This window comes from Flavobacterium sp. CLA17 (assembly GCF_013112255.2).
Taxonomy (GTDB): Bacteria; Bacteroidota; Bacteroidia; order Flavobacteriales; family Flavobacteriaceae; genus Flavobacterium; species Flavobacterium circumlabens.
In genome coordinates, this window is the sequence record NZ_CP068294.1 from 3,913,914 (window position 1) to 4,029,256 (window position 115,343).

Genomic DNA, 115,343 nt, shown 5'->3' on the forward strand with positions numbered 1-115,343 from the left:
AATTTTCAGCATCTTTCAATATCGAAATTGCTCCTTGGGCATCTCCGTTTTTTAATGCTTTCTCTGCACTTTTAATCTGATCTTTTTGAGCAAAAGTAGCTACTGAAATCAATAATGCTGACGCAAGTATTACATATTTACTTTTCATAGTATTCAATTTGTATATTTAATTTTATTTTTTGTGGTTTTCTTTTATTCTTCAGATTCCTCTTCTTCTTCTTCAGAATCATCTTCGTCTTCTGTTTCTTCATCAGAATCGTCGTCATCATCTTCGACTACGGTATCATCTTCAAGAACTTCCAGATCAGGCTTAACTCTTTCAATAGCTGATTCTATAACGTTTCCGTCTTCATCAACAATAACTTCGGCTACATCATCTTTCATGACTTTTGTAACTGCAGCGATAGAATCTTTTCCTTTTAAGTTAATTAATCGAACCCCTTGTGTTGCACGACCCATTACACGTAAATCTTCAATTGCCATTCTGATAGTTAATCCTGATTTGTTGATAATCATCAAATCATCAGCATCTGTTACAGCATTAATCGAAATTAGTTTTCCTGTTTTTTCAGTGATGTTCAATGTTTTAACTCCTTTTCCACCTCGATTCGTGATTCTGTAAACATCTTCTCCGTCGTCGTCTACTAATTTGGTACGTTTACCGTATCCATTTTCTGTAACCACTAAGATTTGTGAATCGTTAACATCATCTTTATCAACAGTAACCATACCAATTACTTCATCGGTATCGTCTTTTAGCGTAATTCCACGAACTCCGGAAGCTGTTCTTCCCATTGGACGTGTCTTTGTTTCCTCAAAACGAACTAATTTACCGGATTTAACCGCCAAGATAATCTGGCTTTCTCCGTTAGTTAATTTCGCTTCCAGTAACTCATCCCCTTCTTTAATTGTAATAGCAGCAACCCCATTTACCCTTGGTTTAGAATATTTCTCCAGAGAAGTTTTCTTAACCTGACCTTTTTTGGTTACCATTACCAGGTTATGACTGTTGATATAATCTTTGTCTTTTAAGTCCTGAGTACAAATGAAAGCTTTTACTTTATCATCGCTTTCAATATTTACCAGATTCTGAATTGCTCTTCCTTTTGCAGTTTTACTTCCTTCCGGAATTTCGTAAACACGCATCCAGAAACATTTTCCTTTTTGCGTAAAGAACATCATATATTGGTGGTTGGTAGCAACGAACATATGCTCAAGGAAATCCTGATCTCTTGTTCCTGCACTTTTTTGTCCAACTCCGCCTCTGTTTTGAGTTTTGTATTCTGTTAAGTTGGTACGTTTGATATAACCGGCATGAGAAATGGTAATAACCACATTTTCATCGGCAATTAAATCTTCGATACTTACATCTCCACCGGAGTATTCAATTTGAGAACGACGGGCATCTCCGTATTTCTCACGAATCTCTTCCAGCTCTTCTTTAATCAGATTAGTTCTTAGATCCACATCAGCCAATAAAGCTTTTAAGTGCTCGATTAACTTCATTAATTCTTCATACTCAGCTCTTAACTTATCTTGTTCCAGTCCCGTTAACTGACGCAAACGCATCTCAACAATCGCGCGAGCCTGTATATCAGATAAATTGAATCTTTCGATTAATTTCTCACGGGCTTCTTCCGTATTTTTCGAACCTCTGATGATAGCAATTACTTCATCGATATTATCAGACGCAATAATTAAACCTTCTAAAATATGCGCTCTTTCTTCTGCTTTACGCAATTCAAAACGAGTTCTTCGAACTACAACATCATGACGGTGCTCAATAAAATAATGAATCATATCTTTTAGATTCAACATTTGCGGGCGACCTTTTACCAGAGCAATATTGTTTACACTAAAAGAAGATTGTAATGAAGTGAATTTATATAAGGTATTCAAAACTACGTTTGGCGTAGCATCCCGTTTCAGGATATAAACGATACGCATACCGTTTCTGTCTGATTCGTCACGAATATTCGCAATACCTTCAATTTTCTTATCATTAACCAAATCAGCCGTACGTTTGATCATTTCGGCTTTGTTCACCTGATATGGAATCTCGGTCACAATGATACATTCTCTTCCGTCAACTTCTTCAAAACCAACTTTGGCACGCATTACGATACGCCCTCTACCGGTTTTAAATGCTTCACGAACACCTTCATAACCATATATTATACCCCCGGTTGGAAAATCCGGAGCTTTAATATGTGTCATTAATTCGTCAATTTCAATATCGTTATTACCAAGATACGCTAATGTACCGTTGATAACTTCAGTTAAATTGTGTGGAGGCATATTGGTTGCCATACCTACTGCGATTCCTGTCGCTCCATTGATCAGCAAAGTAGGAACTCGGGTTGGCATTACTTTTGGCTCATATAATGTATCGTCAAAGTTCAATTGAAAATCAACTGTTTCTTTTTCGATATCTGCCATGATGTCTTCTGAAATCTTACGCATTCTGGCCTCAGTATAACGCATTGCTGCAGGACTGTCACCATCGACAGAACCAAAGTTACCCTGACCGTCTACTAATAAATAACGCATACTCCATTCCTGAGCCATACGAACCATTGCGTCATACACAGAGGTGTCTCCGTGTGGGTGATACTTACCCAAAACCTCCCCTACGATTCTCGCCGATTTTTTGTGGGCAGATCTTGAAGTTACTCCTAAGTCATACATTCCATAAAGAACTCTTCGATGCACTGGTTTCAAGCCATCTCTAACATCAGGAAGTGCTCTTGATACGATTACTGACATCGAATAATCGATGTAAGCTGATTTCATTTCATCTTCTATGTTAATAGGAATTAACTTTTCTCCTTCAGACATAAGTTGTTATATTAAATAATTATATTAGTTTCAAAGCGTGCCAAGATACGTTTTTTTGAAATTTTTTCAGCTATTTCCTTACACTTATTTCAATGATTTATTAACAACTTTATTTTAGCTTTTGGTTAATAAATTAAGCGTTTTTTAACGCTTTTATTGTCTTTTTTTTTGTCTCTTAGCTGTCATGAGATTGTGAAGGGTACGGTTTTTGTTTTTCATACAGTAATTCACTAAATTTACAATACAATTAATAATATTATGGATGATAATTTTTCACCAAGAGTAAAAGATGTTATTACTTACAGTAAAGAAGAAGCCTTACGTTTGGGTCACGACTTTATTGGTACTGAACATCTAATGCTGGGCATTTTGAGAGATGGAAACGGTAAAGCCATTCATATCCTCAATAACCTTGCTGTTGATTTAGATCATTTACGCAGAAAAGTAGAAGTACTGAGTCCAGCCAATCAAAGCGTTGAAATCAATGCCGAAAAGAAGAATCTTCATCTAACGCGTCAGGCGGAAAGAGCACTGAAGACCACTTTCCTTGAAGCAAAGGTATTCCAGAGCTCATCGATTAGCACGGCGCATTTGCTGTTATGTATCTTACGAAACGAAAACGATCCAACAACCAAGCTGTTGAATAAACTAAAAATAGATTATGACATAGCTAAAGAACAATATTTAAATATGACTCCAAGCGAAGAAGAATTCTTAGAAAACTTGCCAAGAAACGAATCGTATAATGATGATTCAGGACAAGATGACAGTCTGAAAGAAAGTAGTTTCAACAATCCCGCCAATAAGTCAAACAAAAAATCAAAGACTCCGGTTTTAGATAATTTTGGGAGAGATTTAACAGAAATGGCGGAAGAAGGAAAACTGGACCCTGTGGTAGGGCGTGAAAAAGAAATAGAACGTGTTTCTCAAATCCTGAGCCGTAGAAAAAAGAACAACCCGCTTCTTATCGGAGAACCCGGAGTGGGTAAATCTGCTATTGCAGAAGGTTTAGCTTTACGTATCATTCAGAAAAAAGTGTCGCGTATTCTTTTCAACAAACGTGTGGTAACGCTTGACCTGGCCAGCTTAGTCGCCGGAACAAAATACCGCGGTCAGTTTGAAGAAAGAATGAAAGCCGTAATGAACGAGCTTGAAAAAAACGATGACATTATTCTTTTTATTGATGAAATACACACCATTGTTGGTGCCGGTGGAGCCACTGGTTCCCTTGATGCCTCAAACATGTTCAAACCTGCTTTGGCAAGAGGAGAAATCCAATGTATTGGAGCTACAACTCTTGACGAATACAGACAGTACATTGAGAAAGATGGTGCTTTAGAAAGACGTTTCCAGAAAGTAATAGTGGAACCAACTTCTGTTGAGGAGACTATTGCTATCCTAAACAATATCAAAGACAAATACGAAGATCACCATAATGTAACCTATTCGCAGGAAGCTATTGAAGCTTGTGTTAAATTAACAAACAGATATATGTCTGAGCGTTTTTTACCGGACAAAGCTATTGATGCTCTTGACGAGGCTGGTTCTCGCGTACACATTACCAATATTGATGTCCCGAAACAAATTTTAGATTTGGAACGTCAGTTAGAAGAAGTGCGCGAAAACAAAAATATGGTTGTTAAAAAACAAAAATATGAAGAAGCAGCCAAACTTCGAGATGATGAAAAACGTATCGAAAAAGATTTAGCTGTCGCACAAGAACAATGGGAAGAAGATTCTAAAAACAACAGAATTGAAGTTACAGAAGACAATGTAGCCGACGTTGTTTCTATGATGACCGGAATTCCCGTAAACAGAATTGCACAAACAGAAAGCAATAAACTGGCTAAATTACCTGAATTAATTCAGAACAAAGTAATTGGTCAAAACGAAGCCGTTCTTAAAATTGCACGTTCTATTCAACGTAACAGGGCCGGACTTAAAGATCCGAACAAACCCATTGGTTCGTTTATTTTCTTAGGTCAGACCGGAGTTGGTAAAACGCAATTAGCCAAAGTTTTAGCCAAAGAATTATTCGATTCTGAAGATGCGTTAGTTCGTATCGACATGAGCGAATACATGGAGAAATTTGCTATCTCGCGTTTAGTTGGAGCGCCTCCGGGATACGTTGGTTACGAAGAAGGTGGTCAATTGACTGAAAAAGTCCGCAGAAAACCATATTGCGTTGTGCTATTAGATGAAATCGAAAAAGCACACCCTGATGTATTCAACATGATGCTTCAGGTTTTGGATGATGGTTATCTGACAGACAGTTTAGGTCGCAAAATCGATTTTAAAAACACGATCATTATCATGACTTCTAACGTTGGTGCACGTCAATTGAAAGATTTCGGACAAGGTGTCGGATTCGGTACTGCTGCTAAAGTCGCCCAGGCCGATGACAATTCAAAAAGCATCATTGAAAATGCATTGAAAAAAACTTTTGCTCCTGAGTTCTTAAACAGAATTGATGACGTTATCGTTTTCAACGCATTAGAAAAAGCAGATATTGATTTGATTATAGAAATTGAGCTTAAAAAACTATATTCCCGTATTGCTGAATTAGGATATAGTTTAAGTCTTACTGATAAAGCGAAAGCATTTATCGCTGAGAAAGGTTTTGACAGACAATTTGGTGCAAGACCACTAAAAAGAGCTATCCAGAAATACGTTGAAGATTTGTTGGCTGAAGAAATCATAACTTCAAAAATACATTCAGGTGATGAAATTTTAATGGACCTGAAAGAAGATTCCCAGGAACTTTCTGTAGAAATACACAAAGCCGAGGAACCGACTAATCTGTAAATTAGTTTAAATTTATAACAATTATAATTTACCCGTTACGTTTTCATAACATAACGGGTATTTTTTTTAGATAAATCACTATCTTTAGTAAAAGCAAATAGCTATTTTTGGCTATTAAATTCTATAAAAACAAATAATAAAGTATGCTTCAAAACAAAGTCATTTTAGGTAGCGAAGAATGGTGCTCATTTCCGGAATTAGGAATTCCAACAATTAAAGCCCGTGTAGATTCCGGTGCCAAAACCTCGGCAATGCACGCTATAAACATAGCTCCTTTTATAAAAAATGATGCCAATTGGGTAAAATTTGATATCAATCCTATTCAGAATAATATCAAAACTGTCATACATTGTGAAGCTCCGCTGGTTGACAAAAGAATTGTAAAAAGCTCAAGCGGTTTTAGAGAACATCGTTATGTGATCCAGACCAACCTTAAAATTGGCGATGTAAAATGGCCTATAGAAATGACATTGACCAATCGGGATTCAATGGGTTTCAGAATGCTTTTAGGTCGTGAAGCCATGAGCGGACGTGTGCTGGTGGATCCCGAAGAAAAATACTTATTAGGGCAGCCAACTCCGGAAGCATTAAAAGAATTGTATCAAAATTCAGAAAAAGCAACCTCCGGCTTAAGAATCGGGCTTTTGGCGAGTAATCCTGAATTATACAGCAATAAAAGAATTATGGAGGCCGGCGAAATGCGCGGTCACGAAATGCATTTCCTGAATATCAAGGAATGTTATATGAAACTGGATGCCAAGACTCCTGAAATTCATTACAGAGGCGGAAAAATCCTAAATCAGTTTGATGCTATTATTCCGAGAATCAGGCCAAGTATTACCTTTTACGGTTGTGCTTTAACACGTCAGTTTGAAGCTTTAAAGGTTTTTTGTCTGAATTCGGCAACTGCCATAACACAATCACGTGATAAATTATATTCGCTGCAATTGTTGTTAAACAGCGGTGTTGATATTCCAACCACCGGTTTTGCCAATTCTCCCTTAGATACAGACAATTTAATCAAAATGGTGGGTGGTTCTCCGTTAATCGTAAAATTACTGGAAGGAACTCAGGGAAAAGGCGTTGTTTTGGCAGAAACCAAAAAAGCAGCAGAAAGCGTTATTAATGCATTCAAAAGTTTAAATGCAAACATTTTAGTGCAGGAATTCATCAAAGAAGCAAACGGAAAAGATATTCGTTGTTTTGTTATTGACGGAAAAGTAGTTGCAGCAATGCAGCGTGAAGCAATGCCCGGTGAATTTAGAGCCAATATACATCTTGGAGGAACGGCTTCTATTATAAAAGTAACTCCCGAAGAGAAAAAAATAGCTATAAAAGCCGCAAAAGCAATGGATTTAAAAGTGGCTGGTGTTGACATTATTCGTTCTTCAAAAGGGCCGCTATTACTTGAAGTAAATTCTTCTCCGGGTCTTGAAGGGATTGAAGGCGCAACTAATAAAGATATTGCAGGAGAAATGATCAGAGCGATTGAGAAAAATTTTAAGCTTATATAAACAGTTCATTTAAACTTAATACCGAATAATTAATTTAGCAGCTTTGTCAGAGTTTAAACTTTGACAAAGCTTTTTTTAAATTCAAAATAAAATGATGTTACCTTTAATTCCTTATCTAGATATTATTGGCCGAAGTGCTGCGGTTTATTTTTTCATGACCATTGCCTTACGAATCTTCGGAAAAAAAGAACTATCGCAGCTAAATACAGCTGATATTATCCTGATTTTACTGATTAGTAATTCGGTTCAAAATGCAATGGTTGGTCCGGATACGAGTTTGTGGGGAGGTTTAGTTGCTGCTTTGGTGTTGTTTATAATCAATTTTGTCATAAAAAAATTAACCCACAGATACAAACTGCTCAATGATTTGCTTTTAGACAAACCTGAAATTTTAATTCACAACGGAAAATTAGATTTCAAATCTTTAAGCAAATTAGACATTTCTAACGACGAATTAAAAGAAGCGATGCGAGAACACGGATTAGAACATTTTACGGATGTAAAGCTTTGTATGCTCGAAATTGACGGTACCATTAGTGTAATTTCAGAAGACAAAAAGAATCTTAAGCAAACTCATTACAAGCGAAAACACAATCATAAGAATTTTAGAAAATAATTTAAATAAAAATTTCAATCTTTTAAAATTCCAAATCCCAACTATACGCTTTCATTTTTGGAATTTGGAATTTTAAATATTGGTATTTCATTATAACCATTACAAATAAAAAAGCTGGTTTCAAATAGAAACCAGCTTTTTTATTTCCAGAACTCAAACCATTTCTTCTCGTTCATATCAATCATTTTAAATTCATCAATATTAACAGCTTTAATGGTTGTTGCAGACAATCCGAATAATTTAAGATTATGATTCAAATTTGATAAAATATAATCTTGTTCGTTAGTGAATTTCTCTGCAATCATTTTATAATGAATTAAAAGTTTTCTATCTATTACTCCATTTAAAGCCTGTAATGCCGAATGAATAACCCTATTAGAATTATCGTTTAAGCCTACAATAAAATTATCGATATAATTAGCCTTATTTTTTAACTGACCAAGCGAATAATAAGCGCTAATCTTTATGTTTTCACTTTCATTAGAAGTAAACGGGACAATAAAATTACCATAATCAATATTCATTTCTTTTAACAAATAAGTACAAAATCGAAACGTTTCCTCGTTATTAATTTTTTCAGCATTAGCTTCTATAATTTCCAACCAATCTGAACTTTTATCTTTTGCATACCAAAATACAAACTGAAAAACGCTCAATAAACTTTCTTTTGTAAAATCAATTAAATAAGGCTTTGCCCGCTCATAATCAAATTTGGCAAGGATCTGAAGAAGTTTCTCTTTTATTTCGCCATTACTTATTTTATATTGCACCTCTATTATATCAATATCTTCAAAACTTATTTTTTGCTTGTTTAAGATTCCCTCCAGACATTCTATTTTAGTTTCATTTTCTGTGGCTGAAATATATTTTTCTAAAATATCGGCTGTTAAACCACCCACTTTGTATCCAAACCAACTTGGTGTATCTATTATCAAATCTCCTGATATTACTTCATCAAGCCATCTTTCATACCAGTCCAAAAAATTGAACTCAAAAGCAAATCCTGGTTTTTGCCTGTCACAATCAACATTAATAACCCTGCCTTTAAACTCACCATTTAAAATAAGCGCATGATAATAACTACAACCCTGAGTGCCAAGAGGCAATATTCCTGAATATATTTTTCCTAATTCTGTATCAAAATCTTCATCTGAAATAGCATCATTTTCTTCTATGTTTTTGGTTAGTTCGTACCAAAATTCATTTGTCATTTTTGGATATAATTTACAATCCTCTTTCAAATATTGCTTTGTATTTTCATAGATCAATTCCTTGATGTTTTCACCAAAAGAATAAATTCCGTAAAAAGGTCCTGCTCCAGAATTTGAATGCGAAATTCCTCCATTTCCAATATGAAGTAAAAATGATCTGTAACACTCTGGAAGTCTCAAATTATAATCTTTTTCAAATTCTGAAATTTGAAACTCGCTTACCGTTTTTCCTAAAAAATATTTATGATATCCTGCACCAAATACTTTTAAATTCCTATCTGTATTTTTGGCTATAATCAGCTTACTTTTAATTCTCTCTATTTGATTTAACTCATTCATTTTATCACTTATTTCAAAGTAAATATAAATACATTTACAACTTTAAAACAATTTATTATCTGACAAAAAAAAAGCTGGCTCCAGAATGAAACCAGCTTTTTTATTATATAGATAAATTCAGATTTTCACATCTCACATTTCACATAAATCATTTTACTATTAAATAAATACACTTAAAATAAAGTATACCAAACCTGCCAACAAAGCCGATATAGGAATCGTTAATATCCAGGCCCAGATCAAACTTACCGTTACACCCCAACGAACGGCAGATACACGTTTTGTTAATCCAACCCCGATGATAGAACCTGTAATTGTATGTGTTGTACTTACCGGAATTTTTAAATGTTCTGTAAAATAAAGTGTCAGTGCTCCGGCAGTTTCAGCAGCCACACCTTCAAATGAAGTTACTTTTGTGATTTTAGATCCCATTGTTTTTACAATTTTCCAACCACCACTCAAAGTTCCTGCTGCAATTGCAGAATAACACGCTAAGGGAATCCATCCCGGCATTACTCCTTTTATACCTAAGTCATCGTTTGGCAACACAACATCTAACCAGGAGTCCATATGAACACCAGGATTGGTGTGAATATATACCGCTACAGCTGCAGCAATAATACCCATTACTTTTTGAGAATCGTTTCCACCATGACCTAAACTAAAAGCTGCAGACGACAATAATTGCATTTTTTTCAAAGCAGCATCTGCCTGATGTAAATTTAAACTACTGAATATCAAACAAAAAGCACTTACTGTTAAGATGATAAAAGCTACCAAAAACCATTTAATATTATGCGGATCGAAAGCTACACTCCAAAAATGAGATGCAAATCTTGGTTTATCGATTTCTTCATAAGGCACCATTAGACTGCTAACCAACCAAACGGTTGCTATCATTAGCACTACTGTAAATATTTTTGGACCAATAACTTTACGGGAAGCATTTAACAACCAGATTGAAATTAAGTACGATGCCAACGCTCCTAACAATGGTGCTAAAACTATAAAAGCAATAATAATTAAAACTCCTGAAGGCATTCCGCCGTCTTTTCCTGCTTTATACCAGCTTACGATTTCGTACCAATAATGTGTAACTCCATCTTCGCCCATGTAACCTGAGAAACCGTGTACTGCTATAGCGTGAGCAACTGCTGCTCCTGCAAAACCACCAATCAAGGTATGAGAAGAACTCGAAGGGATTCCAAGCCACCAGGTCAATAAATTCCAACAAATCGCTGCAATAACACCGGCCAGAATAACAACCAGGTTAATTTCCATGGTATGCGCTGTTTTTGCAACAGTATCCGCAACACCAAATCCGAAAACCCAATAAGCCAGAAAGTTAAAAAATGCTGCCCAAAGTACGGCCTGAAAAGGCGTTAATACCTTTGTCGCAACAACTGTAGCAATAGCATTTGCCGCATCATGAAAACCATTGATGTAATCAAAAATTAAAGCTAATACTATAATAATTATAAGTAGCGTCATAAAATTATAACTTCAGAATGAAATAAATTAAATTTAAGAATGTTTTACAGAAATAGACTCCAGTATGTTTGCAACGCTCTTACACTTGTCTGTAGCTGATTCTAAAACAGATAAAACTTCTTTATATTTAATAATATTTTTAGCGTCTGTTTCGTTTTCAAAAATTTCAAAAACTGCTTTGTTATAAACGGTATCTGACTTGTTTTCCAGTTTATTAATTCTGGCACAAGCATCTTTAATAACTTTGAAATTATTTAAATTTCTCAATTCTTTTACTGCACTATCAATATTCTGACAAGCCTCAAGATTGATTTCTGTCATTTTTCTGATAGATTTTGTAATCTTGTCAACCTGATACAATCTCATTCTGCTGGCAGCACCATGCAAGTAATCGGCTACGTTATCTATAGAAGTGATTAATGTGTGAATGTCTTCTCTGTCAAACGGAGTAATAAAATTTCTACTCAATTCTAAATTGGTCTGACGCGTAATGTCTTCTCCTCTTTGCTCTAATTCATCAATTTTTTGAAAAAGAACTTCTCTTTCTTTTAATGGAAGATTTACAGCTTCGTGTAAATTAGAAGCCAATTCAATTAAATTGCTTGAAGCCTCTTCAAAAAGTGGAAAGAATTTCTTGTCTTTCGGCACTAAAAATTGGAAAATACTGTTTATTGACATTTTTATATTTTTGATAGCGCAAAATTACTTCAATATTATTTTACAATGTTAAGCCATTGTTAACAAATCATTTTCAATTTGGAAACTACTCAGGAATTCAACGGTTTTTTCAATATCATAATGCAAAATTCGATCTTCCTTTACCAAAGGCACCACTTCTCTGTAACTGCTTAAAAACATTTCGATAAATTCGCTTGACTTTAAAGGTTCTCTGTACGCAATAGCCTGAGATGCATTCATCAATTCAATTGCCAGAATACGCTCTAAATTATCCATTACACGCAGCGCTTTTGTCGCTCCGTTTGCTCCCATACTTACGTGATCTTCCTGACCATTACTCGAAACAATACTATCTACACTTGATGGTGTTGCCAATTGTTTGTTCTGACTTGCAATACTGGCTGCTGTATATTGCGGAATCATAAATCCTGAATTTAATCCCGGATTATCAACCAGGAATGCGGGAAGATTGCGCAATCCTGAAATCAATTGGTAGGTTCTTCTTTCAGAAATACTTCCTAATTCCGCCAGGGCAATTGCCATAAAATCCAGAGCTAAAGCCAAAGGTTGTCCGTGGAAATTTCCGCCCGAAATAATCTGATCGGCTTCAATAAAAATATTTGGATTATCTGTAACCGAATTGATTTCTGTTTTAAATACTTTTCGAACGTAGTCAATTGCATCTTTTGAAGCACCATGCACCTGAGGCATACAACGGAAAGAATAGGGATCCTGAACGTGCTTTTTCTCCTGCTCAATAATTTCACTTCCTTCCAGAAATTCATTAATACGCTGAGCGGTAACAATCTGTCCTTTGTGAGGACGTATAAAATGAATCAATTCGTTGAATGGTTCGCTTCTACCATCAAAACCTTCCAAAGAAATAGTTCCGATTAAATCTGCCAGATACGAATATTTATACGCTTTAATTAAAATATGAGCTCCATAAGCACTCATAAACTGTGTTCCGTTTAGCAAAGCCAAACCTTCTTTTGATTGCAAAACGATTGGTTCCCAGTTAAAATGTTTTAAAACTTCGCGGGAATGTACTTTTTTACCTTCAAAAAACACTTCACCTTCTCCTAATAATGGTAAAGATAAATGGGCCAAAGGTGCTAAATCTCCGGAAGCTCCAAGCGAACCCTGCGTATATATTATAGGTAAGATATCATTGTTATAAAAATCGACCAAACGATTTAAGGTCTGCAACTGAATTCCCGAATGTCCGTAGCTTAAGGATTGAATTTTCAGTAACAACATCAATTTTACAATTTCAGCCGGCACTTCTTCTCCGGTTCCGCAAGCATGTGACTTTACGAGGTTTTCCTGAAGTTTTGATAAATTTTCGGTAGAGATTTTCACACTATAAAGCGATCCGAAACCCGTATTGATCCCATAAATCGGTTCAGAGTGTGTTGCCATCTTTTTATCTAAATAGTCACGGCATTTCTGAACATTTACTTTTGCTTCCTCAGATAATTCAAGTGTTTTTTGATTCACAATGATCTCTTGTAAAGCTTCTAAACTTAAGGTTTCAGTACTTATATAATGGATTTCTCTCATGGTGTTTGTAATTTTAGACGCCAAAATTCAGCAAATCAATATTAAAAAGCAACATTTGTTCATAATAATTAAAATTTGACAGAAACAAATTCTTCCCTTTTATTTATTTCACAATAGTAATCATACAAATAAACCCCTTTTCAATGAAAAAATTAAAAATACAAAGCCCCGCGAAAAGATCGAAAAAAAAAAATCCTACTAATTTCATAGACTAAACTCATCTTATTGATAAACATTTTTATTAAAAATCAGACGATTATCTTCTGTAAATAGTCTTTCAAACCAGAATAAATATACGAATACATCAATTTATCAGATTCAATCCTGACAAAAATTCAATATTAATTTCATGAGATTTGAATTATTAAAATATTCGTAAAAAGGCAATTAGGATTTTTTAGCTTTTATAAAAATCTGTACTTTTGAAAAATCAAAAATGAAAAGTAACAGCACAAAATATCAATCTACAATGACAACTCAAACAAGAGTTGCGATTGCTGCTACAACAACTTCTACTACAACAACTACCCCGTAGGGGTATACATTTTACATATAATCCTGGTTATCTATACTTTTTTCTAAAAAGAAGAAAGGTATTGGATACATAAAAATATTTGCGTAAAAGAAAAAAAATATCAAAATGAAAGTATTAAAATTTGGCGGAACTTCGGTTGCCAATGCACAAAATATAAAGCTCGTTCTCGAAATTATAAACCAAAAATCAAAACAGGGAAAATTAGTTGTTGTTGTTTCTGCTTTAAGTAAAGTAACTGATTTACTTCAGCTGGCGGCTGGAAAAGCAGCTGCCAATGATGAGAGTTTCAGCGAAATTGTTGCCGAAATCGAGAAAAAACACCTGGACACCTTAAAAGAATTGATTCCGGTAAGTGAACAAAGCAGTTTGCTAAGCCATGTTAAAAGAATCATCAACCATTTAGAAACATTATTAGACGGTTGTTTTTTACTGGGGGAATTATCTCCAAGAACTGCCGATACCATTTTAAGTTTTGGAGAATTGCTTTCCTCTTATATCATTGCACAGGCGTATCAGCAAATCAATAAAAATGTCGTTTATAAAGACAGCCGCGAAATCATTAAGACAAATGCTGACTTTGGAAAAGCAGCTGTAAACTTTGAAATTTCAAATCAGCTGATTCAGGAATACTTTGCCCAAAATGAAGCCCAAATCAATATTTTACCCGGATTTATTGCTCTAACTCTTGATGGAATTACTACCACTTTAGGTCGTGGCGGTTCTGATTATACTGCCGCTATTATTGCCGGAGCACTTGATGCCGAGCAACTGGAAATCTGGACTGACGTAAACGGAATGTTTACTGCTAATCCGAAAATTGTAAAACAGGCACAGCCTATCGCCACTATTTCATATCAGGAAGCGATGGAATTATCACATTTCGGAGCGAAAGTGCTGTATCCGCCAACCATTCAGCCTGTTTTACGAAAAAATATTCCCATTTTAATTAAAAATACTTTTGAACCGGAAGCTGCGGGAACTTTAATTTCGAGCCATGTTTCGTCAAAAGATACCGTGGTAAAAGGAATCAGCCATATTGATCATATTTCGCTGGTAACATTAGAAGGTCCCGGAATGATTGGAGTTGCGGGTTCATCAAGACGTTTGTTCGAAGTATTATCTCAGGAAAAAATCAATGTTATTTTCATTACTCAGGCTTCTTCCGAGCATTCGATTTGTATCGGAATTTTAAATTCAGATGCTGAAAATGCTGAAGCGGCAATCAACAGGGCTTTTGAAATAGAGATTCTTCAAAACAAGATTGATCCGTGTATCGTCGAAAAAGATCTTTGTATCATCGCTTTGGTCGGTGAAAACATGAAAAATCACCAGGGTTTAAGCGGTAGAATGTTTAGTACTCTTGGTAAAAACAACGTGAATATTCGTGCGATTGCGCAAGGTGCTTCCGAGCGAAATATTTCGACTGTAATTAACGAAAGAGATGTTAAAAAAGCGTTGAATACACTACACGAAAATTTCTTTGAGGAAAACACCAAACAGCTTAATTTATTTGTGATGGGCGTTGGAAACGTGGGCGAAAAATTCATCGAACAAATTCACAACCAGAAGAAATTCTTAAAAGACAACCTGAAAATTAATGTTCGCGTAATCGCTTTGTCCAATTCCAGAAAAATGCTTTTCGATGAGGATGGAATTTCTTTGAAAGAATGGCAGGCTGATTTAGATAAAGGGGAACCTGCAAACAAGGAAGCTTTTATAGAACGTGCCAAAGAACTGAATTTACGTAACAGTATTTTTGTAGACATTACCGCCAATGCAAGCGTTTCTGAAACGTATGAGAATTTCTTAAAACAAAGTATTGCCGTTGTAACCTGCAACAAAATTGCCTGTTCCTCTGCTTATGACAATTACAAAAAACTAAAAAACCTATCACGTCAATATAATGCCCCGTTTTTGTTTGAAACGAATGTTGGAGCGGGATTGCCTATTATTGATACCGTTAAAAACTTAATCGCTTCGGGTGATAAAGTGCATAAAATACAAGCGGTTTTATCCGGAAGTCTGAACTTCATTTTCAATAACTTCGATAAGGATAATTCTTTTCATGATGTGGTTAAAGAGGCCGGAGTTCAGGGATTTACAGAACCTGATCCGAAAATTGACCTGAGCGGAATCGATGTTGCCCGTAAAATCCTGATTCTTATTCGCGAAAGTGGTTATGAAATGGATATTGATGCGATCGCCAACGAATCCTTTTTGCCGGCAGAATGTCTAGCAACCACAAACAACGAAGACTTTTTTGCTTCCTTAATCAAACACGCTCCACATTTCGGGGCTATTTATCAAGAAGCTCTTAGTAAAGATTCAAGGTTAAAATATGTTGCTAAATTCGAGAACGGAAAAGCAAGCGTTGGCCTGCAATTTATTCCAAAAGATCATCCTTTCTACAATTTAGAAGGAAAAGATAATATCGTTCTGTTCTACACAGACCGCTATATAGATCAGCCGCTGCTCATAAAAGGTGCCGGAGCCGGTGCTGCCGTTACCGCTTCGGGGATTTTTGCGGATGTAATTCGAATAGGAAATAATTAATTGAGGTACAAAGGTGCAAAGGTGCAAAGGGACAGAGGTAAAATCTTTGAACCTCTGAACCTCTGCCTCTTTGAACCTTTAAAAATAGAGTAGCGAAAGCCTTTGTGCCTTTGAACCTTTGCTACTCTGAACCTTTAAAGAAATGACTGAAATAAAACTATTTTGCCCGGCGACTATTGCGAATCTTTCGTGCGGATTTGACGTACTTGGACTTTGCTTAGACAATGCCGGGGATGAAATGATTGTTCGAAAAGTAGCGCAAAAAGGAATTCGCATAACAAAAATTACGGGTGCCGATTTGCCTTTAGAAACCGAGAAAAACGTTTCGGGTGTTGCAGCTGTTGCCATGCTGGAAGCTTACGAAAGAGATTTTGAACCCATAACTCTTGGATTTGAAATCGAAATCTACAAACATATCAAAGCCGGAAGCGGTATCGGAAGCAGTGCTGCAAGTTCTGCCGGAGCCGTTTTCGGAATTAATGAATTATTGGGAAAACCTTATTCGCGCAAAGATCTGGTGCAATTTGCGATGCAGGGCGAGAAATTAGCCAGCGGAAACGCGCACGCCGACAACGTTGCCCCTGCCCTTTTAGGCGGTTTTACTTTGGTGAGAAGCTACAGTCCGTTGGATATTATTAGGATTGATAGTCCGGAAGAATTGTTTGCTACGGTCGTGCATCCTCAAATTGAATTGAAAACTTCGGATGCACGTTCGGTATTAAAACAAACCGTTTCGCTAAAAAGTGCCATTATGCAATGGGGAAATGTGGGCGGATTAATCGCAGGATTATACACCAAAGATTACGACTTAATCGGAAGATCACTTCATGACGAAATCGTAGAGCCCTTAAGAAGTGTTTTGATTCCGGGTTTTGATTTAATCAAACAAACGGCTTTAGAAAACGGAGCCTTAGGTTCGGGAATTTCGGGTTCCGGTCCGTCGATTTTTGCTTTAAGCAGAGGTAAAGAAACCGCCGATAAAATTGCTAAAGCGATGAGTGAAGTGTACGAAAATATGAATTTGCCGTATGAAATTCACGTCTCGAAAATTAATCCCGATGGCGTTAGGATTCTTTAAAAAGAATTAAAAATTAAAAATTTAGAATTAAAAGTTATGCGCGCTGTTTGTCAGACTGAGCGAAGTCGAAGTCCCGCAAAGTGAGACACAAAGCATAAAAATAAAACATAGAAATAAAGTTTGTCATTTCGACGAAGGAGAAATCTTCGCAAGATATTTCCATACTGTGAGGAGCTTCTTGTGAAGATTTCTCCTTCGTCGAAATGACACAAAACCGAATACTAATTATTGGAATTTGATAGTAAGAAAAGTCTATTTTCTATACTCTATTCTCTTTCTTCTAAAATCTAAAATAACCAATGAAATACTACAGTTTAAACCACAATGCACCCGAAGTTTCGTTTAAAGAAGCTGTCATACAAGGATTAGCAAGCGATAAAGGATTGTACTTTCCAAAAATAGTTACGCCTTTAAATCCTGCTTTTTTTAATGTAATCGAAAACCTGACCCACCATAATATTGCTTTTGATGTGATTCAGCAATTTGTAGGCGATGATATTCCTGAGGATTATTTAAGAGAAATCATTGCCGACACTTTATGCTTTGATTTTCCGCTTGTAGAAGTTGAAAACGGAATTTATTCACTGGAATTATTCCACGGACCAACAATGGCTTTTAAAGACGTTGGAGCGCGTTTTATGTCTCGTTGCCTGGCTTATTTTAACAGGGATAAAAAAAACAGCAAAAATACGGTTTTGGTGGCCACTTCCGGAGATACAGGAGGTGCTGTTGCCAGCGGATTTCTCGGCGTTGATGGTGTTGATGTCGTGATTTTATATCCGTCCGGAAAAGTGAGCGACATTCAGGAAAAACAACTGACAACTTTAGGAAAAAACATTAAAGCCCTTGAAGTTGACGGCGTTTTTGACGATTGCCAGGATATGGTTAAAAAAGCATTTTTAGACGAGAGTTTAGCGCATAAAAACCTGACTTCGGCAAATTCGATTAATATTGCGCGCTGGCTGCCGCAAATGTTCTATTTCTTCTTTGCCTATAAAGCTTTGAAAAGCCAGAACAAACCCTTGGTTTTCTCTTGTCCAAGTGGGAATTTCGGGAATATTTGTGCCGGAATTATGGCTAAGAAATTAGGTTTGCCAATTGAACATTTCGTTGCGTCTACCAACGTAAACGATACCGTACCAAGATTCCTCGAAAACGGAAAATACGAGCCAAAACCTTCAAAAGCGACTATCTCAAACGCTATGGATGTTGGAAATCCTAGCAACTTTATCAGAATTCAGGAATTGTATAATAATGATTTGAAAGCTTTCGAAAAAGATTTCTCCTCCTACAGTTATACGGATGAAGAAACGCTTGAAGCCCTAAAACAAATTTACAAAACCGATGGTTATATCGCAGAACCACACGGTGCTGTTGGCTATTTAGGTTTGAAAAAAGAATTGCAAAAACATGAGAATGCAATTGGTGTTTTCTTAGAAACAGCACATCCTATTAAGTTTCTCGATGTGGTTGAACCTACTTTGGGCATTACCCTTCCGATTCCGGAACAAATTGAAAGTGTTATGAATGAGGAGAAAATTAGCGTGAAGATTTCAAGCTATGAGGAATTGAAGGCGTTTTTAGGATAACATTTTCTTTATTATAAATTTTAAACCACAAATTACACTAAATTGTATATGTAATTTGTGGTTTTCTTTTTTTAGTGTAGAATTAGTTTATTATGTTTGATTAACCAATCAACTAAAAATTAAATTAATTAAAAAAAGCTAATTCAACCAAATGATAAAAAAACTCACCCTATTTTTATTTATAGTTTTAACTTCTTGCGGAGGAAACGAAACCAAAAATGAAAACACAAAAAATGAAATTCCTAAAGCATTACAAGACGGAGCAGCGATCAATATTGGAAGATACAGAAGTAATGATGATTTACCCGAAGAATTATATCAGGAACTTGTTTCTAAAAATATCGAATTAAAAAAACTGGAAACCCAGCTTGAAGATTTTAATACTAGAGATACGCTAAATATATTTTACAACTATAATGGAAAATCTGAGAATTATTATACTTCTGCTAAAAGCTACGCAAATTCTATAAAAGACAGCATTTTGAAAAATAAAGTCTTGGATTTATTAAAAAATAGCGATGAAAAATACAACAAAAAAATTACTGAATTAAATCAATTAGTAGAATCAATTTATCAAAAGCAAAGAGATATTAGAGATTATCATAGTGCGTTGAAAATTGTTTTAACAATTCCGCTTATTGAAAAATATCAAAAGGATAATCTACCTAAAAAATCTCCATTTGAAAAAGTAATAGAAAATCAAAACTTATTACTTGAGAAAATAAAAAAAAATACTCCAAAATATTAAGAATTAACGAATGGCAATTTGGCAATATCTTTTAATTGTTGTTCCTGAAAATTCGATTGATAGTAATTATGAATCTATTTTTAAAAATAACGAAACAGAATTTTTACCTGAAACCAATTCTTTTTGGGAAAATTTTGACGGCAACATTTCTACAATCATTTCTGAAATAGATAAAATTATTCCAAAAGCTAATTGGGGAAATGATACTTATTTGAATTGGAAAGGAAATGGAAATAACGATGAGGATAATGATGCTTGTATTTGTTTAAATGATGATACAACCAAAATTGAAGAGTTTCAATTTCGAATTGATTTAAGGAAAGCATCAAATATTACAAATACTCTTCAAGCATTATTAAATCTCTGTCAAGAAAATCAATTTGTTTTGATTGATTTAAAAGGAGAAATTTTTAAACCAGAATTAGACGATATTTTCAAAAGTATGACTGCTTCAAACGCAACAAGATTTCTCAATGATCCAATAAAGTTTTTAGAAAATATTTCAAATGATAAAAGAACATAAACTCATACTTAAATTATTAGAATCTTATTTAGAAAAAAATCCAAGTCAACGATTTGGACAAGCACTTTTTAATCTAAATATTAATCAATTTCAAAAGACTACAGATCCTCGAAATCCGAATTATAATTTGAGAGATATTTACAATGACAATGATTTAGATATCGTTGAAAGAATTAAGAATCGTTTAGATTTAATTGAATCTCAAAGAAACAAATAATTAAAAACCTTTATTTAGGCTAGGCCTTGTGCTGGCACGAGCGTCCCGCTCGTGCCAGCACAAAAGAACTCAAAGTTTTTTTCAAGTTAATAATCCTAATAACTATTTTTTCAATAACAAATTCATTAATTAATTTTAAAAGTCATTTCTGGTTTCGTTTACCTACTTGATATGTAAAACATTTTTCCTTAAACTCAGAAATTTCATCTTTTAATTTTTTATTGGTGTTATGCAATAATTCATTCTGTAATTTCATTATAGACAATAAATCGTTCATAGCGTTTAGATTTTCTAATTGCATCATGACTATCTCTTCCAAATTTGCTTTAGTGTATGCTTTCATAAACTTATATATTAAATTTCAATACAAATATATATCAAATTATAATATTTTACAATATATTTTTATATCATAATTTAACACATCGAAAAAAGATTATTAATAGATAATAATTTTCTATACTAAATAGCATTATAAAAAAGTAATTAATGGCTGATATTCAAATGAACAGAATCAAAGAAGTTCTAAAAGAACAAGGAAGAACACAAACGTGGTTAGCAGAAAAAATTGAAAAAAGTTACGTAGTGGTGACGAATTATTGCAATAATAATGCTCAACCAAGCATTGACGTGTTAAGGAAAATTGCTGAAGTATTAGATGTAGATGTTAGAGAATTATTGGTTTCTACGAAATAAAGAGTAAATGAATGAAAATATCCTGTTGGTGCATCCCGACATTCATTTTAAAATACTAAAAAATGGACATACGTCTTTTCCCTAAAAAAGATACTACAGCCTCTGTTTGGAGTGGCGGATTGACATCTGAATATATGATATATCCAGAAACAGCACGCTATAATGATAGAGATTTTGTATTCAGAATAAGCAGTGCTACAATAGAGGAAGTGCCTTCAGCGTTTACCAAATTTAAGGGCTATCACCGATATCTGGTTATGCTTGATAACTCCTTACCTATTGAGATAAACAAAGAGAAAAAAGTATACGAGAAATATGAAATCATAGAATTTAATTCGGATGATGAAGTAACTTCTTATACAAAAGGTATTGATTTTAATTGGATGGTTTCTGAAAAAACAGGCCATCATAAATTAACGATAACGAATGGTAATAAAAATTGTAATGCTCAGATCATACTTTTATTTTCTTTACATACAACAGTTATTAAAATTAATGAGAAGCCATATTATCTGGAACCCTATGATTTATTAGCCATTGAAAATAAACAAAGGCAAAATATAATGATTGATTTTTCTAATGAATGCATCTTTGGAATATTGGATTTTTAATCGATAATATATTAAAAATTCATAGAGAGCAAAGTTTTTGAATAGCATTTAAGATTTAATAAAAAGGCTTTATTCAAACTAGTAAAAGTTTGAATAAAGCCTTCAAGTGACTTATTTTTATTTATTTATACTCAAAAATTACTTTTTCATCTGTAAATTTGCCAAGAGGATAATAAGCTGCATTACTAGTAATAGAGTTACCTGACAACAAAATTTCTTTAATTCTTCCTGATTTATCTAAAACTCTTTTGTAACTAATTTTTTCATAACATATTTGAAACGGTGTTTCTGTAAATACGTTTTCCATTGTAACAATATTATTTGCACTTCTTTTCCCTAGTTTATCATGCATTAGAATAGTATATCCTCTAACTAAAGATAATGGTGTTTCGTATGCAAAATCTCCCATTAAAATATTTGGCGTATTATCATAAGTGTAATTGGTAACCACGATGCCGTTATATGGATCATTAGTTTTAACTTGCGTGATATTGCCATTAGTAACCTGAAAATCCATTTGTCTCTCCAAACGATATTTTCCATCACCAGTAATAGATCGTTTTTGGTAATGTACAATCTTAGAAATGTACTCATTTTCATAGCTGTAAACTGTAGAATCCCTTTCGATACTATACGTTTCTCCAGTAGTTCTTTTATAAACTGTATTAGAGATAATAGAAGTAATATTTTTATTTTTTAGTGTAATCGATGATTTCGTTTCGATATCAGCATTAGATACATCATCTCCTAATGTTTTGGTTTCAATCAATTCATCATTTATATAAGATATGGAAAAGTAATATCCAACTAAATTAACTCGTTTTTGATCGTCGTATTTAAACTCTTGTTTGTCCTGCATATAGGCCATATTACTGCCTGAAGGATTGGAAACTGAAACTAACTTTTCTTCTGCCGGAGTAACTATTACGACTTCTTCATCTGATTCTGAAGAATCATCTGATGAGCAGGAATAAAGAGAAAAAACCATTAAGGCCAATGATAACAATGATAATTTTTGAAATTTCATACTTTTTCTGAGGATTTTAAAAGGGGAATTTAATTTAATTTGGACTATTTTTTTTCGAGACAAACTTAAAAAATTAAAGACAATAACAGGTATTTTCTTTATAAAGATTTTATACAAAAATTAACAAAGAATCTCTCCCGCTCGTGAACGCAAAAAAGAGAACCTTTCGAAATCGCGACATTAATTTTAGCAAACAAATGAAATATATTTTTAAAATTACATTCTTCTGTTTTACTCTTTTTATAGTATTTTTTTACATACTGTTCCTATCAGATAAAATCAACTATCCAAATATTAAAAACTTATCTACGGAAGGATTTATTGAATTGGGAATTATATTAGCAGTAATGTCATTCTTCAGTATAAAATGGCTTCTTTCTGAATATAGAAAGTAATTTTCGGCTGAAGCCAATCTTAAATATCCTAATTTTGTTCCTCCGCTTAAAGCAGGAGCAATTAAATAAATACAGCATACTAATTACCAATGATCACAAAAGCAACCTTACAAGACATTCCGGCATTATTAACCTTAATCAATTCTGCCTACAGAGGCGAAACTTCCAAAAAAGGCTGGACTACCGAAGCCCATTTGTTAGAAGGCAAAAGAACCACTGAAGAAGAATTAACAGAAATTATTTCAGATCCTAAAAATACATTTCTCAAATATACAGACAACGACAAAATCATCGGTTCGGTTTTACTGGTGGAAAAAGAACATCAATTGTATTTGGGAATGCTGACCGTTTCACCTGAATTGCAAAATGGCGGAATCGGCAAAAAGATGCTCGCTGATGGCGAAAAACATGCTAAAGCTGTGGGACTATCCAGAATTGTGATGACGGTTGTTTCGGTTCGTTCGGAGCTTATCGCGTGGTACAAACGACACGGCTATGTTGAAACCGGCGAAAGAGAAGCTTTTCCGGCGAGCGATATTCATATTAATATTTCAGATCAGCCATTGGAGTTTATCTATTTAGAGAAATTACTTTAAGGGGTTAACTGCAAAGTTCACAAAGTTTTTTTTATACTGAATTTCATACTCACGCAAAGACGCAAAGTCGCAAAGTTTTATTTTCTTGGCGGCTTTGCGCCTTTGCGCGGTTTTTCAAATAATACGTTACACGCACTGCTGCGCGCCTCTACAGAAAACCTCTGAACCTTTGTTACTCTGCACCTTTGAACCTCTTTTAATTTCATTTAAAAACTCAGAACCTTAACATCTCAGAACCTTAGCAACTCTTTTTAATCTTCGACAAAAACTCGTGCGAAACTCCCAGATACGATGACAAATTTCTGTTGTTGATCTTATCCACTTTGTGTGCGTACTTCTCGATAAATTCCAGATATCGTTGTTTGGAGGTTTTGTTTAAAACATCTATAAGTCTTTGCTGGATGGCAATGTTCGCTTTTTCGACCATAATAATATGAAACTGGATGAGCTTTGGCACTTGCTCAAACAAGAGTGTTTTATTGGTCTTGCTAATGACCAGGATTTCGCTGTCTTCTATCGCCTTGATATTGTAGGTGGTGGGCTTTTGATGATAGAAACTTTCGAGATCACACATCCATTCGTTTTCGAAGGAGAAAAAAATAACACTTTCGGTGCCGTTGTCGTTCAAAATGTAGGTTTTGAAAGCACCTTTTAAAATAAAGCCTTCGTAGGAACTGTTTGAATCCTGAATTTGCAGGTATTCATTTTTTTTGAGTTTGATAAACTCGGCTTTTTCAACGACAAATTTCCATTCTTCATCTGTTAATGGAATTTTGCGTTCAATACTTAATCTGAGGGGGTTGTACATGTGTTTTTACTTTTATTCTTACTTGGGGCGTAAGTATTGGAATGAATTAAAAAATAATGTAATCGATTACGCAAAAGTACTTTATTTAGATCTTTTTGTCACTTAACAATTGTTAAAAAAATATTTTTAGTAGATTTTTTTTCAAAACATTGAACTTGTTCAACTTTTTTAAGTGCAATTATCCGCAGATTTGTATTGTTAAATATTTTATAAACCCCCAAACTTAAATTATGAATTTTAAATCAAAAATCTCAGTGTTCTTACTAACATTGGTCTTCGGTTTTACAGCATGTAATACCGAAGAAATTGGTTCATCACAAAATGATGAAAACAGTATTGTATCTGCTACTTCTGCAGGAAGCGACTTAACCGCTAAAGTAGGAAACTGTGCTCAGGTTCCGGGATGGGCCTCTCAAAATGGCGGAACAACCGGAGGCGGAACTTCTACAGAGACGACAGTTACGACTTACGCTCAATTAAAATCAGCTATCGAAAATACAGCTGTAAAAGTTATTAAAGTTAGCGGTACGATTACGGTTACCACAAGATTGTCCTTTCAGGATCAGACTGGTAAAACTATTTACGGTGCGAGCGGTGCAAAACTGGTTTCTACGAATCAAACCAAAGATGCTTCGGGTATCATCAATATTAAAAGATGTAAAAACATCATTATCAGAAACCTGATTTTTGAAGGTCCGGGCGCTTATGATACTGACGGTTGGGATAATGCTATTCTTGACGAATGCACAAATGTATGGGTTGACCACTGCGAATTCAGAGATGGTGTTGACGGAAACTTTGACATCAAAAACAAATCAGATTATATTTCGGTGACGTATTCTAAATTCCATTACCTGAAACCACCAAAAGCAGGAGGTTCAGGAGGTTCTGACGATCACAGGTATTCCAACCTGATTGGTTCAAGTGACGGTGCTACAGGAGACCGTGGAAAATTGAGAATTACTTTTGCCCGTTGCTGGTGGGCTCCTGGCTGTAAAGAAAGAATGCCAAGAGTTCGTTTTGGAAAAGTGCATATTATCAATAGTTACTTCAACAGTACAGTAAGTAACAAATGTATCGCAGCTGGTTTTGAAGCTGATATTCGCGTAGAAAAAAATGTTTTCGAAGGTGTAAAAACGCCTATCGATTTAATGACTAATTATACAGCAGTTACAGCAGTTGATAACATTTTTACAAACACAAGTGGAAATACGGCAGGAAGCAAAACGGCTTTTACACCTCCCTACTCTATCGTAACACTTGCCGCAGCTGCTGTTAAAGCAGATGTCAGCGGTGGTGCCGGTGCAACATTAGGAGGGAATACTTGCGGTTCGTTTTAATGTAGAAAATCTTTATTGCCCTAATTTCAAATCATTTAACTGAAGTTACGGTTATTAAAATCTGAGTTAGTTAGTTTTAGTTTTAACCACGGATTACACAATCGCAAAATTGTTGTAATTCGTGGTTATTTTTTATAAAACCGTCCATAGTCTCCATCTTTCTTCTATTCTCTATTCTCTATTCTCTATTCTCTATTCTCTATTCTCTATTCTCTATTCTCTATTCTCTATTCTCTATTCTCTATTCTCTATTCTCTAAAAAACCTAAAGCACCAACTCAGCAAACAAACGCTGAATCGTATTTTCCAGGTCCTCACAAAGTCCCGGATGTGGCCTTGAAGTCTGAATTGCCGAACTTCTGATCGCCGTCAACCATCGAAAACGGGACGGAATATCCATTTCGGCAATCGGGCCGCCATCTTTGGCTCCGTTGGCAATTTTCTCTAATGAAGTTAAATTACATTCCAGTTGTTCGATATCAAAATCATCCGAAAGTGCTTCAATCTTAGTGGCATTAATATGAAAAAGTACCTTAATGAATTTAGCTCTTTTGCAGAACAAAATGATTCCGATATTTAGAAATTCTTCGCGCTCCACTCTTGGTACCACACGAATTACGGCATACTCATATAAGTGATTATCTTGCATTTTGAGCTTGGTTTACAAAGATTTCGGAATGATTTAATCGGGTAAGTAAAAATTGTAAATATACATTGCGCAAGGCCTCAGGAGTTTCTTCTGTATCTTCCCATTGCAGCCATTCGAGCGGAATTGTATTGGTAATTTTCTCGAGAATTTCCGGAGTCAGAAGTGCTTTAAATTCTGTATCAACTTCTTTTAAAAGAGAAGCCTGGGGTAATAATACGTGATCTTTTATCAACGCAAACGGACTTTTGGCATGCTGTTCCCAATTGTTCCAGGAATGATGAAAATACAAACAGGCACCATGATCGATAAGCCATAATTCTTTATGCCAGATCAGCATATTGGTATTTTTAAAAGTACGGTCAACATTGGTGATATAAGCATCCAGCCAGACAATCTGCGAAGCCAGTTTAGGATCAACTGTAGTTACGACAGGATCAAAAGTAATGGCACCGGATAAAAAATGAAGTGCGAGATTCAATCCCTGGCTTCCCTGCAGCAAATCCTGAATTTCCTCATCGGCTTCGGTTCTTCCAAACGCTTCATCCAGATTTGCAAAAACCAATTCCGGAAGCTGCAATTGTAAAGCTTTAGCAATTTGTCCGCCGATTAGTTCGGCAATCAGCGCTTTAACACCATGTCCGGCTCCTTTAAATTTTAAGACATATTTAAAATCGTCGTCAGCCTCTGCCAAAGCTGGTAAAGAACCGCCTTCGCGTAAAGGAGTAATATAACGTGTTACATTTACCGTTCTCAGGTCAAAATTGTTTTTCATAAGCAGTATTTACTGAAATACAAACTTACGAATTTAGATTTCTGATTTTATAATTTAAAATTCCAAAAATCAGAGCAATTCAACGTTCCAAAAAATATTGGTCAACTAAGAATCCAAAGATAAAAACGCCTTTCCCAGATTTTTAATAATATCAGACGCGATAAAAGATTGATAACCTGTTTCCGGAAGTGCAATATCGGCTGTTAATCCGTGAATAAAAACGCCAAGTCTGGCAGCGTGGTCCGGTGAATAGCCCTGTGCCAGAAAACTGGTAATAATTCCCGTTAGAACATCTCCGCTTCCTGCGGTTGCCAAGGCTGCATTTCCGGTTGTATTTTGGTAAATTTTACTTTGGTTGATGATAAAGGTCGGTGCGCCTTTCATGACAATAATAGCTTTATACTGCTCTGAAAAAGCAATTGTTTTTTCAAATTTTTCAGTTTCGGAATCCCACTTGCCTATCAGCCGTTCCAGTTCTTTCGGATGCGGTGTTAAGATTGTATTTTCGGGTAATAAATTAAGCCAGCCCTTATTCAGTGACAAAATATTTAAGGCATCGGCATCTATAACTAAAGGACTTTTATTGGTATTTAAAAACTCTAAAAATGCTTGCTGTGTCTGTTTTTCCTGTCCCAGACCCGGTCCAATTCCAATTGCTTGCGGCTGTATTTTTAAATTTATTCCGGAAATAAAATTTTCATTTTCATCAGTAAGCACCATAACTTCAGGATTACTTATCTGAAGTATGGCATAACCGGATTTTGGTATAAAAGCAGTCACCAGTCCGCAACCGGATTTCAGGCATGCTCCTGAGGCTAAAACCGCGGCTCCCATTTTCCCATAACTCCCACCGATAATTACTGCATGACCCTGAATTCCTTTATGTGTTAGAGGATTTATAAGTTTGTAAAAAGTTAAAATTTCCTGTTTTGTGATCTGAAGTGGTACTTTCATCTGATTTGCTTTGCGCTTTTAAAATTACAAAAAAATCTATGAGAAGAATTTTCTTATATAAAAAAGTTTTGCTTATGAAGATAAATCCGTCCTCCTTTTTTCCGTTCAAAAAAGCAAAAGAAATAACGAATTAGCGAGAAATCAGACTTAATCTTTACGGATTTTATAATTTAGACTAGTATATTTCGATATTTTTTAAATAAATTTGCGACACAATTTTATAAAACAACACAATGAAAAATACTGCGCTTACGCACATACATGAAAGTTTAGGAGCAAAAATGCTGCCTTTTGCCGGGTATAATATGCCAATTACTTATGAAGGTATTAATGCTGAACATGAAACCGTTCGTAACAGCGTAGGCGTTTTTGACGTTTCGCATATGGGCGAATTTTTACTGACAGGACCGAATGCTCTGGCTTTAATTCAAAAAGTAACTTCAAATGATGCTTCGACTCTAACAATCGGAAGAGCGCAATATTCTTGTTTACCGAATAACGACGGTGGAATTGTAGATGACCTTATTGTGTATAAAATGAAAGAAGAAGAAGAATATTTACTTGTTGTAAATGCTTCTAATATTGAAAAAGACTGGAACTGGATTGCAGCACACAATGATTTGGGTGTTGAAATGAAAAACCTTTCCGATGACTATTCCCTATTGGCCATTCAGGGACCAAAAGCGGTTGAAGCCATGCAGTCCTTATCTTCTATAGATTTATCGGCTATTGCTTATTACCATTTTGAAGTGGCTGATTTTGCAGGTTTTAATGATGTAATTATTTCTGCTACAGGTTATACCGGTTCCGGCGGATTTGAAATTTATTGTAAAAATGCCGATGCTGAAGCGATCTGGAATAAGGTTTTTGAAGCTGGCGCAGCTTTTGGAATTAAACCAATTGGCCTTGCTGCCCGTGATACTTTACGTCTTGAAATGGGATTCTGCTTGTATGGAAATGATATTAATGATACGACTTCCCCACTTGAAGCAGGTTTAGGATGGATTACAAAATTCAATAAGGAATTTACCAATTCTGAAAGCCTGAAAAAACAAAAAGAAGAAGGCGTTACTAAAAAATTAGTCGCTTTTGAAATGCAGGAACGCGCAGTACCAAGACATGATTATGAAATTGTTGATGCAGCTGGTGCTGTAATTGGTGTTGTAACTTCAGGAACAATGTCTCCTTCTATGAATAAAGGGATTGGTTTAGGATATGTTACCGTAAACAATAGCGCGATTGACAACGATATCTTTATCAGAATCAGAAAAAATGATGTCCCTGCCAAAGTGGTAAAATTACCATTTTATAAAAAATAGATTTTTAAAAACCCTGATTTTCAACGATTAATTGAGGTTTACTTTATAAATGCATTACACCGGAAAGTGTAATGCATTTTTTTTGCCGTGAGATCATGAATTAAAAGATTTCACAGTTCATTTAAATAAAATCCGTGAATTTCCGGCTGTTTTATTTAACCGGAAATTTTACCTGATGTTGCTGCTGTCAGATAAAATTATGGAGTCTCCGACATTTTAAAGAAATTACTGTCGTTTATCAAAAAATAACCGTAATTTTAGTGTAAACGATGACTTTCTCCTTTATGAAAAAAATAATATTAGTATTTATATTGACAACAAATGCCCTGTTTAGTCAGAATAGCGACAGAACCTGCGAAATACTAAATAAAATCAATGTATTAATTCAGACTGAGCATGTTCGTCCGAAACCTGTAAACGATAGCTTGTCAATGTTTGTTTTTGATAATCTTATCAATGAATTAGATCCTTCCCGAAATATCTTTTTTCTGGGTGAATACAATGAAATGTCTCAAAAATATCGCTTAAACTTAGACGATTTGATTCTACAGAATGATTGTAGTTTTTTAGCCGATATAAACTCTAAATATAAAGCCGGACTTCTCAGAACCAAAGCGGTTCTGCAAAAAATCCAGGCAGAACCGATCGACTATACTAAAAAAGATACGATTCGGTTTTACAAAAAAGCATTTGCTTTTTATCTCCAAAAAGAAAACCTGGAAAAAGTATGGGTTAAGAAACTCCGCTATCAGATTCTGGATGATATTGCAGAAACCAGTGACAATTTAGATTCCATAAAAAGCAATTTCAAATCGATTGAATCGGCTTCAAAAAATATGATTTTGACTAATGAAATCTGCAGGATAAATACCCTCCTGGAAGAAAAAAGTACACAGGAAGAAAAACTATATAATTTCTTCTGCACTTATTTTGATCCTCATACGGCCTATTTTAGTGATGATTCCAAGTCGAGTTTTGTCGCTTCCTTATCGAAAGAGCATCTATCGCTGGGAATGACCGTGAATCTGAACGAGAAAAATGAAATCATAATTGACGAAATCGATCCGAATGGCCCGGCATTTAAAACAGGACAAATCAAAAAAGGAGATCAGATTGTTTCCGTTTCCAATCAGAAGGAAACACTGCAGGTTTCCTGTGCTTCATTACAATCTGTTTCGACTATGATTTTATCAGAATCGAATAAAAATATAGTGCTCACCTTAAAACGAAATTCCGGTAAAAGCTTTGATGTCCATGTGGAAAAGCAAGTCATGAAAGATGAGGATAATTCTGTTTTTAGTTTTATAATTGGCAAGGACAGTAAAATTGGCTATATCAAGATTCCAAGTTTTTATGCTGATTTAGACGGGAATAGTCGAAAAGGCTGTGCCGACGATGTAGCACGCGAAATAATAAAACTCGAAAAAGACAACATAAAAGGTTTAGTCATTGATTTGATTGACAATGGCGGCGGTTCTATGGAAGAAGCTATAAAATTGGCCGGAATGTTTATTGATTACGGTCCGCTTTCTATTGTTGTTGACAATAAACAAGCTGCATCTGTGATCAATGATCCGTATAAAGGACTTATTTACAAAGGTCCGATCGTAATTTTGGTTAACAGCAATACAGCTTCGGCGAGTGAATTTTTCTCTTCCATTTTACAGGATTACAACCGCGCTTTATTATTAGGCAGTACTACACTCGGCAAAGCAACAATGCAAACGATTCTTTCGCTTGACGAAAATAAAAATACTGACTTTGTGAAAATTACCATTAATAAATTCTATCGGGTTACCGGCAAAAGCCATCAGTATATTGGTGTCACCCCGGATGTTGTACTTCCGGAGTTTTATGAAGATGTTTATCAAAAAGAAAGTGATTTTCCAACTGCCATTAAAAACGACAGCCTTGCCCCTTTTTTAAAGTATAAGACTTATGTAAAACGAAACGTAATCGATAAAATAGCAAAAAACAGTTCGGTACGATTAGCAGATAATTATTATTTTAATGACATCAAAAAAATCAATCAGAAAATTGATCAGTTGATAAATGTCCCAAAATCAGAAATTCCAATGACTCTGGATGCTATTTTTGAACAAAAAAAGGTAATAAACTCTCTTTGGACGGAAATTCACACTTTTAACGATGACAACAATCCGCTGGATGTTTATAATTCAACTGTAAACCAATTTTTGCTTGGCGTTTATCCAACTGAAAAAACCATAAATCAATACCAGATAGACAATCTTAAAACAAATCCGTACTTAAATGAAGCAGTGAATATTATTACGGAGTTTAATGGATATAAATGATTTTAGCCCACAATAGCTATCGGGGTTAGATTCTTAGATTCTTAGATTCTTAGATTCTTAGATTCTTAGATTCTTAGATTCTTAGATTCTTAGATTCTTAGATTCTTAGATTCTTAGATTCTTAGATTCTTAGATTCTTAGATTCTTAGATTCTTAGATTCTTAGATTCTTAGATTCTTAGATTCTTAGATTCTTAGATTCTTAGATTCTTCATAAAAAATCCATTCGTTCTACGAATGGATTTTTTCTTTTATTGTTTCCCGGAAAACCTGAAACATGAAACCTGAAACTTTTTAATCTATAAACTTCTAACTATCTCCAAAAAAGAGTAGTTTTGATTTTGGAAAAATAAGGAATAACCGTATTTTTGCATCACAAAATAAAAAATCAGTAATGGGAAGAGCGTTCGAATTTAGAAAAGGAAGAAAAATGAAACGTTGGTCTGCAATGGCCAAAACATTTACCCGAATTGGTAAAGACATCGTTATGGCCGTTAAAGAAGGCGGACCTAACCCTGATGCCAATTCCAGATTAAGAGCTGTAATACAAAATGCCAAAGCGGCCAACATGCCTAAAGACAATGTTGAGCGCGCTATAAAAAATGCCAGCAATAAAGATACTGCCAACTATAAAGAAATTTTGTTCGAAGGATATGCACCTCACGGAATTGCCATTTTAATTGAAACAGCATCGGACAACAATAACAGAACAGTAGCTAACATCCGCAGCTATTTTAATAAATGCAACGGAACGATGGGAACTCAGGGGTCTGTGGAGTTTATGTTTGACCATACGTGTAATTTCCGAATTGCAAAAGGGAATCTTGATCCTGAAGAATTAGAACTGGAATTAATTGATTTTGGTGCAGAAGAGGTGTTTGAAGACGAAGACGGGATCTTAATCTATGCTCCTTTTGGAAGCTTTGGGGCTTTACAAAAAGAATTAGAAAACAGAGGACTTGAAATTTTATCTTCCGGTTTTGAACGTATTCCTCAAATTACCAAAGAACTTACTGAAGCTCAAATTGCCGATGTAGAGAAATTAATCGAAAAAATTGAAGAAGATGATGACGTCATGAACGTTTATCACACGATGAAAGAAGAATAAAAAGATACTGCATAAGGATAAAAGCTCTGAAATTTCAGGGCTTTTTTTTGTTTTATATGGTTTTAATTTTAATTATGAAAAACCAGATTAACTATTATATTTGCAGCAGTCAAAATTCTTTAAATAAAAAAACCGATCCAATGAAAACATCAAAATACACGAAATTCGCTGTAATTATTCTGGTAATACTATTTGTAGTACTTAGCGTAATTAGCTAAAAATGATAAAATTAAAAAGCCTTCTGATGAAAACTTCAGAAGGCTTTTTAACGATTACAAAATCCAATTAGTTCTGCAAACCTAAAGACTTGTTTTTACTTTGGAGCTATTTTTTTAAGGGTGTATTAGTGACCTTCAACAAATAGGTTCCTTCAGGTAAATCGCCAATATTTGTAGCATTAGTCCCCATTATTTTTTTTCCCTGCGAAAAAACCTCAACATTTTTAGCACCGTTATTTGTCTCAGCTGAAAGTACAGTTGCTGGCATTTTTACCGGAGTTATAGCTTTTACAGTGACAGGAGCCGCTTTTTTTAGTGTATTTGAAGCAGGAATACTTTCGGTTAAAGCCGGAGCAGTTGGTTTTGAGCTGTTGTAAGACTCCATCACCTGCTCATCTGTCATTGCCACACTGTATAATCTAAGATCGTCGATATCAGCATTGATACCAACTGTTGCGTTTAATTTTCCTAAATTCAAAATATACCCTTTCGTTAAGCGCGAAATTCCATCTACTGACTTTAATAATTCACCATTACGGTAAATTTTCGACGTATTGCCATCGTACGTAACGCTGTATTGATACCAGACCTCTTTTACAAGCGGTACCGAAACAATAACATCGTTTCCGGCTCCCCAGCCCGACAGGCTTAAATCGGAATTTCCGTTAGAAGAAGCGTGTTGCAATAATCCAAAATACTGGGCATTTACCGCACCGCCATACCCCAAAATATAATTTGGTGCAGTAATAGTATTAAATTTCACCCAAATCGATATAGAGCGTGGTTTATTACCTTGAGGAAGATCACCCACTACAGCCTGAAAAGCTTTGTTGGTAAGTCGGAGAGCACTTTTAGGAACTCCCATTCTGTCGGTTACAAAAACAGGGGTTCCCAAAAAGGAAATTGTATTATCTGTATTATTTAAATTCCCATTGAAATTAAATTCCTGAACAGGATTCTGCGCACTCGTATTTAAAAAAGTTACAAACATTAAAGTGAGTAATAATTTTCTCATATATATAAATTTTAGGGGCCTGTTTTTAACTCACACTACTTTTTAAGTACCTTTTATCCTGGCAAAATAATAACCAAAATGATAGTTTTAAAATATTAATTATATTTATTAATACTTTTTAAAAATCTGTTAAAACTATAAATTTAATTCAATATTACCAAACACTTCTTACATATAAATAGAGAATTCTCACATAAATAAAAAATATCAACACTACAAAAACAGCAATATCAATTATTTATAAAAACACCGCAAAAGCGCTCCATCGCTCTGCTGACGGGGTATCTTAGTATTACTTTTTTTTAAGGAAATGATAATTTATAAAAATCAAAAAGCCTGCTGATGCTACAATTCAGAAGGCCTTTTTTTTACTATTCAAAATTTAAAACTTAAAACAACATAAAAAACTAACTAATCTATACTAATCAAAATCTTATACTTAATTTGAAGTTATTTTTTTTGAGGCAACATTTGTTATTTTCAATAAATATGTTCCTTCCGGTAAATCATTAATATTCATTCCGTTCCCATTATTTCCTGCTACTTTTTGCCCTTGCGAAAATACCTCAACATTTTTGGAGACATTAATATCCCCGGCAGAACCAATTGTCGTTGAAGGATTTTTTAAAGCTGCTTTAGATTTTGAAGCTTTTACAGCTGCCTTTTCAGCTGTTGTATTTTCTACTATCATAACAACAGAAGGCTTAGAACTTGTATAGGATTGTAAAACCTGTGAATCTGTTAAGGCGACATTATAAATCTTCAGGTCATCAATATCCGCATTAATACCAATTGTAGTATTTATTTCTCCGAGTCTGAAAATATTTCCTTTGGTTTGGCGTGAAACTCCAGTGACCGATTTCAGTAATTCACCGTTACGGTATATCTTAGATACAGTTCCGTCAAAAGTAATGCTATACTGATACCAGACATCTTTTAATAACGTCGCTGAAACAATAATATCATTGCTTGGTCCCCAGCCTGCCAAACTTAAATCTGAGTTGGAAGAAGCAGTACCTTGCTGTAATAATCCGCAATATTGGGCATTATAAGCTGTCCCGTAACCCCAAATATAATTAGCAGAAGCAATATCATTGAATTTAACCCAAACCGATACTGTTCTGGATTTATTATTTTGTGGGAGATTGTCGATAACAGCTTCCATCGCTTTATTAGCAAGACGCTGTGCTCCTTTGATAGCTCCGTTCCTGTCCGTAACGAAATTGCCTGTACCAATAAATGAAGTTGTATTATTGGTATTATTTAAAGTAGCATCGAAATTGAATTCCTGAATTGGTGTTTGCGCATTAACATTCAAATAACTTACAAACAATAATGTAAGTAGTATTTTTTTCATAGATGTAGGTTTAGGGTATTATAAAACAGTGTGTCATTTTAACATTACTAAACTAAATTATAATGCATTTGGACAGAAATTTTTCCGTTAACGAACCTAAATAATCGTTTAAATAACCAAATTTGATGATTTTGACGATTCAATTATATTTATTTATAACCTAGGTCTTTTTGTTAAAATACTAATTTTACTTCAAACAAAAGAATAAAGTCTTACGTATAAATACGGTATTCTCACTTTAAACCAAATTATTAACATTTAAAAAAACCGGAACTAAAAGCCATTATTTAGATTTGATTAAAAAAAAAACTCCATCCGCAGAAACGGATGGAGTTTTGTATCTAAAAGTTTTTTAAACTATTTTATAAATTCAATTTTTTGAACTTCTTCTTCATTGACACTGTCAAAGAAGCCTTGTTCGTTCATCCAGTCATCACTAAACACTTTACTCATGTAACGTGATCCGTGATCGGGGAAAATAGCAATAATGTTACTGTCCTTTGTAAATTCGCCTTCTTCTGCATATTGCTTAATGGCCTGCATTACCGCTCCTGAAGTATAACCGACAAATAAACCTTCTTTTCTGGTAATCTCCCTTGCTGAGTGGGCACTTTCTTCATCTGTCACCTTGATAAATTTATCAATAATATCGAAATCTGTAGCAGACGGGATCAGGTTTTTACCTAAACCTTCGATACGATAAGGATAAATTTCTTTATTGTCGAACTCTCTTGTTTCGTGGTATTTTTTCAATACGGATCCAAAAGCATCCACACCTAGAATTCTAATATTGGGATTTTGTTCTTTTAAGAATTTTGCTGTTCCGGAGATAGTTCCTCCCGTTCCGCTGCAGGCAACAAGATGTGTGATTTGGCCTTTTGTCTGTTCCCAGATCTCAGGACCAGTAGTGTTGTAGTGCGCATCAATATTTAACTGATTAAAGTATTGATTAATGTAAACCGAACCTTTCGTTTCTTCGTGTAATCGTTTAGCGACATTATAGTAAGATCTTTCATCATCTGCTGAAACGTGCGCCGGACAGACATATACTTTAGCTCCTAAACTTCTTAGCATGTCAATCTTATCTTTCGATGATTTTGAGCTTACTGCCAAAATACAGTTGTAACCTTTTATAATGCTTACCATTGCTAAGCTAAATCCTGTATTTCCAGATGTTGTTTCAATTATGGTGTCTCCTGGAGAAAGAATTCCTTTTTTCTCGGCTTCTTCAATAATATATAACGCTATTCTATCTTTTGAGGAATGTCCCGGATTAAAAGCTTCGACCTTTGCGTAGAAATTTCCTTCTAACTCTTCGGTGATTTTATTTAGCTTAATAAGTGGGGTGTTACCTATTAACTCTAAAACATTATTATAAGCGTTTATTTCTTCTTTCATAAAAAAATAGTTAATCAAAGGCATTTTTAAATAACCTCGATAGGTTGCAAATTTAACAAAAATTTTCTAATTAGCTTTTAATTTTTTCTAAATCTAATAAAAAACTAAATTCTTTTGCTAAGTCTTTCAGTGCTTCAAATCTTCCTGAAGCACCACCATGTCCGGCGTCCATATTGGTATCTAAAAACAAAAAATTATCATTTGTTTTCAGTTCTCTCAATTTGGCTACCCACTTGGCCGGTTCCCAATATTGCACTTGTGAATCGTGCAATCCTGTAGAAACGTACATATTTGGATAATGTTGTGGCTGTACATTGTCATAGGGCGAATAGGATAACATATAATCATAATATTTTTTATTGTTTGGGTTACCCCATTCATCATATTCTCCTGTTGTTAAGGGTATACTGTCGTCAAGCATTGTCGTAACGACATCAACAAAAGGCACCTGGGCAATAACTCCGTTGTACAATTCCGGGGCTTCATTGATGATAACTCCCATCAATAATCCTCCTGCTGATCCTCCTTCTGCATACAAATGTTTAGAAGAAGTAAACTTTTCGTTAATTACAAATTTAGAGCAATCGATGAAATCTGTAAAGGTATTTTTCTTTTTTAACAGTTTTCCGTCTTCATACCATTGTCTTCCTAAGTCCTCTCCTCCCCTGATATGGGCAATTGCGAAAACAAATCCACGATCTAACAAAGAAAGTCTGGTTGACGAAAAATAAGTATCCATTGTCATTCCGTAAGAACCATAAGCATAAAGCAAAAATGGGTTTTTTCCGTTTTTCTCAAGGCCTTTTCTGTAAATCATAGAGATCGGAACTTTTACCCCGTCTCTGGCAGTAGCCCAAATACGCTCTTCAACGTAATTTTCTTTATCAAACTTTCCTCCTAAAACCTCTTGTTCTTTTAAGATTTCTTTGGTTTTAGTTTTCATATTAAAATCAATAACAGAAGAAGGCGTTGCAAGCGATTGATAGCTGTAACGCAAAATATCTGTATCAAAATCTATATTTGTTGTGGTGTACGCATTATAAGTTTCGCTTCCAAATGGCAAATAATAATCCGGTTCGCCATTCCAGGGCATAATACGAATATGATTTAATCCGTTTGAACGCTCTTCAACCACTAAATAATTCCTGAAAATTTCGATATCTTCCAGCAAAACATCTTCGCGATGCGGAATAAGATCTGTCCAGTATTTCTTTCCGGTTTTGTTTTCAGGCGTTTTCATCAACTTAAAGTTCGTCGCCTTATCTTTATTGGTTAAAATGTAAAAGGAGTCTTCATAATGCGAAATACTGTACTCTAAGCCACGTACACGAGGCTGAAACACTTCAAACTCTCCATCCGGATTATCGGAGTTCAGAATTCTGTATTCCGTCGTTAATGTACTTCCTGAACCTATTACAATATATTTCCTTGATTTTTCTTTGCTGACGGAAACATTAAAAGTGTCATCGGTTTCATTATAAACCAACACATCTTCTTTTGAGTCGGTATTTAATTTGTGTCTTAAAACCTTATCAGCTCTTAAAGTAACTTCGTCCTGTTTGGTGTAAAAAATAGTATGATTATCATTGGCCCATACAGATCCTCCTGTAGCATTTTCGATTTTATCTTCCAGGATCTTCCCGGTTTCCAAATTCTTAAACTGAATCGTGTAAATTCTTCTTCCCACAATATCAACACCGAAACTTGCGAATTTATTATCCGGACTGATGCTTAAACCTCCCAGTTTAAAGTAAGCATGACCTTTCGCTAATTCATTACAATTGAATAAAATTTCTTCCGCAGCGGAAAGGCTGCCTTTTTTTCTTGAAAAAATCGGATAATCCTGTCCGGTTTCAAAACGTGTTATATAATAGTAGCCATTATAAAAATAAGGAACAGAAGCGTCATCCTCTTTAATTCTTGCTTTCATTTCGTCATACAAAGCATTCTGAAAATCCTTTGTATGTGCTGTCATACTTTCGTAATAAACATTTTCCTTGTTCAGATAATCAATAACCTCTGGATTCTCACGATCATTGAGCCAAAAATAATTATCGATTCGGGTTTCTTTATGTTTCTTTAATTTTTTAGGAATTTGATTGGCTTTTGGAGCAATTATATCGTTTGGCATGAATTAAGCATTAGTTTTTATATAAGAAGGAGCAAAAGTACTATAAACACAATAGAACAGAATTAATATTTTCATAAAATATTATATTGATTTCATACAGCAATATACTAATTTTGTATGAAATAATTTAAAATCAACAAAAATGGATTTAATGGGAATGATGGGCAAACTTAAAGAAACCCAACAAAAAATTGAAGATACAAAAAAGCGCCTTGATACCGTCCTAATCGATGAACAAAGTGCTGATGGATTATTGAAGGTAACCTTAACCGCTAACAGAAAAGTGACAGCCATCTCAATTGATGACTCTTTACTGGAGGACAAAGAACAACTGGAAGATTACTTAATTGTAACGTTAAATAAAGCGATTGAAAAAGCAACAAGTGTAAATGAAAAAGAACTTGATGCGGTTGCAAAAATGGATATGCCAATGATTCCGGGAATGGATGATCTTTTTAAATAAGGTTATGAGGAACAAAGGTTCAGAGGGACAAAGGCGCAAAGGTCTTGATTTTGTAAACTTTGAACTTTCTAAACAAAAAAAAGACGCACTTTGTGCGTCTTTTTTTTAACCCTTTGTACCTCTGAACCTTTGCTTCTTTGTACCTTTTTTTTTAAATTTTCGAAAGTGTCTCAAGCACATACGTATGCATAACTTCCCTGTAATCTAAATGAGTTACAATTCGGAGTTTATTATGACCCATTGAACTTATGGAAATATTTTTCTGTTTTAATTTTTCTATTAAAAGCTGGTCACTGTAACCTTCCGCGAGCGAAAAAATCAAAATATTCGTTTCAACAGGTTCTACAGCCGATACCCAGGGTTTTGTGCTTAGAATTGCACCGATTTCCTTCGCTCTTCTATGGTCTTCTGCCAGTCTTTCGATATTATGTGCCAGGGCATACAAGCCTCCCGCAGCCATATAACCTACCTGACGCATTCCTCCACCAAGTATTTTTCTGATTCTCAACGCTCTATGAATATCTGCTTTGGTTCCTAATAAAACAGAACCAATCGGAGCCCCTAATCCTTTAGACAAACAAACCGAAATGGTATCGAAAATAGCGCCAAATTCTTTCGGATTTTGTCTTTTAGCCACTAATGCATTCCAGATTCTAGCGCCATCAAGATGAAATTTCAAATTATTGGCATCACAGACTTTTTTTATTTCTCTTAAATCTTCTAATTCATAACAGGCACCACCACCTTTATTAGTGGTATTTTCCACACAAACCAAAGTGGTCAGCGGACTATGATAAGATTCCGGATCATTGATAGCCGCAGCCACCTGGGCCGCATTTATCATTCCACGGTGTCCATCGATCAGACAACAGGAAACACCGCTGTTAAAAGACACTCCGCCACCTTCATAATTATAAATATGTGCGTATTTGTCTGCAATTAATTGCTCTCCGGGCTGCGTATGTAATTTGATTGCTGTTTGATTGGCCATAGTTCCAGACGGAAAAAAAAGTCCGGCTTCCATTCCAAAAAATTCTGCTACTCTGTTTTCAAGTTCAATGACTGTAGGGTCTTGTTTATATACGTCATCGCCAACCTGGGCGTTAAACATATACTGCAACATTTCGAGTGTAGGTTTGGTAATGGTATCGCTAATTAAATTTATTTCCATATTCTAAAAACTATGTCTTATTTTTGTACAACAAAATTACGTATTACTGATAGTTATTCGAGATAAGTTTTAATAAACTTTAACGTGTGAATATCCCAGAACCAAATTAACGTAATATTTATAAAAAACATATAAAACTAGTATTAATTTATGACAACTACCGAACAAATAAAAGGTATTGTGGAGCGCCTTGGTGCGTTGAGGAGGTATCTTTGACGTTGATGCCAAACTAATCGAAATTGCCAACGAAGAAGAAAAAACCTTCGCTCCTGACTTTTGGAACAATGCCAAAGAAGCTGAAATCATTGTAAAGAACCTTCGAAACAAGAAAAAATGGATCGAAGATTACAATAAAGCCATCGAGCTGACAGATGAATTACAGCTGGCGTATGATTTTTATAAAGAAGGGGAACTTTCTGCTGAAGAATTAGACGAGCATTACAGCAGTACACAAACGCATATCGAAAACATAGAATTCAAAAATATGCTTTCTGATGAAGGCGACAGTCTGAGTGCTGTGGTTCAGATTACGGCTGGTGCAGGCGGAACTGAAAGTTGCGACTGGGCCGGAATGCTAATGCGTATGTACATGATGTGGGGAGAAAGCTACGGATTCAAAATAAAAGAACTTAACTTCCAGGCCGGTGAGGTAGCAGGTATCAAAACCGTTACTTTGGAGTTTGAAGGCGATTATTCTTTTGGATACTTAAAAGGAGAAAATGGTGTTCACCGTCTGGTCAGAATCTCACCTTTTGACAGTAACGCCAAACGCCATACCTCATTTGCATCTGTTTATGTGTATCCGCTTGTTGACGACAGTATCGAAATTGACATCAATCCGGCTGATATCGAAATTACAACTTCCCGTTCCAGCGGTGCAGGAGGACAAAATGTAAACAAGGTTGAAACCAAAGTACAATTGGTTCATAAACCAACCGGCATTCAGATTCAATGTTCTGAAACGCGTTCGCAGCAGGATAACAGACAACGTGCCATGCAAATGTTACGTTCCCAGTTATATGAAATTGAGCTAAAAAAGCAACAGGCTCAACGTGCTGATATTGAGGCCGGAAAAATGAAAATCGAATGGGGCTCGCAAATACGAAATTACGTTATGCAGCCTTATAAACTGGTAAAAGATGTTCGTACAGGCTATGAAACCAGCGATGTTGATGGTGTAATGAACGGAAATATCGATCCTTTCCTGAAAGCATTTCTAATGATGATGGGACAAAGGGAGGAGGAATAAGTTTGCAGTCGCAGTTTTCAGTCACAGTACCGTAAACGTAAACTGAGACCTGAAACCTCAAACTTGAAACCTCAAACTTGAAACTTGAAACTAAAAATAAAGTTATGATAAAATGGGCAGATGTAATTCGTTTTACGAATAAAGGAAATCCGGCTCCTGAAAAAAGAGTGGAAAAAACGGAAGAAGAATGGAAGCAGCTTTTAACCACTGAAGAATATCAGGTAACCCGTTTAAAAGGAACTGAAAGATCTTTCAGCTCTGAATTATGCAGCTTATTTGATCCCGGAATTTACGAATGTAAATGTTGCGGCACTTTACTTTTTGATGCCAGCGAAAAATTTGAGTCCGGAACAGGATGGCCCTCATTCACGCAGCCTATCAAAGAAAATGCAATTGGTTATCATGCAGACAAATCATACGGAATGATTCGTGTTGAAGTAATCTGCAATAGCTGTGATGCACATTTAGGACACGTTTTTCCTGATGGCCCTGAACCAAGTGGATTACGTTATTGTATCAATGCTATTTCTCTTTCTAAAATAAAAGAGTAATTATAATTAAGTATTCTGAAAAGCGATTCCTTTTACAAAGTGAATCGCTTTTTTTGCTTTATCCTGATTTTAAAAATCAATTACTAATTGAGAAGAACTTCAAATACTAATCTTGCTGATAACGATACAAAATAAAAATAGCTTCCTTTTTAAATTTATCGTATTAATACTACTATTGTTTAAATAATTTTACTATTGTTAGAAAAAAACATTTAGTCGGTATATTTTTGTTTGATCCTTATTTTGAATGAATTACAAAAAAACAGAATCCAATTCATTTTAGAATCAAAAATCTGCAACTTACTTTTCTTATCCTGTCCTGCCTCTTTTATATAGAAAGTGAACAAACAAACCTCCTGAGATTACCAAACAGCTGAAAAAATTTTAAGATACACATATGATAATCAACGAATAAGGTATTATTTACACATTATTTTCACAGTTCTTTTTAAGTTTAAATATCAAATTTATTACAAATTCAAAAACTCTTACAGCCTTTAAAATTATACATCGCTCAGGAATTTAGTAAGTTTTATGTTAAATTTGTAATATTTAAACTATTATTTAAAGAGTAGCGTAAAAAACTTCAAAATAAGATTAGGTAATTCGAATCAAATTTATTTTATTTGGCAAAAAATAACCCCATAATCAATTAATTAATTCTATGAAATCCTATTCAATTCAAGAGATTAACGAAGTCATACAAGGTGTAATTTACGGCACTACTTCTCAAAGTGTAACAGCAACAGAGCAGTTGGAAAAAGCAACAACTTCTGAAATTTCTTTCATAGGAAATAAAAAATATGAAAAATTATGGGAAGCTTCAAAAGCTCCGATAGCAGTTGTTAACGAAGACATTTCAATTGAACCGGGAGATAATCGTGCTTTTATTAAAGTAAAAAATGCGGACTTGGCCATGTCTCAGATTCTTGCTCTTTTTGCACCACCTACCCCGTTATTTCATAATGAGATTCACAAAACAGCAGTGATAGACGAAACCGCTATTATTGGTGAAGGAAGTAAAATTGGTGCTGGCTGTTATATCGGCCCAAAAGTAGAAATTGCAGCAAATGTTACCATCTATCCAAACGTTACTATTTTAGACGAATGTACTATTGGCAAAAACACAGTGATTTGGTCTGGAGCAGTAATTCGTGAGCGTTGTCATATTGGTAACGACTGTATTATTCATCCCAATGCAACAATCGGTGCAGATGGTTTCGGATTCCGTCCTTGTAGTGAAAAAGGTCTGGTAAAAATTCCACAAATCGGAAATGTAATTATAGGAAACGGTGTTGAAATTGGAGCAAATACTTGTGTTGACCGTGGAAAATTCAGTTCTACAATTCTAGGAGATGGCTGTAAAATTGATAATTTAGTTCAGATCGGACACAACAGTAAATTAGGTAAATTTTGTATCATGGCCGGAAACAGTGGTTTGGCTGGTTCTGTAACTCTTGGAAATGGAGTAATAATTGGTGGAAGCGCCTCTATCAAAGATCATACGACTATCGGTGACGGAGCCATTGTTGGTGCCGGATCAGGAGTTGTCGGAGATATTCCTGCCGGAAAAACCATGCTGGGATATCCTGCTGTAGAAGCTCGTGATGCCTTAAAACAATGGGCAATCCTAAAAAGAATGGTTTGCGATTCTAAAAAATAATTTAAAAAATAGAAAAACATACAAAACAGGAGTTCGCTTCTGTTTTTTTTTGCTCTAAATTGTCAAAACGGTCAAAATTTCAATTGTAAACAATTCAGTTTATTATATTTATTTCAATTGATTTTGTAAATTAGCACACACTATTTTGTAAAAACATCAATAACTTATGGATTTAAACTTCAATAAAAACGAAGATCACAATAAACTATTACTTTCTGATTTAAAACAAAGATTTGCCAAAGTCAAATTAGGCGGAGGCGAAAAACGAATTGCAAAACTTCACGCAGAAGGCAAAATGACTGCCCGCGAACGCATCGATTACTTATTGGACGATAACTCCAAAAGTATCGAAATCGGAGGATTTGTCGGAGATGGAATGTATGCCGAACACGGCGGCTGTCCTTCCGGAGGTGTTGTAATCAAAATAGGATACATAAAAGGAAAACAATGTATTGTTGTCGCCAATGATGCCACTGTAAAGGCCGGAGCATGGTTTCCAATCACAGGAAAGAAAAACCTGCGTGCCCAGGAAATTGCAATGGAAAACAGATTGCCAATTATATATTTGGTAGACAGCGCAGGAGTTTACCTGCCGCTTCAGGATGAAATTTTTCCGGACAAAGAACATTTCGGCCGTATTTTTAGAAATAATGCTCAAATGAGCAGCATGGGAATCACGCAAATAGCCGCTGTAATGGGCAGTTGTGTTGCCGGTGGAGCCTATCTACCCATTATGAGTGATGAAGCTTTAATCGTTGATAAAACCGGAAGTATTTTTCTTGCTGGAAGCTATTTGGTAAAAGCAGCCATTGGAGAAACGATTGATAATGAAACTTTAGGCGGCGCAACAACGCATTGCGAAATTTCGGGCGTAACCGATTATAAAGCAAAAGATGATGCAGACGCTTTAGATAAAATAAAAAACATTGTAGACAAAATTGGTGATTTTGATAAAGCCGGCTATAGCAGAATCAAAGCCGAAAAACCTGCCTTAGACCCGACAGCTATTTACGGGATTTTACCAAAAGCCAGAAACGAGCAATACGACATGATGGAAATCATCAATCGTCTGGTTGACAATTCTGAATTTGAAGCCTACAAAGAGGGATACGGACAATCACTCATTACCGGTTATGCCAGAATTGACGGCTGGGCTGTAGGTATTGTAGCCAACCAAAGAAAAGTAGTAAAAACCAAAAAAGGCGAAATGCAATTTGGCGGTGTTATTTATTCAGATAGCGCCGATAAAGCAACCCGCTTTATTGCCAATTGCAACCAAAAGAAAATTCCATTGGTTTTTTTACAGGATGTGACCGGTTTTATGGTGGGATCAAAATCTGAACATGGCGGAATCATTAAAGATGGCGCTAAAATGGTAAATGCGGTAAGTAACTCAGTAGTACCTAAATTTACGGTAATTGTTGGTAACTCTTACGGAGCCGGAAATTATGCAATGTGCGGAAAAGCCTATGACCCAAGATTGATTTTTGCCTGGCCAAGTGCAGAACTTGCTGTTATGGGAGGAACTCAGGCCGCAAAAGTACTGGCTCAAATTGAGGCTTCTTCACTTAAAGCGAAAGGAGAAATTGTAGATGAAGCCAAAGAAGCAGAATTATTTGCAAAAATAAAAGCCCGTTACGACGAGCAGACTTCTCCATATTATGCAGCTTCAAGATTATGGACAGATGCTATTATTGATCCGTTAGACACCAGAACCTGGATTTCTATGGGTATAGAAGCAGCCAACCACGCTCCTATTCAAAAACCATTTAATCTGGGTGTCATTCAGGTATAATTTTTAAGGGATTCTTAAAATGGGTTAAATAAAAAGTAAAAAACTTATTTTCAGGCACTTAAAATTAAATATATGATTAAAAATTATTAACTTAGTGGGTAATTTTTAATCACGTAGTGTCATGGAAAATGTAAAAAGTTTAAATAAATGGGCCAATGCGCACACTTATTTACCAGTAGATTTAGTACGTATTGTATTGGGTGTGTTTTTATTTATGAAAGGGATTTCGTTTGTAACCAACGTTCAGTATCTGCATGATTTAATTTCTCCGATAGACCAGTTTGGAGGCGGAATGTTTCTCTTACATTACATTGCGCCGGCCCACATGATTGGTGGAATTATGATTTTCTTCGGATTACTTACACGTTGGGCAATAGCGGCACAATTACCCATATTATTTGGAGCTGTTCTTGTCAACTCTTTGGGACATATGCACTCTGAAAGTTTAATTCTGGCAGTAATAGTATTGCTGGTTTGTATTTTCTTTTTGTTTTATGGAGGAGGAAAACACTCTGCTGATTATTATTTCAAAATGCAACAATAACATTATTTTATCCTCAATGGTATCAAAAAAGCGTTGAGGATAAAATAATAAAGCGTCTTTTGAGCGTTAATTAATTCTATAAAATTTCTTTAATTGTGTTTTATGCGTTAATTTCGCCAGTATGAACCGGATTCGTAAAACCGTTATTTTTGTTTCACTTTTGATTATAGCTTTCTTCGCTTCTCAGGCGAATGAGATTGCTATAGAAGAAATCGAAAGTCAAAAAACGGATACAACGTTCTCTGCAGAAACACCCGATTCTTTAGCTTTTATACAACCTCAGGCAAGTTATCAATTTGCTGCAAATATCAAAACCAACTACCCTGTCGTATCAAAATGGTTTGATTCTATATTGATGGTCATTCCAGCTCATCAGGCGTTACAATCAGTAACCAATTTCTCCAATCAACATTTAAACCAGAGTAAAAGAGTCTTACTTCTGCTCTTTCCTTTCCATTATTTTTGGTAGTTAATTTTTTGAATCTTTAATCGGAAGAATCCTTTCTTTCCAAGTCATTAAACTGTTTTCAAAAGGAAAACCGTTTATTATTTCATTCAATTAATACAACAAAAATGGATACAAGTGTAACTATAATTGGTATTGTGATTGCGATCATAGTAGCCATTCCCGTATATTTTTCTGCCAGGACAAGTGCAGTCAACAAAGCAAAAATTTTAGATATAAAAAGAAGATTCAATCCAAATCATCCGCAGGATTTTGATGTAACAGAATCTCAAAGCAACAAAACGCTTACCATAGATCAAAAAAACAGAAAATTTATTTTAATGAATTTCAATCCAAATCAACAGGAATCTATATATGTTGATCTGAAAACGATTTCATCCTGTAAGCTGGTTTTAACTTCTGACTCCAACTCAGATACTATACTAAAAATTGATTTTGAATTTCACGAAAAAGAAAGTTCAAAGAAAATCATAATTCCTTTTTATGATTTCGATGACGACCGTATCAAACAAATAAGTGCTTACCAAGATCATATGTTTGCAAAAAAATGGCTTAAAATCATTCAGGATTCTATTTAATGTTAGTTATTTAATTCACCGGAGAGACTCATAATTGGGTCTCTTTTTTTATACCTCTAATATGACAATTATCATTTTATCTGTTGGTCTCAATAAGTATTTTTGATAAATCCAAAAGACAATTTTATGAAAATTTCTCTCACTCAAAAATACAATGTTCCAGGCCCGAGATATACCAGTTATCCAACAGTTCCGTATTGGGATGAAAGTAATTTCACAGAACAAAAATGGGTAGAATCCTTTCAAAAATCATTCGCAGAAAGCAATTCTGAAAACGGAATCAGTTTATACATACATTTGCCTTTTTACGAAAGTATGTGTACGTTTTGCGGGTGCAATAAACGAATTACAAAAAATCATTCTGTTGAGGAAACTTATATCAAAGCACTTTTAAAAGAGTGGAGTTTATACTGCGGGTTACTTCCGGAAAAACCACTTATAAAAGAAATACATTTGGGCGGAGGTACGCCTACCTTTTTTTCGGTAAATAATTTAGAGCATCTTATAAATGGCATTTTTTGCTTTGCCAATAAAGCGGAGCATTATGAATTTAGTTTTGAAGGCCATCCTAATAACACCACGTATGAACAACTTAAAAAACTATATGATTTAGGTTTCCGCCGGATAAGTTTTGGTGTTCAGGATTATGCCGAAAAAGTTCAGAAAGCAATTCACAGAATACAGCCTTTTCACAATGTAGCGAAAGTAACTTTTTGGGCAAAAGAAATTGGCTATACTTCTATCGGACACGATCTGATTTTTGGTCTGCCTTTTCAAAATATCGAAAATATAGTAGATACCATTGAGAAAACAAATTCTTTAAAACCGGACCGACTTGCTTTTTACAGCTACGCACACGTACCCTGGATAAAAGGAAATGGCCAGCGTGGTTTCAATGACGAAAACCTTCCTAAAGATATCGAGAAACGAAAACTTTATGAAGTTGGAAAACAATTGCTTTCTAAAAACGGTTATCATGAAATTGGAATGGATCACTTCGCCTTGACTTCTGATAGTTTATACAAAGCGTCACAAAATAATAAACTACATAGAAATTTTATGGGTTATAGTGCTTCCAAAACTCAGCTCATGATCGGATTAGGAGTTTCTTCCATTAGTGATAGTTGGTACAGTTTTGCACAAAACACTAAAAATATCGAAGATTATTATCAACTATTGGAATGGGATAAACTGCCTGTTGTTAAAGGTCATATTCTTACTAATGAAGATCTGATTATTAGAAAACACATCCTAAATTTAACCTGTGAATTTGAAACTTCCTGGACAGGCAAAAACCTTTATTTTAATGAACTTCCGGATGTTTTATTAAGTTTAAAAGAAATAGAAAAGGACAATTTAATTTGTATTGAAGAAAATAGAATCAGAATTACAGAAGCCGGAAGACCTTTTGTCCGTAATATTTGTATGGCGTTTGATTTACATCTAAAAAGAAAATCACCGGAAACCAATTTGTTTTCGATGACTATTTAAATAAAACTTTTTTTAATGACAATTTGGAGTCTGCTGTACAAATAAACTGAGATTAGACGGAGATACATACGGAATTCCCAGACCTAAACCCCTTAATATAAACAGCACTCCAATAATTACAGCTATATAAGGAATTACTTTTTGAATTCTATTTCTAAAAGATGCTGTTATTATGGAATTGATGTATAAAACAATCGTCATTAACGGTATTGTTCCTAATCCGAATAAAAGCATATACAAAACACCAAAGCTGGCACTTTGCATTGCTATTGCTCCAAACAAAGCGACATATACCATTCCACACGGGAGAAATCCGTTTAATAAGCCAATTATGAAAAGTGACTTGTAACTCCTGTTTTTAAATTGAGTTCCTAAACCTGATTTTATTTTTGAAATGACTTTATAGACTGGTTTCGAAAAGTTGTATTTTGAAAATATTTTTTCCGGCATTAAAACCACAAGTATCATGGCCAAACCAATAAAAATCGATAGTTTTTGTTGTAAACCAGCCAGGAAAAAAAACCTTCCTAACAACCCGAAAATTAGTCCGATAGTTGAATAAGCTGTTAATCTTCCTAAATGATAGGTTACAATTTGGGTTACTTTTTTTGCCTCATTCCGGCGATCGACCGGTAACATCATAGCAATTGGTCCACACATTCCAATGCAGTGAAAACTACTAATCAGTCCGAATATAAAAGCCGAATACAACATTTTGCTCTTTATTAATTTACGTAAATTACTTCCTTAGACAAATATTTTATTCCATTGTATTGCCATTCCATAGTGACATCCCAACGTCCTTTAATTAATTTTTCATGAGAAATCAACAAAGAATTGCCTGTCAGGCTAATGGCGGTATTAAAATCAAATTTTTTGTTTGATGGACGGTACAGTAATATATTCCCTTTTATTTTTTCACTTGCAAATGTATTGGGGAAAGTTATTTTCAAACCTTCAGCCGTATAAACCATAGCAGGTTTATATTTTAGATCATGTGCATTTTGAATTCGTGCCATCTCTTCCTGAAAATGCGAATCATGTTTGTAGTATTCTTCGACAACCAAGTCGTTATCGTATTTACTATTCGATTGGACTTCAAAAACAAAGTACAGAATAAAGGTCATAAATAATCCAAAAGCGATTACTATTCCTGTTCCCCAGTTAATTTTCATGGTATTATTTTTTTAATTAAAACTCCTTGGTCCCAGAAAATTTGTTGTGGAAGTTTCCAGCAACTGTTTCCCGTTATAAATTCCGATTTTCACTTTGGTCTTGTCACTTTCTAAAAGCGCCTGATCAATTTCTATGAAAAGAGTTCCTTGTGAAATTCCTTCTTTCAGCACTTTAAAATGTTGATTTCCTACGTTTTTAATATCGCCTTTCTGCTCTATTAACTCAAAATGAATATCATTGTAGTCTTTCATCGTTTTATTTACAATCTTATACGTATACACATTGCTGATTTTATCTCCTTTGTGTTGAAAAAGTTGGCCCGGCAAACGTAAAATAATAGCCTGAACATCTGTTCTTAAAAACAACATCCCTACAAAAACACTTAACAAAATAAACAGGACTGCTGTATACCCCTTCATTCGGGCAGTGAATTTAAAAGGTGCTTTTTTCTCGATTTCATCTTCAGTAGCATATCGGATAAGACCTTTGGGTAAACCCACATTTTCCATGATAGCATCGCATTCATCAATACAAGCAGTGCAATTGGTACATTCTAACTGTGTTCCGTTTCTAATGTCAATTCCCATTGGACAAACGTGCACACACTGGTTACAATCTATGCAATCCCCTTTTCCTGTTGAAACTCTGTCTTCTTTTTTATTGAATTTTGCACGACCGGCTTTTTTTTCACCCCGAACAAAATCGTAGGCAACGTTTATTGATTTATTATCTAAAAGTACACCTTGTAAACGACCATAAGGACAGGCGATAATACAAACCTGCTCCCGAAACCACACAAAAACAAAATAGAAAACAGCTGTAAAAATAAGCAGGGCCATAAAATTACTAGCCTGTTCAACTGGCCCTTGTTCGATCATTAGAAATAATGTATCACTTCCGACTAAATAAGCCAGAAAAACATTCGCAATTCCAAAAGAAATCAAAAAAAACAGAAACCATTTTAATACTCTTTTACGAATTTTTTCGGTGTCCCATTTTTGCCTGGATAAACGTAATTGTGCACCACGATCTCCGTCAATCCAATATTCAATTCTTCGAAAGACCATTTCCAAGAAGATCGTTTGGGGACAAATCCATCCGCAAAAAATTCTTCCAAAAACAACTGTAAATAAGATGACAAAAACCACTCCCACCAGCATCGATATCACAAAAAGATAAAAATCCTGTGGCCAAAATGGGAACCCGAAAATATTAAACCGACGTTCCAGAACGTTGAACATCATAAACTGGTTCCCGTTTACTTTTATAAATGGGTTCGCAATTAATATGGCAAGCAATACATAGCTAACCCATTTTCTGTATTCATAAAACTTACCAGACGGTTTTTTTGGAAAAATAAATTTTCGTTTACCACCTTCATCAATTGTTCCGATGGTATCTCTAAATGCTTCGTCTGGTAAATTTGACATGACTTTTATTATTTAACTTGGGTACTATCGACCTTTTTATTTGCTGCTGCCTCATCTTTTGGTGCCTTTTCATCAACCCAAATTTCACCTTCGGCTTCTTTTGGATCTTTTGGATTGCTTCCCTGCAAAGACAAAATATAACTTGCCACTTTTTGAATTTCTTTAGGTTTTAAAGTTCCTTTCCAGGAAATCATTCCTTTTCCGTCACGCCCGCCATTGGTTATGGTATGGAATAGATTTTTAATTCCACCCCCTAATATCCAACGATTATCGGTTAAATTGGGTCCAATTTGCCCGCCTCCGTCAGCACGGTGACAAGCTGCACAATTGGTTGTGAAAATTTCCTTTCCGGCATCTAAACTTGGTGCGTCCGTTAATAAAACAACTGTTTTTTCATCCATTAAATCCGGAGCAGTCTTTAGATATTCTTCTACATCAATTTTTGCCTGCGCCATTTCTTTTTTGAGTTCCATTTCCTGATCATCTCCTCCGAAAACGTCATAACGCGCCACATAAACTACTCCAAAAACAATACAGATGTAGAACAAATAGACCCACCATGGTGGTAAATTGTTGTCTAATTCCTTAATGCCATCATAATCATGATCCATTAATAAATCGCCCTCTCTTTCGATTGGCTGTGTCTTCGTCAGTTTTTGCATCAGGTTTTTATACCAGTTGCTTTCCTTAAAAGGCAAGCTATTTTCATACGCCTCTTTTGCCCTTTCTTCTGCTGTCATCAATTGGTACATCACGCGATTAACGGCACTTAACGTAATCTCTATCGCAATGAGAATAAATAGGAATACAAATAAAAAGACCGAAACCATAGGGTATTTTATAAATGCAGCCCTGTCACCGGAGTCTATAAAATACTCTAACAAAGCAAAGACTATGAAGAAAATTACAGGGACTCTTACATATACCGGGAAATATTTTTTCATTTTATTTATGTTTTGAAAATTAAACTAATCCTTCATCCAAAGGGATTTCACTCATTTCCTGTATTTTTTCTTTTTTATAAGAGAACACCCAAAAAGCCAGGCCTACAAAAAAGAAAAAGAATATCAGAAGGGAAAGAATGGGGTAAATTTCTATACCCTTGATATTCTCCATATTGTGTTTTATTTGTTCGAACATAACCCTTATTTTTTAGCGGTTTCTTTTACTTTAATATCTGTACCGAGTCTTTGTATGTAAGCGATAAGAGCTACAATCTCCCTTTCATTCATCGGTGTAAATTTCTCACCTTTGGCAGCTGCTTTTTTCTTACTATCCTCATAACTTTTCACAAAATCAGGATCACTTTCTAAGCTTTTCTCTATCGCTATTGCCTGAGTTCTCAATGTTTGTTGTGCGTTTGCCACTTCGCTGTCTGTATAAGGAACCCCAAGTGAAACCATTGCTTGCATTTTTCTTTGAGTTAATGAAATATCCATTGGTTCATTGTCAAACAACCATTTGTAACCCGGCATAATTGAACCTGCCGAAGTACTTTGCGGATTCCAGAAGTGATTAAAATGCCAATTATCATTATATTTTCCTCCCACTCTCAGCAAATCAGGTCCGGTACGTTTTGATCCCCAAAGAAACGGATGATCATAAACAAATTCACCTGCCTTAGATTGTGGTCCGTAACGTTCTACTTCACTTCTAAACGGACGGACTGATTGTGAGTGACAGCCAACGCAACCTTCACGGATGTATAAATCGCGCCCTTCCAGTTCTAATGGTGTATAAGGTTTTACGCTTGAAATGGTTGGAATATTTGATTTGACCATAATTGTGGGTACAATCTGAATTATTCCTCCAATTAAAATAGCGACTGTAGCTAAAATGGTTAACTGAATTGGTCTTCTTTCTAGCCAGGAATGGAATTTTTCTCCTTTAAGCCTGTTTGTACTGATTCGTTGTAAAGCGGGAGCCTGAGCTAGTTCGTCTTCTACGGTTTCACCTGCTCTTACTGTCATTATAATATTATAAACTAATATAAGCATACCCACCAAATACAAAGTACCACCGATGGCTCTCATCCAGTACATTGGCATAATCTGAGTTACTGTTTCAAGGAAATTTCCATACGTTAAAGTACCATCCGGATTAAATTGTTTCCACATGGATGCCTGAAGAAAACCGGCGACATACATTGGTAAAGCATAAAGGATAATACCTAAAGTTCCGATCCAGAAATGAAAATTGGCTAATTTATTTGAGAACAATTTAGTTTTGGTCATTCTGGGAACGAGCCAGTAAATAATACCAAATGACATGAATCCGTTCCAGGCTAAAGCTCCAACGTGTACGTGGGCAATAATCCAATCGGTATAATGGGCGATAGCATTTACATTTTTTAAGGAAAGCATTGGCCCTTCAAAAGTGGCCATTCCGTATCCTGTAATTGCTACTACAAAGAATTTCAAAACCGGTTCTTCACGAACTTTATCCCAGGCACCTCTCAACGTTAAAAGACCATTAATCATACCTCCCCAGGATGGAGCGATAAGCATTATAGAAAATGCTACTCCTAAATTCTGAGCCCAATTGGGTAACGCAGAATACAATAAGTGGTGTGGTCCTGCCCAGATATAAATAAAGATTAAGGACCAGAAATGTATAATCGATAAGCGATACGAATAAACTGGCCTGTTGGCTACCTTAGGAATGAAATAATACATCAGGCCTAAAAATGGTGTAGTCAGAAAAAATGCAACAGCATTATGTCCGTACCACCATTGTACTAAGGCGTCCTGAACTCCGGCGTAAACGGAGTAACTTTTTAACGCTGAAACCGGCAGTTCGATATTATTAAAGATATGCAAAACAGCGACGGTAACAAATGTGGCCAGATAAAACCAGATAGCCACATACAAGTGACGTTCACGACGACGCAATATGGTACCAATCATATTAATACCCATTACCACCCAAATAAGTGCAATTGCGATATCAATCGGCCACTCCAGCTCAGCATATTCTTTTGAAGAGGTATATCCTAAAGGCAACGTAATTGCAGCGGCTACTATAATAAGCTGCCATCCCCAAAAATGAAGATTACTTAGAAGATCACTAAACATTCTGGCTTTTAGCAGACGCTGCAGCGAATAGTACAAACCTGCAAAAAAAGCATTCCCTACAAAGGCAAAAATTACAGCGTTTGTATGCAAGGGTCTCAATCTACCATAGCTTAACCACGGAATCCCGTCGGTCATGTTAGGAAAAAGATACATCACTGCTAATGTAAGCCCGACAAGCATTCCGACGACACCGAATAGGATCGTAGCGTAAATGAATTTTTTTACAATTTTGTTGTCATAATAAAACTGTTCCATTTCCATAATTAGATTTGTTTTTCTTCGTTTATTGATTTATTTTTTTTGGGAGTAATTTTGGTTTCGTCGTCAAAAAGCATTCTGACCGAAGGTGTATAATCATCATCATACTGTCCGGATTTGACAGCGATAATAAAAGCAATAAAGAACCCTATTGCTACGAAAATACTTACTGTAATTAATAGATAAATGACACTCATAACTCAAAATTTATATCAACAAAATTATTGTGTAACAGGCAGATAAAATATGATAATTATCATGACGGATTATAAATGTTAATTGCCAAAAACAAGCTCTATTTTACTTTAAACTAACTTAAATCTCTCTTACTGAAATAGTTAGACATTAATGACACAAAACTCACAATCGTGATTGTGCTTAACGGCATAATGATAGCGGCTACTAAAGGAAGAAGATTACCTGTTACAGCAAAAGACAGACCGACTACATTATAAAGCAACGACAAAGCAAAACTCATTTTGATGATAAGAATTGATTTATGTGAAAGGTTTAAAAAGTAATCTAAGCGCGAAAACTCTGCAGCATCTAAAATTGCATCACAGGCCGGCGAGAAAACATTGACATTTTCAGAGATCGAAATTCCGACATTACTTTGAGCCAAAGCTCCTGCATCGTTTAAACCATCTCCCACCATCATTACATTCTGCCCTCTTTCCTGCAGGCTTCTGATAAACTCCAGTTTTTGTTCCGGTTTTTGATTGAAGATTAATTCTGTATTTTGAGGAAGTATCGCTTCCAGATTGGCTCTTTCGCCGTCGTTATCACCCGAAAGCACTTTTATCTGATACTTTTTACTTAAAGATAAAAACAGCTCTTCCAGACCATCACGATACTGATTATGAAAAACGAACCTACCATAATAAACAGAATCTATTTTAATATGCAGGGAAGTTTTTTCTGTTTCTGACCTTTCAGGAACGGGTGCACCAACAAATTCTGAAGAGCCAATACAGATTACTTTATTATCAACAGTAGCCTGAATTCCTTTTCCATTTATTTCCTGGAAATCATCTATTTTTATTTTTTTATTTTCCGGCAGAAAATCATATAACATCCTGCTTAACGGATGATTTGATGCGCGAAGTACATTTTTTATCAGGATATGATTTTCAGCAGAAATTACACTTCCTTCATAATTGATAGTTGCTTTTTTATTGGTTGTGATTGTCCCCGTTTTATCAAAAACTATGGTATCTACTTTTGCTAATTGTTCAATAACCAAAGCATTCTTCAGGTATAATTTCTGTTTTCCTAAAATTCTGAGGATATTTCCAAAAGTAAAAGGTGCTGTTAATGCGAGCGCACAGGGGCATGCTACAATAAGTACGGCAGTAAAAACATTAAAAGCTGTATTGGCGTCAATAAAAATCCAATATCCAAAACCGGCAAGTGCAATTAATAATAATATAGGAGTAAAATAACGGCTAATAGCGTCGGTAATCGTTTTATGCTTTTGCTGTACATTTTTTTGAAAAATCTCATTGCTCCACAACTGTGTCAGATAACTTTGTGAAACGGAATGCAAAACTTCCATTTCGATTACTTTTCCAATCTGTTTTCCTCCGGCAAAAACTTTATCACCGGATTTTTTGGTAATCGGAACAGCTTCACCTGTCACAAAACTGTAATCGATTTCGGCTTTTTCGCTCATTAAAATACCATCAACCGGAATTAATTCCTGATTTCTGATTATTAACCGATCTCCTTTTATGATATCATAGACCGGAACACTTTCTTCAGATGCGTTGGGATTAATGCGGGTAACTGCAATAGGAAAATAGGATTTAAAATCTCTTTCAAAACTTAAGAAACTGTAGGTTTTAATCTGAAACATTTTTCCGAGCAGCATAAAGAAAACAAGACCTGTCAGACTATCAAAGAAGCCAGGACCGTAATCCATTGCAATATCGAAAGTACTTCTGATAAACATCACAATAATTCCCAGGGCGATAGGAATATCAATATTGAGCATTCCGGCTTTTATACTCTTGTAAGCGGAAACATAATAACCGCTTGCCGAATATAAAAAACTAGGCAGCGACAACATGAAAATCAAAGCCCTGAAGAATGGTTTATAATTATCGAGCCAAAACTCCTTAATTTCAAAATATTCCGGGAATGATAGTAACATGATATTTCCGAAACAGAAAAAGGCGACTCCTAATCTGTAAGTCAGACTTCGGTCTACATTATTTTTACCTGTTTCATAGTTTTCAAGGCTAATATAAGGTTCATAGCCTATGGAGCTTAACAGATAAACAATGGTTTTAAGCGAAACAAGATCCGAATTAAAAGTAATTCTGACTTTCTTCTCCGGAAAATTAACCTGAGAGATACTTATTCCGGATTGAATTTTATTAAGATTTTCTAAAATCCAAATGCAGGAACTACAATGTATGTGCGGAATATTTAAGGAGACAATAGCGGTATTTCCTTCCTGAAACTCCAATACTTTAGATAGTATCGTTTCATTTTCCAGAAAGTCATATTTACCCTGAATATCTTGTGGAGTAGCACCGGGTGATTTTTCAAAATCATAATAGGAAGTTAAATCATGAAGGCTGAAAATTTCATAAACGGTCCTGCAGCCGTTACAGCAAAACCTTTTTTCATCAAAATTGACTTCTTCATTTTTGGCAATAATTAACCCGCAATGAAAACAACTTTGCTCGCTCATAATTTGTTTTTTTTAACTTATGCAAAGTTTATAAATTGTAAAAGATTTTAAATATGACATTTATCATACTCCGATAAATTATAATTTTAAATTTCTTAAAACAAAAAAGATAAAATACAGTTAATAAATTATTTCCTGCATTTTCTGTAATAATTAGGACTTCTAACGCGAATAATGGTTAATTTTGCAGGAAATACTTTTTGCCATGAATAAATGTGATCAATGCATCGTAAGACAGCTTACTTCTCTAAAAGCTCTGAATAAAGAAGAGGTTATTAAATTGGCTAACAGTAAAACAACTTATAGCATAAAAAAAGGGGAAGCCATTTTTGAGGAAGGCGAAATCACTAATGGTGTTTTTTGTGTGAAAGACGGAATTGGAAAACTTTCCAAATTAAGTGCTAACGGAAAAGATCAGATTGTAAAACTCGTTAAATCCGGAGAGCTTTTAGGACAGCGTTCCATGATTAGCAATGAACCGGCTAATTTATCGGCAAAAGCGGTTGCCGACATGGAAGTTTGTTTTATTCCAAAAGCAGAAATTATTCATTTTTTCAACAACAATAATCAGTTTTCAATGAACCTGATGCAAACGGTCTGTGAGGATTTGAAAGAATCTGAAAACGATAAGATTGCACTGGCACAAAAAACAGTAAAACAAAGGCTGGCCGAAACCTTATTGTACCTTCATGCTACTTTTGGCGAGAACACTGATAAAACCTTAAAAGTTCAGCTTACACGAGAAGAATTAGCCGGAATAATTGGTACTGCAACCGAAAGCTGCATCCGGTTATTATCGGATTTCAATAAGCTGGAATTAATTGAATTGGTTGGTAAAAAAATTGTGCTTAAAAATGTAAAGGCCTTAAAGAAAATAGCGGAATAATTATAGCTTTTTCGCTTCGTTCCAAAATACGTCCATTTCGGCTAACGTCATATCCATCAGCGGTTTTCCGAGTTCACCTGCTTTGCTTTCGAGGTATTGAAAACGTTTAATAAACTTTTTATTGGTGCGTTCTAAAGCATCTTCGGGGTTTACATTTAAAAATCGGGCGTAATTAATCATGGAAAATAATACATCTCCAAATTCAGCTTCAATTTTATCCTGATCCCCTGCTTTTACTTCTTCCTGTAATTCTTCTAATTCTTCCTGGACCTTATCCCAAACCTGATGTGGTTCTTCCCAGTCGAAACCTACGCCTTTTACTTTGTCCTGAATTCTGCTTGCTTTTACCAAAGCCGGTAAACTTCTCGGAACGCCTTCCAAAACAGATTTTTTTCCTTCTTTAAGTTTCAGTTTTTCCCAGTTTTGCTTTACTTCTTCTTCATCTTTCACGACTGTATCGCTGTAAATATGCGGATGACGATGAATTAGTTTTTCGCATATTTCATTACAGACGTCAGCGATATCAAAATCGTTGGTTTCGCTGCCTATTTTAGCATAAAAAACAATGTGCAATAATAGATCGCCAAGTTCTTTTTTAACTTCATTCAAATCATTGTCCAGAATGGCATCTCCTAATTCATAGGTTTCTTCAATCGTTAAATGTCTCAGCGTTTGCAAAGTCTGTTTTTTATCCCACGGACATTGCTCACGAAGTTCATCCATGATAATTAATAACCTTTCGAAAGCCTGAAGTTGAAGTTCTTTACTCATTTTTGAAGTGTTTTTTGGTTTATGTCCGAATACTGTAAAAGTAAAAAATCCTGTCAGGAAAACATCTTAACAGGATTATTATATTTTGAATGTAAAACTTACTATTCTTCTTTTTTAGTAGCCTCTTTTTTCACTGGTGCTTTTTTAGCTGCCGGTGCTTTTTTCGGCTTTTCTTCTGCAACCGGAGCTTCTTCTTTAGTTTCAGCCGGAGCCGGAGCCAAATCAGTCACTAAACCTTTTGCCTGAAGTGTATTGTACCAGTTTAATACTTTTTTAATATCAGACGGATATACTCTTTCTTCGTCATAATCAGGTAAAACTTCTTTAAAATAAGCAGCCAGAGTTGCGTTATCTTCTTTGTGAGAAATCGCCTGACCTTTGTTTTCTTTAGCAGCAATAAGTTGCATTACCTCAGTCAATGGTTTTTCGCCATCCTGTGTATAAATTGAAATTTCAGACAATAAACTTACATTGCTTTTTAAGCTTACAGTGATTTTTTTTCCATCTGTTAATGATTCAGCTACAAATCCTGTACGAGTCTGTACTTTTAAAGCATATAAACCTGGTTTCCCGGAAACAGCTAATATTTTTTCTAAATTCATGTTTATTATAATTTGTATTAAGAATTTCGTTTATTTTTTATCGTCTATAATATTTGTCAAAAATAATTATCTCCCTTTTTTGGCAGCAGCAAATTTCATTTTGTAATCCTGAAAAGTCTTGCCTTCGGTGATATTTTTTAATTTCTTTTGAATCAAACGCTTTTTTAAAGAAGATATTTTATCTGTAAATAAAACGCCTTCAATATGGTCGTATTCGTGCTGAATGACTCTTGCAATCAAACCGTCAAAAACTTCTGTTTTCATTATAAAGTCTTCTTCGCAATATTCAATTGTAACAGTTGGTTTTCTGTAAACATCCTCACGAACATCAGGAATACTCAGACAGCCTTCGTTGAAACTCCACTCTTCGCCTTCTTCTTTAACAATTTTGGCATTGATAAAAGTTTTTTTGAAGCCTTTTAATTTATTTTGTTCTTCTGCTGATAAATCTTCATCATCGCTAAAAGGATTTGTATCGATTACGAACAAACGAATTGCCATCCCTACCTGTGGCGCAGCAAGCCCAACGCCATAAGCATTGTACATGGTTTCATACATGTTTGCTAAAATCTCTTTTAAGTTTGGATACTCAGGCGTAATTGCCTCACCTACTTTTCTTAAAACAGGATCACCGTATCCTACAATTGGTAAAATCATTTGTATTTTTTTATGTATTATCTACTGAAAACACTGAATTTTATTTTCATAATTCAGCTGGCAAAAATAGTAAAAAATAGTCAATGAATAATTCTAAACCACATATTAATATCAATTTTGCATGCTTATTAAAAACTCAGCTATAATTGTGCCAAAATAATTCGTACAATTCTTACCTTTGCTTGTAAACCACAATATATGTTTGATCGTGTCGCGAAATTCACCAATAGTACTTCTTTTCTAAATGCTTCAAAAGTAACGATTGCCTCCGTTGTTCCGGTTGTAATTTTAAACTTTCTGGGACATTTTGAAATCGGTTTTACGATTGCTTTAGGGGCTTTCTATACTTATCCAAGTGATATTCCGAGCACTTTGGTGCATAAGATAAAAGGTCTTATTGTTGCATCACTTATCGTTTCGGGAGTTAATTTACTGGTCAATCTTGCCTATCCTTTTCCGCTGTTATTTTATCCTTTTTTAGGTTTACTGCTGTTTTTATGCTGTATGATTTCTGTTTACGGGCAACGAGCGACCTTAGTGTCGTTTTCTGCTTTGCTTTCTATTTCATTATCTTTTGGCCATTTGCACGAAGGCTGGGATGCTGTTGAATATTCGGGTTTTATTTTTGTTGGCGGTATTTTATATTTGATTGTATCTCTGGTATTTCATTTTGTACAGCCTTATAAATATGTGGAATTACAAATTGCGGAAGGCATAAAGTTAACAGCCAAATATTTAAAATTAAGAGGCGATTTATGGAGCCCTGAAGCCAATCGTGAAAAGATAACGGAGAAACAACTGGCACTTCAGGTTGAATTGAATTTAATCAATGAGGATCTGAGAAAGGTTTTAATTGGCAACCAGAATACTTCTGCCGCCACAAGCCAGAATCGAAAAATGCTGCTTGTCTTTATTACTTTGATTGAAATTCAGGAATTGGCCTTATACACGTCGTTTGATCATAACAAGCTATTGGAAAAGTTTGATAAACATCCCGAAGTGTTGCGAACGTATCAGAATGTCGCTTATAAACTGGCTTCGACTTTAAAAAAACTTTCTAAAAATGTCAATCATATCGCTGCTTACGTAGACAAAAACGACCTGAAAAATGAAATAGATGCGCTTGAATTTGCGATTTTTGATTATGAAAAAAGTCTGGGTAAAGAGGAAGCCGGCGAAGGTGTTCTGATGCTGACCAATATGCTGAAATATGCTAAAAATCAAGTTGGGAAAATCAAGATTATCCAAAGGGCTTTTTCGCTTGCCATGCAGTCTTATAAATTAAAAGACAAGGATAAAGAGCTCGAAAAGTTTTTGACCCCGCAATATTATCCGTTGCGCACACTGACGGAGAACATGAGTTTTTCATCTTCTATTTTCAGACATTCGCTTCGGTTGACGATTACTATTCTGATTGGTTTTTTTATTGGAAAATTTCTTCCTTTTCAGAATGTGTACTGGATTTTACTGACTATCGTTGTCATTATGCGACCGGGATACGGACTGACAAAAGAACGCTCTTACAATAGAATCTTCGGAACTGTCTTAGGCGGCCTGCTGGCATTCGGGATTGTATCGCTAGTTCAAAACCATATTGCCCTGAGCATCTTTTCTATTGTCTGCATGCTTCTTGGTATTTCTTTTACACAGATTAATTATAAAATAAGTGCCACTTTCGTAACGATGTATGTCGTTTTTATTTACGGGATTCTGACTCCGGATATTGTAGAAGTAATTCAGTTCAGAATACTGGATTCGCTCACGGGAGCCATTCTGGCTTTTCTTGCCAACCAGTTTTTATGGCCTGCCTGGGAGTTTATAAATACTCCGATACATATTGAAAATTCGATTCGTGCCAATAGAAATTACCTGAGGGAAATTGCCGATTTTTATAACAAAAAAGGAGAAACGCCCACTTCGTACCGATTATCGAGAAAGAATGCTTTTGTGGAAATTGGCAATTTGATGACCTCCTTTCAGCGTATGATGCAGGAACCGAAATCTAAGCAGAAAACCCTTCCGCTGGTGAATAAACTGGTCGTGCTGAATCATTCTCTGCTTTCTGCCCTGGCTTCGTTATCGACTTATATTCAGTCGCACCAGACAACATCGGCGTCGGAATCCTTTAATTATATTATAAAAACCATATTACTGAATTTAGATCATTCGATTTCAATTTTAAAAAATGAAACCATTCTTACCGATACTTTTTTTGATAAAGAAGATGTGACTTTACAATTTGAAGAACTCAAACGCATTAATTTCACACGTCTGGCAACAGATGACGAACTGGATAAAGAAACGCGTCAGGCCAAGATGCAGGAAGCGCAAATGGTTATTGAACAATTGATCTGGATGAGTAATCTGGCAGAAAAAATATTAAAAATTACGAAAGATATAAAAGCAACAAATCCAGATTAATTCATCTGGATTTGTTGTTTATAGCGATACGATCTGATTCTAATTGTTTAGTTTTAAAACTTCAGCAGTATGTTTTCTGGTTGCTGCTAAAAGTTCTGGATTGTCATTTAAGGTTTTACCGTAAGAAGGAATCATATTCTTCATTTTTTCTTCCCATTCCGGCGTTTTCATCTGATTGGTAAAACATCTGCTCACTAAATCTATCATGATAGAAACCGCTGTAGAGGCTCCCGGGGAAGCTCCTAACAAAACAGCTAAAGTTCCGTCATGCGTATTGATTACTTCTGTACCAAATTCTAAAATCCCGCCTTCTTTTTCGTCTTTCTTGATCACCTGAACACGTTGTCCGGCTCTTTCTAATTTCCAGTCTTTAGAACGTGCCGTTGGCAAGTATTCACGAAGTGCCTGCATTCTGTCTTTCGGAGACTGACGCACCTGCTCAATTAGATATTTAGTTAAGGGTATATTATGAAATCCCGCTGATAACATCGGAATTAAATTATTTGCTTTGATGGATAACGGCAAATCAAGGTAAGATCCGTTTTTCAGGAAACGTGTCGAAAATCCTGCGAAAGGCCCAAAAAGAAGTGCTTTTTCGCCATCAATTACACGGGTATCTATATGAGGAACCGACATTGGAGGTGCTCCAACACTTGCTTTTCCGTACACTTTTGCCTGATGTTTTGCAATGACTTCCGGATTGGTACATTTTAACCATTGTCCGCTTACGGGAAAACCTCCGTAGCCATTTCCTTCGGGAACGTTTGCTTTTTCCAATAAGGGCAATGAACCTCCTCCCGCTCCGATAAAAACGAAATTGGTGTATGCTTTTCTTTTTTGACCTGTAGACAAATCAGTTATTTTAATTCTCCATGATTTATCTTCACGCTGATTTAATTTTTTAACCTCATGGTTAAAGTATAAAGAGACACCGTCCAGTTTTTCCAGATAATTAAACATGCTTCTGGTAAGTGCACCAAAATTTACATCGGTACCAATAGACATGTGGGTAGCTGCTAATTTTTCATTATTTTCACGGCCTTCCATCACAAGCGGCATCCATTGTTTTAGCTGTTCAAAATCTGTACTAAAAGACATTTGAGCAAAAATTGGATTGCTTTGTAAAGCTTCAAAACGTGTTTTAAGATATTCGACGTTTTTATCTCCCCAGACAAAACTCATATGAGGAACGCTTTTAATAAAATTTTCAGGAGACGGAACTTTATTTTGCTGTACTAAATACGACCAAAACTGACGGGAAACTTCAAAAGATTCCGCTATACTTATTGCTTTTTTAGGATCAATACTTCCATCAGCTTTTTCGGGAGTGTAATTTAATTCGCAAAAGGCAGAGTGTCCGGTTCCTGCATTATTCCAGGCATCTGAGCTTTCGGCTGCAGCAACATCTAATCTTTCGTAAATTTCAATCTTAATATCGGGTTGTAACTCCTTCAAAATTAATCCGAGAGTTGCACTCATAATTCCAGCTCCAATAAGCACTACTTCACTATTGGAACGTATTGTATTGTCAGGCATAACAGTAATTTGTTTTTAAAGTGCAAAGGTACTTTTTTCAATCGCAAAAAAAAACTAATTTTTACATGATAAAAGTTAGAAAATTATAATTTTTTCCTAAAAAGTAAAATTAAATCCCATTACAGTTAAAAACGTTTAGAAGAAAGATAGTCCTGAAGCATAATGGTAGCAGAAATTTCATCAATCAGCCCTTTATTCTGACGTTGTTTTTTACTTAATCCACTATCTATCATGGTCTGAAAAGCCATTTTTGACGTAAATCTTTCATCTACACGAACTACTTTCATCTCCGGAAAAATATTCGAAAAATGGGTAACAAATCCTTTGATTACCGAAGCACTTTCAGACGGAAGCCCGTTCATTTGTTTGGGTTCGCCAATTAATACGGCTTCGACTTTTTCTTTGGCAAAATAGTCTTTCAGGAAGTCTATTAAAGTGTTGGTCGGAACGGTTGTCAATCCCGAAGCTATAATCTGCATTTCGTCTGTAACGGCAATTCCGGTACGTTTTTGTCCGTAATCTATGGAGAGAATTCTTGGCATTTTGTAATTTTTATCAAAGATAGAAAGGAAAATGCACAAACGGGAAAAGAAATATTTCATTTTACAAAAAAATCCGCTTTGATTTCTCAAAACGGACTTCCACCAAATATTTAAAACCTAAAAAAATGGGATTATCTACCAAATAAACGACCGAAAAAGCCTCTCTCGTCTTCCTCTTCTTCTTCCTGATGAAGGGATTTTGATTGCGCTTTTTCATGTTCTAAGATCAGTTCTTTGATATATTCAACATAAGTTCTTTTCTTTTCTTCCAGGAAACCGATCAGGTATTTTTCGCTAAATTCCATTCCGCTTACACCCTCAATTTGCAGTAGTTTTTTATACAAGGGTTCTATATGCATGGCGATAACTTCCTGAGGTACTGCCTGTCTTCTTCCAAAATAATTGACAATGACGCCATTTTCATCTTTGGCTATTTCAAAATCAGTAATCACCCAATAATATCTACCTGACTTTGCCAGGTTTTTTACAATGGCATGAAAGTTTTTCCCCGCTTTAAGATTTTCCCAAAGCACCTTAAAAATAACTTTCGGCATATCCGGATGCCTGATAATATTATGAGGCTGTCCCATAAGTTCGTAATCTTCGTATCCGCAAACGTCTATAAAAACCTCATTGGCATATTCTATAATACCAAAGGCATTTGTTTTACTCATGATAACCTGGGTTTTATCCCACGAAACTTCCTTATCAATAATGGTACGGTTCTGAAACTGATTTTCCTGATTCATATCTCAACAGATTAATTTGTTTGTTTTGGATTGGTAATTGGTATTTGATAATTCCGATTTTTAAGACTCTGAATTATGGCGCAAAACTAACCCGAAGTAAAAATTCAAAATCTGACTTTTATCATATTATGGCAGTAAAAAAACAGATAACGAAAATCATTGTTTTGAGTTTCATTAGTATTGAAGTTTTTATTTATCAAATTAAAAACAAAAAGTTACATCTGTAACATTTTCAAATGGTTTTACTTTTTTGCTTTTAGCCAAATACTATATCTTTGCAAAAAATTAAAACTTATGAATTCTTTACAGACGATAATTGAACAAGCTTGGGAAAACAGAGCTTTATTACAAGAAACTACTACAACTGATGCTATCAGAGAAGTTATAGAATTATTAGACGCAGGAAAATTACGTGTTGCTGAACCGGTTGGTGACGGATGGCAGGTAAACGAATGGGTAAAAAAAGCAGTTGTCATGTATTTCCCAATTCAAAAAATGGAAACGTTAGAATCGGGTATTTTCGAATATCACGATAAAATGTTACTAAAAAGAGGTTACGCTGAAAAAGGAATTCGTGTAGTACCAAATGCTGTAGCGCGTTACGGAGCTTACATTTCAAGCGGTGTTATTTTGATGCCGAGTTATGTAAACATCGGAGCTTATGTTGATGAAGGAACTATGGTTGATACCTGGGCTACTGTTGGTAGTTGTGCACAGATTGGTAAAAATGTTCACTTAAGCGGTGGTGTTGGTATTGGTGGTGTTCTGGAGCCTTTACAAGCTGCTCCTGTAATTATTGAAGACGGTGCTTTTATTGGTTCCCGTTGTATTGTTGTTGAAGGTGTTCACGTTGGTAAAGAAGCAGTTCTTGGCGCTAATGTGTGTCTTACTGCCTCTACTAAAATTATAGACGTTACCGGTGACGAACCTGTTGAAATGAAAGGTTATGTTCCTGCACGTTCTGTTGTAATTCCGGGAAGCTATACAAAGAAATTTGCTGCCGGAGAATTTCAGGTTCCTTGTGCACTGATTATTGGCACCCGTAAACCTTCTACAGATTTAAAAACTTCATTGAACAATGCGCTTCGTGAATACGATGTTGCTGTATAAGTTTTAAAAAATCCAAATAAAAAAAATTCCAAATCCCAATACTTATCAATTGGAATTTGGAATTTTTTATTTTTGTTTTATAGTATTTATTTTTGTTTTTTCTGAAGTTTTAAGAGCTTCGCATATTTCATGTAAGAAAAAAAACTCTGAATCATGGCAATAGACAATCCGTCGATACCATTGAATATTCCTTTCTTAAAAAAGTAGCAGCGAATAAAAGCTACCGTACCGTTAAGAACGGGTTTAAAAGAATTAACCTTTTTTCCCTGATCCAACAGTTGCTGCGCGTGCCAGCCTGAATATTGATTTTTTTTGGCAATAATCTGATCTAAAGAATCCCATCCGTAGTGCAAAATATGAACGGCTACTTTTTTCTCGTTTTGTGCTATTATTTTCTGATGCACTATAGAATCTGAAGGTCTTGCTGTTTGTTTATTAAAAAAACGAACTTTATGATCCGGATACCAGCCGGAAAAATCGATAAGCTTATTTCCTAAAAAGTTTTTAACCCTGAAGCTGAACGCGTCGTAGTTCCCTTCTAAATATTTTTGATTTAATATAAATTCCTCAGCATCTTTGTCCAGAAATTCATCTGCATCAAGATTCAGAATCCAGTCATTTTTACAATAAGGCAAACCATGTGTACGCTGTGGTCCGTCTCCTAAAAAAGACTGTTCTATCACTACAGCTCCTTTTTCTCTGGCAATTTCAGCTGTACGGTCTTTACTAAACGAATCTACGATAATTACTTCATCGCAGACTTTTTGTAAAGCATCAATGCATTTACCAATGTTTTTTTCTTCATTGAAAGTAATGACAAGACCGCTAATTTTCATTTTGGGAGGAGTAAATTTGTTTGCTGCAAAAATAGAAATTTTTATTTTAGTTCCCTTATATCTTATCAGGAGTTTGTACACTTCATATAATTATTCGTAATTTCGCACATCAATTGAATTTTAAATTAGATGAGAATATTAGTCATTCAGCAAAAAAGAATTGGAGATGTATTAACCAGCACCATAATTTGTAACAACCTTAAAACAAAGTTTCCGGAAGCCGCAATTGATTATATGTGCTATCCAAATTCTGTTGATGTACTAAAAGAAAATCCAAATATTGACACCATTATTCCATTAACGAATAAGGTGAGAAAATCTATTCCTTCCTTATTTAAATTTATTTTCCAGATTCGAAGAAAAAAATACGATGCTGTCATTGATGTGTACTCTAAATTAGAGACTAATCTGATTACCTTATTTTCAGGAGCAAAGTATAAAGTTTCGTATCGTAAATGGTATACCAAAATATTCTATAATTATACTTACGAACGTTTTGATGCTGTAGAATCCGAACACGGACTGGCAATCGAAAACAGGCTGCTGCTTCTTCAGCCTTTTATTTCTGAAAAAATCACAGATGTAAAACCGAAGATTTTCCTGAAAGAATCTGAAATTGAAGAGGCTAAAAATCTTCTGAAAAAGTACAACATCAATACTGAAGACAATCCTCTGATTATGTTTGGAATTTTAGGCAGCGAAGTCTACAAAACCTATCCTTTGGAGGGGATGGCAAAAATCATTGATTTTACAGTAGCCAAAACCAATGCCAAAATTATTTTTAATTATATCCCGGATCAAAAAGAACTGGCCCTTGAAGTATATAATTATTGCACTGAAGCGACCAAACAACACATCATTTTTGATTTATATTGTACAGAATTACGTCCGTTCCTGGCCTTGCTTTCACAATGTGATATGCTGATCGGAAATGAAGGCGGTGCTGTGAATATGGCAAAGGCCCTTGACATTCCTACTTTCTCTATTTTTACACCTTCAGTGCGAAAAGAAACATGGCAATTATTTGAAAATGAAGCCAAACACTCTTCTATTCACCTAAAAGATTTAAAACCGGAAATATACGAGCAGCATACTGAGCAATATATCAAAGAGCATACTTTTGAGTATTATGATGAATATCCTCTATCATTAATGCTTGAAAAACTGGATACTTATTTTCAGGAATATAAAAATGGAGAACAGTAAAAATCATTAGATGAATACTACTGAAAAGCAAAAGTTATCCGTTTTGATTATTACTCTTAACGAAGAATTGCATATAAAATCACTACTGGAGGATATCGATTTTGCTGACGAAATAATTGTAGTAGATTCTTTTAGCACTGATCAGACCGTGCCCATAATTGAGTCTTTTACAAATGTTCGATTAATCCGGAATCAGTTCCTTAATTATACTTCTCAGCGTAATTTTGCCTTAGACCAGGCCAGAAATCCATGGATATTGTTTATTGATGCCGATGAGCGTTTAACACCTGAGCTGAAAACTGAAATTATTTCTACAATCAATAGTAACAGTCCAGCCAGTGCTTATCTAATCTACCGTACTTTTATGTTTAAAAACATGAAATTGCGTTTTAGCGGCTGGCAAACCGATAAGATTTTCAGGCTTTTTAATAAAACAAAATGCAGGTATACCGAAGACCGAATGGTTCATGAGAAGCTAATCGTGGAGGGTGAAATTTCTATTTTAAAAAATAAATTAATCCATTTTTCTTATTCGGGTTATGAGGATTATAAAAAGAAAATGCATCAATATGGCTTATTAAAGGCCAATGAAAAGCTAAAAAAAGGACAGAAATCATCTCTTTTACTGATGATTTTCCATCCTGTTTATACTTTTTTGTATCAATTTTTAATTCGTCTTGGATTTTTGGACGGCCTGAAAGGAGTTACAATCTGTTATTTAAACGCTTATAGTATTTTTATCCGATATAAAGAATTACAAAAAATTACTGCTTCTTCCAGAATTTAAGTTTCTTTTTCAAACGTTTTTTTCTGTAGAATTGTTCCTGAAAATCAGCGGTGTACTTCCATAAAGTATCAAATGTTTTTTGCTCCGATTCTCCGTACAATTTGGCGTATTCGTTACTCATTACGGCAACCATTTCTTTCAGGGGAGTCAGGCGGCACAGATTTTTCATTCGCATTTCAAAGGACATGGTGTCATGAAACTCCATTCTGTTGAGATCAACCAGAAAAAAATCATACTTGCCTTCTGTACTTTTTTTGATTAGGGTATTTCCGGGTGAATGATCTAAGAATTCAATTCCCTTTTCATGAAGATCAAAACTAAATCGGGTAAATTGCCTTAATATATTTTCATTATCGGGATAATCCGGAATTTCCACCAGTTCTCTGTAAGTCAGTTCTGTCACTAAATGTTCGCTCACATAATAACTGTCTCTAAGCCCAAGCCAGTTAAAATTTTCAAGAAATGCAATAGGCTGCGGCGTTCCGATACCTTTTTCGAGCAAAAGGGTAGCATACTCGAAAGATCGTCTTGCTTTTGATTTTCTAAAATACTTATAGGCTACTTTATTGATTAGATTTGGAATTTTAAACGACTTTATATTGATCGTTTTATCATTCCATTCAAATAGCTTTATAATATTACGTTGTCCATTACCAAAGATCGTTCCTGAGGTATTAAATGCCTTAATAATAGCAAGTATCGATGTAGTTTCGTCAGCAAAAATTGGATTTATTTTAAAATTCATTGGGTCTGGTTATAAACCAACAAAAGTACGTATACAATTTAATTCTTCAAATTAATATTGTATTTTCGTAAAAAAAAAATAATGCCACATTATCAGAGTGTTTTTTTAGAAACTCATAATATCAATAATAGAGCGGGCGGTTTAGGAACTTTTAACTATGAGTTAATTAAAGGTTTGTCAGCATTGAATTTTGAGAATATGAAACTAACACTCAATGCCAGGGATATAAAACTGCTTGAAAGTGAATTTGGCGAAAAATTCAATTACCACAAATATACCAGCTTATCCAGATTAGGTTTTTTCAGAACACGAAAAAAATATGATTTATGGCATTCTGTAAATCAAAATACAAAGGTTGAGCCTTTTCATTGCAATAAATACTTACTTACCGTTCATGATATCCACTTTATTGAAGAAGGATCTTCCGATTACAATCAGGAATTAAGTACCCTTTTTGAGGCTAAGTTAAAGAAAGCCTCCGCCATTACCTATATCTCTGAATTTGCAAAAAAACAAACCCATGCTTTTTTTGATGTGCCGAATGTTTCCGAGTATGTTATTTATAATGGTAATCCAATTTCTACGCTGTTAAATACTGCTGCCTATGTGCCCAATGTTCCTGTAGACAAACCTTTTTTCTACACTATTGGGGATTTTATAGAGCGAAAAAATTATGAGTCTATAATTACCATGATGAAATTTATTAAAGATTTCAACTTAATTATATCCGGAAACGATAACAAAAAATACGGCGAAAAGATTAAAAAAATGATTGTGGATAATGGCTTATCGAATCAGGTTTTTCTAACAGGAAAAGTATCTGATGAAGGCAAGCAATTTTATATGAAAAACTGTACTGCTTTTCTTTTTCCATCGATTCGGGAAGGTTTTGGCCTTCCTCCTATTGAAGCTATGAGTTTTGGAAAGCCTACATTTTTATCAGACCGGACTTCACTTCCTGAAATTGGCGGAAGCGAATCGAATTACTGGACCAATTTTGATCCGGAATACATGAAAGAAGTTTTGTTTACAGGTTTAGAAGAGCATGAAAACAATAAAACCGAAAAAGAAACTCTCCTTAAAAAAAGAGCTGCCAGTTTTAACTGGGATACATCGGCTGCCGAATATTTTAATATTTACAAAAAAATATTATACTAAAAATACTGCAATAATGGTGCGGTTTTTGTGTTTATAAAATCGAAGCAAAATAAAAATTCCAAACAAAATCACAATCCACCTTTTATTGTTAAATTTTTCTTAATTTCGCGTCGTCGTTTCAACAAATTCACATTATGCACATAACCTTAATAAGCCTTGATAATTGGGGATTCAATAATCATATCGCTACTGCCTTAGAACAACAGGGCCATAATGTACACCACATTAATTTTAATAAATACGAGTATAAATACTCGAGTATACTTTACAGAGCTTATAATTTTTTCCTGAAGACATTCCTTAAGAAAAACCTTAAGACCATGTATTTCGGTAAAAAAATAATTGAAAACCTAAAAGAAATTGATAAAATACAGGATGTAATCGTAGTGATTAAAGGAGATTTTATCGATCCGAAGAGTGTTGCGGAATTAAAAAAATACGGAAAAAAAACTATCGCTTATTTTAACGACAACACACATCGCTGTCCTAAGATAATTCGGGTTATTCCGCATTTTGATGAAGTTTTTTCTTTTGAGAAAGAAGACTGCAGAAAATATAATTTAAAATTCGGTACCAATTGGATTTACAATTCGACCTGTGTCAGAAACGAAAAACCATTTGAATATCAAGTTTTCAACATCATATCAAAGGATAAAAGGCTTTCCATTCTCTCTAAAATTGCCACTGATTTAAAAGCAAAAAATATTACGCATAAGATATTTGTGTATAACAAAAAGTTTCAGAGAAGGACGTCAACGATTGAATTTATTACCAATCATATTCCTTTATCAGAAATAAATGAATACATAAGCCGCTCTCAGGTTTTACTTGATATTAACCGAAAAAAACAAATTGGATTAACCTTCCGCGTATTTGAAAGCATCGGGCTTCAGAAAAAGTTAATCACTACCAATTCAGATATTGTAAATTACGATTTTTACAATCCGAATAACATTTTGGTGATTGATGAAAAAAATCCTGATATCCCGGTTTCCTTTTTCGAAAAAGAATATCAAAAAATACCTGAAGAAATTTTTAATAAATACACTTTAGAGGGCTGGATTAAAAATGTAGTTTATAATAATATCTCCAAATAACTATGTCACAAAATATATATATCATCTGTCCTCCCAAAAAAGCTACCGGAGGGCCGGAAGCATTACATCAATTGGGTTACATTCTTAATTCACTGGGATATAATGCAAAAATGTTATACACCAAATACAAAAAAGACCCTGTTCATCCTTTTTACAAAAATTACAATGTTCCGTATGTAAGAAGAATAAAAGACAGCCTTGATAATGTTATTATCATACCGGAATCAATGACCAATCTTATTGCCAAATATCCTTTGTCGGAGAAAAAAGTATGGTGGTTAAGCCTTGATTTTTATGAGGTTTTAATGAACAGCAGAGAAAAGAAAAAAAACTGGATCAGAAAGATTTTTGTTCCTTATAAACATACTGAATATCGTTTTGAGCCTAATAAAACGGTAACACACTGGTATCAGTCTCAAAGAACAAAAGAGTTTTTACTGACCAAAAAACTGGACAATGAAATCGCTTACTTATGTGATTATGTGACGGAACTTTTCTTTGACAACCTTCCTGAGACATTCACAAAAGAAAACATCATTACCTACAATCCTAAAAAAGGACTGGATAAGATCGAAAAATACATGGAACTTCTTCCTCAATACCAATGGACACCATTGTCCGGCATGACGAGAGAGGAAATGAGAGATACTTTACGTAAAACCAAGCTTCATATTGATTTTGGTTATTTTCCCGGCCGTGATAAAATTCCGAGAGAAGGACTCGTTTCAGGCGTTTGTTTGCTAACAGGCCGTGATGGTACTTCGGCATTTAAAGAAGATTTGGGAATACCCGAAAAATACAAACTGCATGCCGATGACAGGCAACCTGAAAAAGTAATTGAATTAATTAATCATACCATGAATAATTATGAAGAAGTTTTTCAGGAATTTTCAGCTTTCAGAACGTTTGTTATGAATGAAAAAAGCAGAATGACCGAAGATGTAAAACAACTTTTTAATAAAAAATAACTTGAATACGATGTTTGTAAGTGTTGTAATGATTACCTATAATCACTCCGGATATATTAAGCAGGCAATAGAAAGCATCTTGTCTCAGAATACTGATTTTGAGTTTGAACTTGTGATTTCTAATGACAATTCAACAGATGACACAGATGCCATTATTAAAGAAACAATCGCCAGTAATCCTAACGGACACAAGGTAAAGTACTACAATAATGAAATTAATCTGGGAATGATGCCGAATTCTGTTGCTGCTCTTGAGAAAGCTTCGGGAAAATATATCGCTTTATGCGAAGGGGATGATTACTGGTGTGACGATCAGAAACTGAGTCTACAGGTTGAATTTTTAGAAGCCAATCCCGATTTTAGTATTTGCTTTCATAATGTGTATCTACTGACCGATACGGAAATGAAAGAAGACAATCCGAGGAAGAGAATTCCGGAGGTTTCCACGATTAAGGATCTTGCCAAAAACAATTATATTCACACGCCAAGTGTCGTTTATCGCAACAATCTTTTTGGCGAATTGCCAAAGTATTTCAGTGAAGCTCCTATTGGCGATTACTTTCTGCATATGCTTAATGCGCAGCATGGAAAAATAAAATACATGGACAAACTGATGTCTGTCTACCGTATTCACAACACCTCGTACTGGTCTTCGAAAAAGGATGCCGAGCAAAGGGTAATCATGATTAATTTCCTTACCCAACTGAAAACCTATTTTGATTCTGATGTTCAAAAAATATTAAACAAGCAGATCTTAAAGATCCGATCTAAAGATGCTTCGTTTTTTGAAAAACTAAATTATAAAATAAAGGCTCTGTTGCAATAACAGAGCCCCTAATTTATATAGTTTTACTTTTTACTTTTCAATTTTCACAAAAAAAATTAGAACTCCAGTTTTTTAGCAGGAACGCCAAAAACAGTTATTCCTTCTTTTACATTTTTAATAACCAGACTCGACGCCCCGACTGTAGCTCCTTTACGGACAATTACATGCGGCAACACCGTAGCTCTGGTATTTAAGAGCACTTCTTCTTCTAATACTACGAAACCTCCCGTAAAACTATAAGCGCTGAGATGCGACCATTTATCGATTCTCGTATCATGGCCTAAACCTACATAACCTTGTATGGTCACAAAATCGCCAATAGTACAATCGTTACTGATATTGGAATTCATGAAAACAATCAGACCGGTACCTACAACAGCATTTGTATTCAAAGCTGTTGTTGGATGAATTAAATTAATAAACTGAGCTCCCTTATTCAGAATTAGCTCGGTATAATGTTTTTTCCATTTGATACTTCCTAAGGCACACACGAAAACATCATTTTCTACAATTTCATAATCTTCGACAGATGAAATAATTTCAGGATAATTTTCGAAACCCGCTAAAGCATCTGATTTATCATCTAAAAAACCCTTTATAACGTATTCTATATTAAATCCGGCACATTGTACGGCAAGATCATAGACCTCACGTCCGAAACCTCTTGCTCCTATTATGATTAAATTCTTCATTATTCTACTATTAAATTACAGGCTGCCCAGGAATATCCGACACCAAATCCTGCCAGTATTAAGTTTTTGCTGTCAGCTACTTTTCCCTGCTTCTGCGCTTCATATAAGGCGATCGGAATGGTTGAGGAAACTGTATTTCCGCAATCTTCCATCGCGATAAAGAATTTCTCTTCCGGGATTTTTATTTTTTTCCTTAAATGATTCAGCATGTATTTATTTGCCTGATGAAAAACAAACAAATCAATATCTTCCTTGGCTAAATTGGACTTTTCTAAAATGGCTTCTGTCAGTTTTGGAACAAATTCACCTGTGAAATTAAAGATTTCAGCGCCATTCATAAACAGGTTTTTATCATTTCGGACATTCCCAAATTCATCAACGATATCTTCATTTTGATCGGAAACCGGAAAACGCATTCCACCCTGTTTTACAATCAGGTTTTCAGCACCTTTACCGTCTGTTCCAAAAATAAAGTTGCCCAGCGTACAAAATCCGTTTTCACTCGTAATAAGTGTTGCTGCAGCGGCATCTCCAAAAATGGTTTTATTGCTTTTATCTTTGGGATGAATAAATTTCGAGTAGGTTTCTGAAGTGATCAGCAAAACATTTTTCGCCATTTCTCCCGCAATCAATCCTTTGGCCAAACTTAAACCATACACAAAACCGGAACATCCTAAGTTAAAATCCAATGCGCCAATTGTCGTTTCCAGACCTAATTTTTCCTGAATGATACAGGCTGTTGTTGGCAAAAAATAATCGGGGCTCTGTGTGCAAAACAATAAAAAATCAATTTCTGATTTGTCGATATTATGCTCCGCGAATAATTTTTCGGCAGCCTTAACCGCCATATCGGATGAAAACTCGTCTTTGGCACTTATATGACGCGCATTGATTCCCGTTTTTGTACTGATTTTTTCAATACCCCATTCCGGAAATTCCTGATGGATCAGATCATTGGATAAAACTGATTCAGGTAAATAATACGAAATGGCTTTTATATTGGCTTTCATTGTAATTTATATCGTTGAAGTTCTTCCTCCGTCTAAAACTATATTCTGTCCCGTGATCCAGCTGCTGGCTTCAGCCAATAAAAACACAATCGGATTCGCCACCTGAACGGGGTCACCATAGCCTAAAGGATATTTTTTTTCATCTTGCTGAATGACTTCCAAAGATAAATCTTCAATAGATCTTGCTGTTATTTCTGTTTTTACCATTCCCGGCGAAACACAATTTACACGAATTTTACTGTTGGAAAATTCGCTTGCCCAAACTTTTGAAATCGCAATTAAGGCCCCTTTTCCTGCGGCATAAATTCCGTTTCCTTTCATTCCGAACAAACCTGCAATCGACGAAACCAAAACAATGGAACTTCCTTTGTTTATTTTTTTCTTTTTGAAAATCAGGTTTACAAGATATACAATCGAGTCAAAATTTATGGATCTCATTTCGTTCATTAGGTCTTCCGTATAGAACTTAACCGGGGCTAAGGATACAATTCCTGCAGAATGCACAATGCCGTCAATATTTTCGATAGTATCTACAATAGCCTTAATATCTTCCATTTTAGATAAATCGGCTGCGATAAAACTATTTTCACTTCCGCATTCTTCAATTAATTTTTCGAGAAAATCCCGGCGTCTGGCGATCGCTATAAAGGTTCCTCCCTGTCTTGTAATGGCCAGACAAGTTTCGTAACCAATGCCCGAAGAAGCTCCCGTTACTAGTATTTTTTTTCCTGATAAATCAAATGGATTCATTATATATCGTTTAATTCTTTTTTATTAAAATAGTCATAGAATTTTAAAATCCTGAACTCTTCATCACCAAACATGGGTGAACTGTCTTTAAAATGGACCAGATTGGTCTGAATATTTTCGACTATTTTTTTGTCTTCATTCAAAACCAAATCCAACGATTCGTTGGAACTGTTGTTAATGAAATCAATAATATTCTGTTGTGATTCGCTTGGTTCTTTTTCAAATTTAGGAGCGAAATAACGCACTCTTAAATTGGTTTTTGAAGGTGATTCCGGAAACATGAATCCAAAATAAAATCCTTTTCCTTCTACTGAACTTATAAATGCATTGGGATAACTGTAAAAATGCAAATATCCCTGTGTTTTGAAAGTTCTGTCGGCTAATGTTTTTTCTATGATTTTATTTGGTTTGATATCTTCTCCTTTTGGAAATTCACACCAGCTGTGCGCCTCAAAAAAATCAAATTTTTCGGGAGCGACCGATCCAAAACCCATTTTTGCAAATGAATTTTCATGAACGGAAGTACAGTGATAACATTCCAGTACATTTTCTACCAAAAGTTTCCAGTTGACTTTATGTTCAATGGTATAATCGATGGTTTTTGCCCCAAAATGCTGGCTGATTTCTGCTAAGGGACTGAATACGTTTCCTAAATAATCGCTTAAACTCCTGTCCAGCTCATCGTTTAATTTTATAAAAACAAAATCACCGCAATAATCAATTTCATATTCTTTTAACCTCAATGCATTGATATCGTCTTTCTCGAATGAATTTCGACACATTAATCCGATTACGTTTCCTTTTTTTCCATACGTCCAGTTATGGTATAAACAGGAAGAAACCCTGTTTCCATAAGGTTCTTCATGAATCGTATTAAATCGGTGTAAACAAACATTCTGAAAAGATTTCAGGGTACCATTATAGTTTTGGACAAATATTTTATTTCCAAAATATTCTAAAGTAACAAAATCATTGTTGTTTGCTAATTCATTTTTATGCGCAACTAATATCCATGATTCCTTAAAAAACAAAGATTTTTCTTTTTGAAAAACGGTTTCATCTATGTAATTTAAATTTTTTATCATAGTTCAATTAAATCTGAAATTACAGCATTATTCAGTGTTATTTTTGCTGTTCCCCAGGATAAACCTACTCCGAATCCGCAAAGGATTAAATCCTGAGCAGCGTTGTTCAGCTTGTCTTTTATGGCTGCTACGATAGTTAACGGAATGGTTGTAGAAGAAGTATTTCCAAATTCTTTTAGGGAATAGGGCACTTTTTCGACCGGTAATTTTAATTTTTTAACGATCATTTTATTCATCATTAAATTGGCCTGATGAAATACAAAATGATCGATTGTTTCCTTATCAATCTCAAATTTTTCAATCAGTTTATTGACCGTTTTCGGGGCTTGCGATATTCCGAAGCTAAAAACGTCCATTCCATCCAGGATCAACTGGCACGCATTTCTTTCGATTCCTGGTGAAATAGTCTGATACGTCAATGAATCAGCATTGATTCTGTTTCTGGACCCACCGTCATTTACAATTATGGTTTTGTAACCTGAACCATCGGTACCTAAGTCAAAAAATAAATCCGCCGCATCTTCATCAAATTCAAATGCAGTGGCACTGCCTCCGTCTCCAAAAAGCGGAACTGTACTTTTATCCGATTTAGAAAGAAGTTTGCTGCTCGTATCTCCGGCCAGAAGCAATCCTTTTTTTAAACCGGTTGCTTTCATCATACCCGCTATTATTGACATTCCGTAAACATATCCTGAACATCCCAAGGGAACATCAAAAGCCATACAGTTGGTAGATAATCCTAATCTGTCCTGAAGTATAGCCGCAGAAACCGGTAAAATATAATCGGCAGTTTGAGAAACAAAAACTAAAATTTCTATTTCGTCTTTTTGCCAGTTCAGGTCTTTGATTAATTTTTCAGCAGCTTCAGCGCACAAATCAGAAGTACAGATTTCCTTAGTTGCAATCCGTCTTTCCTCTACTCCGGTTGCATCAATAAATCTCTGAATTTCTTCCTGTGTCAATATATCTAAATCAATATTGCGTTCCAGATTTTTTGGAACGCAACACGATATACCTTTTATTGCAATATTATTTACTGAAAAAGTAGCCATTCAATTACCCTTTATTTTTTATTATTTCGAAGATATCATTTAATGAATTCGAAGATTTAATATCATCTCCTGTTAATTTTACTGCATATTCTTCATCAGCCATAGCAATCAGTGACAAAGCTGTCAGTGAATCCCATTCTTCCAAATCTCTAAAAACAGTTTCTTGTTTTATTAATGTTGCATCTGTATCATCTAAAAGATCTGCAAAATTTTGCAAAAAAGTGTTGATTTCCATAGTATCCCTAAATTTATTTTGTTTTTATTGTATCTCTTAATTTTATAAAAATTCAAAAGGAAAGGTATTTATTTTATCGAGCGAAAACTATTCCTAAAATCTTGTTTTTCAAAGCATCAGGCATCCCAAATAATTGCTCTGCTTTTTATAATTCCCGCTTATGCCAATAAATCAGCATTCTTTTGTTATTTTTACCCCGCAAATATAACAATAGTTTACCCTTAAAGGTTAATTAAACTTACTAAATACATAATTAAATGATTCCAGTAACCAAAACTTTTCTACCTCCGCAAGAAGAATACAATTCTTATGTAAAACGGGCATGGGATAAAGTTTGGCTCACAAATCGCGGTGAACTGACAATAGAATTGGAAGATAAACTTAAAAATTATCTGAATGTTCCTCATATTACTATTACTAATAACGGTACCATACCTTTACAAATTGCCTTAAAACTATTTGGCAAAGGCGGAGAAATAATCACGACTCCTTTTTCCTATGTGGCCACTTCGGCTGCCATTGTATGGGAAAACTGCACACCCGTTTTTGTGGATATCAATCCGGATTACCTGACAATAGACGAAACCAAAATTGAAGCTGCCATTACTTCAAAAACAACGGCAATTCTGGCGACTCACGTTTTCGGGAATCCATGTGCTATTGAAGCTATCGCAGCGATCGCCAAAAAATACAATCTGAAAGTGATTTATGATGCCGCACATTGTTTTGGGGTTACTTACAATAACGAATCGATATTTCAATTTGGGGATGTAAGCACCTGCAGCTTTCACGCCACGAAATTGTTTCATACCGGAGAAGGTGGTGCCATGTTCTGTACGGATAAAAAAATACAAGATCAGTTGTTTTATAGTCATAATTTTGGACATAACGGCCCTTTGGCATTTCACGGACTTGGCATCAATGCTAAAATTTCAGAACTGCAATCGGCGATGGGACTGGCTCTTTTTCCGTATATGGAACATATTATTGCGGAAAGAAAAAAGGTAACTGATTTTTACAATAACCATTTGAATTTCAATAATCTTAAAAACATAAAAATAAGGGAAAATACCGAGTGGAATTACAGTTATTATCCTTTGGTTTTTGAATCTGAAGCCATTTTACTGAAAGTTCAGGAAGCGCTGGCAAAGGAAAACATACAGCCAAGACGCTATTTTTATCCTTCTTTAAATACGATTACCTATACAAATGGTGCTGAGATGCCGGTATCGGAATCTATAGCTTCAAGAGTAGTGTGTCTTCCTTTATATGTTGGACTTCCTACCATTGATCTGGAAAAAATTGTTGCCATTATAAATAAACTAACATCTTAAAACTACCCAATTATCAAGTTGTTATTAAGTAAAATTCTTCTATTATGAGTCAGGATATCAATCAGGAAATAATCAATGCTTACGAAGTTATCAAAGAAGGCGGAATCATTCTTTACCCTACAGATACAGTTTGGGGAATTGGTTGTGACGCTACCAACCCTGAAGCTGTTGCCAAAATATACAAACTTAAACAACGTGCGAAAACACAAAGCATGATTGTATTGATGAATGGTGAAAAAATGATGTACAACGTCTTCAAAAACATCCCTGAAGTCGCCTGGCAGCTTTTGGATTTATCCGAAAAACCAACTACATTAATTTTAGACGAACCCAGAAATGTGGCTCCAAATATCATTGCAGCCGATAATTCGCTTGGAATACGTCTGGTAAAAGAACCTTTTTGTTTCAAATTACTGGAACGAATGAAAAAGCCACTGGTTTCCACTTCAGCAAATATTTCAGGCCAGCCCACTCCTATCGCCTTCAAGGATATCAGTCCCGAAATTGTAAAAGGTGTTGACTATGTAGTGAAATTAAATCAGGATAAAGTCGCCGGAAAACCATCTACTATCATCAAGTTAACGAATGATTCCCAAGTGAAAGTGATTCGCAAGTAAGTTTTTTGTTTCAGGTTTAAAGTTTCAAGTTTCAGGTTCAACCCATTGGAATTTGGATTTCAACCTCAGAACCTTTGCCACTCTGCACCTTTGAACCTTTGAACCTCAAAAAAAAACTAAACCATTTTCAAACTTTCCACGAGCCAGTCGATATCTTCTTTGGTGTTGTAATGACTGAATGAAATTCGAAGATTGGGCAATTTCAAATCCTCCTCTGAAAGCATTTCTTTTAAAACATGCGAAGGTTTTATACTTCCGGACTGACAGGCGCTTCCTCTCGAAACCGCTATTCCTTTCATATCCAGGCTAAACAAAAGCATTGAAGTTTTATCTGAAGAAAAAGGAAGAATGATATTGATGATATTGTAAAAGTCCTCTTTTTTACCGTTAATTCTAAAACCCGGAAAATGAATTCCAAGCTGATCGATAAGGTATATTTTCAAGTCCGAAATGTAGTTTCTTTCCTCGTCCAGGTTTTCATACGAAAGTGATAATGCTTTTGCCATTCCGGCAATTTGATGAACCGCTTCAGTTCCTGCGCGAAGTCCTTTTTCCTGCTCACCGCCAAATATGAGCGGCTGCAAACCTGTATTTTTTCGAATAAAAGCAAAACCGACTCCTTTTGGCCCGTGAAACTTATGCGCACTGGCTACAATAAAGTCAACGGAGGTCTTTTGCAGGTCAATTTCTGTTTTCCCAACAGATTGTACCGTATCAGAATGAAACAAGGCATTATACTGCCTGCAAATAACAGCGACCCTGTCCAGGTCCAGAATAGTTCCGGTTTCGTTATTTACATGCATTAAACTCACAATTGTTTTTTTCTCCTGAGCCAGCAAATTCGACAAATGTGTTAAATCGATTGTGCCGTCAGGGTATATATTTACATAGTCCACCTGAATATTATAATCGGATTGTAAAGCCAGAACACTGTACAAAACAGCATGATGCTCTGTTTTCGCAGTTATAATACGTTGTACTTTAAGATCTTCTACGGCCGAGCGAAGAATCCAGTTATCAGCCTCTGTGCCGCCGGAAGTAAAAATAATTTCCTGTGCCGTACAGTTTAAATGTTTCGCAATGCTTTTTCTGGAAAGTTCTAAAATAGTCTTCCCGTTTCGGCCAAAACTATGGGTAGAAGAAGGATTACCAAAATCCTCTGTCATCACTTTTGTAATTTCCTGAATCACTTCAGGACGCAGGGCAGTTGTAGAGGCGTTATCGAGATATACTTTTTTCATTACGGCAAAGTTATGAAATATCAATTGTGAATTCTTAAATATCAATTGCGAAATTTTTCACTATTTTTGACCCAAATAAAATTATGATGAGAAAATATGCATGCCTTCTGTTATTCGCACTCTTATTAAATGGCTGTGATGATGGTGATATAACTGTTGAGACCGTAGACTTTAAAGATGTTACCTCTGACGTTTGTGACCTTACAACCAATCAACTAATTTTCAAACTAAAAAGCCAGGAATCATTGCTGTTACAACTGGCACCGGGAACGCTCAAAAACGAACCGACCCCAGTAGGAGTTCCTAACAAATTCAGTATTGACAATAGTAGTTTCAGACTTGTTTATAGAGGTTATGACGGAGCTGTGGCTAAAACTAATATTTGCAGCCTGATCCCACCGACAACCCCTAATATCATTAATGAATGGTATGCAAAATCGGGAACGATTGAAATTACTACTACGGCACAACCTGACCCAAACCCAACTACCGGCGCTATTACAATTAAGGGATATACGCATAATATTGTTATTAAAAATGTTACGTATTCAATACCCAGCTTAGATGTTACGCAGCCTCAGGTTATTTTTGGTGATTTTGTAACGATTTTAGGAGATGCTGACAAACTGAATTTTACTTTCACTAAAGAAGTTAAACAATGTGCAAGTGGAGGACAAGTTTACACGTACAATGATAATTCGGCTATGACAATTGACAATATTGACCCTGCCTTAATTCAGAATGTTGTCACTCCGGCAAATGCTCCACGAACAGGATTAATAGGTACGACTGTAAACAAACTTTTATTTAAGGTTTATACCGGTAGTGCTCTTAGTGATAGTTATTTTTGTACGGCAACGCCACCATCCACAGCAGTATTAAAAGAAACCTGGGCGGGAGTTGCAGGTGTAGCCAATGAAAGCGGAATTATTGAAGTAACCACTACAACCGATGTGGCAAATACATTTAAACATACTATCAGACTTAGAAATACTAAGCTGCAAAAAACAACAAATACTGTTAATTTAGGTACCAGTTACGTATTGGGTGACATCTATACCAAAACGACAAATTAAACCGTTTTAATTTCAGGTCTTCAGAAGTTAAAAAAGCGCTTTATTCCTACAAAAAAAATACCCGTTTTCATTCTAATTTATAATTGAAATTAGTTTTGAAAACGGATGTTTTTTTATGCTTTAAACGGAACTGTTCGGGGTAGCAAAAATCTCTTATTTAATGTTTTGCCTGAAATAAACTTCTGTGGCTCCCAAGCCATATTTTTGATAATTGGCATCCTGAAAATCAATTCCGTCATAACGGCCCAGTAAAAAGTCAAGTTCCGCTTTTAGAATTCCTTCACCAACGCCATGAATAAAAACAATCTTTGGAATACGATTTCTGATGGCAAATTCAATATGCCTTTTTGCTGTTTCGGTCTGTAAAGTTAAAATATCATAATTCGACATTCCGCGTTTGTTCGGAACCAGTTTTTCGATATGCAAATCAAACTCAGGAGCCGAAATTTCGCGTTTATCTTTGCGCTCTTTTACAAAACTCCTCGGTTTTGGTTCTGTTTTCTCTTTTGTAACCTGATCTAAATCTATTCTTTTAATAGAATTCATTAAATTGCTGGAATCCTGAATTTTAATCAATTCATTGACAAAAAATGTCATCATAAATCCGTCTTCAGTTTCAATCAAAACCTCCTTGTTTTTAACGGAAACCACTACTCCGTTGATGGCTTCATCCAGCACGGAAACCTTATCACCTTTAGTTAACATCTTCTTCTTCTTTATCTTGATTCTTACTCGGTGTTTTTGCACTCAACTGCATCATTCCATACATGAAAACTGCAATTGCAATTAACATAATATAGATATTTTTTTCTGGCGATACCTGTTCATATAAGGCCACGGCAATGGCAAGTATCATTATTATAATTTTAAAAGCTTTCATATTTTTAAGTCTAAGGATCCAAAAGTAAGAAACTTTAAAATAGTACTTCTTACCTTCCTGAATTGTTCTCGTCTTTTTTTCGTAAAATTGTAAAAATTATCACTCGTGAATGTAGAGAAATTTATGCTGCCCTGTTTATTCAAAACACTGTTCGGAATCGAGTGTCTCGGATGTGGTTTTCAGCGCGCGTTATTCTTACTTTTTCAGGGTCAGTTTTCAGCTGCTTTCCAAATGTATCCGGCTCTTTATTCTACGCTAATTTTTCTGGGTTTTGTCGTTTTATACTTTTTAGACGAATCCAAAAATTATACAAAAGTACTTTGGATTTCCGGAATCATAAATGTTATTTTCATGATCGCCGGATATTGGTACAAACACTTTTAATTTTTGTACGGTTCTTTTTTTTTGCCACAGATTACACAGATTCGCTTAGATTTTTTTTGTAAATCTTTGACTGTTTTTTTCACGCAGATTTAGCAGATAATGCAGATTTTCTATTACTATAAATCCGGGCTGTATTGCTAAAATCATTTTTTGATCTGATTCAGAATGTCGTTCATCATTTCGATTTGTACTTTCTGAATTTCGATTAATTCCTGCTGCTGGTGCATAATCAAATGATCTATTTTGTCGTGAATCATCCTGATTTCCAATTCCGATTTTAAGTTAATCATATAATCTTTTTTAGCACGCGTACGGTCTTTTTCTTCCTGACGATTCTGACTCATCATAATGACCGGAGCCTGCAATGCAGCAATACAGGATAAAATCAAGTTCAGCAGAATAAAAGGATAAGGATCAAAACCTTTATTTACCAATATCAAAATATTAGCACTAATCCAGATGACGATAAAAAGCAAAAATGAAATTATAAAAGTCCAGCTTCCGCCAAAATCAGCCACTTTATCGGCTATTTTTTGCCCAAAATTCCTGGTTTCTTCTTCATCTTCCAAAATACTAACAATTGATTTATCTTCCTTAAGAGACGCTACAACATTTTTTTCAAGCTCAGAAAGTGCCCCGATTTCTGTAGATAAATAGTTTGAAATGTATTTCTGACGATACGCATTTAATTCTTTCACAGCAATAAAATCGGCATCGCAAAAAGAGGGATGATCTTCAATAATAAGTCCCAAAATAGGATCATGAATAGATTTTCCTGAAATTTTTTCTTTTGCAGGAAAAGACAGGTTAGAAATAGCGCTTTTAAAAGTCGGATTATTTTTCATTTGGGATATATTTTACCCGCTAATTTAAGCATTTAACTTCTTATGAATCATATAAATTATTTCTGTTTATAATTCTTTTATTTATCACAAATACAATTCACAAAACAAAATTTCTTTAAGGAAATCGTGCCTTTATTTACAAAAAACACCTTACTTTTAACGCTTCAAAACATTCATTCAATTTTACAATTGTGTCAAAAGATCTTATCATACAAAATATAAAAGCTTTAAAAAGCCATTCCAATATAAACTACGGAATCAAAACTAAAACCGAAGATTTTACCGAAAAGCTTTTTTATACCCTTTTTGATTCGAATGCGGCTTTAGATGAAAGCATCGATGAACTCGAAATACGATTTAAGGAAATTGCAGTTATGGCCTGCAATAAGCCTGAAAACTTATGTGAATCTATCTGGGACCGCTTCCTTGAAAAATTGCCCGGTGTTTTGGAAAAGCTAAATCAGGATGCCGCATATATTCTGGAAAATGATCCGGCCTCCAACAGTATCAATGAAGTTTATTTAGGATATCCCGGTTTTTACGCCATTGCGATTTACAGATTAAGCCACGAATTATATCTGCTGGATTTATTACTTTTTTCGAGATTAATGAGCGAATATGCCCATCGGATTACAGGAACCGACATTCACGCAGGTGCAAAAATTGCTTCCCCCTTTTTTATTGATCACGCTACCGGAATTGTAATTGGTGAAACTACCGTAATCGAAAAGCATGTAAAAATTTATCAGGGTGTTACTTTAGGCGCTTTGAGCGTGAGTAAAGACATGAAAAACGCAAAACGACATCCTACCGTTGAGAAAAATGTCTGCATTTATGCGAATGCAACCATTTTGGGAGGAGAAACCGTTATTGGTAAAAACAGTATTGTAGGTGGAAATGCCTGGATTACCAAATCGATTCCGGAAGATTCTATTGTACTCAATACCACCACTACGGAAGTTAAAATAAAAGAAAAAAAATAATATGGGTCCACAGAAACTGCTAAACCTAATTGGAAATACGCCATTGATGGAAACAGTCCATTTGGTAAAAAATAAAAACGTAAAACTTTTACTGAAGCTTGAAGGAAATAATCCGGGAGGAAGTGTCAAAGACAGAGCCGCTTATAATATGATTGCGTCGGCTCTGGAAAGAGGCGATATCATAAAAGGAGATAAACTTATTGAAGCGACCAGTGGTAATACCGGAATTGCCCTTGCAATGATTGCCCAGTTGTTTCAAATCGAAATAGAACTGGTGTTACCTGAAGATTCTACAAAAGAACGAACCCAGACCATGCGTGCTTATGGCGCTACCGTTATTTTAACGCCCGCCAGCGAAGGAATCATCGGTTCACGTGACTATGCCGACAAAAAAGTCGCTGAAGGCGGTTATCTGATGTTAAATCAGTTTGCGAATGATGATAACTGGAAAGCGCATTATAAAACGACAGGGCCTGAAATCTGGAACGATACCGAGGGAACTGTAACTCACTTTGTTTCAGCCATGGGAACCACGGGAACGATTATCGGAACTTCGACGTACCTGAAAGAAAAAAATCCAAATATTCAGATTGTAGGCGCACAGCCCAGCGACGGCTCTCAAATTCCCGGAATCAGAAAATGGCCAAAGGAATATTTGCCTAAAATCTTCGATGCTTCAAAAGTAGATACTGTTATTGACATCAGCGAAGAAGAAGCCCGCAAAATGACCAAACGTTTAGCCCTTGAAGAAGGTGTTTTTGCAGGAATGAGCAGCGGAGGCTCCGTTGCCGTAGCCCTAAAAATCGCAGAACAGCTGGAATCCGGAGTTATCGTAGCCATTATATGCGACCGTGGCGATCGTTATCTTTCTTCTGATTTATTTGATTGAAAAATTAAGGTACAAAGCGGCAAAGGTTCAGAGGTACAAAGTTTTTCTAAATTTACTACCACCACCTTTGAACCTCTGAACCTTTGCAACTTAAAAAAAAAAAAATGAACTACCGTAAACTAGGCAAAACCAATTTTAATATCTCAGAAATCTCCCTTGGCACCTGGCAAGTTGGAGGAAAATGGGGCTCTGCTTTTGACAATAAAACTGCTGACGAACTTCTAAATACTGCTATTGACAATGGTGTTAATTTTATTGATACCGCCGATGTTTATGAAAATGGACTAAGTGAAACTGCTGTCGGAAGAGTGGTTCGTTCCCGCTCTGAACGTATTTATGTCGCTACAAAATGCGGGCGCCATATTAATCCACACGTCAATGAAGGATATCAGCCTAAAGTGCTTCAGCAATTTGTGGAAGACAGCCTGAAAAGAATGGGACTGGAAACGATTGATCTGATTCAGCTGCACTGTCCTCCTACTGAAGTTTTCTACAGACCTGAAATTTTCGAAATGTTTGACCGTTTAAAAGAGCAGGGAAAAATTTTAAATTTAGGAGTGAGCGTAGAAAAAGTCGAAGAAGCCTTAAAAGCAATCGAATTTTCGAATGTCACTACGGTTCAGATTATTTTCAATTTGTTTCGTCAGCGTCCTTCCCAATTGTTTTTCTCTGAAGCCAGAAAGAAAGACATTGGAATAATTGCCAGAGTTCCTTTAGCAAGCGGACTTTTAACCGGTTTATTTGATTCAAAAACCAGTTTTGATCCACAGGACCATCGTAACTTTAATCGTAACGGAGATGCTTTCGATAAAGGCGAGACCTTTTCAGGAATAGATTATGAATTGGGTCTTAAAGCGGTACAGGAATTAAAATCCTTATTTCCTGAAGCTTCCAATCTGGCTCCTTACGCTTTACAGTGGATTTTGAGTTTTGAAGACATAAGCTGTATTATTCCGGGCGCGTCAAAAACAAATCACGTCTTATCTAATGTATCGGTATATGATTTACCTAAACTGACTTCAGAGAAAATTGCAGCCATGAATAGCATTTATGAAAAATACATCAAATCTTCCGTGCACCATCTTTGGTAGGTTTTTCTAATGAAAAAGGTTCAAAGGGACAAAGGTGCAGAGGGACAAAGTTTTTATAAACTTCCCTTCTAAAAACCTTAAAAAAGGTTCAAAGGGGCACAGGGACAAAGTTTTATATACTTTCCAACTAAAAGCCTTTGCAACTTTGTAACTTTGAATCTCTGAACCTTAAAAAAAGGAACAAAGTCCTTATAAAATTTTCCTGCAAAAAAACCTTTGCATCTCTGTAACTTTGCATCTCTGAACCTTAAAAAAATGCTTACAAAATCAAATTTCAAGGAATGGTTTAACCGATATAAATATGCTGAACTGGCAAGTACGACAGCGGCACTGCTCACTTCTTTTTTCAGTAGAATTTACAGCGGATTAACAACAGCCTATCTGATTACTTTTGCAGAATATCTCGCTTTTTACGGTGTTATTCTGATTTCTTCTTATAGGAAAATGGCACTACAGAATAAGATTCAAAACAAAGCAACAAGTTTTAAGGAAATTCTTTCGCTTGTCAAAAATTTGGTTTTGGAATTTGGATATCCGGCCTTTTTAGATTTTTTAGTCGTCCGTCCGTTTTGTATGTACTGGATGCCGATTTTGTGCGGAAATTATTTTTTCGGAATTATCCTGGGTAAAATCACAGCCGATTCCTGCTTCTATTTTTTCACCATTATCAATTATGAAATTATCAAGAAAAGATCCTGATTAAAGGTCAAAAACTATTTTAAATTCGGCCCCTTTGTTTTTTCCTTCACTGGCAGCACTTAATTCACCACGGTTTCTTTCTATGATTTTCTTGCACAAATATAAACCAATTCCTGTAGAAGCTTCTTTTGCAGTACCTAATCGGCTCATGGTCGTGAATTTCTTGAATAATTCTTCGATCTGATCTTTGTTAAAACCAATTCCCTTGTCAGTAACAGTGATCACTAATTTTTCTTTTTCGAAGTAAATCCGAACTTTGACTTCACTGTCAAAATAAGAGAATTTAATGGCATTACTAATCAGATTCACCAAAACCTGCACCAATAAACCTTCATCGATTCTTAGCCTGGCTTCGTTTACTTCTAAACTCAGAGACAGCTTTATATTTTTATCAATCAGTCGTTGTTCTACCTGCTCGTTGATAAAAGGCAGAATATTAGGGAATACAATAGTCCTTACTTCCTGATTGATTTTGGCAATCTGATCCTGCTCATTCAGTAATTTTATAAAATTCTCGATGTATCGAAACTGCAAATTAGTGGATTCACAAATTAATCCCGCCAGATTTTTTACCGAGTCCGATGGATTTTCACTTATAATTAAATTGGCGAGCCCCTGGGGATTTCCGGCAAAATTCTTTAAATCGTGCGAAAGCATATAAATCAAATCCTGTTTTTCGTTGATATAACTTTCTGCCTCATAAATTGATTCCTGAATATTACACATCAAAAGACCTGCCTCATCGGGATATTCGGTTGGCAAAACAGACAATCTTCTGTTATTCCTGTAATCGTCTAAAGATTTTGAAGCAATTGCAATTGGTCTTATCAGCTGCTTTAAAACTAAAAGCGTCACTAAAGTAGCCAATAATGTCATTATCAGGGAAAAAATTAAAATAGAAGCCGGCGAAATTTCAGTATCAAAATAGAGCACAAAGAATAAAATTCCGATTAATGGGATGTGTATACCTATAAAAGCAACAAACAGGAATTTGAAGGCATAACTTTTTTTTAAAAAGCCAATTTGTGAAAGATTGTGATACAACTTCATAAAAAAATAACAAAACGATAGGTTAAAAATGTAGCATTTGGGATTTTGCTAAAACAAAGTTACCTTTTAAACTCAATTAAACTAGCAAATTAAAAAAAATGGTAAAATATTTTAAAAATTAAATTTATAAAAGTTTACAAACCCTTATTTTTGCGCTATGGGAAGAAAAATTACAGACAAAGTTGTCTTTCATCAAATTCAGGTTCTTGATGCCGGAGCAAAGGGAGTATCCGTAGCCAAGGCTCCTGACGGAAAAATTATCTTTATTCCGAATGTAGTACCTGGTGATGTGGTTGACGTACAGACTTTTAAAAAGAGAAAAGCCTATTATGAAGGTAAAGCCGTAAAATTTCATGAATTATCAGAACATCGCATCGAGCCGATTTGCGATCATTTTGGAGTTTGTGGAGGATGTAAATGGCAAAACATGAAATACAGCCAACAGTTGTATTATAAACAAAACGAAGTAAAAAATCATTTGCAGCGTATTGGAAAAGTTGAACTTCCTGAATTCGAAACTATTTTGGGTTCAGAAAAGCAGTTTTTCTACCGAAATAAAATGGAATTTTCATTTTCTAACAGCCGTTGGTTAACTGAAAAAGAAATTGATAGCACTGAAGATCTAGGAAACAGAAATGCCTTAGGTTTTCATATTCCGAAAATGTGGGATAAAATTCTAGACATCAGCAAATGTTATTTACAGGAAGATCCTTCAAATGCAATCAGAAACGAAATCAGGGATTTTGCAAACGAACATAATTTAGCCTTTTTTAACCCGAGAGAGCAGTCCGGTTTACTTCGAACTTTTATGATTCGTACCGCTTCTACCGGTGAAATAATGGTTTTGATTCAGTTTTTCGAAAATGACAAAAAAAATCGTGAGCTTCTTTTAGATCACCTTTACGAAAAATTCCCTCAAATTACCTCGTTACAATATGTCGTAAATTCAAAACAAAACGATACCATTTACGATCAGAATATTAAACTGTATAAAGGAAGGGATTATATACTGGAAGAAATGGAAGGTTTAAAATTTAGTATTAATGCTAAATCTTTTTACCAGACCAACTCCGATCAGGCTTATGAATTATACAAAATAACACGTGACTTCGCAGGTCTTTCCGGTGATGAAACGGTTTATGATTTATATACAGGAACAGGAACTATTGCACAGTTCGTTTCTAAAAAAGCAAAAAAAGTAATTGGTGTAGAAAGTGTTCCGGAAGCAATTTTAGATGCTAAAGCCAATGCAGAACGCAATAATATTACAAATTGCGAGTTTTTTGTTGGAGATATGAAAGTTGTATTTAACGAAAGCTTCATTGCCCAGCATGGCAAACCGGATGTTATTATTACAGATCCGCCAAGAGACGGTATGCACGCTGCCGTTATTGATCAGATTTTGAAAATTGCTCCTAAAAAAATAGTTTACGTAAGTTGTAATTCGGCTACACAGGCACGTGATTTGGCTTTGATGGATGAAAAATACAAAGTAACACGCGTTCGTCCGGTAGATATGTTTCCGCAAACACATCATGTTGAAAATGTTGTACTTTTAGAACTTCGATAACAAAAATTATACATGAAAAAAATAATCTCATTTTTATTGGTTTTTGCTTTTGGTTTATCCAGTTGCGAGAAAGATGATATTTGTGACCCGGATACCCCAACAACGCCACGATTAGTAATCACTTTTTACGATATAAACAATTCAACCTTACGAAAAAGGGTAAATAATCTTAGGGTAACCGGAAAGGATCAGGCACTGAGTGTTGTTTTTAATGAAAGTGCCCTTGATGATACAAAATACCTAACCAGTGCCGACTCGATTGCTATTCCGCTCAGGACGGATACAGATATAACAACCTATACATTTATTAACAATTATGGCAGTACGAATGCTTCCCTTGTTAATTCTGATGAAATAAATTTCGTTTATTCCCGTCAGAATTCTTATGTTTCCAGAGCTTGTGGCTTTAAAACCATCTTTAATTTAAGTGCTTTTCAAAGAACGGATCCTACCGGTGACGGAGTTTGGATGCAGGACATTTTTATAATAAACCCTAACATTGAACTCGAAAATGAAACACATATTAAAGTATTTTTTTAGTATTCCTTTATTGTTTTCAATGTTTTTGGTTCACGCTCAGGAAACAGTCAAAACAAAAGAAACTGCTCCGGAAAAACCAAAATCAGAAATCAAAAAACCAGCTGGTCAGGAAACTGCCACAGATACTATTCTTCCAAAAACCAATCGATATGGACTTCGGGTTGGTGTTGACTTGTACAAACTGACACGCGGTTTTTACGACAAAGATTATAAAGGCGTCGAATTTGTGGGAGATTTTCGTCTAACGAAAAAGTATTATCTGGCTGCAGAACTTGGTTTTGAGGATAAAACCACAGATGACGACAGATTAAACTCAACAGCCACAGGAACCTACATAAAAGGAGGTTTTGATTACAATACGTATCAGAACTGGCTGGACATGGAGAATCTTATCACGATAGGGCTGCGCGGAGGTTTCAGTACTTTTAGCCAGCAATTGAATACGTACAAGATCTATAATCCAAATCCGTACTGGGGACAGCAAACCCCAATTGTTTCAGGAGAAAAATACAATGGACTTACAGCGGCCTGGCTTGAAGTTGCCATGGGGCTTAAAGCAAAAGTCTTTAATAACGTATTCGTAGGTTTCGGAGTTCAGTTGAAGCTTCTGGTAAGCAACAAAGAACCTGGTAATTTCGAAAATCTTTATATTCCCGGCTTCAACAGAACGTACGACGGAAATTTCGGAGTAGGTTTTAATTATACCGTTTCTTACTTTATTCCGCTTTACAAGAAAAAAGTAATTGTTCCGGAACTGAAGAATGTCTCTCCTAAAAAATAGTTTTTTTTTAAAAGGTGCTAAGGTACTGAGGTTCTAAGTGACTAAGATAAAATTAAAAGCCACAAATTCAAAGATGAATTTGTGGCTTTTAATTTTGTTGTTTGCAGCTTTTTTTAAACCTTAGAGCCTTAGAATCTAAGCACCTTAGCACCTCTGAGAAACTCTAAGAACCTATTTCCCTAATTCCTTTTAGAAAAATCCATTTCATAAATAGTTTTTCGCCGTCCTTGGTTTTCACAGCCTGAAATTTAGGCGAAATCAAAGTGGCAGCGATAAAAGCCGTCATTGGAATCCAAAGTCCCGTTAATCCGGTGTAATTAGCCACCAAATATCGTCCTGCTATAAACAAAATAGCAAAACATCCTAATTGATATAAAAATCCTCTTACTTGTAGTTTAGTCATTTTTTTCTTTTTTAAGGTTCAGAGCTACAAAGGTTCAAAGGGACAAAGAAAAAACTCTGTTCCTTTGAACCTTTGCCTCTTTGTAACTATTCGTTTACCTGAAACTTCGTTCTCTTACTTCCCTCGTACATTTCGTACTTAACCAGACGCGCTTCTAAACTTGCGTTGAAAAGTTTGATTTTTCTGGAAGGTTTCAGGCCTACGAATTTTAGGGCTTCAAGGTTGGCCGTGATAAACCAGGCGTTAGTGCCCGGGTAACTTTTCTTTAAAGTATCTCCAATATTTTTGTAGAATTCTTCCATGTGAATGTCCAGACGTTCGTCATAAGGCGGATTGAAAACCATGTGTAACTTTCCTTCAACCGCTTTTTCACTTTCAAAAAAGTTGTTTTCAGAAATGGAAACATAATCCTCCAAATTGGCATTCTTTATATTGTCTTTAGCTTTGTTTACGGCACTTGGCGCTTTATCAAAACCTTTTATGGTATAATGAAATTCCTTTGTTTTTTTCATCAGGCTGTTTACAATGTCATCAAATAAATCGTTATCCCAGTCTTTCCATTTCTCGAATGCAAATTCCTTACGGTTGATGTTTGCCGGGATATTACACGCAATCATGGCTGCCTCTGCCAGAAAAGTCCCTGACCCGCACATCGGATCAAGAAAATGGCTCTGCCCTTCCCAACCGGATAACAATAAAATTCCTGCTGCCAAAACTTCGTTAATCGGCGCAATATTCGTGGCTGTTCTGTAACCACGCTGATGCAGTGAATTTCCGGAAGTATCTAAAGCAACCGAAACCTGATCTTTATCAATATGAACGTTAATCCTTAAATCCGGAAACGCTTTATCAATACTCGGACGCTGTCCCGTTCTTTCTCTGAACTGGTCTACAATAGCATCTTTACATTTTTGAGAAACAAACTCGGAATGATTAAAATAAGTCGAATGCACGGTGGCATCAATTACAAAAGTCTGATTGGCGTTCAGCAATTTAGACCAGTTTACTCCGGAAATTCCTTTGTACAAGGCCTGCTCGTTGTTGGCTCTGAAAGAGTAAATGGGTTTTAAAACTTTAAGGGCAGTACGCAACGATAAATTGGCTTTGTACATAAAACCCTTATCGCCTTTAAAGCTTACCATTCGAACTCCTTTTTCTACATCCTGAGCACCAAGCGCACGCAATTCATTCTCTAATATTTCTTCAAAACCAAAAAAACATTTGGCTATCATTCTAAAATTTTCTTCCATTTTCTTATTTGAATTAAAACAGATTTCCGATCAAAACCGAATCTGCATTAAAAACTTTCCCTTAAACACAACGATTCATGAGGTATCGTTGCGAAATAGTTATTTTTCGGCAAAAATACACTAAATTTGCGGGACTTTGAATTAATTGAAATAGAATAAATGTCTGACGCATCGAACTCCTCAACACCGAATCAGGAACGTAACACCGAAAATTGGTTTACTTCATGGTTTGACACTCCGTATTATCACATTCTTTATAAAGACAGAAACTACAGGGAAGCCCAGATTTTTATGGATAATCTGACGCATTACCTGAACCTGCCCGAAAAAGCAACAGTACTGGATCTTGCCTGCGGAAAAGGTCGCCATTCTATTTATTTAAACCAATTGGGTTTTAATGTTTTAGGTGCCGATTTATCAGAAAACAGCATCGCTGAAGCAAGCAAAAACAGTAACGAGACACTTCATTTCAAGGTGCACGATATGCGTGAACCTTTTGAAGAAAAATTTGATGCCATATTCAATTTATTTACCAGTTTTGGCTATTTCGAAAGTGATGAAGACAATCTTACCACCCTAAAAGCCATAAAAGACAGCTTATCCGAATATGGTTTTGCCGTAATTGACTTTATGAACGTGAATCAGGTGATCGAAACGTTGGTGCCTGAAGAAGTAAAAACCGTTGATGATATCGATTTTAAAATCAAAAGATACTTGAAGGACGGACATATTATTAAGGAAATAGACTTTGAAGATCAGGGAAGGCAATTTCATTTCACCGAAAAAGTAAAAGCCCTAACGCTAAAAGATTTTGAAGACTTAATGGCCGAAGCGGGTATTTTCCTATTAGATATTTTTGGGGATTACAAACTCAAAAAATTCCACAAAACGGAAAGCGAACGATTAATCATGATTTTTAAATAAATTGGTTAATCGTTTAATTGTGTAACCGTTTAATCGCTTAGACAAAAAAACAATTAACCGATGAAACGAATCAACGATTAAACAAAATACAAATGAACTATTTATTACCCTTATTTTCTGTACTTTTAGGTTATCTTGTAGCTTTGTTTTTAAAACCGAAGAGCAAAACCAATCTAAAATTATTACTTGCTTTCAGTGGTTCTTTTTTATTATCCTTAACGGTAATGCATTTATTGCCGGAAGTTTACGAATCCCACAATCACCATATCGGACTCTTTATAATGATCGGGATTTTATTTCAGATTATTCTTGAATTTTTCTCTAAAGGAGCCGAACACGGTCACGTACACGGACATGCACAAATGTCCCAGATTCCGTGGCTGCTTTTTATCAGTTTATGTATCCACGCTTTTCTGGAAGGTTTTCCTGTAAGCCATCACCACGATTTAGCCCTCGGAATTGCGATCCATCACTTACCGATTGCTATTATCTTAACGACATTTTTCATCAATGCAAATTTAAACAAGAAAGCCATTTTTGTGTTCATGCTTACCTTTGCCGTTATGACTCCGCTGGGCACAATCGCATCCGATTATCTGCCTGTTTTAAATGACTATTACACCGAGATTACTGCCATCGTGATCGGAATCTTATTTCATATTTCCTCTACCATTATTTTCGAAAGCAGCGAAGGACACAAGTTCAATGTCGCCAAAGTATCCATGATCGTAGTTGGAATCGTTCTCGCCTTTTTCCTGTAATCAGGGCGTGTCCCCATTTACTAAAGGCGCCATGTAACAAACCGCTGACAGGTGCCTTTAGTAAATGCGGTCTGGCTATCCGCTCCGCCGCGGCGGACAGCTCCTGTCCCTCACGCAAAAAACTCCGTCCTTACCACATATTTCGTTGTTAAAAGCCTTAAAACTTTGTAACTTTGAGACCTTGCAACTTAGAACCCAAAAAACACAATGACTTTTACTAAAACCACGGAACAGGCATCCAAATACGAACATTTAGAAAAAATGTCCGTTCACGAACTGCTTACCAATATAAATAACGAAGACAAAACCGTTCCGCATGCCGTAGAAAAAGCTTTACCACAAATTGAAGCCCTTGTGGCACAAGTGGTAAACCAATTAAAATTAGGCGGAAGATTATTTTATATCGGCGCCGGAACCTCAGGACGCCTGGGTGTTGTGGATGCCTCTGAATGCCCTCCTACTTTCGGGGTTCCATTTGATCTGGTTAACGGAATCATTGCAGGCGGCGACACAGCTATTCGTCGTGCAGTAGAAAATGCCGAAGATAATGCCACACAAGCCTGGATTGATTTACAGGCGCATAATATTGACAAAAACGATGTTGTTATAGGCATCGCAGCTTCCGGAACCACTCCGTATGTTATTGGAGGACTGGAAAGCTGTAATCAGAATAATATTGTAACGGGTTCTATTAGCTGTAATGCCGGAAGCCCTTTGTCTTTAACAGCGCAGTTTCCTATTGACGTTGTCGTTGGACCGGAATTTGTTACCGGAAGTTCCAGAATGAAAGCCGGAACAGCCCAAAAATTAGTTTTGAATATGATTTCGACTGCAGCCATGATTCAGCTTGGAAAAGTAAAAGGCAACAAAATGGTTGATATGCAATTAAGCAATGTCAAATTGGTCGATCGCGGTGTAAAGATGATTATGGGAGAAATTCCGGTTTCCTATGAAGAAGCGTCTGATCTGCTGAAAAAACACGGAAGCGTACGAAAAGCAGTTGACAATTATAATTTATAGGATAAAACAAGTGTTTTTTAGTGAACCGCAAAGTTCGCAACCTGAAACCTGAAACTTCAAACCTGAAACAAAAAAATGGCAACAAATAAAGAATTACTGGGAAAAGGCGTGAAATATCTAACAGGTTCCTTACCTCTTTTGTTTATTGGTCCTTCGTTGATTTATAATGCATTTATGAATCAGCATACCAATTGGCACTATCTGGTTTTGGGAATCGGAATTCTAGCTTGTTTAAGCGCCATGTTTTTAATTTTTTACGGATTGAAAACCATGATGAGAGGGTTGTTTAATGACTAAGTCACTTACGCAAACCCGACAGGTTTTAAAAACCTGTCGGGTTTAATCAATTTTCAAGTTAAAAATTCTTTTATCCAATAGAAAAATGGAAAGTTTAATACACATTCAGAAAACATTCGACAAAGTCATTTATATTGACAAAAAAATAAACAACCGGGAGTTTGAAGATTGTGTCTTTAAAAACTGTGATTTTTCCAACAGCAACTTTGCGTACAATACTTTTTTGGATTGCGAATTTATCGATTGCAACCTGTCCATGACCAGTTTAGCGGGAACAAGTTTAAAAAATGTGACTTTCAAAAACTGTAAACTCCTGGGAATTGCATTTAGTGAATGTGATGATTTTTTATTTCAGGTTTATTTTGAAGAAAGCGCTTTGGACTACGCTATCTTTTCGAACAAAAAAATGCCGAAAACCAAATTTATCAATTGTTCGGTGCGGGAAGTTACTTTTATCGGAACCAATCTGACCAGTTCGCTTTTTGATCATTGCAACCTTGAAGGTGCCATTTTTAATGAAACCCAATTAGCCGCTGTGGATTTCAGAACGGCTTATAATTATAAAATCGACCCTGAATTTAATCCGATGCGAAAAGCACAATTTTCGACGCAGGGAATTGAAGGTCTTTTAGATAAGTATGATATTAAAATTATATAAAAAAGATACACGTATTTGTGAATTTCCATTTCAGTAAGAAACAATTAATAATTTTAATTTGTGAAATTCGTGGCTAAAAAAAAACAATCATGGAAGCAACCAACTCCTATTTAGAAAGCGTTAAAAAACAATTTCTATATTATAAAACATTAGGCGAAAAAGCAATGGCACAACTGGAACCGGAGCAGCTTTTTACCACCGTAAATGAAGACAGCAACAGTATAGCTACCATTGTAAAACACGTTTCCGGCAATATGTTATCACGCTGGACCGATTTCTTAACGACCGATGGTGAAAAAGAATGGCGTAACCGTGATACAGAATTTGAAAATGACTTACAGTCAAAAGAGGAAGTTATAGTTCTTTGGAATAAAGGCTGGGATTGTTTTCTGAATACATTGAACAGTTTAAAAACAGAACAGCTTTCTGAAATAATTTATATCCGAAACGAAGGTCATACCGTTATAGAAGCCATTAATCGTCAATTGGCGCATTATCCGTATCACGTTGGACAGATTGTTTTTTATGCCAAGCAATTAAAAAAAGACGATTGGGACAGTTTATCAATTCCGAAGAATAAATCAGGAAATTACAACGCTGAAAAATTTGCCAAGGAAAAAGAAATTAAGAACTTTACCGAAGACGAATTAAAAAAACTGAAATAATCATTTTTGTCCGTCTGAGCGAAGTCGAAGACCTACTGAAACGAAAAATTCCATCGCCTTAACTCAGGTGAAATGAAAACGAAAGCCCTAGCCCTGATTGCAATGGAAATCCTTTTCATTTTTTTCTTTAAAAAATGAAAAGATTGAAATGGAAAGCAGGAATTAGCTCCTAAAAAAAATAACTTACATTAAAATGAAAAAAATTATATTCTTTTTACCATTACTGGCTTTACTATCATGCTACGATGCAGAACACAACTGCAAGGACTTTAAAACCGGAAAATTCAAATTTGAATTTGAAGTAAACGGCGTAAAAAAAACAACCGTTTTTGAACGTAAAGACAATATTGAAATTGAAACTTTTGAGGGTAAAACCGATACTTCTATCGTACGCTGGGTAAGTGATTGCGAATATATCCTGCAGAAAAAACACCCGAAAAACATGGCAGAGGAAAAAGCAATCAGCATGAAGATTTTAACGACTTCTAAAGATTCTTATACTTTCGAATTTGGAATGGTAGGTTCTGAGGAGAAACAACGCGGAACTGTTTTTAAAATTGACTAAATTTTCGCATTACATCTATTAGAAAAGTTCCTTTGGAGCTTTTTTTTATATACTTTTCTGAAAAATAAACTTTGGCTTTAAATCCTGGAAAAAGTTAAAGGTGTTTCTTTTACATTTCTATTTTTAGCACTACATTACAACCTAAATCTGAAGCATGAAAAATACCATTTCGCATAGAGTTGCCGACTTCCTGAAAAATTATCCGCCTTTTAGTTTTTTGCATCAGGCCGATCTTGAAAAACTATCCGAGCAGATCTCTATTGTTTATAAGGAAAAGGATGCCGTGATTTTTGCTGAAAACGAAAAAACACACGATTCTTTTTATGTGGTGCATAAAGGCGCAGTGGCTTTAAAGAAAAATCAAAAAAATGTCGTGCTCGACATGTGTGACGAAGGTGATATTTTTGGACTGCGTCCGCTTTTGGCTCAGGAAAACTATATCATGGAAGCTGTTGCCCATGAAGAAAGCATTCTCTACGCAATTCCGATAGCGGTTTTTAAACCATACGCACTCGAAAACAGAACGGTGGGGAATTTCCTGATTGAAAGTTATGCTTCCAATACCCGAAATCCGTATTCTGATATTCATAAAGACAAACTTTACGGTGACGATCTGGTTTCCGAATCAATGCATTCAGAAAGTCATTCCTTTGACTTACAGCCTATCAAATATTCAAAGAAAATTGTAACCTGCAGTCCGTCAACAACAGCAAGAGACGTCGCAAAAATCATGAATAAGAAAAAAGTCGGAGCCATATTGATTGTCGATGAAATGCTTCCGATTGGGATTATTACCGATAAAGATCTTCGAAATAAAATTGTGACGGGTGACTATTCGATCCTGACCACCGCAGAAACTATCATGACTAAACCTGTTGTGACGTATCCTAAAAAAATGACGGTTACGGAGGCGCAGATGGCTATGATGAAAAGCAATATCAGTTATTTGTGCCTGACCAAAGATGGAACCAATAATACAAAAGCGGTTGGCATCCTGTCAAAACATGATGTCATGGTAGCACTCGGCAATAATCCGGCTGTTTTGATAAAAGCGCTGAAAAGAGCTAAAAAACCCAAAGACATTAAACCCATTCGTGCCCGCATCATGCAGTTGCTTCAGGGATATTTGGACCAGAATATTCCAATGACACTGATTTCAAAAATCATCACCGGATTAAATGAAGCCTGTACGACCCGTGTTATTGAAATGTCAATCGAAAAAATGAGCAGTCCGCCGCCTGTAAAATTTGCCTGGCTGGCTTTGGGAAGTCAGGGACGAAGCGAACAAATGCTGCATACCGATCAGGATAATTCTATTGTTTATGAAAATGTTTCTGAAGTTTTCAGGGAAGAAACAAAAGTCTATTTCCTGAAATTTGCCGCACTGGTAAACAAAGGCCTTTTTGAAATTGGTTACGATTATTGCCCTGCCGACATGATGGCTTCGAGTCCAAAATGGTGCATGAGCCTGGACGATTGGAAAAATCAGGTGCATCACTGGATTACGAATCCGGGAAAAAATGAGGTGTTGTTGTCTTTTATCTTTTTTGATTACAGCGTAACCTATGGTGATGCTGAAATAGCCAATGAACTTTCGGATGCTATTTTTGAAAACATAAAAGCAAATCCGATTTTTTATGTGCATCTCGTAAGCGGTGCTCTGCAAAATCCTTCCCCAACGGGTTTTTTCAGGCAGTTTTTAGTCGAACAGGATGGTGCCAACAAAGACAATTTCGATATTAAAAGAAGAGCATTAATGCCGCTGACAGATGCAGCGAGGGTTTTGATTTTATCACATTCCGTAAAATCCATAAGCAATACGGCGGAACGTTTTGAAAAACTGGCAGATCTCGAACCGAATAACAGGGAGTTGTATTTGTCCTGTTCGTACTCGTTTAAAGCCTTATTGAAATTCAGAACCAAACAAGGTCTTCTGCACAATGACTCCGGACAATTTATCGCTTTGGAATCCCTATCCAAAATGGAAAAAATAAAACTCAAAAGAACTTTTAAAACCATAAAGGAACTTCAGGAACTGATTAGCGTCAGGTTTAATATTTCAAATATCGTATAAGCATGGGTTTATTTAATTTTTGGAAGAAGGAAGAAAAGCTATTCGATGAAACTATCTCAGTCGAAGAAACCCGTTTTGTGGTTTTAGATACGGAGACTACCGGTTTTGATTATGAAAAGGACCGTATACTGTGCATCGGTGCTTTGGTCCTTCAAAATGGTATTATTTCGATACGGGACAGTTTTGAAATTTATATTGAACAGGATCATTACGACAAAGCAACGGCTCAGATTCATGGTATCCTGAAAGCCTTTGTCGTTCAGCGTCCGACAGAATTAGAAGCTTTACAACAGTTTCTGGCTTTTCTCGGAGATTCGGTTATCATTGCCCATCACACCATTTTTGATGTTACGATGATCAATCGCGCTTTAGAAAGAAATGGACTGCCCCTGCTAACCAATCTCACTTTAGACACTGCTGTTTTATATAGAAAGACCTTAATCAAATCGCATCTTTTTGAGCGAAAAGACCATTATACTTTAGATGATCTTGCCGATAAATTTGATATTTCGAAAAAAGACCGGCACACTGCGTTGGGAGACGCCTATATTACTGCCATTGCCTTTTTGAAAATTGTCAAAAAACTGAAAGAGAAGAAGGCCATTAATCTGAATTATCTTTTCAAATAGTCATTTTAAGCTTTTTTTACAAAGCTAAAATTTACAATTAAACACCACAATTTACAATTTAGTAATACATACCTTATTATTTATTAGCAATTATAAAAAATTGGCATAACATATATTTTGTTTTTGAAGGATAGCTTTGTTAAAAATAAAAAACACAAAATACTATGAAATTTAATTTTTTAAAATCAATGGCATTGCTGAGTATTACAGGTCTTTCTGTAATCAGTTGTCAGGATGATGACAACAAGAACCCTTCTAACGAGGTCAACGCTGAAATCGATTTTACATCACATTCAAAAGTTCCTGCTTTTGTATTCCCAATGAGTGGTTTCGAAGGTCTTAAGATCAGTACACTTATAAGCAGTACCGATGTTTTACCACAATCACCTGCATTTGTTTACGGAGCCCAGCCAGATGGTGCCGGATTTATGAAAAATCCAAATGGAGAAGGTTACATTATGATTACCAATCACGAGATATTACAATCCGTTTCCAGAGTTTATCTGGATAAAACGTTCAAACCGGTAAAAGGAGATTATCTGGTAGACGGAATTGGAGGATTAACCCGTTTGTGTTCTGCTACTTTGGCAACACCGGAAATTAACGGATTTGGCCCTATTTTCTTAACTGCGGGCGAAAGTGGCCAGGAAAGTATGGTACACGGAATTAATCCGTTAGGATTATCTTCGGATAAAAGCAAAACCGACAGAGTTTTACCAGCTTTAGGAAAAGCAAGTATGGAAAACGCAGTTCCGTTACCAAAGGAAGCTTACCCTGGAAAAACAGTTATCCTGATCGGAGAAGATCAATCTTATGCGACTTCACACGTAAGTGCCGGACAATTAATCATGTACATGAGTAATAGTGTAGGTGATTTATCAAACGGAAAATTATATGCTTTAAAAAGAACGGACGGAAATCAGGTAGAAACTGCTATGACTTTAAACAATTCATACCCAGTTTCATTTGTTGAAATTCCGGATGCCAAAAACCTTACAGGAGCTGTAATTAATACTACCGTAAACGCATTGGGAGCCATTCGTTTTTCAAGAGTGGAAGATGTTGATTACAGAAAAGGAAGTGCAAGTAATAACAGAGAAGTTTATTTTACTGCCACAGGACAGGCGACATCAAATGCTCCGGTTGACGGGTACACCATGTGGGGAAGAGTTTATAAATTGAAAATGGATGCTGCCGATCCTCTAAAAGGAACTCTTGAATTAGCAGTTGAAGGTGACAGTACGCCTGGAACAGGAATCATCAATCCTGATAATCTTTGTGTAACTGAAAACTATGTTTATATTCAGGAAGATGGTGACAGTTATTATGCAGCTGCTAAACATGATTCCTATATCTGGCAATATAATATTGCATCGAAACAAAATAAACCTTGGTTAAATATGAACCACAAAAGAACAGATACTGCCTGGAATACTTTGTACAACCAGACTGGTGAAATGAGATTTGGAAGCTGGGAGTTTGGTGCTATGGAAGATATTTCAGATTTAATTGGTGTTCCGAACACTTTTACGGTAAATATTCACCCGCATACCTGGCAGCTTGACGCGTTTAAAAATGCAGACGGTTCAGGTATCAACACCAATAAAGAAGGTGGACAAACTGTTATTATCAGAGACGTACAGCGATAATAATTTCAAACTAAAATAAAATTTATGACCCTTATTTTTTCAATAAGGGTTATTTTCTTTTTAAGTATTATGAAACAATTAAAACACTTTACCTTCCTGTTTGTATTACTTTGCCTGATTTCCTGCAAAGATAATCCCAATTCTGAAACTACTGTTAAACAGGATTTAATCATTGATTTAAACAAATTAGATAACGAAATCATACAATTTCAAAAACTGGTTGTTGAAAATAAAGCGCCGGCAGCAATTGTAGCCCAATTTAAAAAATCCCGCCTGGCTTATAAAAAAACAGAATGGGCGATTGAATATTTCATTCCCGAAACGGCCCGTTTTATGAATGGCCCGGCACTGGATGAAATGGAACTGGAAGAAAACAGGTCTTTCGAACCGCATGGTTTTCAGGTAATGGAAGAGCTTATTTACCCCGAATACGACACCAAAAACAAAGAGGATTTAGTTCGGGAATTAAAGATTTTTATGTCGAATATTAAGCAGGTAAAAAGCACTTTTGAAGTAATTGCGATCAGTAATGATTATATTCTGGATGGTATTCAGCAAAACGTGTTTAGGGTGATTGCTTTGGGAATTACCGGATTTGACAGTCCGATTTTGCAGTCTTCTATTCCGGAAGCGGGTGCCAGTTTAACTGCTATTCCGAAAGCACTCGAAAAAATAAATGCAGACAATACAACATTACCGGATTTAAAAAAACTAACACAGGAAGCCCAAAAGTACTGTACAGCAAATATTGATTTTAACTCCTTTAACAGAGGTGTTTTTATAACAAAATACCTGAATCCAATTTCTAAAAAGATAAAAGCTTTTCAACAGGAAGAAAAAATCAAAAATGTAAAGAAAAGCAGTCCGCTTAAACCAACGGCAATAACTCTGTTTGATAAGGATGCTTTTGATGTAAACGGATTTGTGCTGTCTGAAGCTTATAACTATACAACTGATAAAGCCATTTTGGGAGAAAAATTATTTTATGACAAAAGCCTGTCCAAAAATAGTGACCGAAGCTGTGCTACCTGCCATCATCCCGAAAAGGCTTTTACCGATGGCCTGAAAACAAATGTATCGCTAAACGGCAGTAACCTGATGAGAAACACGCCTACCCTAACCTATGCTTCGTTACAGAATGCACAATTTTGGGATATGCGTCAATTGGATTTAGAAAAACAAAGTGTTGATGTAATCGAAAATACAGACGAAATGCATGGCTCCCTGAAAAACATTCACGCTCAGGTTTTACTGGATGCTGCTTATATCAAACTTTTCAAAAAAGCCTATCCTAAAACGGCCAAACCGGAAGCCTGGCAAATTCAAAATGCCATTGCCAGCTACGTAAGATCGCTAAATGCTTTTGATTCCAGATTTGACGATTATATGAGGGGACAGGAAAACAAACTGACCGATCAGGAAATTGAGGGAATGAATCTTTTTATGGGAAAGGCAAAATGCGCCACTTGTCACTTTACCCCTTTATTTAACGGAACTGTTCCACCAAATTATGCCAAAACCGAACATGAAGTGATCGGAACTCCGAAAGACGCCTCCGGAAAGGCCCTGAGCCCGGATACCGGCCGTTATTTATACAATAAAATGCCGCAGTTAATTGGAGCTTTCAAAACACCAACTGTTCGAAACATTGCTGTTACAGGACCTTATATGCACAATGGCGTTTTTAAGACTCTTGAAGAAGTAGTTGATTTTTACAATAAAGGCGGAGGAAAAGGTCTTGGTTATGCCGTAGAAAACCAGACGCTGCCTTTTGATGAATTAAAACTTAATCAAAAAGAAGAACAGGCTTTGGTCGCTTTCATGAAAACCCTGACGGATAAAAGATACCAGAAGAATTAATTTTTTCTCGCAGATTTAGCAGATTAGGCGGATCTATTTAAAAAAAGAAAATCTGCTTAATCTGCAAAATCTGCGGGAGAATTTAATCACAAAGATTTTGAATAGCCTCCAGCTAAAGCTGGAGGTTATTGAATTTATTTTGAGGTTTTTTTACTAATTTTCTCTACTTCTTTTGGACTAAGATTTAAAACAGTTGCAATTTGTTCAATGGTCATTTTCTGTTTTAATAAATTGATTACAGCAGTTTCAAGTCTTTGCTCGATTTCAATTTTTAAAGTTTTTGTCGTTTCTTTAAGTTTATCCGTCTTTTGTTTTTCTTTTTTAAGTTCCTGTTCCTGTTTTTTTCTAATTTCGACGATTCGTTGCTCTATTAGATAAGGAGGAACATATTTTAGGCTTTTTTCTAATTGCGCCATCAATCCGGTATTTAGAAAACTCATGTACTTCTCGGTCGTAATGATAAGGTGGTCTGTAAGTTTTATATCCAGAATTCTGCCCACTTGTATCAATCGGTCTGTAGCATCTTTATCTTCTTCAGACGGAGTCAGGCTACCACTCGGATGGTTATGAAGTGCTATTACACTTGTTGCGCCTTTAAGAACCGCAACCCTGAATACATTCATTGGTTCTACTTGTGTCGATTTCACACTCCCCATACTCACTAATTCTATATACAGGATGATGTTTGCCATGTTTAGCCCTATCATCCAGAAATGTTCTTTTTCGCGATCTATTTTATTATCGCGCAAAAGAATGCGTCGCATGATTTCGTATAATTCATCAGGATTGGTTACGCTAATTTTATCTTTATCGGTTATCTTCACATTCATTTTTATTCCGCTTTTTTAAAGGTAGTAATGTACACAAACATAATCATTTTTTTTTAGCTATATAAATTTTATTAAGTTTTTACCTAATAAAATTTATATGTACTATTTGTGCACTTAATAAATATTCTCACGCAGATTTAGCGGATTCAGCGGATCTGCTTTAAAAGAAAATCTGCCCAATCTGCTAAATCTGCGAGAGAATTTAACCTATAATCAGCAGTAAAAAAAACCGCCTCTGGTGTTGAGACGGCTTACTTTATTATTTTATTCCAAAACCAGCCCGATCTGGCCGTCGTCGTCTAATTCGGTTTCTACTGAATCATCCTCTTCTAATTCCGGTTTTTCCGGAACTTCTTCAACAGGTTCTTCATAAGGCAACGGATCCAGTAAATTGACTTGTTTAATTTTATCAGCTGTCAGTTGATTTCCTAAAGCTTTAAAGCCTTTTACCGCTATAAAGTCCTCCACATCTATATGTAAATCTTCTTTCTGGACTCCCTTTACTTTAGTAAAAATCAATTGCGCCACCGGACGGTAATCTGTCGATACGATTTCTAATTGCGAATTCGGATGTTCTGTAATAAAGCTCTCTTCTTTTTCGGTTTCTACCAGAAAACGTTTCAGATAATAGCGCTCTTTTTCCCCATCAAAATAAATGGCAGAAATTGGTTTCTTCGGATTGAATTTCTCCAGAACAATCATATCTTCGTCAAAATGCGTTGATAATTCGGGAATAATAACCTTCAATTTACCGCTTTGATTGATGACTAAGATTTTATCACTTGGTTTAAATTCGCCTAGTAATTCTCCTCTGGCATCAACGTTTAAACGTTTTACGGTATCATCAAACCAAACTTTTCTTGGCAATAAAGTCGAAATTCCTTTTTCTTTCAGTTCGATTTTCTTGATCGGATATTTCGTAACCAGATTTCCTTTCGAAGCACGTCCTTTAATGGCTAATTTGGCGAAATCAATGTCGAATTTCAATTTTTTGATCGTTCCGACCTGACGTAATAAAATCGTGATTACTTCTGCTTCCCCATTCGGATTATGCGAAAAATAAACCACTTGCGAGCCTGCCGTTTCATTGGTTAAATCATACGGTTTATCGCGTGTTACACCCGAAACATTGAAACGTTTGATGTACGATGGCCCTGATTTTCCGTCACGGTACATCATGTTGTAAATCGTACGTTTATCGCTTTTATCAAAAATCGCAACATGTATAATATCTTTCCCCACAAATGTTTTAGCATCGACTTTGGTGACCAGCATTTTTCCATCACGCAAAAAAACAATTACATCATCAATATCAGAACAATCGGTCAGGTATTCGTCTTTTTTCAGGCTGGTTCCAACAAAACCTTCTTCGCGATTTACGTATAGTTTTGTGTTACGCAGCACTACTTTTGTAGCCTCAACATTATCAAAAACACGAAGCTCCGTCTGGCGTTCGCGGCCTTTTCCGTACTTCTCTTTTAATCTGGTAAAATAAGCAATCGCAAAATCTGTTAAATTTGCTAAATGATGCTCTACTTCTTTCATTTCGTCTTCTAACTTCGCGATAAAATCATCGGCTTTGTCAGAGTCAAAACGGGTAATACGAATCATCGGAATCTGAGTGAGTCTTTGTAAATCCTCGTCGACAATTTCTCTGACGAATGATTTTTTGAAAGGTTCAAATCTATCATACATGTATTTGTAAAGCGCTTCCCTGTCTGAATACAGTTTGAAATCAATATACATTTCTTCACGAATGAAGATTTTTTCCAAAGTAGAGAAATGCCATTTATTTTTTAATTCCTCTAACTGAATTTCCAATTCCTGACGAAGCAAATCTACGGTTCTGTGTGTTGATATTTTCAACATTTCAGAAACTCCGATGAACAACGGTTTATTGTCTTCAATAACACAACCTAAAGGCGCTACAGAAGTTTCGCAGGCGGTAAAAGCAAACAAAGCATCGATCGTTTTATCCGGAGAAACGCCCGGAAAAAGATGAATCAAGATCTCAACATCTGCTGCTGTATTGTCTTCGATTTTCTTGATTTTGATTTTACCTTTATCGTTGGCTTTCAAAATACTGTCAATCAAAGTCGTCGTATTGGTCGAAAACGGAATCTGCGTAATCACCAGTGTATTCTTGTCTAATTGTGCAATTTTAGCACGTACACGCACACGTCCGCCACGAAGTCCATCGTTATAATTGGATACGTCAGCGATACCCTGTGTCATAAAATCAGGATATAAGGTAAAAGCTTTTCCTTTTAGAATCTTGATCGAAGCATCAATTAACTCATTGAAGTTGTGCGGTAACACTTTAGTCGAAAGTCCCACTGCAATTCCCTCGGCTCCCTGTGCCAGAAGCAACGGAAACTTTACCGGAAGATTGTTGGGTTCTGCACGACGACCATCATAGGAAACGCCCCAATCAGTAATTTTTGGAGAATATAAAACCTCTAGAGCAAATTTTGATAAACGTGCCTCGATGTAACGAGAAGCAGCTGCTCCGTCACCCGTTAAGATATTTCCCCAGTTTCCCTGACAGTCAATCAATAAATCTTTCTGACCAATTTGCACCATCGCATCGCCAATACTCGCATCTCCGTGTGGGTGATACTGCATGGTGTGCCCTACAACATTGGCAACCTTATTATAACGGCCATCATCTAATTCTTTTAAAGAGTGCATAATACGACGCTGAACGGGTTTAAAACCGTCTTCAATAGCCGGAACTGCACGCTCCAGAATTACGTATGAAGCATAATCCAGGAACCAGTCTTTGTACATACCCGTTACTTTTGTAATAACGTCTTCTCCTTCTTCTTCCTGGTTTTCGTAAAAATGCTGTCCTTCGAAATTTTTAGCATCTACGTTGATAATTTCATCGTCCTCTCCTTCCTGATTTTCATCAAGTTGATTCTCCTCTGAAGTATTTTCGTCGTCGTTTGGAATTATGTTATCGTCTTCTTCGTCTTTCATATATTTTGTTCAGTATAACTACTAAAAAATTCTTCTATAATTCTTTTTCTAAACCTCCTCAACCGCATCCAATTCCACCTTCAGGTTCTTGATGATGAATTCCTGTCTGTCCGGCGTATTTTTTCCCATATAAAAGGACAATAATTGCTCGATAGAAGTGTTTTTATCCATCATAATCGGGTCCAGTCGAATGGTTTCTCCAATAAAATTTTTGAACTCATCCGGCGAAATCTCTCCCAAACCTTTAAATCGGGTGATTTCCGGTTTTGGTTTTAGTTTTTCTATGGCATCTCTTCTTTCTTCTTCTGAATAACAATAGATCGTTTCTTTTTTATTACGAACCCTGAAAAGTGGTGTCTGCAAAATATACAAATGCCCTTCTTTGATTAATTCCGGGAAAAACTGAAGAAAAAAGGTAATCAGCAGCAAACGAATGTGCATTCCGTCGACATCAGCATCAGTTGCGATTACGATGTTGTTGTAACGCAATTTTTCCAGTCCGTCTTCGATATCCAAAGCAGCTTGCAGTAAGTTGAATTCTTCATTTTCGTACACAATTTTTTTGGTCATTCCGTACGAGTTCAGAGGCTTACCACGTAAACTGAAAACGGCTTGTGTATTCACATCACGCGATTTGGTAATCGATCCCGAAGCTGAATCTCCCTCGGTAATAAAAAGCGTGCTTTCTAAATTTCTCGGGTTTTTGGTATCCGGAAGATGCGCGCGGCAATCTCTTAATTTTTTATTGTGAAGATTGGCTTTCTTGGCACGGTCTGTAGCCAGTTTTCTGATTCCTGATAATTCTTTACGTTCTCTTTCAGCCTGTAAAATTTTGCGTAATAAGGCTTCAGCTGTCGGAGGGTTTTTATGTAAATAATTGTCTAATTTATTCTTCACGAAATCATTTACAAAAGTACGAACGGACACTGCCGGTGTTCCGTCATCGGATCCCATATCAGTTGAACCCAGTTTGGTTTTGGTCTGTGATTCAAAAACCGGTTCCATCACCTTGATACTAATCGCACTCACAATCGATTTACGAACATCAGAGGCTTCGAAATTTTTGTTGTAAAACTCTCGAATGGTTTTTACGATGGCTTCTCTGTAAGCCGCTAAGTGCGTTCCTCCCTGCGTGGTGTTCTGACCGTTGACAAAAGAGTGGTATTCTTCGCTGTATTGTGTTTTACTGTGAGTTAAAGCGATCTCGATATCATGATCTTTCAGGTGAATGATCGGATATTCTAAATCCTCTGCACTGATGGTTTCTTCCAATAAATCCCTAAGACCATTTTCGGAAATGTATTTTTCGCCATTGAATATAATCGTCAGGCCATTGTTCAGGTAACAATAGTTCTTCACCATCTTAATCACATATTCCATACGGAATTTGTAATTTTTAAAAATCGTTTCATCGGGCGTAAAAGTCACTTTTGTTCCTTTTCGCTTTGTAGTTTCAATTATATCTTCTTCCAGAACTAAATTTCCCGCAGAAAACTCGGCTCCTTTTTGTTTGTCGTCACGAACTGATTCTACCCTAAAATAATTCGATAAGGCATTCACCGCTTTTGTTCCGACACCATTTAAACCCACTGATTTCTGGAAAGCTTTAGAATCGTATTTTCCTCCGGTATTCATTTTCGAAACTACGTCAACTACTTTTCCTAACGGAATTCCGCGTCCGTAATCACGAACCGAAACCGTTTTATCCTTGATAGTCACCTCAATAGTTTTTCCGGAGCCCATAACGAACTCATCGATACAGTTGTCTAAAACCTCTTTTAAAAGAATATAAATACCATCATCCGGCGAAGATCCGTCTCCCAATTTCCCGATATACATTCCGGGACGCATACGGATATGTTCTTTCCAATCGAGTGATCGAATATTATCTTCGGTATATTGATTTTGCTCTAGCATAAATGAATTGGATTTTTGGCTAATGTACCATTTCTGCGTAAAAAATAAAAGCGTATTTTCTTTTTGTTATAAATAATAACAGCTTTAAATCCTATTTAAATTGATTTTAAAAAAATACAAGCTTTAAAAACAGAAGAAATCAATTCTAAAACAAAAACACACTATCTGATTCCGAGTACTTGTTTTGCCAAAGCAATCATTTCGGGCGTTCCCGTATTTTTGTTTTTTTCGTCAGAAAGTTTCACGACACCCTGCCAGTGCACATTGTCAGGTTTAGTTTCGGTTAATTTGATGACCATATTCATCGGCGGCAGACCCACATCGTTGGTAAAATTGGTTCCGATTCCAAAAGACATCCTGATTTTATCTTTACAAAAATCGGATATGATTTTTACTTTATCGAAATTGAGGGAATCTGAAAAAACAATACTTTTTGATTTAGGATCGATTCCCATTTTGGTGTAATGTGAAATCACTTTTTGCGCAAATTCTACCGGATCACCACTGTCGTGCCGGACTCCATCAAAAAGCTTGGAATATTTTTTATCAAACTGGTTGAAAAATATATCGGTGGTATACGTGTCTGTAAGTGCAATTCCGAGATCTCCGCCGTACACCTCTGTCCAATGTTCCAGACTCATAAAATTAGCCATTTTAAAACCATACTGTGCGGCATGAAACATAAACCATTCGTGTGCGTGTGTGCCTAACGGACGCTTATTGTTGACCATTGCAAAATGTACATTACTGGTTCCGATGAAACTTTGGTTACCAAAAGCATTTAAAGTTTCATTGACTAAAACATGTACATCATAAGAATGGCGACGCCTGGTACCAAATTCCAAAACAGGAACACCCAGTTTATTGTAATTGTCAATTTTGTCTTTCGTATGACTTTTGATCGCTTCATCATTTAAACGGATCAAATGATTTGCTTTATAAAAAAGCTCCGAAATTAAAGCCATCAAAGGAACTTCCCATAAAATGGTGCGATACCAAAACCCTTCAATGGTGACTTTTATTTCTGATCCTTCCTGTGTTATTTCAACTTCGGAAGGATCATAAGCGTACCCCTGTAAAAAATCTAAATATGTAGGATCGAGATAAGAGCAATGGTGCGACAGGTACCGTTTTTCTTCTTTTGTTAATCGCAAATCTGCCATAGAATCGACCGATTTTCGAAGTAATTCAGCAAAGCCCGGCGGAAAAAAATGCTTTCCACGATTAATAAAAGCATAACGCACCTTTGCCCTTGGAAAAAGCCTGATCACGGCATGCTGCATCGTAAATTTATAGAAATCATTATCTAAAATTGATTTCAGAAATGTTGCTTCCATCTTATCATTACTATAACATTCTTAATTGATAAAGATACGGCAATTCACTAAAAGAAGAAAATCAGGGCTTTATTAATTACTTCATGATCACTTTAAAAGAGACAATACTGTTTTCACCAAGATAAAAAGTAATAAACTGCCCTATATTTTTATCAAAATTGACCTCAAATTCCAAACTGCCTTTTCTTTCTTTTGGATTTTCAATTCTAACGGGCTGGTTCTTTTTATTCAGATAAAAAAACTGGGCTGTTTTCGAAATATTTTTTATTCTGAAAGTCACATTTTCGCCATTTTTAACCTCAATAAGACCGGAATTAGGAGCTGTAATTTGATGATCGCCATCGATGGTAATGTTATAAATCAGCGGGCCATTGAGAAAATCTTCCTTCCTTAATTTTTGTCCCAGATAAGTTCCGGAATCGGGAAAATGTTTCTGAAAAAAGTAATCCGGATCGGTGTCGAAATAAATCGGCGCAAAGTCATTGACCATTCTTCCTTTGCTGCTGTCATAATATCCCTGTCCCCAGGTAACATCTACCAGTATCCATTTTTTATCAATCAAAACCATATTCCACGCATGATTGGAAGAGGTGTTTTTTCGGCCAATATCATCTAATCTGGTTTTGGAATCTCCCTTTATTATTTCACATTTTAACCCTGTTAAGCCTGCCAAATGCTGATACAAAGCTGTAAAACCTTCGCAAACTGCTTTTTGAGCCGTAAATGCCTTCTGAATCAACTTATCATTCAGCTGTTGTATCTTTCTTTGTTTTTCGGCCTCCGTGGAATAACTAAATCCCTGCGTTCGCGGCGGATTTAAAAACGAAGCATAATCGTATTTGATATTAAAAGCAATCCAACTGTAAATAGCACGTGCTTTATCCGATTCTGAAGTAAAATCTTTTTGAATTCTTTTTGCCAAATCTTCTGTCGAATTGAAGCGTTTTGGATATTTTAAAACTATTTTATCTACATCATTGTACTTTTGCGAGTAAGATGAATGCAGAAAAATAAAATTCAGGAAAAGAAACAGGACAACAATCTTTTTTATGGCCATTGATTAAAAACTAGACTTAATAATATCTTTTAATTCTTTATCTAACTCGGCATTTGAGATTTTATTTTCCTCTAAATCAAAATTAGCATTAAATGCGGGTAACGAAAAAGTCCCTTTTATTTGCGCACCGTATCTTGGCAAGGCATTATTGGCAATTTCTAAAACTGATGCCCCGCCTCTTGCTCCGGGCGAAGTAGCCAGTAATAACATTGGTTTTTGCTGAAAAACATCTTTTATAATTCTGGAACTCCAGTCAAAAATATTTTTGAAAGCGGCAGAATAGTTTCCATTATTTTCCGCTAAAGAAACTACCAAAAGATCAGCCCCTTCAATTTTTTTCAGAAATGCTTTTGCGATTTCATGCTGACCGATTTCTTTTTCCAGATCAACACTAAATAAAGGCATTGCGTAATCGTTTAAATCCAAAACTTCAACTTCTGCATTTTCAAATAAGCCAGCGGCATAAGTTGCTAAATGTTTATTGATAGAATGTCTGCTGTTACTTCCTCCAAAGGCTATGATTTTCATATTTGTTCTTTTTTTGCCGGTTCTTTTTTCCCCGATTTATCAATCTCGAAAATTTCTTTTTTGATTTCCACCGAGTATTCATTCGGGTAAATTTTACCTCCGTATGATTTTGCATACACCTTGGTAAATTCTGCCCCAAAATACAGAATAATTGCGGAATAATATACCCAAACCAGAATAATTATTACGGAGCCTGCTGCTCCATAGACTGAGGCAACTGTAGAGCTTCCCAAATAAAAGCCTATGGCAAATTTACCAATCATAAAAAGTATGGCCGTAACTGTTGAACCTATAAAAGCATCTTTCCATCTTATTTTTCCGTCGGGTAATGTTCTGAAAATAATGGTAAAAAGAAGTGTAATACTGGCCAGTACAATAAAAATATTGACTACGTAAAATAAATAAACCGTGCTTTCAGGGAAGTACATTTTCAGGCGTGAACTCACTAAATCGAGCGTTGTATTGACAAAAAGACTGACCAGCATTAAAAAACCAACAGAAGCAATCATTGAAAATGACATCAAACGATTCTGAATGAATTTTTTAACGCCTTTATCCGGTTTGGCGCGGAGTCCCCAAATAAAGTTAATAGAACTTTGTATTTCTGCAAAAACTCCGGAGGCA

At 35.5% G+C, this 115,343-nt stretch carries 109 protein-coding genes (2 of these 109 cut by a window edge); 56 read left to right on the forward strand and 53 right to left on the reverse strand.

The genetic code is table 11. The features are described from left to right. A protein-coding gene (locus tag HAV12_RS16030) for a lipopolysaccharide assembly protein LapB (protein ID WP_132033254.1) crosses the window boundary here: on the reverse strand, positions 1-148 show its beginning. Its footprint begins 1,121 nt before the window's first position; only the first 148 of its 1,269 coding nucleotides appear in the window; the start codon lies at positions 146-148; its stop codon lies off the left edge, out of view. 44 nt (positions 149-192) lie between these two features. Continuing rightward, the gene (gene gyrA / locus HAV12_RS16035; RefSeq protein ID WP_171570537.1) at positions 193-2,838 is read right to left on the reverse strand and encodes a DNA gyrase subunit A; all 2,646 of its coding nucleotides are present in this window, start codon (positions 2,836-2,838) and stop codon (positions 193-195) included. A 258-nt stretch (positions 2,839-3,096) separates the two neighbouring features. Between gyrA and HAV12_RS16040 the strand changes: the two genes are divergently transcribed. From HAV12_RS16040 to HAV12_RS16050, 3 genes are all read left to right on the forward strand, one after another. After that, positions 3,097-5,643 (forward strand): ATP-dependent Clp protease ATP-binding subunit, encoded by a 2,547-nt coding sequence (locus HAV12_RS16040; protein ID WP_171570538.1) that lies wholly within the window; start codon positions 3,097-3,099, stop codon positions 5,641-5,643. Positions 5,644-5,786: 143 nt separating this feature from the next. Then, positions 5,787-7,157: a 30S ribosomal protein S6--L-glutamate ligase gene (rimK, locus tag HAV12_RS16045; protein ID WP_171570539.1), complete on the forward strand. Its 1,371-nt coding sequence runs from the start codon at positions 5,787-5,789 to the stop codon at positions 7,155-7,157. 94 nt (positions 7,158-7,251) lie between these two features. Then, on the forward strand, positions 7,252-7,773 hold the full coding sequence (locus tag HAV12_RS16050) for a DUF421 domain-containing protein (protein WP_240345279.1): 522 nt from the start codon (positions 7,252-7,254) through the stop codon (positions 7,771-7,773). Between the two features lie 140 nt (positions 7,774-7,913). Here HAV12_RS16050 and HAV12_RS16055 read toward each other — a convergent pair whose 3' ends face one another. The 4 genes from HAV12_RS16055 to hutH all read right to left on the reverse strand — a co-directional run bounded on the left by HAV12_RS16055 (position 7,914) and on the right by hutH (position 13,055). Beyond that, positions 7,914-9,323, reverse strand: a complete 1,410-nt coding sequence (locus HAV12_RS16055) for an SMI1/KNR4 family protein (protein ID WP_171570540.1) — start codon at positions 9,321-9,323, stop codon at positions 7,914-7,916. Positions 9,324-9,482: 159 nt separating this feature from the next. Next, positions 9,483-10,814: an inorganic phosphate transporter gene (locus HAV12_RS16060; protein ID WP_171570541.1), complete on the reverse strand. Its 1,332-nt coding sequence runs from the start codon at positions 10,812-10,814 to the stop codon at positions 9,483-9,485. A 33-nt stretch (positions 10,815-10,847) separates the two neighbouring features. Continuing rightward, a complete protein-coding gene (locus tag HAV12_RS16065; RefSeq protein WP_132033244.1) occupies positions 10,848-11,492 on the reverse strand; it encodes a DUF47 domain-containing protein in 645 nt (214 codons plus the stop codon). A gap of 48 nt (positions 11,493-11,540) precedes the next feature. After that, positions 11,541-13,055 (reverse strand): histidine ammonia-lyase, encoded by a 1,515-nt coding sequence (hutH, locus tag HAV12_RS16070; RefSeq protein WP_171570542.1) that lies wholly within the window; start codon positions 13,053-13,055, stop codon positions 11,541-11,543. 640 nt (positions 13,056-13,695) lie between these two features. Between hutH and thrA the strand changes: the two genes are divergently transcribed. The 6 genes from thrA (at position 13,696) to HAV12_RS16100 (ending at position 20,298) form a co-directional block, all read left to right on the forward strand. Next, complete coding sequence (gene thrA, locus HAV12_RS16075) at positions 13,696-16,143, forward strand: bifunctional aspartate kinase/homoserine dehydrogenase I (RefSeq protein ID WP_171570543.1); 2,448 nt, start codon at positions 13,696-13,698, stop codon at positions 16,141-16,143. Between the two features lie 142 nt (positions 16,144-16,285). Next, complete coding sequence (locus tag HAV12_RS16080; protein WP_171570544.1) at positions 16,286-17,221, forward strand: homoserine kinase; 936 nt, start codon at positions 16,286-16,288, stop codon at positions 17,219-17,221. 299 nt (positions 17,222-17,520) lie between these two features. Beyond that, the gene (gene thrC / locus HAV12_RS16085; RefSeq protein WP_171570545.1) at positions 17,521-18,810 is read left to right on the forward strand and encodes a threonine synthase; all 1,290 of its coding nucleotides are present in this window, start codon (positions 17,521-17,523) and stop codon (positions 18,808-18,810) included. Between the two features lie 151 nt (positions 18,811-18,961). Continuing rightward, entirely contained in the window at positions 18,962-19,558 is a 597-nt protein-coding gene (locus tag HAV12_RS16090; RefSeq protein WP_171570546.1) for a hypothetical protein, read from the forward strand. Positions 19,559-19,568: 10 nt separating this feature from the next. Further along, on the forward strand, positions 19,569-20,081 hold the full coding sequence (locus HAV12_RS16095; protein WP_171570547.1) for a hypothetical protein: 513 nt from the start codon (positions 19,569-19,571) through the stop codon (positions 20,079-20,081). Further along, positions 20,065-20,298, forward strand: coding sequence for a hypothetical protein (locus HAV12_RS16100; RefSeq protein ID WP_171570548.1), 234 nt, complete (start codon positions 20,065-20,067; stop codon positions 20,296-20,298). The genes HAV12_RS16095 and HAV12_RS16100 overlap by 17 nt, the downstream gene beginning before the upstream one ends. Before the next feature lie 142 nt (positions 20,299-20,440). On the opposite strand, the gene HAV12_RS16105 is transcribed toward HAV12_RS16100, so the two are convergent. Beyond that, on the reverse strand, positions 20,441-20,641 hold the full coding sequence (locus tag HAV12_RS16105; protein ID WP_171570549.1) for a hypothetical protein: 201 nt from the start codon (positions 20,639-20,641) through the stop codon (positions 20,441-20,443). Between the two features lie 146 nt (positions 20,642-20,787). Here HAV12_RS16105 and HAV12_RS16110 point away from each other — a divergent pair, with 146 nt between their 5' ends. Together HAV12_RS16110 and HAV12_RS16115 are read left to right on the forward strand one after the other, a co-directional pair. Continuing rightward, positions 20,788-20,994 (forward strand): helix-turn-helix transcriptional regulator, encoded by a 207-nt coding sequence (locus HAV12_RS16110; RefSeq protein WP_370528457.1) that lies wholly within the window; start codon positions 20,788-20,790, stop codon positions 20,992-20,994. A 62-nt stretch (positions 20,995-21,056) separates the two neighbouring features. Further along, on the forward strand, positions 21,057-21,605 hold the full coding sequence (locus HAV12_RS16115; protein WP_171570550.1) for a HutD family protein: 549 nt from the start codon (positions 21,057-21,059) through the stop codon (positions 21,603-21,605). A gap of 121 nt (positions 21,606-21,726) precedes the next feature. On the opposite strand, the gene HAV12_RS16120 is transcribed toward HAV12_RS16115, so the two are convergent. Continuing rightward, on the reverse strand, positions 21,727-22,632 hold the full coding sequence (locus HAV12_RS16120; protein ID WP_171570551.1) for a hypothetical protein: 906 nt from the start codon (positions 22,630-22,632) through the stop codon (positions 21,727-21,729). 484 nt (positions 22,633-23,116) lie between these two features. Here HAV12_RS16120 and HAV12_RS16125 point away from each other — a divergent pair, with 484 nt between their 5' ends. Beyond that, the gene (locus tag HAV12_RS16125) at positions 23,117-23,623 is read left to right on the forward strand and encodes a GNAT family N-acetyltransferase (RefSeq protein ID WP_171570552.1); all 507 of its coding nucleotides are present in this window, start codon (positions 23,117-23,119) and stop codon (positions 23,621-23,623) included. A gap of 238 nt (positions 23,624-23,861) precedes the next feature. On the opposite strand, the gene HAV12_RS16130 is transcribed toward HAV12_RS16125, so the two are convergent. Then, complete coding sequence (locus tag HAV12_RS16130; RefSeq protein WP_171570553.1) at positions 23,862-24,431, reverse strand: Crp/Fnr family transcriptional regulator; 570 nt, start codon at positions 24,429-24,431, stop codon at positions 23,862-23,864. A gap of 230 nt (positions 24,432-24,661) precedes the next feature. Here HAV12_RS16130 and HAV12_RS16135 point away from each other — a divergent pair, with 230 nt between their 5' ends. Beyond that, positions 24,662-25,771 carry a polysaccharide lyase family 1 protein gene (locus HAV12_RS16135; RefSeq protein WP_171570554.1) on the forward strand — a complete coding sequence of 370 codons (1,110 nt, stop codon included), beginning with the start codon at positions 24,662-24,664 and terminating at the stop codon, positions 25,769-25,771. Between the two features lie 264 nt (positions 25,772-26,035). Here HAV12_RS16135 and HAV12_RS16140 read toward each other — a convergent pair whose 3' ends face one another. The 3 genes from HAV12_RS16140 to HAV12_RS16150 all read right to left on the reverse strand — a co-directional run bounded on the left by HAV12_RS16140 (position 26,036) and on the right by HAV12_RS16150 (position 28,145). Next, positions 26,036-26,419, reverse strand: a complete 384-nt coding sequence (locus tag HAV12_RS16140; protein ID WP_171570555.1) for a DUF3037 domain-containing protein — start codon at positions 26,417-26,419, stop codon at positions 26,036-26,038. Continuing rightward, positions 26,409-27,191, reverse strand: coding sequence for a HipA family kinase (locus tag HAV12_RS16145; protein WP_171570556.1), 783 nt, complete (start codon positions 27,189-27,191; stop codon positions 26,409-26,411). Before HAV12_RS16145 ends, HAV12_RS16140 begins: the two co-directional genes overlap by 11 nt. A gap of 105 nt (positions 27,192-27,296) precedes the next feature. Then, a complete protein-coding gene (locus HAV12_RS16150; protein WP_171570557.1) occupies positions 27,297-28,145 on the reverse strand; it encodes an NAD(P)H-hydrate dehydratase in 849 nt (282 codons plus the stop codon). A 233-nt stretch (positions 28,146-28,378) separates the two neighbouring features. Between HAV12_RS16150 and gcvT the strand changes: the two genes are divergently transcribed. The 3 genes from gcvT to HAV12_RS16165 all read left to right on the forward strand — a co-directional run bounded on the left by gcvT (position 28,379) and on the right by HAV12_RS16165 (position 32,886). Continuing rightward, the gene (gcvT, locus tag HAV12_RS16155; protein WP_171570558.1) at positions 28,379-29,464 is read left to right on the forward strand and encodes a glycine cleavage system aminomethyltransferase GcvT; all 1,086 of its coding nucleotides are present in this window, start codon (positions 28,379-28,381) and stop codon (positions 29,462-29,464) included. A 284-nt stretch (positions 29,465-29,748) separates the two neighbouring features. Then, positions 29,749-31,779, forward strand: coding sequence for a S41 family peptidase (locus tag HAV12_RS16160; protein ID WP_171570559.1), 2,031 nt, complete (start codon positions 29,749-29,751; stop codon positions 31,777-31,779). A gap of 393 nt (positions 31,780-32,172) precedes the next feature. Further along, a complete protein-coding gene (locus tag HAV12_RS16165; protein ID WP_007811539.1) occupies positions 32,173-32,886 on the forward strand; it encodes a YebC/PmpR family DNA-binding transcriptional regulator in 714 nt (237 codons plus the stop codon). Positions 32,887-33,210: 324 nt separating this feature from the next. On the opposite strand, the gene HAV12_RS16170 is transcribed toward HAV12_RS16165, so the two are convergent. The 4 genes from HAV12_RS16170 to HAV12_RS16185 all read right to left on the reverse strand — a co-directional run bounded on the left by HAV12_RS16170 (position 33,211) and on the right by HAV12_RS16185 (position 39,005). Next, the gene (locus tag HAV12_RS16170) at positions 33,211-34,119 is read right to left on the reverse strand and encodes a LamG domain-containing protein (protein ID WP_171570560.1); all 909 of its coding nucleotides are present in this window, start codon (positions 34,117-34,119) and stop codon (positions 33,211-33,213) included. A gap of 439 nt (positions 34,120-34,558) precedes the next feature. After that, positions 34,559-35,476, reverse strand: coding sequence for a LamG domain-containing protein (locus HAV12_RS16175; RefSeq protein WP_171570561.1), 918 nt, complete (start codon positions 35,474-35,476; stop codon positions 34,559-34,561). A gap of 357 nt (positions 35,477-35,833) precedes the next feature. Then, positions 35,834-36,874, reverse strand: a complete 1,041-nt coding sequence (locus HAV12_RS16180) for a PLP-dependent cysteine synthase family protein (protein ID WP_171570562.1) — start codon at positions 36,872-36,874, stop codon at positions 35,834-35,836. A gap of 70 nt (positions 36,875-36,944) precedes the next feature. Further along, the gene (locus HAV12_RS16185; RefSeq protein ID WP_171570563.1) at positions 36,945-39,005 is read right to left on the reverse strand and encodes a S9 family peptidase; all 2,061 of its coding nucleotides are present in this window, start codon (positions 39,003-39,005) and stop codon (positions 36,945-36,947) included. A gap of 142 nt (positions 39,006-39,147) precedes the next feature. Between HAV12_RS16185 and HAV12_RS16190 the strand changes: the two genes are divergently transcribed. After that, on the forward strand, positions 39,148-39,468 hold the full coding sequence (locus tag HAV12_RS16190) for a YbaB/EbfC family nucleoid-associated protein (RefSeq protein WP_132037928.1): 321 nt from the start codon (positions 39,148-39,150) through the stop codon (positions 39,466-39,468). 151 nt (positions 39,469-39,619) lie between these two features. On the opposite strand, the gene HAV12_RS16195 is transcribed toward HAV12_RS16190, so the two are convergent. Beyond that, positions 39,620-40,639 (reverse strand): low specificity L-threonine aldolase, encoded by a 1,020-nt coding sequence (locus tag HAV12_RS16195; RefSeq protein WP_171570564.1) that lies wholly within the window; start codon positions 40,637-40,639, stop codon positions 39,620-39,622. Positions 40,640-40,789: 150 nt separating this feature from the next. Here HAV12_RS16195 and prfB point away from each other — a divergent pair. The 8 genes from prfB to hemN all read left to right on the forward strand — a co-directional run bounded on the left by prfB (position 40,790) and on the right by hemN (position 48,976). Then, positions 40,790-41,888 (forward strand): peptide chain release factor 2 gene (gene prfB / locus HAV12_RS16200; RefSeq protein WP_171570565.1). Its coding sequence is split into 2 segments (ribosomal slippage): positions 40,790-40,852 and positions 40,854-41,888, totalling 1,098 coding nucleotides; the frame shifts between segments, so codons are not numbered across the junction. A 104-nt stretch (positions 41,889-41,992) separates the two neighbouring features. Further along, on the forward strand, positions 41,993-42,439 hold the full coding sequence (msrB, locus tag HAV12_RS16205; protein ID WP_171570566.1) for a peptide-methionine (R)-S-oxide reductase MsrB: 447 nt from the start codon (positions 41,993-41,995) through the stop codon (positions 42,437-42,439). Between the two features lie 664 nt (positions 42,440-43,103). After that, on the forward strand, positions 43,104-44,102 hold the full coding sequence (lpxD, locus tag HAV12_RS16210) for a UDP-3-O-(3-hydroxymyristoyl)glucosamine N-acyltransferase (protein WP_171570567.1): 999 nt from the start codon (positions 43,104-43,106) through the stop codon (positions 44,100-44,102). Positions 44,103-44,268: 166 nt separating this feature from the next. After that, a complete protein-coding gene (locus tag HAV12_RS16215; protein WP_171570568.1) occupies positions 44,269-45,897 on the forward strand; it encodes an acyl-CoA carboxylase subunit beta in 1,629 nt (542 codons plus the stop codon). Positions 45,898-46,018: 121 nt separating this feature from the next. After that, the gene (locus tag HAV12_RS16220) at positions 46,019-46,441 is read left to right on the forward strand and encodes a DoxX family protein (RefSeq protein ID WP_132037922.1); all 423 of its coding nucleotides are present in this window, start codon (positions 46,019-46,021) and stop codon (positions 46,439-46,441) included. A 121-nt stretch (positions 46,442-46,562) separates the two neighbouring features. After that, positions 46,563-46,910, forward strand: a complete 348-nt coding sequence (locus HAV12_RS16225) for a hypothetical protein (RefSeq protein WP_171570569.1) — start codon at positions 46,563-46,565, stop codon at positions 46,908-46,910. Between the two features lie 104 nt (positions 46,911-47,014). Next, a complete protein-coding gene (locus HAV12_RS16230; RefSeq protein WP_171570570.1) occupies positions 47,015-47,485 on the forward strand; it encodes a hypothetical protein in 471 nt (156 codons plus the stop codon). A gap of 126 nt (positions 47,486-47,611) precedes the next feature. Then, the gene (hemN, locus tag HAV12_RS16235) at positions 47,612-48,976 is read left to right on the forward strand and encodes an oxygen-independent coproporphyrinogen III oxidase (protein WP_171571706.1); all 1,365 of its coding nucleotides are present in this window, start codon (positions 47,612-47,614) and stop codon (positions 48,974-48,976) included. Positions 48,977-48,988: 12 nt separating this feature from the next. Here the strand turns inward: hemN and HAV12_RS16240 are convergent, their stop codons facing one another. From HAV12_RS16240 to HAV12_RS16275, 8 genes are all read right to left on the reverse strand, one after another. After that, on the reverse strand, positions 48,989-49,690 hold the full coding sequence (locus tag HAV12_RS16240) for a sulfite exporter TauE/SafE family protein (protein WP_171570571.1): 702 nt from the start codon (positions 49,688-49,690) through the stop codon (positions 48,989-48,991). A gap of 11 nt (positions 49,691-49,701) precedes the next feature. Beyond that, on the reverse strand, positions 49,702-50,151 hold the full coding sequence (locus tag HAV12_RS16245; RefSeq protein WP_171570572.1) for a FixH family protein: 450 nt from the start codon (positions 50,149-50,151) through the stop codon (positions 49,702-49,704). 12 nt (positions 50,152-50,163) lie between these two features. Next, positions 50,164-51,582, reverse strand: a complete 1,419-nt coding sequence (gene ccoG / locus HAV12_RS16250; RefSeq protein WP_171570573.1) for a cytochrome c oxidase accessory protein CcoG — start codon at positions 51,580-51,582, stop codon at positions 50,164-50,166. 8 nt (positions 51,583-51,590) lie between these two features. Beyond that, positions 51,591-52,526: a cbb3-type cytochrome c oxidase N-terminal domain-containing protein gene (locus HAV12_RS16255; protein WP_171570574.1), complete on the reverse strand. Its 936-nt coding sequence runs from the start codon at positions 52,524-52,526 to the stop codon at positions 51,591-51,593. Positions 52,527-52,545: 19 nt separating this feature from the next. Next, positions 52,546-52,722 carry a CcoQ/FixQ family Cbb3-type cytochrome c oxidase assembly chaperone gene (locus HAV12_RS16260; RefSeq protein WP_127337187.1) on the reverse strand — a complete coding sequence of 59 codons (177 nt, stop codon included), beginning with the start codon at positions 52,720-52,722 and terminating at the stop codon, positions 52,546-52,548. 5 nt (positions 52,723-52,727) lie between these two features. Continuing rightward, positions 52,728-54,917, reverse strand: a complete 2,190-nt coding sequence (gene ccoN, locus HAV12_RS16265; RefSeq protein WP_171570575.1) for a cytochrome-c oxidase, cbb3-type subunit I — start codon at positions 54,915-54,917, stop codon at positions 52,728-52,730. 2 nt (positions 54,918-54,919) lie between these two features. Next, positions 54,920-55,111: a cbb3-type cytochrome oxidase assembly protein CcoS gene (gene ccoS, locus HAV12_RS16270; protein ID WP_154340886.1), complete on the reverse strand. Its 192-nt coding sequence runs from the start codon at positions 55,109-55,111 to the stop codon at positions 54,920-54,922. Between the two features lie 113 nt (positions 55,112-55,224). Next, on the reverse strand, positions 55,225-57,612 hold the full coding sequence (locus tag HAV12_RS16275; RefSeq protein WP_171570576.1) for a heavy metal translocating P-type ATPase metal-binding domain-containing protein: 2,388 nt from the start codon (positions 57,610-57,612) through the stop codon (positions 55,225-55,227). Between the two features lie 205 nt (positions 57,613-57,817). Between HAV12_RS16275 and HAV12_RS16280 the strand changes: the two genes are divergently transcribed. Continuing rightward, the gene (locus tag HAV12_RS16280) at positions 57,818-58,498 is read left to right on the forward strand and encodes a Crp/Fnr family transcriptional regulator (RefSeq protein ID WP_171570577.1); all 681 of its coding nucleotides are present in this window, start codon (positions 57,818-57,820) and stop codon (positions 58,496-58,498) included. Here HAV12_RS16280 and mazG read toward each other — a convergent pair whose 3' ends face one another. From mazG to def, 3 genes are all read right to left on the reverse strand, one after another. Continuing rightward, on the reverse strand, positions 58,499-59,269 hold the full coding sequence (gene mazG / locus HAV12_RS16285; RefSeq protein WP_127337182.1) for a nucleoside triphosphate pyrophosphohydrolase: 771 nt from the start codon (positions 59,267-59,269) through the stop codon (positions 58,499-58,501). A 101-nt stretch (positions 59,270-59,370) separates the two neighbouring features. Next, positions 59,371-59,871 carry a DUF5606 domain-containing protein gene (locus tag HAV12_RS16290; RefSeq protein WP_171570578.1) on the reverse strand — a complete coding sequence of 167 codons (501 nt, stop codon included), beginning with the start codon at positions 59,869-59,871 and terminating at the stop codon, positions 59,371-59,373. Positions 59,872-59,937: 66 nt separating this feature from the next. Further along, positions 59,938-60,528: a peptide deformylase gene (gene def / locus HAV12_RS16295; protein WP_132037907.1), complete on the reverse strand. Its 591-nt coding sequence runs from the start codon at positions 60,526-60,528 to the stop codon at positions 59,938-59,940. 198 nt (positions 60,529-60,726) lie between these two features. Here def and HAV12_RS16300 point away from each other — a divergent pair, with 198 nt between their 5' ends. Further along, complete coding sequence (locus tag HAV12_RS16300; RefSeq protein WP_171570579.1) at positions 60,727-62,949, forward strand: FUSC family membrane protein; 2,223 nt, start codon at positions 60,727-60,729, stop codon at positions 62,947-62,949. 39 nt (positions 62,950-62,988) lie between these two features. Here HAV12_RS16300 and HAV12_RS16305 read toward each other — a convergent pair whose 3' ends face one another. From HAV12_RS16305 to HAV12_RS16315, 3 genes are all read right to left on the reverse strand, one after another. Next, entirely contained in the window at positions 62,989-64,485 is a 1,497-nt protein-coding gene (locus HAV12_RS16305; protein WP_171570581.1) for a malate:quinone oxidoreductase, read from the reverse strand. Between the two features lie 125 nt (positions 64,486-64,610). After that, entirely contained in the window at positions 64,611-65,027 is a 417-nt protein-coding gene (ruvX, locus tag HAV12_RS16310; protein ID WP_132037904.1) for a Holliday junction resolvase RuvX, read from the reverse strand. A 131-nt stretch (positions 65,028-65,158) separates the two neighbouring features. Then, positions 65,159-65,776: a PAS domain-containing protein gene (locus tag HAV12_RS16315; RefSeq protein ID WP_171570583.1), complete on the reverse strand. Its 618-nt coding sequence runs from the start codon at positions 65,774-65,776 to the stop codon at positions 65,159-65,161. A 294-nt stretch (positions 65,777-66,070) separates the two neighbouring features. Here HAV12_RS16315 and HAV12_RS16320 point away from each other — a divergent pair, with 294 nt between their 5' ends. Next, positions 66,071-66,886 carry a 2,3,4,5-tetrahydropyridine-2,6-dicarboxylate N-succinyltransferase gene (locus HAV12_RS16320; protein WP_132037902.1) on the forward strand — a complete coding sequence of 272 codons (816 nt, stop codon included), beginning with the start codon at positions 66,071-66,073 and terminating at the stop codon, positions 66,884-66,886. Positions 66,887-66,972: 86 nt separating this feature from the next. On the opposite strand, the gene HAV12_RS16325 is transcribed toward HAV12_RS16320, so the two are convergent. Further along, complete coding sequence (locus HAV12_RS16325; RefSeq protein ID WP_171570584.1) at positions 66,973-67,722, reverse strand: glycosyltransferase family 2 protein; 750 nt, start codon at positions 67,720-67,722, stop codon at positions 66,973-66,975. Positions 67,723-67,851: 129 nt separating this feature from the next. On the opposite strand from HAV12_RS16325, the gene HAV12_RS16330 reads away from it, so the two are divergent. Both HAV12_RS16330 and HAV12_RS16335 read left to right on the forward strand, forming a co-directional pair. Next, a complete protein-coding gene (locus HAV12_RS16330) occupies positions 67,852-68,928 on the forward strand; it encodes a glycosyltransferase family 9 protein (protein ID WP_171570585.1) in 1,077 nt (358 codons plus the stop codon). Positions 68,929-68,938: 10 nt separating this feature from the next. Next, positions 68,939-69,715 carry a glycosyltransferase family 2 protein gene (locus HAV12_RS16335; protein WP_171570586.1) on the forward strand — a complete coding sequence of 259 codons (777 nt, stop codon included), beginning with the start codon at positions 68,939-68,941 and terminating at the stop codon, positions 69,713-69,715. Here the strand turns inward: HAV12_RS16335 and HAV12_RS16340 are convergent. Beyond that, on the reverse strand, positions 69,693-70,460 hold the full coding sequence (locus HAV12_RS16340; protein ID WP_171570587.1) for a lipopolysaccharide kinase InaA family protein: 768 nt from the start codon (positions 70,458-70,460) through the stop codon (positions 69,693-69,695). The two genes, HAV12_RS16335 and HAV12_RS16340, sit on opposite strands and share 23 nt — an antisense overlap. Positions 70,461-70,541: 81 nt before the next feature. Between HAV12_RS16340 and HAV12_RS16345 the strand changes: the two genes are divergently transcribed. The 4 genes from HAV12_RS16345 (at position 70,542) to HAV12_RS16360 (ending at position 74,509) form a co-directional block, all read left to right on the forward strand. After that, the gene (locus tag HAV12_RS16345; protein ID WP_171570589.1) at positions 70,542-71,618 is read left to right on the forward strand and encodes a glycosyltransferase family 1 protein; all 1,077 of its coding nucleotides are present in this window, start codon (positions 70,542-70,544) and stop codon (positions 71,616-71,618) included. 134 nt (positions 71,619-71,752) lie between these two features. Further along, a complete protein-coding gene (locus HAV12_RS16350; protein ID WP_205423326.1) occupies positions 71,753-72,715 on the forward strand; it encodes a hypothetical protein in 963 nt (320 codons plus the stop codon). Positions 72,716-72,717: 2 nt separating this feature from the next. Continuing rightward, positions 72,718-73,683, forward strand: a complete 966-nt coding sequence (locus HAV12_RS16355) for a hypothetical protein (RefSeq protein WP_171570591.1) — start codon at positions 72,718-72,720, stop codon at positions 73,681-73,683. Between the two features lie 10 nt (positions 73,684-73,693). Continuing rightward, positions 73,694-74,509: a glycosyltransferase gene (locus tag HAV12_RS16360; RefSeq protein ID WP_205423327.1), complete on the forward strand. Its 816-nt coding sequence runs from the start codon at positions 73,694-73,696 to the stop codon at positions 74,507-74,509. Positions 74,510-74,565: 56 nt separating this feature from the next. On the opposite strand, the gene HAV12_RS16365 is transcribed toward HAV12_RS16360, so the two are convergent. The 6 genes from HAV12_RS16365 to HAV12_RS16390 are packed head-to-tail and all read right to left on the reverse strand — an operon-like array spanning position 74,566 to position 79,333. Next, entirely contained in the window at positions 74,566-75,201 is a 636-nt protein-coding gene (locus HAV12_RS16365) for a sialic acid O-acetyltransferase (RefSeq protein WP_171570593.1), read from the reverse strand. Continuing rightward, positions 75,201-76,211, reverse strand: coding sequence for a ketoacyl-ACP synthase III (locus tag HAV12_RS16370; protein ID WP_171570594.1), 1,011 nt, complete (start codon positions 76,209-76,211; stop codon positions 75,201-75,203). The genes HAV12_RS16365 and HAV12_RS16370 overlap by 1 nt, the downstream gene beginning before the upstream one ends. 6 nt (positions 76,212-76,217) lie before the next feature. Further along, positions 76,218-76,961, reverse strand: coding sequence for an SDR family NAD(P)-dependent oxidoreductase (locus HAV12_RS16375; protein ID WP_171570596.1), 744 nt, complete (start codon positions 76,959-76,961; stop codon positions 76,218-76,220). Next, the gene (locus HAV12_RS16380) at positions 76,961-78,046 is read right to left on the reverse strand and encodes an aromatic ring-hydroxylating dioxygenase subunit alpha (protein ID WP_171570598.1); all 1,086 of its coding nucleotides are present in this window, start codon (positions 78,044-78,046) and stop codon (positions 76,961-76,963) included. The genes HAV12_RS16375 and HAV12_RS16380 overlap by 1 nt, the downstream gene beginning before the upstream one ends. Continuing rightward, entirely contained in the window at positions 78,043-79,098 is a 1,056-nt protein-coding gene (locus tag HAV12_RS16385; RefSeq protein WP_171570599.1) for a ketoacyl-ACP synthase III, read from the reverse strand. Before HAV12_RS16385 ends, HAV12_RS16380 begins: the two co-directional genes overlap by 4 nt. Before the next feature lie 4 nt (positions 79,099-79,102). Further along, complete coding sequence (locus HAV12_RS16390; protein WP_132037888.1) at positions 79,103-79,333, reverse strand: phosphopantetheine-binding protein; 231 nt, start codon at positions 79,331-79,333, stop codon at positions 79,103-79,105. A gap of 257 nt (positions 79,334-79,590) precedes the next feature. On the opposite strand from HAV12_RS16390, the gene HAV12_RS16395 reads away from it, so the two are divergent. Together HAV12_RS16395 and HAV12_RS16400 are read left to right on the forward strand one after the other, a co-directional pair. After that, entirely contained in the window at positions 79,591-80,667 is a 1,077-nt protein-coding gene (locus HAV12_RS16395) for a DegT/DnrJ/EryC1/StrS aminotransferase family protein (protein WP_171570601.1), read from the forward strand. Positions 80,668-80,711: 44 nt separating this feature from the next. After that, positions 80,712-81,284: an L-threonylcarbamoyladenylate synthase gene (locus HAV12_RS16400; RefSeq protein WP_171570603.1), complete on the forward strand. Its 573-nt coding sequence runs from the start codon at positions 80,712-80,714 to the stop codon at positions 81,282-81,284. Between the two features lie 116 nt (positions 81,285-81,400). On the opposite strand, the gene HAV12_RS16405 is transcribed toward HAV12_RS16400, so the two are convergent. Further along, positions 81,401-82,525, reverse strand: coding sequence for a cysteine desulfurase family protein (locus tag HAV12_RS16405; protein ID WP_171570605.1), 1,125 nt, complete (start codon positions 82,523-82,525; stop codon positions 81,401-81,403). Positions 82,526-82,608: 83 nt separating this feature from the next. On the opposite strand from HAV12_RS16405, the gene HAV12_RS16410 reads away from it, so the two are divergent. Continuing rightward, the gene (locus HAV12_RS16410) at positions 82,609-83,601 is read left to right on the forward strand and encodes a hypothetical protein (protein ID WP_171570606.1); all 993 of its coding nucleotides are present in this window, start codon (positions 82,609-82,611) and stop codon (positions 83,599-83,601) included. 153 nt (positions 83,602-83,754) lie between these two features. Here HAV12_RS16410 and HAV12_RS16415 read toward each other — a convergent pair whose 3' ends face one another. Further along, positions 83,755-84,306 carry a Smr/MutS family protein gene (locus HAV12_RS16415; protein WP_171570608.1) on the reverse strand — a complete coding sequence of 184 codons (552 nt, stop codon included), beginning with the start codon at positions 84,304-84,306 and terminating at the stop codon, positions 83,755-83,757. Next, positions 84,296-84,481 (reverse strand): hypothetical protein, encoded by a 186-nt coding sequence (locus tag HAV12_RS16420; protein WP_171570609.1) that lies wholly within the window; start codon positions 84,479-84,481, stop codon positions 84,296-84,298. The genes HAV12_RS16415 and HAV12_RS16420 overlap by 11 nt, the downstream gene beginning before the upstream one ends. 105 nt (positions 84,482-84,586) lie before the next feature. Between HAV12_RS16420 and HAV12_RS16425 the strand changes: the two genes are divergently transcribed. Beyond that, positions 84,587-84,865 (forward strand): DUF2752 domain-containing protein, encoded by a 279-nt coding sequence (locus HAV12_RS16425; protein WP_171570611.1) that lies wholly within the window; start codon positions 84,587-84,589, stop codon positions 84,863-84,865. Between the two features lie 143 nt (positions 84,866-85,008). On the opposite strand, the gene HAV12_RS16430 is transcribed toward HAV12_RS16425, so the two are convergent. After that, positions 85,009-85,710, reverse strand: a complete 702-nt coding sequence (locus tag HAV12_RS16430) for a DUF1003 domain-containing protein (RefSeq protein WP_171570613.1) — start codon at positions 85,708-85,710, stop codon at positions 85,009-85,011. A gap of 191 nt (positions 85,711-85,901) precedes the next feature. Here HAV12_RS16430 and epsC point away from each other — a divergent pair, with 191 nt between their 5' ends. From epsC to HAV12_RS16450, 4 genes are all read left to right on the forward strand, one after another. Then, positions 85,902-86,693 (forward strand): serine O-acetyltransferase EpsC, encoded by a 792-nt coding sequence (gene epsC, locus HAV12_RS16435; protein WP_171570615.1) that lies wholly within the window; start codon positions 85,902-85,904, stop codon positions 86,691-86,693. Between the two features lies 1 nt (position 86,694). Continuing rightward, the gene (gene cysM / locus HAV12_RS16440; RefSeq protein WP_171570617.1) at positions 86,695-87,582 is read left to right on the forward strand and encodes a cysteine synthase CysM; all 888 of its coding nucleotides are present in this window, start codon (positions 86,695-86,697) and stop codon (positions 87,580-87,582) included. Positions 87,583-87,686: 104 nt separating this feature from the next. Further along, positions 87,687-88,673, forward strand: coding sequence for an aldo/keto reductase (locus HAV12_RS16445; RefSeq protein WP_171570619.1), 987 nt, complete (start codon positions 87,687-87,689; stop codon positions 88,671-88,673). 255 nt (positions 88,674-88,928) lie between these two features. Beyond that, positions 88,929-89,372, forward strand: coding sequence for a hypothetical protein (locus HAV12_RS16450; RefSeq protein WP_171570621.1), 444 nt, complete (start codon positions 88,929-88,931; stop codon positions 89,370-89,372). Here HAV12_RS16450 and HAV12_RS16455 read toward each other — a convergent pair whose 3' ends face one another. Next, positions 89,373-90,422: a sensor histidine kinase KdpD gene (locus tag HAV12_RS16455; protein ID WP_171570622.1), complete on the reverse strand. Its 1,050-nt coding sequence runs from the start codon at positions 90,420-90,422 to the stop codon at positions 89,373-89,375. It abuts the gene before it with no gap. 157 nt (positions 90,423-90,579) lie between these two features. On the opposite strand from HAV12_RS16455, the gene rlmD reads away from it, so the two are divergent. Genes rlmD through HAV12_RS16470 form a run of 3 tightly spaced genes read left to right on the forward strand, consistent with a single transcriptional unit; the run spans position 90,580 to position 93,313 of the window. Then, positions 90,580-91,992, forward strand: coding sequence for a 23S rRNA (uracil(1939)-C(5))-methyltransferase RlmD (gene rlmD / locus HAV12_RS16460; RefSeq protein ID WP_171570624.1), 1,413 nt, complete (start codon positions 90,580-90,582; stop codon positions 91,990-91,992). A 12-nt stretch (positions 91,993-92,004) separates the two neighbouring features. After that, positions 92,005-92,532, forward strand: a complete 528-nt coding sequence (locus tag HAV12_RS16465) for a DUF6452 family protein (protein ID WP_171570626.1) — start codon at positions 92,005-92,007, stop codon at positions 92,530-92,532. Then, positions 92,504-93,313 (forward strand): DUF6048 family protein, encoded by an 810-nt coding sequence (locus HAV12_RS16470; RefSeq protein ID WP_132037872.1) that lies wholly within the window; start codon positions 92,504-92,506, stop codon positions 93,311-93,313. The genes HAV12_RS16465 and HAV12_RS16470 overlap by 29 nt, the downstream gene beginning before the upstream one ends. A 163-nt stretch (positions 93,314-93,476) precedes the next feature. Here the strand turns inward: HAV12_RS16470 and HAV12_RS16475 are convergent, their stop codons facing one another. Continuing rightward, entirely contained in the window at positions 93,477-93,716 is a 240-nt protein-coding gene (locus HAV12_RS16475; RefSeq protein WP_171570628.1) for a hypothetical protein, read from the reverse strand. Positions 93,717-93,802: 86 nt separating this feature from the next. Further along, positions 93,803-94,966, reverse strand: coding sequence for a class I SAM-dependent RNA methyltransferase (locus HAV12_RS16480; protein ID WP_171570630.1), 1,164 nt, complete (start codon positions 94,964-94,966; stop codon positions 93,803-93,805). 159 nt (positions 94,967-95,125) lie between these two features. Here HAV12_RS16480 and HAV12_RS16485 point away from each other — a divergent pair, with 159 nt between their 5' ends. The 11 genes from HAV12_RS16485 (at position 95,126) to HAV12_RS16535 (ending at position 106,068) form a co-directional block, all read left to right on the forward strand. Further along, on the forward strand, positions 95,126-95,890 hold the full coding sequence (locus HAV12_RS16485) for a bifunctional 2-polyprenyl-6-hydroxyphenol methylase/3-demethylubiquinol 3-O-methyltransferase UbiG (protein WP_171570632.1): 765 nt from the start codon (positions 95,126-95,128) through the stop codon (positions 95,888-95,890). Positions 95,891-95,982: 92 nt separating this feature from the next. After that, positions 95,983-96,651, forward strand: coding sequence for a ZIP family metal transporter (locus HAV12_RS16490; protein ID WP_171570634.1), 669 nt, complete (start codon positions 95,983-95,985; stop codon positions 96,649-96,651). A gap of 207 nt (positions 96,652-96,858) precedes the next feature. Further along, the gene (gene murQ / locus HAV12_RS16495; protein WP_171570636.1) at positions 96,859-97,671 is read left to right on the forward strand and encodes an N-acetylmuramic acid 6-phosphate etherase; all 813 of its coding nucleotides are present in this window, start codon (positions 96,859-96,861) and stop codon (positions 97,669-97,671) included. 75 nt (positions 97,672-97,746) lie between these two features. Beyond that, positions 97,747-97,968 carry a DUF6095 family protein gene (locus HAV12_RS16500; protein ID WP_171570637.1) on the forward strand — a complete coding sequence of 74 codons (222 nt, stop codon included), beginning with the start codon at positions 97,747-97,749 and terminating at the stop codon, positions 97,966-97,968. Positions 97,969-98,053: 85 nt separating this feature from the next. Further along, positions 98,054-98,626: a pentapeptide repeat-containing protein gene (locus tag HAV12_RS16505; RefSeq protein WP_171570638.1), complete on the forward strand. Its 573-nt coding sequence runs from the start codon at positions 98,054-98,056 to the stop codon at positions 98,624-98,626. Positions 98,627-98,715: 89 nt separating this feature from the next. Next, on the forward strand, positions 98,716-99,291 hold the full coding sequence (locus tag HAV12_RS16510; protein ID WP_171570639.1) for a DUF1572 domain-containing protein: 576 nt from the start codon (positions 98,716-98,718) through the stop codon (positions 99,289-99,291). A 193-nt stretch (positions 99,292-99,484) separates the two neighbouring features. Then, positions 99,485-99,856: a DNA topoisomerase IV gene (locus HAV12_RS16515; RefSeq protein ID WP_171570640.1), complete on the forward strand. Its 372-nt coding sequence runs from the start codon at positions 99,485-99,487 to the stop codon at positions 99,854-99,856. Positions 99,857-100,010: 154 nt separating this feature from the next. Beyond that, on the forward strand, positions 100,011-101,930 hold the full coding sequence (locus HAV12_RS16520) for a DUF294 nucleotidyltransferase-like domain-containing protein (protein WP_171570641.1): 1,920 nt from the start codon (positions 100,011-100,013) through the stop codon (positions 101,928-101,930). 2 nt (positions 101,931-101,932) lie between these two features. Beyond that, positions 101,933-102,559 (forward strand): PolC-type DNA polymerase III, encoded by a 627-nt coding sequence (locus HAV12_RS16525; RefSeq protein ID WP_171570642.1) that lies wholly within the window; start codon positions 101,933-101,935, stop codon positions 102,557-102,559. Between the two features lie 164 nt (positions 102,560-102,723). Beyond that, positions 102,724-104,208, forward strand: coding sequence for an alkaline phosphatase PhoX (locus tag HAV12_RS16530; protein ID WP_171570643.1), 1,485 nt, complete (start codon positions 102,724-102,726; stop codon positions 104,206-104,208). Between the two features lie 69 nt (positions 104,209-104,277). After that, a complete protein-coding gene (locus HAV12_RS16535; protein WP_171570644.1) occupies positions 104,278-106,068 on the forward strand; it encodes a cytochrome-c peroxidase in 1,791 nt (596 codons plus the stop codon). A 134-nt stretch (positions 106,069-106,202) separates the two neighbouring features. On the opposite strand, the gene HAV12_RS16540 is transcribed toward HAV12_RS16535, so the two are convergent. From HAV12_RS16540 to HAV12_RS16570, 7 genes are all read right to left on the reverse strand, one after another. Beyond that, positions 106,203-106,898 (reverse strand): JAB domain-containing protein, encoded by a 696-nt coding sequence (locus HAV12_RS16540; protein ID WP_171570645.1) that lies wholly within the window; start codon positions 106,896-106,898, stop codon positions 106,203-106,205. Between the two features lie 264 nt (positions 106,899-107,162). Next, the gene (locus HAV12_RS16545; protein WP_171570646.1) at positions 107,163-109,880 is read right to left on the reverse strand and encodes a DNA gyrase/topoisomerase IV subunit A; all 2,718 of its coding nucleotides are present in this window, start codon (positions 109,878-109,880) and stop codon (positions 107,163-107,165) included. Between the two features lie 48 nt (positions 109,881-109,928). Further along, on the reverse strand, positions 109,929-111,797 hold the full coding sequence (locus tag HAV12_RS16550) for a DNA topoisomerase IV subunit B (protein WP_171570647.1): 1,869 nt from the start codon (positions 111,795-111,797) through the stop codon (positions 109,929-109,931). A 161-nt stretch (positions 111,798-111,958) separates the two neighbouring features. Next, the gene (gene pncB / locus HAV12_RS16555; protein WP_171570648.1) at positions 111,959-113,134 is read right to left on the reverse strand and encodes a nicotinate phosphoribosyltransferase; all 1,176 of its coding nucleotides are present in this window, start codon (positions 113,132-113,134) and stop codon (positions 111,959-111,961) included. A 76-nt stretch (positions 113,135-113,210) separates the two neighbouring features. Further along, the gene (locus HAV12_RS16560) at positions 113,211-114,191 is read right to left on the reverse strand and encodes a transglutaminase domain-containing protein (protein WP_171570649.1); all 981 of its coding nucleotides are present in this window, start codon (positions 114,189-114,191) and stop codon (positions 113,211-113,213) included. 3 nt (positions 114,192-114,194) lie between these two features. Further along, positions 114,195-114,719 (reverse strand): NADPH-dependent FMN reductase, encoded by a 525-nt coding sequence (locus HAV12_RS16565; RefSeq protein ID WP_171570650.1) that lies wholly within the window; start codon positions 114,717-114,719, stop codon positions 114,195-114,197. Then, on the reverse strand, positions 114,716-115,343 hold the 3' portion of the coding sequence (locus tag HAV12_RS16570) for a YihY/virulence factor BrkB family protein (RefSeq protein WP_171570651.1). It continues 323 nt past the right edge of the window; the window shows 628 of its 951 coding nt (coding positions 324-951); its start codon lies off the right edge, out of view; the stop codon is at positions 114,716-114,718. Before HAV12_RS16570 ends, HAV12_RS16565 begins: the two co-directional genes overlap by 4 nt.

Excerpts from the sequence above, each read along its gene's own strand:
- HAV12_RS16485 (WP_171570632.1), top strand. The coding sequence starts at position 95,126 with ATGTCTGACGCATCGAACTCCTCAACACCGAATCAGGAACGTAACACC.
- HAV12_RS16140 (WP_171570555.1), bottom strand. The coding sequence starts at position 26,419 with ATGCAAGATAATCACTTATATGAGTATGCCGTAATTCGTGTGGTACCA.
- HAV12_RS16190 (WP_132037928.1), top strand. The coding sequence starts at position 39,148 with ATGGATTTAATGGGAATGATGGGCAAACTTAAAGAAACCCAACAAAAA.
- HAV12_RS16280 (WP_171570577.1), top strand. The coding sequence starts at position 57,818 with ATGAATAAATGTGATCAATGCATCGTAAGACAGCTTACTTCTCTAAAA.
- HAV12_RS16255 (WP_171570574.1), bottom strand. The coding sequence starts at position 52,526 with ATGAAAAAATATTTCCCGGTATATGTAAGAGTCCCTGTAATTTTCTTC.
- ruvX (WP_132037904.1), bottom strand. The coding sequence starts at position 65,027 with ATGCCAAGAATTCTCTCCATAGATTACGGACAAAAACGTACCGGAATT.
- HAV12_RS16195 (WP_171570564.1), bottom strand. The coding sequence starts at position 40,639 with ATGGAAATAAATTTAATTAGCGATACCATTACCAAACCTACACTCGAA.
- HAV12_RS16470 (WP_132037872.1), top strand. The coding sequence starts at position 92,504 with ATGAAACACATATTAAAGTATTTTTTTAGTATTCCTTTATTGTTTTCA.
- HAV12_RS16465 (WP_171570626.1), top strand. The coding sequence starts at position 92,005 with ATGAAAAAAATAATCTCATTTTTATTGGTTTTTGCTTTTGGTTTATCC.
- HAV12_RS16355 (WP_171570591.1), top strand. The coding sequence starts at position 72,718 with ATGTCACAAAATATATATATCATCTGTCCTCCCAAAAAAGCTACCGGA.
- HAV12_RS16565 (WP_171570650.1), bottom strand. The coding sequence starts at position 114,719 with ATGAAAATCATAGCCTTTGGAGGAAGTAACAGCAGACATTCTATCAAT.
- HAV12_RS16545 (WP_171570646.1), bottom strand. The coding sequence starts at position 109,880 with ATGAAAGACGAAGAAGACGATAACATAATTCCAAACGACGACGAAAAT.
- HAV12_RS16475 (WP_171570628.1), bottom strand. The coding sequence starts at position 93,716 with ATGACTAAACTACAAGTAAGAGGATTTTTATATCAATTAGGATGTTTT.
- gcvT (WP_171570558.1), top strand. The coding sequence starts at position 28,379 with ATGAAAAATACTGCGCTTACGCACATACATGAAAGTTTAGGAGCAAAA.
- HAV12_RS16050 (WP_240345279.1), top strand. The coding sequence starts at position 7,252 with ATGTTACCTTTAATTCCTTATCTAGATATTATTGGCCGAAGTGCTGCG.
- murQ (WP_171570636.1), top strand. The coding sequence starts at position 96,859 with ATGACTTTTACTAAAACCACGGAACAGGCATCCAAATACGAACATTTA.
- HAV12_RS16135 (WP_171570554.1), top strand. The coding sequence starts at position 24,662 with ATGAATTTTAAATCAAAAATCTCAGTGTTCTTACTAACATTGGTCTTC.
- HAV12_RS16065 (WP_132033244.1), bottom strand. The coding sequence starts at position 11,492 with ATGTCAATAAACAGTATTTTCCAATTTTTAGTGCCGAAAGACAAGAAA.
- HAV12_RS16510 (WP_171570639.1), top strand. The coding sequence starts at position 98,716 with ATGGAAGCAACCAACTCCTATTTAGAAAGCGTTAAAAAACAATTTCTA.
- def (WP_132037907.1), bottom strand. The coding sequence starts at position 60,528 with ATGATTTTACCAATTGTAGGATACGGTGATCCTGTTTTAAGAAAAGTA.
- HAV12_RS16395 (WP_171570601.1), top strand. The coding sequence starts at position 79,591 with ATGATTCCAGTAACCAAAACTTTTCTACCTCCGCAAGAAGAATACAAT.
- HAV12_RS16095 (WP_171570547.1), top strand. The coding sequence starts at position 19,569 with ATGGCAATTTGGCAATATCTTTTAATTGTTGTTCCTGAAAATTCGATT.
- HAV12_RS16370 (WP_171570594.1), bottom strand. The coding sequence starts at position 76,211 with ATGAAAGCCAATATAAAAGCCATTTCGTATTATTTACCTGAATCAGTT.
- HAV12_RS16375 (WP_171570596.1), bottom strand. The coding sequence starts at position 76,961 with ATGAATCCATTTGATTTATCAGGAAAAAAAATACTAGTAACGGGAGCT.
- HAV12_RS16290 (WP_171570578.1), bottom strand. The coding sequence starts at position 59,871 with ATGAATTTAGAAAAAATATTAGCTGTTTCCGGGAAACCAGGTTTATAT.
- HAV12_RS16325 (WP_171570584.1), bottom strand. The coding sequence starts at position 67,722 with ATGAAAATTAGCGGTCTTGTCATTACTTTCAATGAAGAAAAAAACATT.
- ccoG (WP_171570573.1), bottom strand. The coding sequence starts at position 51,582 with ATGTCAAATTTACCAGACGAAGCATTTAGAGATACCATCGGAACAATT.
- hemN (WP_171571706.1), top strand. The coding sequence starts at position 47,612 with ATGAAAATTTCTCTCACTCAAAAATACAATGTTCCAGGCCCGAGATAT.
- HAV12_RS16320 (WP_132037902.1), top strand. The coding sequence starts at position 66,071 with ATGAATTCTTTACAGACGATAATTGAACAAGCTTGGGAAAACAGAGCT.
- HAV12_RS16100 (WP_171570548.1), top strand. The coding sequence starts at position 20,065 with ATGATAAAAGAACATAAACTCATACTTAAATTATTAGAATCTTATTTA.
- HAV12_RS16180 (WP_171570562.1), bottom strand. The coding sequence starts at position 36,874 with ATGAAAGAAGAAATAAACGCTTATAATAATGTTTTAGAGTTAATAGGT.
- HAV12_RS16365 (WP_171570593.1), bottom strand. The coding sequence starts at position 75,201 with ATGAAGAATTTAATCATAATAGGAGCAAGAGGTTTCGGACGTGAGGTC.
- HAV12_RS16340 (WP_171570587.1), bottom strand. The coding sequence starts at position 70,460 with ATGAATTTTAAAATAAATCCAATTTTTGCTGACGAAACTACATCGATA.
- HAV12_RS16060 (WP_171570541.1), bottom strand. The coding sequence starts at position 10,814 with ATGACGCTACTTATAATTATTATAGTATTAGCTTTAATTTTTGATTAC.
- HAV12_RS16175 (WP_171570561.1), bottom strand. The coding sequence starts at position 35,476 with ATGAAAAAAATACTACTTACATTATTGTTTGTAAGTTATTTGAATGTT.
- HAV12_RS16505 (WP_171570638.1), top strand. The coding sequence starts at position 98,054 with ATGGAAAGTTTAATACACATTCAGAAAACATTCGACAAAGTCATTTAT.
- HAV12_RS16480 (WP_171570630.1), bottom strand. The coding sequence starts at position 94,966 with ATGGAAGAAAATTTTAGAATGATAGCCAAATGTTTTTTTGGTTTTGAA.
- HAV12_RS16170 (WP_171570560.1), bottom strand. The coding sequence starts at position 34,119 with ATGAGAAAATTATTACTCACTTTAATGTTTGTAACTTTTTTAAATACG.
- gyrA (WP_171570537.1), bottom strand. The coding sequence starts at position 2,838 with ATGTCTGAAGGAGAAAAGTTAATTCCTATTAACATAGAAGATGAAATG.
- HAV12_RS16560 (WP_171570649.1), bottom strand. The coding sequence starts at position 114,191 with ATGGCCATAAAAAAGATTGTTGTCCTGTTTCTTTTCCTGAATTTTATT.
- HAV12_RS16115 (WP_171570550.1), top strand. The coding sequence starts at position 21,057 with ATGGACATACGTCTTTTCCCTAAAAAAGATACTACAGCCTCTGTTTGG.
- mazG (WP_127337182.1), bottom strand. The coding sequence starts at position 59,269 with ATGAGTAAAGAACTTCAACTTCAGGCTTTCGAAAGGTTATTAATTATC.
- rlmD (WP_171570624.1), top strand. The coding sequence starts at position 90,580 with ATGGGAAGAAAAATTACAGACAAAGTTGTCTTTCATCAAATTCAGGTT.
- HAV12_RS16525 (WP_171570642.1), top strand. The coding sequence starts at position 101,933 with ATGGGTTTATTTAATTTTTGGAAGAAGGAAGAAAAGCTATTCGATGAA.
- HAV12_RS16445 (WP_171570619.1), top strand. The coding sequence starts at position 87,687 with ATGAACTACCGTAAACTAGGCAAAACCAATTTTAATATCTCAGAAATC.
- HAV12_RS16540 (WP_171570645.1), bottom strand. The coding sequence starts at position 106,898 with ATGAATGTGAAGATAACCGATAAAGATAAAATTAGCGTAACCAATCCT.
- HAV12_RS16330 (WP_171570585.1), top strand. The coding sequence starts at position 67,852 with ATGAGAATATTAGTCATTCAGCAAAAAAGAATTGGAGATGTATTAACC.
- HAV12_RS16400 (WP_171570603.1), top strand. The coding sequence starts at position 80,712 with ATGAGTCAGGATATCAATCAGGAAATAATCAATGCTTACGAAGTTATC.
- HAV12_RS16215 (WP_171570568.1), top strand. The coding sequence starts at position 44,269 with ATGGATTTAAACTTCAATAAAAACGAAGATCACAATAAACTATTACTT.
- HAV12_RS16500 (WP_171570637.1), top strand. The coding sequence starts at position 97,747 with ATGGCAACAAATAAAGAATTACTGGGAAAAGGCGTGAAATATCTAACA.
- HAV12_RS16390 (WP_132037888.1), bottom strand. The coding sequence starts at position 79,333 with ATGGAAATCAACACTTTTTTGCAAAATTTTGCAGATCTTTTAGATGAT.
- HAV12_RS16055 (WP_171570540.1), bottom strand. The coding sequence starts at position 9,323 with ATGAATGAGTTAAATCAAATAGAGAGAATTAAAAGTAAGCTGATTATA.
- HAV12_RS16410 (WP_171570606.1), top strand. The coding sequence starts at position 82,609 with ATGATGAGAAAATATGCATGCCTTCTGTTATTCGCACTCTTATTAAAT.
- hutH (WP_171570542.1), bottom strand. The coding sequence starts at position 13,055 with ATGAGAGAAATCCATTATATAAGTACTGAAACCTTAAGTTTAGAAGCT.
- HAV12_RS16160 (WP_171570559.1), top strand. The coding sequence starts at position 29,749 with ATGAAAAAAATAATATTAGTATTTATATTGACAACAAATGCCCTGTTT.
- HAV12_RS16145 (WP_171570556.1), bottom strand. The coding sequence starts at position 27,191 with ATGAAAAACAATTTTGACCTGAGAACGGTAAATGTAACACGTTATATT.
- HAV12_RS16315 (WP_171570583.1), bottom strand. The coding sequence starts at position 65,776 with ATGAATCAGGAAAATCAGTTTCAGAACCGTACCATTATTGATAAGGAA.
- HAV12_RS16490 (WP_171570634.1), top strand. The coding sequence starts at position 95,983 with ATGAACTATTTATTACCCTTATTTTCTGTACTTTTAGGTTATCTTGTA.
- HAV12_RS16120 (WP_171570551.1), bottom strand. The coding sequence starts at position 22,632 with ATGAAATTTCAAAAATTATCATTGTTATCATTGGCCTTAATGGTTTTT.
- HAV12_RS16300 (WP_171570579.1), top strand. The coding sequence starts at position 60,727 with ATGTTTGATCGTGTCGCGAAATTCACCAATAGTACTTCTTTTCTAAAT.
- ccoS (WP_154340886.1), bottom strand. The coding sequence starts at position 55,111 with ATGAGTGTCATTTATCTATTAATTACAGTAAGTATTTTCGTAGCAATA.
- HAV12_RS16125 (WP_171570552.1), top strand. The coding sequence starts at position 23,117 with ATGATCACAAAAGCAACCTTACAAGACATTCCGGCATTATTAACCTTA.
- thrA (WP_171570543.1), top strand. The coding sequence starts at position 13,696 with ATGAAAGTATTAAAATTTGGCGGAACTTCGGTTGCCAATGCACAAAAT.
- cysM (WP_171570617.1), top strand. The coding sequence starts at position 86,695 with ATGGGTCCACAGAAACTGCTAAACCTAATTGGAAATACGCCATTGATG.
- HAV12_RS16225 (WP_171570569.1), top strand. The coding sequence starts at position 46,563 with ATGAACCGGATTCGTAAAACCGTTATTTTTGTTTCACTTTTGATTATA.
- HAV12_RS16220 (WP_132037922.1), top strand. The coding sequence starts at position 46,019 with ATGGAAAATGTAAAAAGTTTAAATAAATGGGCCAATGCGCACACTTAT.
- HAV12_RS16520 (WP_171570641.1), top strand. The coding sequence starts at position 100,011 with ATGAAAAATACCATTTCGCATAGAGTTGCCGACTTCCTGAAAAATTAT.
- HAV12_RS16535 (WP_171570644.1), top strand. The coding sequence starts at position 104,278 with ATGAAACAATTAAAACACTTTACCTTCCTGTTTGTATTACTTTGCCTG.
- HAV12_RS16455 (WP_171570622.1), bottom strand. The coding sequence starts at position 90,422 with ATGAAGTTGTATCACAATCTTTCACAAATTGGCTTTTTAAAAAAAAGT.
- HAV12_RS16530 (WP_171570643.1), top strand. The coding sequence starts at position 102,724 with ATGAAATTTAATTTTTTAAAATCAATGGCATTGCTGAGTATTACAGGT.
- HAV12_RS16090 (WP_171570546.1), top strand. The coding sequence starts at position 18,962 with ATGATAAAAAAACTCACCCTATTTTTATTTATAGTTTTAACTTCTTGC.
- HAV12_RS16360 (WP_205423327.1), top strand. The coding sequence starts at position 73,694 with ATGTTTGTAAGTGTTGTAATGATTACCTATAATCACTCCGGATATATT.
- msrB (WP_171570566.1), top strand. The coding sequence starts at position 41,993 with ATGATAAAATGGGCAGATGTAATTCGTTTTACGAATAAAGGAAATCCG.
- HAV12_RS16040 (WP_171570538.1), top strand. The coding sequence starts at position 3,097 with ATGGATGATAATTTTTCACCAAGAGTAAAAGATGTTATTACTTACAGT.
- HAV12_RS16245 (WP_171570572.1), bottom strand. The coding sequence starts at position 50,151 with ATGAAAATTAACTGGGGAACAGGAATAGTAATCGCTTTTGGATTATTT.
- HAV12_RS16105 (WP_171570549.1), bottom strand. The coding sequence starts at position 20,641 with ATGAAAGCATACACTAAAGCAAATTTGGAAGAGATAGTCATGATGCAA.
- HAV12_RS16420 (WP_171570609.1), bottom strand. The coding sequence starts at position 84,481 with ATGAAAGCTTTTAAAATTATAATAATGATACTTGCCATTGCCGTGGCC.
- lpxD (WP_171570567.1), top strand. The coding sequence starts at position 43,104 with ATGAAATCCTATTCAATTCAAGAGATTAACGAAGTCATACAAGGTGTA.
- HAV12_RS16515 (WP_171570640.1), top strand. The coding sequence starts at position 99,485 with ATGAAAAAAATTATATTCTTTTTACCATTACTGGCTTTACTATCATGC.
- HAV12_RS16165 (WP_007811539.1), top strand. The coding sequence starts at position 32,173 with ATGGGAAGAGCGTTCGAATTTAGAAAAGGAAGAAAAATGAAACGTTGG.
- HAV12_RS16385 (WP_171570599.1), bottom strand. The coding sequence starts at position 79,098 with ATGGCTACTTTTTCAGTAAATAATATTGCAATAAAAGGTATATCGTGT.
- HAV12_RS16240 (WP_171570571.1), bottom strand. The coding sequence starts at position 49,690 with ATGTTGTATTCGGCTTTTATATTCGGACTGATTAGTAGTTTTCACTGC.
- HAV12_RS16345 (WP_171570589.1), top strand. The coding sequence starts at position 70,542 with ATGCCACATTATCAGAGTGTTTTTTTAGAAACTCATAATATCAATAAT.
- HAV12_RS16080 (WP_171570544.1), top strand. The coding sequence starts at position 16,286 with ATGACTGAAATAAAACTATTTTGCCCGGCGACTATTGCGAATCTTTCG.
- HAV12_RS16350 (WP_205423326.1), top strand. The coding sequence starts at position 71,753 with ATGCACATAACCTTAATAAGCCTTGATAATTGGGGATTCAATAATCAT.
- HAV12_RS16230 (WP_171570570.1), top strand. The coding sequence starts at position 47,015 with ATGGATACAAGTGTAACTATAATTGGTATTGTGATTGCGATCATAGTA.
- HAV12_RS16305 (WP_171570581.1), bottom strand. The coding sequence starts at position 64,485 with ATGCCTGACAATACAATACGTTCCAATAGTGAAGTAGTGCTTATTGGA.
- thrC (WP_171570545.1), top strand. The coding sequence starts at position 17,521 with ATGAAATACTACAGTTTAAACCACAATGCACCCGAAGTTTCGTTTAAA.
- pncB (WP_171570648.1), bottom strand. The coding sequence starts at position 113,134 with ATGGAAGCAACATTTCTGAAATCAATTTTAGATAATGATTTCTATAAA.
- HAV12_RS16380 (WP_171570598.1), bottom strand. The coding sequence starts at position 78,046 with ATGATAAAAAATTTAAATTACATAGATGAAACCGTTTTTCAAAAAGAA.
- HAV12_RS16130 (WP_171570553.1), bottom strand. The coding sequence starts at position 24,431 with ATGTACAACCCCCTCAGATTAAGTATTGAACGCAAAATTCCATTAACA.
- HAV12_RS16335 (WP_171570586.1), top strand. The coding sequence starts at position 68,939 with ATGAATACTACTGAAAAGCAAAAGTTATCCGTTTTGATTATTACTCTT.
- HAV12_RS16275 (WP_171570576.1), bottom strand. The coding sequence starts at position 57,612 with ATGAGCGAGCAAAGTTGTTTTCATTGCGGGTTAATTATTGCCAAAAAT.
- HAV12_RS16450 (WP_171570621.1), top strand. The coding sequence starts at position 88,929 with ATGCTTACAAAATCAAATTTCAAGGAATGGTTTAACCGATATAAATAT.
- HAV12_RS16150 (WP_171570557.1), bottom strand. The coding sequence starts at position 28,145 with ATGAAAGTACCACTTCAGATCACAAAACAGGAAATTTTAACTTTTTAC.
- HAV12_RS16550 (WP_171570647.1), bottom strand. The coding sequence starts at position 111,797 with ATGCTAGAGCAAAATCAATATACCGAAGATAATATTCGATCACTCGAT.
- HAV12_RS16260 (WP_127337187.1), bottom strand. The coding sequence starts at position 52,722 with ATGTTCGAACAAATAAAACACAATATGGAGAATATCAAGGGTATAGAA.
- ccoN (WP_171570575.1), bottom strand. The coding sequence starts at position 54,917 with ATGGAAATGGAACAGTTTTATTATGACAACAAAATTGTAAAAAAATTC.
- HAV12_RS16405 (WP_171570605.1), bottom strand. The coding sequence starts at position 82,525 with ATGAAAAAAGTATATCTCGATAACGCCTCTACAACTGCCCTGCGTCCT.
- HAV12_RS16185 (WP_171570563.1), bottom strand. The coding sequence starts at position 39,005 with ATGCCAAACGATATAATTGCTCCAAAAGCCAATCAAATTCCTAAAAAA.
- HAV12_RS16430 (WP_171570613.1), bottom strand. The coding sequence starts at position 85,710 with ATGAAAAATAATCCGACTTTTAAAAGCGCTATTTCTAACCTGTCTTTT.
- HAV12_RS16415 (WP_171570608.1), bottom strand. The coding sequence starts at position 84,306 with ATGTTAACTAAAGGTGATAAGGTTTCCGTGCTGGATGAAGCCATCAAC.
- HAV12_RS16110 (WP_370528457.1), top strand. The coding sequence starts at position 20,788 with ATGGCTGATATTCAAATGAACAGAATCAAAGAAGTTCTAAAAGAACAA.
- rimK (WP_171570539.1), top strand. The coding sequence starts at position 5,787 with ATGCTTCAAAACAAAGTCATTTTAGGTAGCGAAGAATGGTGCTCATTT.